Origin of the sequence: Pseudophaeobacter leonis, from assembly GCF_002087335.1 — a bacterium.
GTDB lineage: Bacteria > Pseudomonadota > Alphaproteobacteria > Rhodobacterales > Rhodobacteraceae > Pseudophaeobacter > Pseudophaeobacter leonis.
Genome location: NZ_MWVJ01000007.1, coordinates 1 through 95,044 on the forward strand (window position 1 = coordinate 1; position 95,044 = coordinate 95,044).

The window sequence follows — 95,044 nt, forward strand, 5'->3', positions numbered from 1 at the left end:
AGAGTCGCAGTTGAGGGTAGCGCGCGCCGCGCGCCACAAAATTAACTTATAATCTGTATTATGTTATTTATTGATGTTCCGTTCCGTCACCCCGGATTGGCAGACCGACCTGAGCAAGATAGCCTTTCGATAAGGACATCAGGGACAAGGCGACAAAATGGAAATTAAAGGCAGTTGTATAGTTGTGACCGGTGCTGCGAACGGTATTGGCAAAGGTCTGGCGCAAAAGTTTGCTGATTTGGGCGCCGCCCATGTCATTTGCGCGGATATTGATTTGGACGGCGCTCAGCTGGTTGCGGATCAAATTCAGGGATCGGCCTTACATCTGGACGTGCGGCAAGAAGACAGCGTCAAGGCCCTGATTGATACCGTCGAGGACACCATCGCACCCATTGATCTGTTCTGTTCCAACGCGGGAATTCTGACCATGGGTGGGTTTGAAGTTTCCAATGACGAATGGCAAAAGATCTGGGATATCAATGTCATGTCCCATGTTTGGGCTGCACGACATCTGGTGCCGCGTATGTTGGCACGTGGTGGCGGCTACATGCTGAACACAGCCTCAGCGGCGGGTTTGCTCAATCAAATTGGTGCGGCGCCTTACGGTGTGACCAAACATGCCGCCGTTGGTTTTGCCGAATGGCTTGCGATCACTTATGGTGATTTGGGGCTCGGTGTTTCGGTTCTGTGTCCGCAGGCAGTGCGATCAGAGATGACAAAAGGATTAGAGGATAGCGTCGCCAGTCTCGATGGTATGCTAGAGCCTGAACTGGTGGCCGATTGCTGCGTTACAGCCATTGAGAACAATGAGTTCCTGGTGCTTCCGCATCCACAGGTCAAAGACTACATGCAGGCCAAAACAACCAATTACGGCCGCTGGATCACCGGTATGCAAAAGCTGCGCCAACGCTTTGGCGGGGGGTAAAAGACCTAACGCCTGATGGGCCGCATCAGGCCTTCTTGTGCAACACTGGCGACGAGCTGGCCATCCTGGGTATAGATCGAGCCGCGGTTAAAGCCGCGGCCACCGCCACCAAAGGGTGAGTCCATTGTATAGAGGTGCCATTTGTCAAACTGCACCGGCGCATGGAACCACATGGCATGGTCAAGGCTCGCGGTCATTGCTTCGGGTTTGTACCAGGTCAACCCATGTGGTCTGAGGGCAGACCCCAAAAGCCCGAAATCAGACGCATAGGCCATCAGCACATGCTGTAATTGCGGCCCTGCCCCTTTGGCTGCTTCCATTCTTATCCACATATGATTGATATCGCTTGTGATATCAGGATTGAGCGGATCTCGCGGTTCAATATCCCGGATTTCAAATGGCCGCTGTCTGGTGAATTCGTCACGCAAGTCTTCGGCAATACGATGTGCATGCTGTTGGTGCAGATCGTCACGGGACAACAACCCATCCGGCGCCGGAACCTCAGGCATTTCGTGCTGATGTTCCCAGCCCATCTCCTCCAGATGGAACGAGGCTGCGAGGTTCAGGATTTGACGCCCGTTTTGAATGGCCGTGACCCGACGGGTGGTAAAGCTGCCACCATCGCGGGCTGGATCCACCTCATAGATCACCGGCTTGCTGGGATCGCCCGGGCGAATAAAATAGGCGTGCAGCGAGTGGCACAGCCGCTCGGGAACACTGGCATAGGCCGCAGAAAGAGCCTGGGCGATGACCTGACCACCGTAGATCCGCATAGGCGTTTCACCGCCAGATCCGATGCCGCGATAAAGGTTGGTATCCAGCTCTTCAAGGTCAAGAAGATTTAGGAGAACCTTACCTGGATCAGTCATTTAGAGGCTCTTTCTAAGTCAGATTTCTGTCTTTGGCATAGGCGATAAACCTGTCGAAACTGTCAGGATTTACCATCGAGTCGCGGTTCACCACTTTGTCTGGGTCGCCTCCAAGTAGCAGCTTTTTCACCGGGACTTCCAGCTTTTTACCAGACAATGTGCGCGGCACCTCAGCGACCTCGACGATTTCGTCGGGAACAAACCGCGCCGAAACAGAACTGCGGATGGCAGATTTGATCTTGTCCTTCACAGCGTCATCCATAGAGCCGGGCTGTGTCAGCACGACAAACAACGGCATAAAGCTGTCCCGCCCGAGGAATTCGAGATCAACTACAAGGCTGTCCTGAATTTCCGGCAAGGCCTCAACCGCCTGATAGATTTCCGAGGAGCCCAGGCGCAGCCCACGACGGTTTATTGTCGCATCGGACCGGCCATAAATGACAGAGCCACCTTCGGGGGTGAAAGAAATCCAATCCCCATGCCGCCAGATGCCGGGATAGGTGTCAAAGTAGCTGTCATGCAGGCGGGAGGCGTCGTCGTCACCCCAGAAAAAAAACGGCATTGAGGGCAGCGGCTCGGTGCAAACCAGCTCACCAACCTCGCCAACAAGATCCTTTCCATACGGATCATAAGCGCGCACTGCATTTCCCAGTGCACGGGCCTGCATTTCACCGGCTCGTACCGGCAACCTCACATTGCCACCCACAAAGGCGCCGCAAAAATCGGGCCACCAGAAATTGGCGCCAACCAAATGTCAGATTTGACTGCCCGGTAGATCCACTCGTAGCCATCAGAGGTCATGGGAGAGCCGGTAGCGCCCAGCGAGACCAAAGACGACAGATCAAAGGCGTCGCCGGGCTCGATCATGGATTTGGCACAGGCCGAGAAGAACGCGGCACCAGCGCCAAAATAGCTTATTTTCTCGTGCGCTACGCGGCGCCAGATGTCCAGCATGTCAGGGTAGTTCGGTGCCCGGTCGTAGAGCATGACAGTCGCGCCCTGCCCCAAGGCGACCAGTTGCACGTTCCACATGACCCAGCCCGAGGAGGTCAGCCAGCAGAACCGGCTTTGGTCTGAGACATCCAGATGCAGCGATTGCTTGGAGCCTTCCAGAAGAATGCCGCCGTGACCATGTACAATCGGTTTGGGGTTGCCGGTTGTGCCTGATGAATAGACGATCCAAAGCGGGTGATCAAAAGCGACCTGCGCAAAGCTCAGCTCTGCGGTGCGCGTGAGCAACCCGGTCCAGTCCACCGCGCCCTTTGGCAGTGGCTGATCATCGGTTTTCACCGCAATGTGCTGCTCTAGGTCAGGCAGCCCCGCAACAACAGCAGACATTTCCTCTGCCCGGCTTATCTCTTTGCCGGCATGTTTGTAGTTGTCCTGATAGATCAGAACCTTGGGTTTGATTTGCTGAAATCGGTCCAGGATCGCGACATGTCCCATATCCGGAGCGCATAGCGACCAGATCGCTCCAAGACTGGTTGTTGCAAGACAGGCAATAATGGCGCTTTCGGTATTGGGAAGAACGGCTGCGACACGGTCGCCCTGCCCGACCCCCATATCACGCAGGTTCGCCGCAAGGCTTGCGACGCTATCGCGTAGCTGTTTCCAGCTCATCTCGGATCTGCCAAAGGTTTCAGACTGAACCACAAGCGCTTGTTTTTGCTCATCCACGAGGCCCGCAGACAGGATATTTTCGGCCCAGTTCAGCCTGGCGCCGGGAAACCATTCTGCCCCGGGCATACGCCGTTCGCGCAAAACTGTTGTCGCAGGAGCGGAAAACTTTAGCTGGAAAAAGTCGCAGACAGATTGCCAGAACACTTCCAGTTCCGTAACGCTCCAGGACCACAGATCATTGTAGCTGTAAAAGCTGAGATCCCGGTTCGCTTTCAGCCACTCTTGATAGGCTGCCATCTGGCTGTTGTTGGCGCGCGCGGCACTGGGTGTCCACAGGATTTTGTTTTCATCGGTCATTGCAGAATGGCTCCGTGCACCAGCGCCTTTAGTTCGGCGCGGGCGGGGTATGAACTGGATGGGGCGAGTTGGGTGAAAAAGACGACGGACAGGTCCAGCTCTGGATCCAGCCAAAAGAAGGTTGAGGCCATGCCGCCCCAGCTGAAGTCCCCTACAGATCCAGGGCAGCGCGCCCGCGCAGGATCCAACACAACAGCGCCGCCAAGACCAAAGCCCATGCCCTCCATAGGTTGCTCGGCAAAGCTTTGCGGCCCCATGGATGCGATGTCACCGGGAAGATGATTTCTCATCATGAAATCAAGGGTTTTTGGCGACAATATAAAGCCGTCTTTGCAGGCCCCACGTCGCCGCAGCATCTCTGTGAACGTCATGTAGTCGTCGATGGTTCCAACCAGCCCCCCACCGCCGGACATCATATCGGCAGTCTCGAAAGGAGAGCCGCCATGCAGGTCGGTCAGGCGCAGGGTCTCGCCACCGGTTTGCGCCGCGTTCATCGCCATCGCGTCGCCCGCAAGCGGCGTATAGAGAGAGGCGAACCGGTTCCCCGCCTCGCGCGGAACACGAAAGCCGGTCTCCTGCATGCCAAGAGGCTGGAATATGTTTTCATCAAAGAATTCGGCGAGAGTTTGCCCCGAGGCGACCTCACCACCCGACCAAGCACATCAATGCCGACTGAGTATTCCCAACGGGTTCCGGGCTGAAACGCCAAAGGAAACCGCGCGAGATGGGCTGCCATCTTGCCCAGCTCACCCTGATTAGGTTTGAACATCAACTGTTCCTGCTGCATCGCCTCTGGCAAAAGGCCCGGGTTGAATGGATAGCTCAGCCCTCCGGTATGGGTCAGCAGCTCATGCAGGCTCGGGGCGCGGGCGGGTTCTGTCTGCTCAATAGAGGTGGCACCCGGGATCAGGGCCTGCATTTCAGAGAATTCGGGGATGAAATCTGACACCGGAGCATCCAGATGAAACAGACCTTTTTCGGCCAAAATCATCACCGCAACTGAGGTCACCGGCTTGGTCATGGAGTAGCTCCGCGCCAGGGTCTCACGGGTAAAGGGGAGGTTTTCTTCTACGTTGCGACGTCCGGTTGCGTGAAAAAACTGCTCTTCACCACCGCGCATAATCAAAAGTGAGCTTCCGGCATATTTCTTTTGATCAACATAGCGTTGCTGCCAAAGCTTAATGTGCTCAAGTCGTGCCTGATCCATAGCTACCCCCTCTTTCTTCATCGCTTCAGGATGATCCGTGATCAATCATTTTTTGCATCGCGGCCTTGGTCTGGCTGTTGAACCAGCCGCCCTCAGGACTGTTGCCGCCATTTTCAATCGCGGCCTTGATCCGCGCAATCGTCTCGCCTCTGAGTTGGCTCTTGATCGAGGCATAGGCCAGTGATGGCAGCTCAGCCAGTTTCCGTGCCTCGGCCAGGGAATACCCGATCAGGTCTTCGGGATCTTCGGCGATAATGTCGATGATGCCAAAGTTACGGGCGGCAATTGGGCCGACAGATTGCCCCGTCAGCATAAGCCGTCGGCGGGTGTCGACGTCCAGCGTGGCCTTGGCGATCTCGAGCGGGCCAATGGGGAAATCAGCGCCCACGCGCACCTCGGCCAGTCCAAAGGAGGATTTGGTCATCGCCACGCGCCGGTCGCTGGCAAGCACAAAGAACAGCCCCCCCGCGATTGCAGCACCTCCTACGCAGGCAACAACCGGTTTGGGACAGGCATAGAGCGCCAGAAAGCCCTCATTCAGCCCGCGTACGATGGCATTTTGCTGCTCCAGATCAAAATTCTGGGCCTCCTTTAGATCAAGACCCGCAGAAAACACTTTGAAAGGGCTGGACAAAATGATGGCGCGCACGGCGTCATCTGATCCCAGTCGGGTCATCTCTGCCGCAAAGCTCAGGAGAAAATCGGCGCTCAGGGCATTTACTGGCGCGCGCCCCAACTGAAGTTCAACAATACCGTCACCATGCTCGCGAATGATGAGCTGTTCATTCTCTGTCATCAAGGCTCTCCTTCGGTGCGAAACCCTGCCTGTCGGCGTTGGTATTGTTATATTGCGCAGCCAAAACGCCGCGGTCGAGCGCAAACAACTACGTAGAACCACGCATATGCGTAGCTCTGTGAAGCTCTGCGTAGCCCGCCAGTCAACGTGAAGATAGCTGTGAGCATCTACAGGCAACGCACTCTTAATGTACGATTATTTCCCGAGAGCGTCCAAGCCGTTTCGCGCAAACAAGGAGACAAAGCCGCCAAGTTTGACAGCACGTTGCGGGTTTGACGCATTGCCATCAAGGGCACGTTTCAAAACGCCCTGCAAGATCCCGCCCATTCGGAAGAAACTAAAGGACAGGTAAAAGCCAAAATTATCAATCCCGGCCAGCCCGCGGCGTTCACAATAGCTGTCAATGAAGGCCTGATCCGAGGGAAGCCCCAGGGCGGCGCGGTCGATCCCCGCCAGACCGCGGCCTTCGGCTCCGGGGGGCATTTGCCATTGCATGATGACACCGGCCAAATCGGCATAGGGATGTCCAATGGTCGACAGCTCCCAGTCAAGCACCGCCCGACAGTCCGGGCTATCAGCGGCAAAGATCATATTGTCGATCCGATAGTCGCCATGCACCAGACCACGCTGGCCGTCCTCCTTTGGCATCGCGACCTCCAGCGCCAGGATCAGCTCATCCATCTCGGGGATAACATCGGTTTCCGAGGCGCGGTATTGCTTGGTCCAGCGGCCCAGTTGGCGCTCAAAATAGTTGACGGGAGGGCCATAGTCAGACAGGCCAACAGCCTCGATATCGACCTCATGCAAACTGGCCAAAACCCGGCTCATCTCATCAATCACAGCGGCACGTTCCGCAGGGTCCATATTGGGCATAGTCGGGTCCGTGATATTGCGCCCGGCAACATGATCCATCACGTAAAACGCCGATCCAATCACGTCATCATCCTCACACAGAAGATGCATTTTGGCGACGGGAACCTCTGTGTCAGCCAGCGCCTTTTGCACCCGGAACTCGCGGTCCACCGCATGCGCCGACTTGAGCAGAACCCCTGGTGGCTTGCGCCGTAACACATAGTTTCCAGCCGAGGTTTTCAGCATGAACGTGGGATTTGATTGCCCGGTCTCAAATTTCTGCACGTCAAAATCGGCATCAAATCCAGGCAGACGTCCACGCAGATAGGCGCCGACGGCCTCCCGGTCCAGGGTCTGGGTCTTTTGGCTCATCGTCAGCTCCCGTTAGCTATAGGTCATGAGTGCCGCACGTTCAACGTTATGAAGGTGTGGCACTGAGTTGAATTCATGGAGAAAGAACTTCTCCTTTGAGAACACGAACCGGCTGGTCGAACTGTTTTTGACCTGCAGATTCAGCGCAATCATTTGCGCATCTGGCAACTCCAGACTGGCGGCAACCAGCCTTGATATAGCGCCACCGGAGCTGACAACCAGGACCCGTTCGACGCCCTTTTGGACGGCATGCAGCCGCGCCTGCTCAACCCGGGCGCAAAACTCATGCCAGCTTTCGCGCGCCTCAGGAATGCCGCCCAGCTGCCAGTCAGCCAGTGTTTCGCGCAGGGCGCGAAAATGGGTCTTGCGGTCAGTGATCACATCAGCCGGGGCCTGGCCGCCAAACCGACTGTGCAGCAGGTCATGAAAGTCATATTCATTCCAGCCCGCATGTTGTTCGGCGGCGATATCAAAGCCAATTTCGGCCAGAGTTTGTTTCTGACGCTCAAGGCTGCCAGTAATCACCCGGTCAGGAACCCAGTCGAGCGCCCGCAGGGTTTCGCCCAAGGCGCGCGACTGTTGCCGCCCAAGGTCGCTCAGCTCATCATAGTTGGCCGCCCCAAACGAGGCCTGACCGTGGCGGACAACAATCAGCTCTGCCATCCTTCAGACCTTGAACTCGCGGGCCAAACGCGTACCGGCCGCCTGGTATTCCGAGGCGATCCGATCAACCAGCTCGCCAGCTGAACAGATGGATTTTACATCTCCAATCCCCTGACCCGACCCCCAGATCTCTTTCCAGGCTTTTGGTTTGGATGATCCGCTGTCAAAATTCATCGCAGAGGAGTCGGCTGTTGGAAGATTGTCGGGATCAAGCCCGGCATTGGAGACAGATTTCTTTAGATAGTTGCCCCAAACGCCTGTAAACAAAGAAGAGTATACGATGTCTTCGGCAGAGCTGTCGACGATCATCTGTTTATAGTCCTGCTGGGCGTTGGCCTCATGGGTGGCAATAAAGGGCGAGCCGGCATAGCCAAAATCCGCCCCCAGGGCACGCGCGGCCAAAAGAGCTTCGCCACTTGCAATGGCGCCTGACAGGGCCAGAGGCCCGTCAAACCAGCTGCGGATCTCCCGGATCAGCGCAAAGGGAGACTGCTCACCGGCATGACCGCCCGCGCCGGCGGCCACGGCAATCAGCCCATCGGCGCCCTTTTCGATCGCCTTCTTGGCAAACTTATTATTGATGACGTCATGCAGCACCACGCCACCACAGGCATGCGCCGCTTCATTGACCTCGACCCGCGCGCCCAGTGAGGTAATCCAGATCGGCACGTTCCAGCGGTGACAGATCTCAAGATCACGCTCCAGCCGGGCGTTGGAACGATGCACGATCTGGTTGACCGCAAAGGGAGCGGCCGACTGGTCCGGGTTTTCCTGATTGTGCTTATCCAGCGCTTCGGTGATCTGCTTGAGCCAAGCCTCAAGCAGAACCGGATCCCCCTCGCCTTCGCGAGCGTTGAGGGCCGGAAACGACCCAATAATGCCCGCTTTACACTGGGCGATGACCAGCTCTGGCACTGAAATGATAAACAGGGGAGAGCCAATCAAAGGGATGCGTAGGTTTTGCAACGCCTTGGGCAGGTGATCTTGAGATGATGACACAGTTTGGTCCTTTGTTTCAGTATCTTGCAGCCCGAAGGTGCTAGTCTAGTCCATCGCACTGGCAAAAAGATTATGGCCGGACATGACATTGATGCCGCCTGAGATCGGGACAACAGATCCCGTCACATAGGCGCCGCCCTTACCGCTCAGAAACAGGACCGATCCTGCAATATCCTCGTAGCGGCCGACGCGGCCCAGAGGCACATCATTGCCAACCTTTTCGCGCTTTTCTTCATCTTCCGTCACAAAGGCCGTCATACGCGAGACAAAAGGACCAGGCGCCAGCGCATTTACCGTAACGTTCTTGTGCGCGAGTTCTTTTGCCAGGATCTTTGACAGGTGAATGACCGCAGCCTTGGAGGCCGCGTAGCTATAGGCCCCGTCTCCCATCGGGATTTCGCCCATGACGGAGCCGACATTGATGATCCGCCCGGGATCACCCGATTGACCGCTTTTGATCAACATAGGCAGCAAGCGCCGGGTCAGGTCAAAGACGCCTGTCACATTGACCGACATCACCTTTTCCCAGGCCTGATACGGAAAATCTTTCAGCTCAGCTCCCCAGGTGATGCCCGAGTTATTCATCAAGATATCAAGGTGTTCTGTGCGGCTCTTGATTTCCTCAACCAGTGCCTCGATCCCGGCCTCGGTGCCGACATCGCCGCCAAATCCTTCGGCTGTGCCGGGGGCATCCAGGGCATTCAGCTCTGCGGCAACCGCCTCACAGGCGGCGCCTTTGCGCGAGGCAATCAGCACCCGCGCACCGGCCCGCACCATCGCCTCGGCAGCCATGCGGCCAATTCCTGTAGCACCACCCGTGATCAGGGCCGTTTTGCCCTCAAGTGTAAAAAGATCCTGCATCGTCTTCTCCCTTAAAATCCGCGCAATTGCGCAACAACGCCCGCGTGATAACCGTAGTCACCCAGCCATTCGGCCGCGACCCGGGCGCGTTTCATATAAAACCCCATATCAAAGGCATCCGTCATGCCCATGCCGCCATGCATCTGCACACCTTCCTGCACCGCCTTTTGCGCGGTATCCGTGGCGCGCGCCTTTGCCACCGACACAGCAAGCGTCGCAGTGTCTGGCGCGGTATCTAGAATACGGCCCGCATTCAAAACGGCAGAATGGGTCAGCTCGATTTCACACCAAAGATGCGCCGCCCGATGCTGCAGGGCCTGAAAACTGCCGATGGTGACGCCAAACTGTTTGCGCTCTTTCAGATAGTCGGTTGTTTGGGCAAAGGCCGCCTCTGAAAGGCCGATTGTCTCGGCCGCAAGGGCGGCTTGCCCGGCCTCCAGCGCTGGCTTTAGCAGATCATAGCCTGACCCGGCCGCGCCAAGAAGGGCGTCGCCCGACAGTTCTACGTTGTCAAAAACCAAATCCGCAGCGTCGCGACTGTCAATCATCTCCAGCGGCGTTTTCTCTAGCCCTTTGGTCGTGTTGGCGAGATCGAACAGGCAGAGCCCCTCGTCGCTTTTGGCCAGAACCAGAATTCGCTCCGCGTCGCAGCCATCTATGACAAAACGCTTTTTCCCATTGAGGATGTAGCCGTTGCCACGTTTTTCCGCCGTGAGCTCAACATTTTCTGGAGAAAATTTCGCGCTCTCGTCCAGGGCCAGCGCATAGGTCAGCTCGCCTGCGGCAATCTCTTTCAGTTTGCCATTTGAGCTGGGATCCTTCAGCTGTCGCAGCAGCGTTGCGGCCATAACGGCGGTGCTCAGAAACGGGCTGACCGTCAGGTTGCGTCCCATTTCGCGCGCCAGCACATGGGCCGCCGCATGGCCCATGTCGGAGCCGTCAGCCTCCTCGGGGACAAGCACGCCGGCCCATCCGGCAGCGGCCATTTCCTGCCAAAGCGCGGGGTCTGAGCGCTTTCCCGCATCCCGCTCTCACGCAGTCGGGAGACTGGCGCGGATTTTGCGAGGAAACCACTGGCGGCCTCGGACAACAGGATTTCTTCTTCTGTTTGAATGAGTTTTGCCATGTTTCATATCCCGGAAGGTTCAAAATGCGACGGCTAATGATCGAGAGCATGACCTCTGAAGTGCCGCCTTCGATCGAATTTGCCTTGGTTCGGAGCCAGGAAGAGGCAGGTGTGTCCTGCCAGGTCAGCGCGTTCGAGCCTTCTGCGGCCATGACCAGTTCCAGACGCTGCTTGTTCAGCTCTGTGCCCATGTATTTCAACATAGCAGAGGCATCCCCAACACCCTGTCCGCCTTCGGACTGATCCTTATAGCGCTCCAATGTCATCTCAAGGGCCAGGGTGTCGACCTCGGCGCGCATGGCATCACCTCGCAAAACAGGGTCGCTCAGCCCGGTTTCGCTTTCAGACAGCACAGCGCCAAGAGAGCGCCCGGATACCATGACGTTGGCGCCATTGCTGATCATCTCGCGCTCATGGGTCAGCAGGTATTTTGCCACGTCCCAGCCGCGGTTGACGGTGCCGACCACCTGGTGTTTCGGAACCTCGACATCCTCAAAGAATGTTTCGCAAAACGGCGACGATCCAGAGATCAGCCGGATCGGTTGCGTGCTGATACCTTTGGTCCGCATATCCATGAGAACAAAGGAAATACCCAGATGTTTCTTGGCCTCCCGGTCGGTTCTGAGCAGCGCAAAGATCCAGTCGGCCTTATCCGCATAGGATGTCCAGATCTTTTGCCCAAAGACCAGCCAGGTGTCGCCCTGATCAGCCGCATGGGTCTGAACCCCGGCCAGATCTGAACCGGCTCCTGGCTCTGAATAGCCCTGACACCAGCGGATTTCACCACGTGCGATGGGCGGCAGAAAGTGCAGCTTTTGCTCTTCGCAACCAAATTTCAGCAAGGCAGGCCCAAGCATCCAGATGCCAAAACTGTCCAGAGGCGAGCGGGCCCCAAGGGCCTGCATCTCTTCTTTCAGGATCTTGTCTTCATCTCGCGTCAGGCCCGCGCCACCATAGGCCTTAGGCCAGGTCGGCACGGTCAGCCCACGCGCGGCACAGCGCTCTAGCCAGATCTTCTGCGCCTCACAGCTAAAGACCCAAGACGTGCCGCCCCAACAAATCGCATCCTCGCCGCTGGCGCCATCACGCATCTCAGGCGGGCAGTTTGCTTCCAGCCAGTCGCGAATCTCGCGCCTAAAGCCAGCGCCACCAGTTTCTCTTTCAACTTCAGCCGTGGTCATGCTCTCTCCTCATCACCGATGCCCAGAGCCTCCCATGGCGTCTAGCGGTTTCACCATGCAGAATTACATTTCGCTATTGCATTGACAACGCTGTGGAGCGGCAGAAGACTTTACGTAATTTTGGAAACACTCGGCTGCCAGCGCGCTGCCAGGAGGGCAAAAATGAAATCAATGTTGAGCACCGCCGCGGGTGGACCTGAGACACTGGTCTGGACAGACATGCCCGACCTCAGCCCCGGTAAGGGAGAGCTCCTGGTCGAGATCCGCGCCGCTGGCGTCAACTTTCCCGATACTTTGATTATTCGTGATCTGTACCAGATTATACCCCAGCGTCCCTTTGCGCCCGGCGGCGAGATATCCGGCGTGGTCACAGCACTGGGTGAAGGCGTCAAAGGCTTTCAGATAGGGGACCGGGTTCTTGCCCTTACCGGGCATGGCGGCTTTGCCACGCAGATCTGCATCCCGGCAGCGCAAGCGACTAAATTCCCGGAAGAAATGCCCTTTGAGGATGCGGCTGGCTTTGTGTTTACATATGGCACATCCTACCACGCCCTAAAGGACCGGGCACAGATTCAGCCCGGAGAAACCCTATTGGTTTTGGGAGCTGCCGGCGGGGTTGGCGCCGCTGCAATTGAGCTGGCAAAATCCATGGGCGCACGGGTCATTGCAGCCGTGTCTTCGCAGGAAAAGGCCGCGTTCTGTCACGCGCTCGGGGCCGACGAAACGCTGGTCTATAGCCGGGACATGGATAAGGAGGACCAAAAGGAATTTTCTAAAAATATCAAATCCCTGACCAGCAAGGATGGCGTAGATGTCGTCTATGACGGCGTTGGCGGAGCGTATGCCGAACCGGCGCTTCGCGCGATGGCCTGGCTGGGTCGCTACCTGGTCATCGGGTTTCCCGCCGGCATTCCTGAAATCCCGCTCAATCTGCCTCTGCTAAAGGGCTGCGACATTCGTGGGGTGTTCTGGGGCGCCTCGGTGTTTCGGGATCCCAAGAGTCATGCGACGAATATGGCAGAGCTTCAGGCGCTCTATGCCAGCGGCAAGATCAAGCCGCCGATCTCTGAGGTTCTTGCTATGACAGAGGCGCCAAAAGCGCTCGAGATGATGCAGGACAGGCGCGTTCTGGGCAAGGTTGTGCTGACCAACAGCTGAACCCAGGAAGGATGCAGGGGCAAATCCGCCTCCCTCTGATAATTTTACGTGAGAAAATAGCAACATGCGGCACAGGAAAAGCCTTGGCATATAAAGCCTTGGCATATTCTGTGCAAATGTCCTATTTCGTCATAAGCTTGAATCGAGGGGGATGCGATGCAGAGCATATTGATACTGAACGGACCAAATCTGAACCTTTTGGGCACACGCCAGCCCGAGGTCTATGGGCGCGAAACGCTCGCAATGGTCGAGCAGTTGTGCATAGACCATGCTGTGAAAGCTGGTCTGACAGCCCATTGTCTTCAGTCCAACCACGAAGGGGCTTTGCTTGACGCGATCCACGCGGCCCGTGGCGTGCATGCTGGTATCATTCTGAATGCGGGTGCCTTTACCCATACCTCTGTTGCTCTGATGGATGCCATTTTTTCTGTCGAGGTGCCAACGGTTGAGGTGCATCTGTCCAACATTCATGCGCGCGAAGAGTTTCGCCACAAATCCTACATTTCGCGTGCTGCCCTGGGGCAAATCTGTGGCTTTGGCAGTCAGGGATATCTGATGGCGATTGATGCCCTGGCCGCTACATTGCTTCCTAAAGAGACACAGCTTCAGGACGCAAGGTAATGACAATGCTGGATTATCTCCACTTTGTTTCCGGAGCAAAAAGCCTCGAAGAGCTGTGGCATACCCATGTTTTGAAGATGGCCGACTTTGGCTTTGACCGCTTAATGTACGGCTACACCCGCTTTAAGACCGAGACCTCACTGGGGGAGCCGGATGATTTTGTCATTATGACCAATCACAATCCGGAATATGTGAACGGATTTTTGAACCAGGGGCTCTATCGCAATGCGCCAATGGTCCGCTGGGCGCTGGAGAACGAGGGCGCCGGCAGCTGGCAGATGATTCAGGAAATGGATGACGGTGGCGCCCTTAGCTCTCAGGCGAAACAGGTCATGGATTTCAATCAGCGTATGCAGATGACTGCTGGCTATACCGTCAGCTTTTTCTCGGCCTCTAAACGCTACAAGGGCGCTATCTCTCTTGGGGGTAAGGCTGGAAGCACCCAAAAAGAGATTGATGCGCTGTGGAAAGAGCATGGTGAAGACATTATTTTGATGAATAATGTGGTGCACCTCAAGATCCTGACCCTGCCCTATGAGCCACCAAATCGCAGCCTGACGTCCCGTCAGCGCGAAGCTTTGCAATGGGTTGGAGATGGTAAGACCACCCAGGATATCGCCCTTCTTATGGGGCTTACGTCGGCCACTGTCGAGAAACACCTGCGTTTGGCGCGGGTGTCATTGTCGGTGGATACCTCAGCCCAGGCGGTGCTCAAAGCCGCGCTGCAAAACCAAATGTATGTTGTTGAATCCTGACCATGGTCAAAAATTTCAGCAATGAGATCTCCCTAAAAGATAAGGGATATCAAAACCCTAGCGAAAGCTAACCCAGGGTAAACTTTCGCCATTCGGGTATGGAAAACACTACTACACTCAATGCCTAATTTAAGGCACATTGTAGGAGTTCCGTGAGTGGTGGCTTTGGCCTAGGAACTTTGGGAAACGATCCTTGCAATTTCAAGGCTCTCGGACCTGTTCGGTCGCTGGCGTGTATTTATCCGCGTCAGGGCCGTTTTAAAGAGGGGCCCCATCCATCCCCATCTATGGGGCCTCTCGATTCGTCTCAGCTTTGCGACTATTGCGCGCATACCCGTGCTGCATCTTGTACAGCTTTGACAGGCCTTTGGTTCCCATTGAGCTGCCTAGTCCCCAGCCTGCCCCAAAACCTGTATCCGGCCTTCGCCACCATAAAAAGGGCTGACGTTAAACGCCAGCCCCCTTCAAAAACCACGCAATGTGAGTGCGCGTTAGCCTTGGCTAACCTTGGCAACTTCGGCTGCAAAGTCTTCTTTTTCAACTTCGATGCCTTCGCCAACTTCCAGACGCACAAAACCGGTGATGGTCGCGCCGGCTTCTTTGGCGGCCGCTTCAACGCTCAGGTCAGGGTTCACAACGAACTGCTGGTTCAGCAAAGTGGATTCGGCGATGAATTTCTTCATGCGGCCAACGATCATCTTTTCGATGACTGCTTCTGGCTTGCCGGATTCGCGCGCGATGTCCATCTGGACCTGCTTTTCTTTCTCGACAATCGCAGCGTCGAGGTCAGATTCGCTCAGCGCAGCTGGGTTCACAGCGGCAATATGCATTGCAACCTGCTTACCAAATGCCTCATCGCCACCGGTCATTGCGACCAGAACGCCAATTTTGCCCATGCCGGCAGTTGCAGCATTGTGCACGTAGGAGATGACGCTGTCGCCTTCCAGCGCAGCCATGCGGCGTACCGACATGTTTTCGCCAACAGTCGCGATTTTGCCAGTGATGACGTCCTCGACGGTCTTGCCACCCATATCCGCGGTTTTCAGCGCGGCGACATCAGCAACACCCAAGGCAACCTTGGCAATACCGCCAACCATTTCCTGGAATTCAGCGTTCTTGCCAACAAAATCGGTTTCCGAGTTGACCTCAACAGCAACGCCTTTGCCGCCGTCGACAACAACGGCCACCAGGCCTTCGGCCGCGGTACGGCCGGATTTTTTGGCAGCTTTGGCGAGGCCCTTGGTGCGCAGCCAGTCAACGGCGGCTTCCATGTCGCCATTGGTTTCGGTCAGCGCTTTTTTGGCGTCCATCATGCCGGCGCCGGTGGAGTCGCGCAGTTCTTTAACGAGTGCAGCTGTGATTGCCATCTTTGGCTCTCCTCAAATCTAAACGGAATTGGGGCAGGTGATACCCTGCCCCATATGTCAAACCTGTGACAGGTAGATTAGGCAGTTGCTTATTCAGCAACAGCTTCTTCTACCGGAGCGTCTTCCAGAGCGCCGAGGTCAACACCAGCAGCACCCAGCTGAGCGGACATGCCGTCCAGGGCTGCGCGGGCAACCAGGTCGCAATACAGGGTGATGGCGCGCGAGGCGTCGTCGTTGCCGGGGATGATGAAATCAACACCGTCCGGCGAGCAGTTGGTGTCGACGATGGCCACAACCGGGATGCCCAGTTTTTTGGCTTCGGCGATGGCCAGAGCTTCTTTTTTCACGTCGATGACGAAGAGCAGGTCAGGAACGCCGCCCATCTCGGCAATACCACCAAGCGAAGCCTGCAGCTTACCCTGGTCACGTTCCATGCCCAGACGCTCTTTCTTGGTGAGGCCTTCGGCGCCACCTTCCAGTTTTTCGTCGATTTCGTTCAGACGCTTGATCGACTGGGAAACGGTTTTCCAGTTGGTCAAAGTGCCACCCAACCAGCGGTGGTTCATGTAATACTGTGCGGATTTCTCAGCAGCTTCGGCGATGGGGCCTGCGGCCTGACGCTTGGTGCCAACAAAAAGAACGCGGCCGCCTTTTGCGACAGTGTCACGCACGATCTGCAGAGCCTGGTCCAGCATTGGGACGGTCTGGGTCAGATCCATGATGTGGATGCCGTTACGCGCACCATAGATATAGGGTGCCATGCGTGGGTTCCAGCGCTGTGTCTGGTGACCAAAGTGTACGCCTGCTTCCAGCAGCTGGCGCATGTTGAACTCGGGAAGAGCCATGCTTGTATTCCTTGTTTCCGGTTTCAGTCCTCGGTGGGGGTCTCAGAGCGGATGCTCCAACCGGCGGTCTGGTTAGGGATTTCTCCCCCAATCAGGCCAAACCCCACCTGCGGGTTTGATGGCGCGCGTATAAGTCAGGTTTTGGCCATCTGCAAGCGCTATTTACGCAAGAGCTGATGGCCCTGACGCACCCTGGCCTCACAGGCGGCCGCAAGCGCCTTGCGATTGGCGAAATCAGCAACCCTGAGCGGCGCGTGATAGATCAGCTCCACCCTGCCCTGACGCCCGGAAGCCAGCGTTTTCAAAAGATGTGGTGCGAAGTCCATATCGCCCCACCAGCCATAAAACCGCTCTTCGCGCCCCAATGGCGCATGGAACACCACGGAAACCGGCTGGATATAGCTGATATCGCGCAAATGATCGCTAAAGAAGGCCGCAAAGAGCGTTGTTTTAAAGGGCAGCACGCGCAGCCCATCTGTTGAAGTGCCTTCCGGGAAAAACAACAGCTTGTGCCCCGCTTTCAGGCGGGCTTCGAACAGATCAGTCTGCTCTTTCGCACGCGCCGGATTGCGTTCGATAAAGACGGTGCCGGTGGCCCGTGCCAGCCAGCCAATGCCTGGCCAGGCCGCCACTTCGGCCTTTGAGACAAAATAAATCCGCTTCCTGGCATTCAGGGCAAAGATATCCAGCCAGGAGGTATGGTTTGCCACCACCGCTCCGCGTTGGCGCATCAGGCTGCCGCGGGTCGAGAACCCAATGCCCAACACCCGAAAGGCGTTGCGACAGACAAACTGGGTAATAAAAGGCGTAACAGGCCGGTGCAGCCCGCAGAAAGGACGTTCAAACAGGCGCACCAGCAGCAATAGGATCAGACCGCCAAAGACCAGGCCGCCAAGGACGCAGGCGCGCAAAACCACCAGCAGCCAGCCAAGGGCCGTGATGCGCAGCGGCTCGGGCGCTTTGCCTTCATTCCAGGTTGCAGACATTTACCCCTGGCCCTCGATCTTGCTGCCGCTATAGATCCGCTTTTGGCGCGCCGTCATCTGCGCCGTATCCAGGATCATGCAGACGTCCGTTGTGTTGAAATCACGGTCAATATAGGCGCCATCGCCCACACGCCCGCCCAGCCGCAGATAGGCCTTGATCAGGGCAGGACAGTCAATCATCGCACGCCTGCGGTTTATCTTGTCTGGCGGCAAAAGATCCATGCGCTGATAGCACCGTGAGCGACAGAGCAGCTCTTGCGGGGCCAGATAATCCTGGCGCAACACGCTGAGCGGGCCTGCCAATGCCTCAAGATCTGTTCCGGCAAAACTGGCCACCCCAAAAAGCACCTCGATCTGATGCGTTTCTACATAGGCGCTCAGCCCGGACCACAGGTAAAACAGCGCCGTGCCGCCGCGATAATCCGGATGCACGCAGGACCGGCCAAGCTCTAGCAAGCGCCGACCAGAGCTGATCAGCGCGCCAAGGTCATATTCTGCCTCAGAGTAAAACCGCCCGGCCTTTTGGGCCTGATCGTTCCGCATCAGCCGGTATACGCCAATGACCCGGCCTGTCGCGGTCTCGGTGATCAGCATATGATCACAAAAGGCGTCAAACTGATCCTTTTCCAGCCCGGACTGATGATCAACCAAAGCGCCATCAGCTCCCATCTCTTGGACAAAGACCTCATAGCGCAGGGCCTGCGCGGCCCGCAGATCAGAGTCGCTCTGCGCCAGAGAAACTGTGAATTCTGATTGTGGATCAGCCATGTAGTGGGGCTTTCAAACTGCTTTTCCGGCTGCAGTTAGACTGGGACGGCGCCGATAGGCAAGGTTTTCGCAAAATTCTCTGGGCTTTCTTAACGATTCATAAACCGCTATGGCTCATTCACTAGAATCAAGGGCACGCGAGCGCCATCAAAGACGAGTTTTCCTTGGTCTGGAAAATTGACAGTAATTTTGCCCCCTGCGTTGGACTGGACCTGTCCTGGTCCCCAATCAGGATGATCCGGGTGCAGCACGCGCATACCTGGGGCAAGAAAAGCATTGAGGTCGATCATTGAGATGGCCCAATTCGGAGGAATGTTATGGCCGTAGATACCGCTAATTTGGCCGCTTTGATAGGGTCGAGGATCTGTCACGATCTGATCAGCCCTGTTGGCGCCATCAACAACGGGTTAGAACTGCTTGGAATGTCAGGCACAATGGCTGGACCCGAGCTGGAACTGATTTCAGACAGCGTGCTGAACGCCAATGCCCGCATCCGGTTTTTCCGCGTGGCCTTTGGCGCCGCAGGCGACCAGCAGATGGGGCGCGCCGAGGTACTCTCGGTGCTGGACGATATCAGCAAGGGCGGCCGGATGAAGTTCCAATGGGATCCTTCTATGGCGGGCAGTAACCGGAGCGACGTGCGCATGGCCTTTCTCGCAGCGCTGTGTTTGGAAACGGCCCTGCCCTATGGCGGTCTTGTCAAAATATCCTGCGAGGACGGCAAATGGACTGTGACCGGCGAAGGTCGCAAGGTGAATGTTGACGACGCTTTGTGGGGCTATTTAGACGGAAGCGATGCGACTGCAACCGTCACGCCGGCCCTGGTCCAATTCGCGATGCTGCCGGCCGCCGCGCAGGAAGCAGACCGCAAAGTCTTTTACGACCATACCCTGGAAAAAATCACCCTTCAGTTTTAAGAACTGCTGTTAAGGTGCTGTAATAAATAAAAACCCCGCCATGTTGTGCGGGGTTTTTGCTTGTTTATGGCGAGGTCGAGCCCAATCCCAAATCGGGTCCTAAACCCGGCCCTGACTTCGGACCTAGCTTCTGACTGTGCCGTCTCCCCGGGCCAAATACTTTAAGCTCGTCAGCTGTGCCGCGCCAACCGGTCCGCGTGCGTGCATCTTACCGGTGGCAATTCCGATCTCAGCCCCCATGCCAAATTCGCCGCCATCGGCAAATTGGGTCGAGGCATTGTGCATCAGGATCGCACTGTCCAGCTCGGTGAAAAACTGGGTTACGGCGGCTTCGTCCTCGGTGATGATGCAGTCCGTATGCTGCGAGTGGTATCTGCGAATATGTTCGATTGCTGCCGCGATATCGGCGACGGGCTTTGCGGCAATCACCCTATCCAGGAACTCTTTGCCCCAATCCTCCTCGCAGGCAGGCTGCATGTCAGCTGGGCCAACCAGACCGGCGGCGGCGTGAATTTCCACCCCGGCGGCGGCCAGAGCGTTTAGCACATCACGGCCGATCGTCTCGACAATACCCTGATGGATCAGCAGGCATTCCGCCGCGCCACATATTCCGGTCCGGCGGGTTTTAGCGTTCAGAACCACCTCAAGTGCCTTTTTCCGATCCGCCGCTTTATCCAGGTAGATATGCACGATGCCTTCGAGATGGGCAAAAACAGGCACCCGGGCTTCGCGCTGCACCAGCCCCACCAGCCCCTTGCCGCCGCGCGGCACGATGACATCGACGTAGTCCGTCATGACCAACAGCTCTTGCACCGCAGCGCGATCGCGGGTGGGGATCAGCTGGACCGCGTCTTCAGGCAGGTTCGCGTCTCGCAACCCCTGCACCAGACAGGCATGAATGACCTGACTCGAGTGAAAACTCTCGGAGCCGCCGCGCAGGATCACGGCATTGCCGGATTTGAGGCATAGCGCACCCGCATCTGCGGTCACATTGGGACGGCTTTCATAGATCACGCCGATCACACCAAGCGGCGTTCTCACCCGCTGGATTTTCAACCCGGTGGGCTGCTCCCATTCCGCCAGCACCTCACCCACCGGATCTGCCTGCTCGGCCACGGCGCGCAGACCATCAACGATGCCCTGAATGCGGGCCTCGTCCAGCATCAAGCGATCCATCATGGCCGGCGACAGATCTTTTGAGCGGCCATACTCAAGATCCAGTTTATTGGCCGCGATAATCTCAGCCCGGCGGGCCCAGACCGCGTCCGCTGCGCCAATCAGGGCTGCATGTTTGCGTTCTGCACTGGCTGTTGCCACGATTTGCGCCGCGTGTTTTGCACGGATGCCAAGGTCCGCCATCAATGCGGGGATGTTTTGAATGTCGTTCATACGTTTCAGAGCCTTTGATGATCTTGGCTGGAGCCGCCCGGTCGGTAAGTCTGTAAGTCGGCCTGTCGCCCGGTGGGCCTGCCGGCCAGTCGCCACAAGATAGCGACAAGCGGCACAAGGTTTCCAGCACCAAGTAGAGGGATCAGAGCGCCATATCGTCCCGGTGGATCAAAGCAGCCCGGCCGGGGTATCCCAGCGTGGCCTCGATCTCAGCGGATTGGCGCCCCTGAATGGCACGGGCCTCATCGCCAGTATAGCGTGACAGGCCCTGCCCCAGTTTACGCCCCTCCGGGCCCAGGATGGCCAGGGGATCGCCCCGGCCAAAGTCACCCTCCACATGACGCACCCCAGCGGGCAGCAAGCTGTTTCCATTCTGCAGCGCCCGCGCGGCACCTGCATCCACTGTAATCACACCGCGGGTCTTCATCGCCGCGATCCATCGCTTGCGCGCCACCTGCGGGTCCTCCTGAGCAGAGAACCAGGTGCAGGTTGCACCATCTTCCAGCGTTCTCAGGGGGTTCAGGGGCGATCCTTCCGTGATCACCATGGCGCATCCGGCCGCTGTTGCCATTTTGGCGGCAAGAATTTTGGTGATCATGCCGCCTTTGGACAGCCCTGACACACCATCACCGGCCATAGCCTCGATCTCGGGCGTGATGACATCAATCTGGTCGTATCTCACCGCCTTGGGGTCAGCACGGGATTGGCGCTGTAAAAGCCATCGACATCCGACAGCAGCACCAGCACATCGGCGCCAACCGTCACCGCCACCTGGGCGGCAAGCCGGTCATTGTCCCCATAGCGTATTTCATCCGTCGCGATGGTGTCATTCTCATTGACGATCGGCACAGCACCCAAAGAGATCAATGTCTCCAGTGTGGCGCGCGAATTCAGATAGCGGCGACGGTCGGCACTATCCTCCAGCGTGACCAGCACCTGAGCTGTGGTGATGGTATGCGGCGCCAATGCCTCTTCATAGGCGCGGGCAAGGCGAATCTGGCCCACGGCAGCTGCGGCCTGGGATTGCTCCAGCGGCAAAACGCTGCGTGGCAGCTGCAACACCTCACGCCCTAAGGCAATCGAGCCTGAAGAGACCAGAATGACATCCTTGCCCTGGGATTTGAGCCAGGCCACGTCATTGGCCAGCGAATGTAGCCAGCCGGAACGCAGCTTGCCCGTCTTGCGATCCACCAAGAGGGCAGAGCCAATTTTGACGACGATCCGTTTGGCGTTTGTCAGGTTGGCGTTTGTCAGGGCCGCCAAGGCGCTTCCTCCTCGACGGGCTTTTGGCGGATGCGGTCGTCGTCGATCTCCGCACGAACCGCACGCAGCACCTCGCTCAGCCCCTCGCGGCTGACACCAGCCAGCATCAAAACCTTGTCCCCAACCACAGCCTCAAGGGCGGCGCGGGCTTCGGCGCGCTCGTCATCGTCGAGGGCATCAATTTTGTTCAGGGCGGTGACGCGCGGCTTGGTTGCCAGCTCGCCGCCATAGGCCTCGAGCTCATCAATGATGGTCTGATAGTCGCCAGCCACATCCTGCGAGGTGCCATCAACCAGATGCAGCAAAACCGAGCAGCGCTCGACATGGCCCAGAAACCGGTCACCGATGCCCTTGCCCTCATGGGCGCCCGCAATGAGACCCGGAATATCAGCCATGACAAATTCTGTGTTATCAATGCCTACCACGCCCAAGTTCGGGTGAAGTGTGGTAAAGGGATAGTCGGCAATTTTGGGCCGCGCATTCGAGCTGGCGGCCAAAAAGGTCGACTTGCCCGCGTTGGGCAGGCCCAGCAGGCCAGAGTCTGCGATCAGTTTCAGCCGCAGCCAGATGGTGCGGTCAACACCCTCCTGGCCGGGATTTGCGCGCCGTGGCGCCTGGTTGGTCGAGGATTTAAAGTGCAGGTTGCCAAAGCCGCCGTTGCCGCCCTTGGCCAGCTGGACCTTTTGGCCGATCTCGGTCATGTCGGCGAGAACGGTTTCCTGGTCTTCATCCAGAATCTCCGTGCCAACCGGTACCCGCAGGATGATTTCCTCGCCGTCCTTACCGGTACGCTGACGGCCCATGCCGGACTGGCCATTGTTGGCAAAGAAATGCTGCTGATAGCGGAAATCGATCAGCGTGTTAAGCCCATCAACCGCAACGGCCCAGACTGAGCCGCCCTTGCCGCCATCGCCGCCATCGGGACCACCGTATTCAATGTATTTTTCGCGACGAAAGCTCACGCAGCCGTTGCCGCCGCCACCCGAGCGGATGTAGACCTTTGCCAGATCGAGGAATTTCATGGGGCTCCTTACTGCGCAGTCAGCCCGGTGGGCGCGGCGCGGAAATACGAATGGGTCAACGGGGGCAAATCACTGCCCCCGTTTCTATGTCTGCGGATTGCCTTACCTGAAAGCGCGGGCCGCGCCAATCACAGTTTTCGGCTATAGGTCCATGTAGGAACATTTGCATTGCGGCTCACCGAAAAGGTCTCGGCATCCCCGAGGTATTCAAAGCCGGAATGGATCATCACACGCGCCGAGGCCGGGTTGTCCTGAAACACCGTGGCAAACATGGCGGCGTTTTTAAGCGGGTTGGCCGTGACCAGGGCCTCAAGCGCCTCGGAGGCCAGACCAGTGTTCCAAAACAACGGCACAATCCAAAAGCTGACCTCGGACTGGTTGCGATCCATCCGCTTCAGACTGATGATCCCTTTCAGCTCATCGCCATCATCCGGGGTACCATCAATGGCCCAGATGTCTTCCTCACGTTCAGACGCCTTCGCCCGGGCGACAAAAGCCTCGACTGCACCGGGGGGCATGGGATGCGGAATAGAGCTGGTCATGCGCGCCACCCGCTCATCGCCGGTGTAAAGCGCAATGAGACCACTGTCGGAGTCCCGCAGCGGACGTAGCACAAATCGGCTGGTTTCTATTACCGGCTGATTGTTCACAAGATCCAGGCTCATATCTCTGCTCCTTTTCGCAAAGAGGTCGAAGAAGATGGCTCACTCAAGAGGAGGGCAAGAGGAACTGGGGCTGGACAAGAAGGCCGCCTCGAACGCGAAGAGCCCTTTCCAAACCTGCCCCGGAAGGGGCGATACCAGTTTCGTGCCAAGAAACCATTGAAAATACATATTGCTGCGCAAAGCTGGCGCAAAAAGAAAAGGGGACCGGCAGTTGCCGATCCCCTCGTTGTTTAAAACCTTGCGGGTCGGTTTACTCAGCGGCCTCCGCCACTGGGAGAACCGATACAAAGGTGCGGCCTTTCAGGCCTTTGTGGAAGGTGACCGCACCATCAGAGGTTGCAAAAATCGTGTGATCTTTGCCAAGACCTACGCCCTCACCCGGCCAAAACTTGGTGCCGCGCTGACGAATGATGATGTTGCCTGCGATGGCCGCCTGGCCACCATAGAGTTTCACGCCGAGGCGGCGACCCGCTGAGTCGCGGCCGTTACGGGAGGAACCACCAGCTTTTTTATGTGCCATTCTGTCTCTCCTTAGCCTTTAGCCAGATCTTTGGCCTGTGCAACCCATTCGGGTTTCACTTTGACCGCGTCAATACCAGCAATGTCGTCAGCAGACAAGGCTGCGATCTGGGCAAAGCTTGTTAGACCAGCCTCAACCAGCTTTTTGGAGGCGGCGGGGCCTACACCTGTCAGCTGAGTGAGATCGTCTGCGCCAGCGGCTGCTGCCGGAGCGGCCTTTGGGGCGACTTTAGGAGCTGCTTTGGTTGCACCCGATGCCAGGATCTCAGTGATCTTGGCCAGGGTCAGCTTCTGACGGTGGCCTTTGGTGCGCTTGGAAGAGTGCTTCCGGCGACGCTTCACAAAGTGAATGAGCTTTTCGCCTTTGATCTGGTCGATCACTTCTGCTTTAACAGCAGCGCCATCTACCAAAGGAGCGCCAACAACAGGTGTGTCACCACCAAGCATCAGAACTTCGTCGAACTGGATTGTTTCGCCAGCATCAGCAGCCAATTTTTCAATGCGGAGGATATCACCCGCCTGAACTTTGTACTGCTTGCCGCCAGTCTTGAGGACCGCAAACATATGCGTGTTTCCTTTATCAACCGCGTCCTTTGGTCCCCAGATCAGGGCGTTTCGGCCAAAAAGGCCACCTCGAACAGCGCGTCCCGTCAGGGGACGTATTACAAAATTAACCCGGCACAGAGAATCCGGGCCGGGATGGCGCATTTGTCTCATAATGCTGGTGGCTGTCAACCCTGCACAGGAGAAGAAACAACCAAGAAACCACGCAGCCTCTGCCCTATATGATCTTGGATACCTTTCGCAGCACCGGTTCTGCAAGACACGCGCCTTAAAGTAAGAGAGGCTCTCTATGGAGAACTGGTTCAGATATCCTCGCCCTGCCCCAGTTCCTTCATGCGAAAAGCAAGTTCTTCAAAGCGGTTGGCAGTGATTTCAAACTGCACGGCGTTCAGTAGCTCATAGACGCGTTGCATCAAGGGCGTTTCCAGCGCTTCGACATATAATTCCAGATCGGTATCGCTGAAACCCTGATAGGTATACGCAGAGGCCGCCAGACTGGAGGCCCGCATAGACATGCGCATCTCAGGCTCCTGTTCCCGTTGCAACGCCCGCAAGCCCGGCGCATCCAGTTGCAACTCGATGATGCCCGCAGCACTGGCTGCCATCAAAAAGCGAAACTGGATCTCCTGCACTGATTTTAGCCCGGATCCCGCCGCGTCAATCGCCTGTCCCATCCGCTGATACAGCGCAAGACGCGCGCTGCCGGATTTAACCAGGTCTGCAATAATGCGCTGTCCCGCGATCTGCTTGATCTCACCCTCTTCTACCAGATGCGCTGCATTTTCGGCCGCCACCAGGCGTTGACCCAAATCACTGGCATAAAACTGCGCCGCATGGCCAAGGGCGTCATCCTCAAGTGTCTCGGTCAGGATCTCAAGCGCGATATCGCGCATTTTACTTTTGTCAAAAACACTGCGCGACAAGCGGGTCCAGTCAGAGCCAAAATCACTTGCAGACAAGCCCAACATGTTTGGTGCGTCGCTAGCCGAGAGGGCGATACTGTCCAGGGCAACATCAAAGCCCGTCACCTCAAGAAAGGCCTCAATCTTGCTGCGGTCGGCCGCCTGAGCAAAAGATGGCAGGACCAGCGCGACAAAGCCACATGCAACCAGGGCCCGCGCCAGAAGGAAAAATCGTTTTGAAAGCTGTCTCATATCTGAAACCTAGGGGAAAACTCCGACCAAACAATGAAAAAATGAGTTTCTCATGAGAAGTTGAAAAACCCTCTTGCGTCGCACCGCGTTCAGCCTTAGACGCTCCACCACCAGACCCCCGCGGAGAGGTGCCGGAGTGGTCGAACGGGGCGGTCTCGAAAACCGTTGAGCCTTCACGGGTTCCCAGGGTTCGAATCCCTGTCTCTCCGCCACTTAAACCCAAGTTTTTTAATGTTTTTCATTAGCTTGGGTGCCTTCTTGAGACAATTCACTGAGCCTAACCCACACTTCAACCCATGCTTCGCTATCTTGTGGAACTCCCCAACTAGCGCCGCATCACTCACGTATGATGGCGGTAGGAACGTTCGACAGCCGTGCCCATAGCATGAGAAAGGGCCAATTCCGCAAGGTCGCGGTCATAGGCATTCGCACCGCACCAATCGCGGAAGGTGCTGCGGCAAGTGCTTGGCGTTCACGGACAAGCCTCTTGTCGAAACGCCAGGACACGAGATCGCACTTGCGCGGGGGCCTGTTGAGAATGACGACACAGACTACGGCTTGCTGCATGTAGCGGCGGTGGGCAGAACTCTGCGCCGGTAATTTTTGGGCGCGCGCCCCCAGATCTTCGATCCTGTCCGCGACAGAGCATATCCGCCTTTTTCCATCCAGGCAGATAGCATTTCATATTTGGTCTTGTCCGCCAACGCGGCTTGGTCCCGGAGGTCGCTTAAGATGAACCCATGGCAGTCAGACCCTCGTCCATTGATCCTCCCCCACCGAACCGGTCCGCCCCTATTGTTAGGAAACGGAGGATCAAAGATGGGAAACAATCGGCTCCAGCAGGAGAATGATCGACTACCCCGGATGGTACCGGACCTGACGCCAGACTAGCTCACCCTACCGGAGGCCGCACGGGTATGTGCTCTAGATACTCTCAGGAAACCTCAGTCTATAGCCATCGCCACAGTCTGTGGTTTTAGGCATCAAGCGTTTTAGGCATCAAGCTCTGTGTCCCAGTAAAGAAAGTCCATCCAACTGTCGTGCAAATGATTGGGAGGGAATTTACGTCCGGTGTTGCGCAGCTCTTCGGCTCCTGGACGCCGGGGAGATTTCCGCAGAGACATTCCCAGGAGATGAAGCGATTTGGACCCCTTCTTCAAATTGCAGGGCGAACAGGCTGCCACCACGTTTTCCCAGCTGGTGATCCCGCCAGCCGCGCGTGGCACCACATGGTCAAAGGTCAGATCGCCCCGTGCGCCGCAGTACTGACAGCAAAACTCGTCGCGCAAAAATAAATTAAAGCGCGTGAAGGCCACGCGCTTTTGAGGTTTTACATAGTCTTTCAGAACCACAACGGAGGGTATTCGGATCTCCGTACTGGGGCTATGCACGACCGCATCATATTCCGCCAGAATATCCACCCGGTCCAGCCAGGCTGCTTTGACAGCGTCCTGCCAGCTCCACAATGAGAGAGGGTAATATGACAAGGGGCGGTAGTCCGCATTGAGAACCAGTGCAGGATGCTGTTTCAACACCCCGGGATCCCTCACAAATTCAGTTCTGAAATCGCCGTCCATAATGCTACGTCTTCCTCACCCTGTCTGCCTGTCTTTGGCACCAGAGCGGGGAACCCGCCCCAGCATATGTTTAACTATATATCGTGGTTTACGTCTGACAAGCCCCGGCCTGCCGCAGGATATCTCCTGATCGCTAGCATCCGCCCATGACGGGCCCATGACAGGCCTGTGACAGACCCGCGACAGGCCATCGATAGGCCAGCGTCAGGCCTGAGGCGGAGAAACGGGCGTTGCCCAAAACCCTGACTTGTCAGCGTCGGTCTGGCTGCCTATTGCTGCCTGATGACTCGCCTTATCCGCTTTAACAAACCCTATGATTTTCTGCCCCAGTTTACCGATTCCGGGAGCGAAGGCAGTGCGCGCAAGACGTTGAGCGCCTATATCGACTGCCCCGGCGTCTATCCTGCGGGCCGGCTGGATCGCGACAGCGAGGGCTTGATGCTGCTGACCGACACAGGCCCCCTGCAGGCCTGGATCAGCGACCCGCAGCACAAAATGGCCAAAACCTACTGGGTTCAACTCGAAGGCCAGCCGGATACTGCGGCTCTCACAGCCCTGTCAGAGGGGGTTGAGCTAAAAGACGGGCGCACCCGTGCGGCCAAGGCGCAGATGATGCCAGAGCCAGAGGGGCTATGGGCCCGTACACCGCCGATACGAGAGCGGAAATCCATCCCAACCAGCTGGATCTCACTGACGTTACAAGAAGGCAAGAACCGCCAGGTGCGCAGAATGACGGCTGCGGTTGGCTTTCCAACACTGCGCCTCATCCGCTACAGCATTGGGGCCTGGACGCTCAACGGGTTGGCGCAAGGCAGCTGGGAAGATCTGGAGCCTCCCACAATACCGGCCCGGGCAAAACCATCGCAATTGCCAAACCGACAGGCCATTGCGCGCCGCGCATCCGCCAAGGCGGCAGAGGAAAAAACCGCCAAGGCAGCTGAATTTCGCAAAACGGGCGGCAAAAAGCGCCCCTCAAAGAGCAAGCGGCGCAAAGACTGACAAATGTCACAGCGCCACCGAGGGCAGGTCGCCTCCTCAGGATCTAAAAGTGGTCAGATCCGAGGAGGCATCTGTGTCAGAGGCCGAGCTTGTCGCGCATAAACGCCAGCGCAACACTCAACCCATCCGGGGCGATGCCGTGGCCAGTGCCCTTCATAATATGGGCAAAGACGTCCTTGAACCCGGCTTCACCCAGGGTTTCAGCTGCTTCGGGCAGGGATTGTGGTGGCACCACATCATCGGCGTCGCCATGCACCAAAAGGATCGGCATCCGGCTGACGACCTCATCCTTAAACGTGTCAGGTGACAAGAGTCGGCCCGAGAAGGCGACAATCCCGGCCACGGCATCCTCGCGGCGGGGCGCGACATGCAGGCTCATCATGGTGCCCTGTGAAAAACCAAAGAGCACAACCTGCTCTGGCAGCACATCTTCGTCCACCATCAGCGCGTCAAGAAAGGCGTTGAGGTCTTCTACGGCGGCATTCATCCCCCGCATGCTTTCTTCCTCAGAAGATCCATCAATCCAGGGGATCGGAAACCACTGGTAGCCCATGGGCGAGCCGACGCAGTTTTCCGGCGCATCGGGCGCCACAAACAGCGTGTCCTGAAGGTGTTCACCCAACGGGTCGGCAAGCCCCAAAAGATCGGCGCCATTGGCGCCATAGCCATGCAAAAACACCACAATCGAGCGGGTTACCCCGGAGAGCGGCTCTTTGCGGTCTGCTTTCAGTACACGAGTCATCGGATCCCTTCCCTGTCTTTTGCCACATGGTAATAGGCCCAGAGGATGCGGGCCGCAACTGAGCGCCAGGGCGACCAGTCTTCGGCTATCAATTTCAGCTCACGCTCGGTGGGGCGCTTTTCCAGATCAAACAGCACCCGTGCCGCTTCTTGCAAAGCAAGGTCTCCGGGCGCAAAGACATCGGCGCGCCCCAATGAAAACATGGCATAGATCTCGGCGGTCCAGACCCCAACCCCTGTCACCTTTGTCAGGGTTTTGACCACGTCCAGCGTTGCCAGATCGCGCAGCCCGTCAAAATCGATAGCTTCCTGCGCCAAGGCACGGGAATAGCGTATCTTTTGACGGCTAAGCCCTGCCCCGCGAAGATCCTCTTCCGTGGAGGCCAGGATCTCGGCTTCGGTTGTCAGCTGCGCCTCCACCAGGCGTTTCCAGATCGCTCGCGCCGAAGCGACGCTCACCTGCTGGCTCACAATCGCGCTCAACAGCTCACCAAACCCATCGGGTTTGCGTCGCAGCGGCAAAGGTCCGCAAAGCGCTAAAGCCTCGGCAAACCTTGGCTCATGCTGCGCAAGCCAGTCCGCGCCCTCTGTCACGCAGGCGTCTGATTGGATGATACGACCCGCGGCGGGCCCGGCTGCGAGAATGATTGACGTCACGTCAAAAGTCCTTAACCCGTTATCTTTGTCGCCAACATTGTACCAATGGGTCGCTTGCGGCTTGTTCAGTGCAACTATGGGCGCTACGCATCCCATATGACAGATAGCATGACCACCCAAAGCGACCGCGTCGCCAAGAAAAATGTCGCCATCCTGGTAATGGCCCAGGCGTTGCTCGGCGCACAAATGCCAATGATCTTTATCATTGGCGGCCTTGCCGGGCAGTCTTTGGCCTCCAACCCCTGTTTTGCCACCCTGCCGATCTCGCTGATCGTGGCAGGTTCGATGCTGGCGGCGACGCCCATTTCCGCCATCATGCAAAAATGGGGTCGGCGCGCGGGATTCTTCACCGGCGCGAGTTTTGGAGCGCTGGGGGGGATTGTGGGGGCCTATGGGCTTTATCTTGGGTCTTTCCCCGTCTTCCTGCTGGGCAGCCTTTTGACCGGCGTCTACATGAGCGCGCATGGGTTTTATCGCTTTGCGGCGACGGACACTGCCTCAGAGAGCTTTCGTCCAAAGGCAATCTCTTATGTCATGGCGGGCGGACTGCTCTCGGCGTTGATCGGGCCGCAACTGGTCAAAGCCACCAGCCAGATCTTTGTGATCCCGTTTCTGGGCACATATCTTGCGGTGATCGCCATCAATGTCTTTGGCTCTGGTCTGTTTCTGTTCCTAGACATTCCAAAACCCGAAGCACCCCGTGATGATCTGCCCCGAGGCCGCAGCCGGTTGGAGCTGCTGAAGACGCCAGCCATCGCTGTGGCTGTCATCTGCTCCATGGTGTCTTACGCGCTTATGAACCTGGTGATGACTTCCACGCCGCTGGCCGTTGTTGGCTGCGGCTTCACCGAAGGCAATGCGGCCGATGTGGTGTCACTGCATGTGCTGGCGATGTATGTGCCCTCGTTCTTTACCGGACATTTGATCGCGCGTTTTGGGGTTCACAAAATCGTCGCAGCCGGCCTGCTCATTCTCGCCGCTGCCGGGGCTGTGGCGCTGCAGGGCGTTGAGCTGGAAAACTTCTTTGTTGCTCTGGTCCTTTTGGGCCTTGGCTGGAACTTTGGCTTTATCGGTGCCACTACAATGCTGGCCGGCGCCCATGAGCCCGAAGAGCGCGGCCGTATGCAGGGGTTGAATGATTTGCTGGTCTTTGGCGGTGTCACCATGGCCTCACTGGCCTCGGGTGGGTTGATGAACTGCTCTGGCGGCAGCCCGGTTGAGGGCTGGAGCGCCGTCAATATGGCAATGGCGCCCTTCCTGGTGCTCGCCGGGGGGGCCTTGCTCTGGCTGGCGCTACGTCCCAAAGAGGCATGATCACCTCACTGGTGCGACACACTGGCCTAATCCATACAAAAAGGCGCCCGCGTGTGGCGCCTTTTTAATTTATAATCAAATCCGTGCGGCCTCTACCTGATCTACCATCGCCCCAGACTGGACCGCCAGATCAGGCAAAAGCGGCGGCGAAACTCGCTTTGACCAAGACTTGCGCCTGCCACGCGCTCTGGCTGCCGAATGGACTGCATCAGGATCGCGCGTGCCTGCCAGCCAGAAAAAAGGGCAACACCGGATTGCTTTGAAACCAGATGCCGCGCCTTGTCAGCCTCGGCAATATGATCCAGGCCTTTTTGCGCCAGTCGCCGCACCCCGTCATCTGTGCCATCCAACAGCGGAATACGCTTTTGCGCGACCAGTTCGGGAATGGCCCGCAGCCAATTGGAAATACCAACACCATAGGCGAACTTGCGCACCACGACCTCGTCCGCCTGCCCCAGCGCGGCTGCGGCCATCCACATCAGGCTGCCGGTGGTCGCATCTATGTAGTGGTCGAAACCCGCCTCGTCCTCAAAGGGGTCGCGGTAGATATCCCAGCGCCGCGCCTCTGCCATGGGCTCTATCTGGCGCGCCAGATCCGGTGACAGCAGCCGTCCCAAAGGCGTGGCAACATTGTGCCTGCGAACCGGCCCGCCCTGGGTAATTTCAGCGCCAATATCGCGCCACCATTGCACCCGCATCTCGGCGATCATGCTTTCCTGACTGGCCCAGGGCGCCCGGGCCAGCTCAACATTGAAAGCATAGAGCGCAAACAAGACAGCACGGCTGGCAGGAGGCGCCGCCATCACGGCCAAAAAGCGGTCGGGGTCGGCCTGCTGCACCAGTTGCGCACAGCTGGTAAGATCGTCATCAAACTCCACCCAGAAACCCCTTTATGGCATCCAGCGTTTCCGGTGCATCCACCAGATCAAGGTGGCCGGCCCCGGCCAGTATTTTGTACTGCCCCAAAGAGCTCGCGCCTTGCATCAGGGGTTTATAGGCACTGGCAACAAAGGCCTCATCCTGGGCTCCTGCCATGAGAAGAAAGCGCGGTAATGATTTGATATCTTGCAAATAATCATCCCTTGGCGCAAAGGACCGGTTCAGACGATAGCTATATGAGGTTGTCGCCAGATGCCCCAGAGGGCCGTCCAGAACCTTTGAGGGCATATTGAACTGGATGACAGTCAGGTTGTTCCATGCGGTGATGCCAACTGCGTTGAGCATCGACAGCGCGATGAGGCGACGCACCAATGGCTGCGACCAGCCGCCGGCATTGGCGCGCATGGTTGGCGCCTTGTGGTTCAGGAACGGCGCCAACAAAACTGCGGCGTCGACAAGAGCCCCGTGTCGGCCGCCGGCAAAACGGACCACCAGCCCGCCGCCAGAAGAATGTCCCATCAGCACAACGGGTTGTCCGGGGTTGACTGTTGCTGCAATCAAATCAGCCAGATCATCCTCAAACTGTCCGATATAGTCGACATCTCCCCGGGTGCCGGCAAATGCGCCATGCCCGCGCAGATCGGGCACAAGCACCCTGCCCGAAAGCTTTGGCGCCAGGTTTGAGAACTGCAATCCGTTCCAGCCAGAGCCATGCACCAAAATCGTCAGCGGCCCCTCGCCATTGGAGTAGTGGCGCACCTGCAGCGCATAGCCATCACGCATCAGCACTGGCTTGGGCGCTGGTTGCGGCTCTGGTATCTGGTCCCCGGCCGAGCGACTATTTTCAAGCAACCGATCAAAATCAAGCGTTTGTGCCGAGGGCATATCAGTGCGGACCGGCTGCGACAGGATCAGCCCCAGAGGAATCAAAGCGGTGATCACCCCAGAAACCGCAACAAAGCTGAGGACCTCTTTGATCATTGGCTCTCTTTGCCGTCCCGAATGAGTTTCCAACGCATGGCATCCAGCAAGGCCTCAAAAGACGCGTCAATTATGTTGGCGCTGACGCCCACCGTGGACCACCGCCGCCCCTTGCCGTCCTCACAGTCGATAATGACACGGGTGACGGCCTCGGTGCCCCCCTGAGTGATCCGGACCTTGAAATCCACCAGACGCATGTCGTTGATGGTTTCCGAATAGCGGCCCAAATCCTTGGCCAGCGCCTTGGCCAAAGCGTTTATGGGGCCCCGGTCATTGCCGGTTTCATCCATCGACTCGCTCACCGAGAGACGCTTTTCGCCATCCACTTTGACCACCACGACCGCCTCGGACAGGCTGACCATCTTGTTGTATTTGTTTTTGCGCCGCTCAACCGTGACTTTGTAGCGTTTTACCTCAAAGAATGCAGGACATTGCCCCAGCTCATGGCGCGCCAGCAATTCAAACGACGCCTGCGCCGTATCATAGGAATAGCCTTCGGCCTCGCGTTCCTTGATGCGGTCCAGAATGCGTGCCAACGCCGGATCCCCTTTGGTCACCGCAAGGCCTGCTTCCTTGAGGCGGCGGCGCAGATTGGACTGCCCGGCCTGGTTCGACATCGGGATGATGCGCGCGTTGCCAACCAGCTCGGGTGCTATGTGCTCGTAGGTGCTGGGGTCTTTCAGGATGGCCCTGGCGTGCAAACCCGCCTTATGGGCAAAGGCTGACGCGCCGACATAGGGCGCTTGGTTCGTTGGCACCCGGTTCAAGATATCGTCCAGCATCCGGCTCAGCTTGGTCAGACCGGCAAGCGCTGCGGGGCTGACGCCAATGTCAAACTGGCTGGCGTAGGGCTCTTTTAGCAGCAATGTGGGGACCAGCGTCGTCAGGTTGGCATTGCCGCAGCGCTCGCCCAACCCGTTGAGCGTGCCTTGCACCTGACGGGCCCCTGCCTCGATCGCAGCCAGCGAACAGGCAACGGCATTTTCGGTGTCGTTATGGGTGTGGATACCAAGAGAGGTTCCGGGGATCCCGGAGGCAATGACATCGGCGACAATCCGGCTCACCTCACTGGGCATGGCGCCACCATTGGTGTCACAAAGAACAATCCAGCGCGCCCCGGCCTCTAGTGCTGCCCGACATGCCGCCAGGGCATAGGCTGGGTTGTCTTTGTAGCCATCAAAGAAATGTTCCGCATCATACAACGCCTCGCGTCCCTGGGCGACGATATGCGCGATGGATGCACGGATATTCTCAAGGTTTTCCTCAAGACTGATACCAAGAGCCGTAGTCACATGATAATCATGGCTCTTGCCCACCAGACAGACAGCCTGAGTGCCCGCATTCATCACAGCCGCCAGTACATCGTCGTTTTCAGCCGAGCGCCCGGCCCGCTTGGTCATACCAAAGGCGGTCATCGTGGCGCGGGTTTTGGGTGCTGCGTCAAAAAAGGCGCTGTCAGTGGGGTTGGCTCCGGGCCAGCCCCCTTCGATGTAGTCCACGCCTAATGCGTCAAGCGCCTGGGTGATTTGCTTTTTCTCTGCGGTCGAGAACTGCACCCCCTGGGTTTGCTGACCGTCACGCAGGGTTGTGTCGTAGAGATACAGCCGCTCTTTGCTCATTGCAGCCCCTCCAGTTTTGCCGGATCAAACCCAGGGCCGGGCACCAGCTCGACGCCCGCCTTGCTCATACGGACCTCAAGTCCAGCGGCGACAAAAGCTGCTTTCAGGCGATCCACTTGCGAGAAATCTTTGCTTTCCATGGCAGATTGCCGGGCCAAAACCAGACGCGCCTCAAAACTGGACAGATCCACCTTTGGCTGATCTGCCCAATCCCCCATCGTCTTTGTGAGCAAACCCAAAAGCTGCGCAGAGGCCAGTAGCCCGGCAGCATCGCCGCTTGCGGCCAATTTATGCATCTCGGCAATGGCACCAGCGGTATTCAGGTCATCCGCCACAGCGTCAAGGACCGCGGCAGCAGCGCTGGCTGCGGGCTCGATGCCCGTGGTCAGCGCCCGCCACTTGCGCAGCGTAGCTTCAGCTTCAGCTGCTTTTTTCTCAGTCCAGTCCATCGGCTTACGATAATGGGTTTGCAGAAAAACAAAACGGATCACCTCACCTGGCACACCCTTTTCCAACAGATCGTGGACGGTAAAGAAATTGCCCAGCGATTTGGACATCTTCTTGCCCTCGACCTGCAGCATCTCGTTGTGCAGCCAGTATCGTGCAAAGCTATCATCACCATGGGCACAGCAGCTTTGCGCAATTTCATTCTCATGATGCGGGAACATCAGATCATTGCCGCCGCCATGAATGTCAAACGTCGCCCCCAGCAGCTCATAAGACATGGCCGAGCATTCTATGTGCCAGCCGGCCCTGCCACGTCCCCAGGGGCTCTCCCACCCAGGTTGGCTCTCATCTGAGGGCTTCCAGAGAACAAAATCCATTGGGTTCTTTTTATAGGGGGCCACTTCGACACGCGCACCTGCAATCATATCATCCACCGACCGCCCCGACAGCTGACCATAGCCCTGTGGCCAGCTGTCAACCGCAAACAGAACATGGCCTTCTGCGGCATAGGCATGACCCTTGGCGATCAGATCTTCGATCATTGTCACCATTTGTGGGATATACTGCGTCGCACGCGGCATGAAATTGGGCTCAAGCGCCCCCAGAGCGCCCATATCATCGAGAAACCACTGGATGGTCTCATCGGTATCTCGCCGATCGAGCGCCCTGACTGCGCGGCGCGGGCGTTGATCTTGTCGTCGACATCGGTGAAATTGCGCACATAGGTCACATGGTCCTTGCCGTAGACGGCGCGCAGCAGGCGAAAGAGCACATCAAACACCACAACAGGTCTGGCATTTCCCAGATGCGCCCGATCATAGACGGTTGGGCCACAGACATACATCCGCACATTTTCGGCGTCGATCGGTGTGAACTCCGACTTTTTACGGGTTTTGGTATTGTGCAGTTTGATCGTTGTCATGACAGCTCCTAAGACGGACACGAATGTGCAGGCGCGCACAGCGGGCTTAGCAACTTGTCAAGATGAAGAAAACGACAGAAACCAGCCCGCTGAGGATTTCAGCAGGGAATACAGCAAATAATGAGGCTACGGGTCTGGTTCATGGTCAAGGGCTTAGCATGTCTTTTCCCCCGCGCCAAGGCTATAGCCTAAAACTGAAAGGCTGCGCCGACTGTTATGCGGTCTGTGCCCTGTGGCTCTGTGCTGTTGTTGCCCGAGGGCGAGTGATGCACAAACTCCCCCGTGAGCTGCAAGGCCCGGTTCAGCGAGACCCGCAGCCCGATGCCCAGAGTCTCCGCCTGACCGGTTTGGTTTACCCCCTGATCCTGGGCTTGCCCAAGGGTGATATAGCCAAGGCTTCGGCCAAAATCATAGCCCGCGCGAAGATTTACCTGCTCGGTGTCCGCACTGCCCGAAAGACCCAAATGGTGCAGGCTGGTACCACGGGAAAATGATCCTCCCAAAACGAACGCGCCATAGTCCCTGTCGGCAGAAAACGCCATCCTGGACTGGGAGTCGTGAAAGGCGCCTGCAGCTGTGCTGTGATACGGGCTGTGCTCCGAGGAAAAATAGGTCGAGGTCCAGTCGCCAGAACGCGCGGGCAGAGCCAGAGCAGACAATCCGCCTGCTGACAGAATAATCGCGGCATGTTTCCAATTTGTCTGAGCCCTTGGCATGCTTTCTTGCCCTATTTCTGCACTATTCAAAGTGCGACACCCCTAGGCCCTCAGTCTCGGTGAAATTGGTTAAGGACCTGTTCCGGCCCCATGGGATTTGTTCCCTTTTTGACTGGGTTTTGCACCAGGTGCTAACACACTGTAAAAATGAAATTTCCTAACTGAAACGGGCAAAAATTCAGGCCCCGGGCCGATGGCCAGAGATGAAATACTTGCCGCATTTTCCACATAGGTCGCAAACACGCTAGAAACGGGCGGGAAAAACGCCAAGGCTAAAGACCTTGCACGAGGGTTTTCAAATGCCGGCAGAACGAAGCGTAGTGACCGTGATCTGGCGTACAATTGGCGCCGCCCGTGGCCGTGCTGCGCGGGGCCGCCCAATGGGGCTGTTGTTTTTTCTTATCTGAACAACATAGCTCCTCCTCGCATCAAGGTTTCCCAGCATGACAGACCAACCCGGCACACCTACCCGTTCCTCAGCCCGCAGCGGTGGCCGCGCTGCCCGCCGCAGCGCCAGGGCCAGCGCCCTGCCCACCCATCTCGCCCCATCCGCCCTGGGATGGAGGGCGGTACCTATAAACCTCTGACGCAGGACGGCGTTGAGCGCATCCACAAGGCAGCACTGGACGCGCTGGAACAGATCGGCCTGGCAGATGCCCCGCCTAGCGGTGTGCAACACCTGACCAATGCGGGCTGCATTCTGGGCGACGATGGCCGCATTCGGTTCCCGCGTGCTTTGGTTGAGGATATGCTCACAAAAGCAAATCGTTCCATGGTTTTACACAGCAGAGATGGTCAAAACGACCTGGAGCTGTCGGGAAACCGGGTTCACTATGGCACGGCGGGTGCTGCGGTCATATGGTGGATGTCGAGGGCCGTCATTATCGTGAATCAACGGTCCAGGATCTTCATGACGCCGCACGGATCTGCAACAAACTCGACAATATTCATTTTGTTCAACGGCCTATGGTCTGTCGTGACATCTACGACAACCTCGAGATGGACCTGAACTCGATCTATGCCACCACCTGTGGAACCACGAAACACATCGGAACATCCTTCTCCGAGCCCGGCTTTGTCGCCCCGGCAATGGAAATGCTGCATACGATTGCAGGCGACAAAGACAAGTGGCGCGAACGCCCGTTTGTGTCCAACTCCAATTGCTTTGTCGTGCCGCCGATGAAGTTCGCAACGGAAAGTTGCGAAGTGATGGAGGAATGTATCAAACATGGCATGCCCGTCCTGCTTCTGTCCGCAGGAATGGCAGGCGCCACGGCGCCCTCAACAATTGCAGGTGCGATTACCCAGGCCGTTGCCGAATGCCTTGCGGGACTGGTTTATGTAAATGCCGTAAAACCCGGCGCTCCCGCGATTTTTGGCACCTGGCCCTTTGGTCTTGATTTGCGCAGCGGTGCGATGACAGGCGGGTCTGGTGAGCAGGCGCTCTTGTCTGCGGGCTGTGCCCAGATGCACAAATCAAGTGGTCTTCCCGGTGGCGCGGCAGCCGGGATCGCAGATTCCAAACTGCCCGACATGCAGGCCGGATGGGAACAGATGTGCTCCAATCTCATGGCGGGACTATCAGGGCTGAACATGGTCTACGAGGCCGCAGGCATGCATGCATCTTTGTTGGGTTTTTGCCATGAATCCCTTATCTTGGGGGACGATCTTATTGGCCAGGCGATGCGCTGTGTGCGCGGGATTGAGGTCAGTGACGAAACTCTGGCGCTGGATCAGATAGCGGATGTGTGCCTGAACGGCCCCGGTCACTACCTTGGCACCAGTCAGACGCTGGGGCGTATGCAGACCGATTTTGTCTATCCGGCACTTGGCGACCGGACCTCGCCAAAAGAATGGGTGGAACTGGGCAAACCCGATCTGCTCAACAAGGCAGTCGCCCGCAAAGAGCAAATTCTGTCAGAGCGGTCCGCCGCAAGGGTTTCCGCCGGAACTGGACGCAGAAATCCGGGCGCGCTTTAACATTCATCTGGGATCATAATCGAAACAGCAGGCGATGGCCCGCCCCCGCCTGCTGAAACCGCAACTTACGCGGGCGCGCTAACTTTAACCTCAACCCTCAGAAATTTGTTTTCTAACGCGCTTTCAACAGCTGCCGCCAATACTCGATCCGGGAAGAGAGCTGCAAAGCCCCCTGTTGTTTGCCGCGCATATAGCGCAGCTCCTGCCGCCTGAGTTCTGGTGAAACGCTGGCGCTGACTTGCCCCGAATGGATCCGGTTTACCACCAGTGTTTCAGGCGAGATTACCGGATCGCCCAGATGATCCCAAAGCCGTTGATACAGCTCCACATCCATCAACCAGATCAGGTCTTCGTCAAAAAATTCAAGCCAGGCGCGCCGCATCGCCAGCACCGAGGGGCTGGAGACGGTGTTCTTGCCAAATTTCAATTTGCTGGTCAGACGCGGAACCATCGCACGCTCCACAGTCCCGCCATTCCGGCTGACGCCAGATCCGCAAAGATGCCACTTTCCAGCGGAGCCAAGGGCATTCACAATGATCTCTAAGGCCCTGTCGCCGTTTAGATAATCATCTTGGAACAGGATCTTGACGATCTCGCCCTCCGCATGACGCATGGCCTTGTTCACATTGGCGGAAGCCTGACGCTTGCCGTCCCGGTTCCAGATGTGACGCACAGACAGCCGGTCGGAATAGGCCTCACAAACAGCGGCCACCGCCCCGTCATCGGATTGATCAGAGACAACCACCTCAAAATCGTCAAAGCTTTGAGACGTGAGTACCTCGAAAGATTGGGCCAGAAATGCCGCGCCTTCTCCGCCCATGGAATAGGCCGGGATACAGAGGCTGAGATGAGGCATCGGCAAGCTCCCGGAACAGGATGTCAGGCGAAAAGTTCATGTGCCAGTTCAAGGGCTTCGATCAGCGTGTCGACCTCGGCCTTGGTGTTATACAGCCCAAAGGAGGCGCGACAGGTGGCCGTCACCCCAAGATGATCCATCAATGGGCCGGCACAGTGATGACCGGCGCGCACCGCGACGCCTTTTTTGTCAAGGATCGTCGAGATGTCATGGGCATGAGCGGCACCATCAAGCGTAAAGCTAAAAATAGATGCCTTATCAGCGGTCTGCCCCTGGATATTCAGCCAGTTCAACTCTTTGAACCGATCCGCCGCATAGTCGCGCAGCGTGGCCTCATGCCGGGCAATATTGTCCATGCCCAGGTCCATCATATGCTCCAGCGCCACGCCAAGACCGATTGTCTGCACGATCCCTGGGGTTCCGGCCTCAAACATCATGGGCGGATCATTGTAGACCACGGCCTCTTTTGACACCTCGCGGATCATGTCACCGCCGCCAAGACAGGGGCGCATTTCCCCCATGCGGTCCGGGTGCACGTAGATCGCACCAGACCCCGACGGCCCATAGAGTTTGTGCCCGGTGATGGCAAAGAAATCACAGCCCAGGTCCTGCACATCCACCGGCATATGCACCGCACTTTGTGAGCCATCCACCAGAACCGGCACACCTTTTGCATGGGCGCCCTGGGTCACGGCCTTGATATCCACCACGGTTCCCAACACATTAGAGCACTGCGTCAGGGCGATCAGTTTAGTTCTTGGGGTGATCGCGTCAATCACAGCTTGTGGGTCAAGACTGCCATCGGCGGCCGTATCAACCCACTTGATCACCACGCCTTGCCGTTCGCGCAAAAAATGCCAGGGCACGATATTTGCATGATGCTCCATCCCGGACAGCAGGATCTCATCGCCCGCCACCAGCCGCTGCATCGCCCAGCTGTAGGCCACCATATTGATGCCCTCAGTGGTGCCGGAATTCAGCACGATATGGTCTTCGTGACCTGCATTCAGAAACCTGGCAATGATGCCGCGAACACCTTCGTATTTTTCGGTGGCAAGATTAGAAAGGTAGTGCAAACCCCGATGAACATTTGAATATTCCTGAGAATATGCCTGAGTGATTGCATCAATGACCACCTGGGGTTTTTGGGCAGAGGCCCCATTGTCCAGATAGGTGAGCGGCTTGCCGTTGACCTGCCGGGACAGGATCGGAAACTCTGCGCGGATTTTTTCTACATCATACATTTTCAGGCAGTCCCAGATAGTCAGGGCCAATGAGGCCGACGACAAAAATCATGGCAAAGAACATCAGGATCGTCGCCATCACAATCACGGCAAAGGCCCGCCAGAGCGAGGCAAACCCGTGCGCTTCATTGACAAAATTCAACAGAACAAAAAACAAAACCACACCGACAAGAAGGGCAAACAGTGCCCCCAAAGAGGGTGAGAACGCCATGATCAGGATCACAGCAAGCAAGGCGATAATCTGTACCAACTGATGCCAGACCAAAAGAGAAAGCATGGGCATAAAGCTCGCAGTTCCGCCCAGCCAACGCCCACCAAGGGTCAGGACCGCGGCGAAACCGACGCTCCTGATGGCTGCGGTGAAAATCGAGATGCCCATTGAATCCGGCATGAGGTTGAGGGTGACCAGATCACCTTCAAGAGGGAAGAACAGGCTGACAGAGCTAAAAAACAGCACATTGAGCGCAATCGCCAGCAGCAACCCTGTCCAAACCGCCTCGGCCGGCCATTGCCGCAACAAAATGTTGCCCGCAGCAGCCCCAGGTTGGCGCAGCGTCAAAATGACAAAGGACCATAGGAAACTCATGCTGACACCTGCGATTTTCCCCAATAGCCCTGATACATGCCGGAGATCCCGAACCACAAAAATACCGAAAACCACAGCCCACCAACGAGGGTAAGCGGCGTTCCGGGGCCGATCATGCCTGCAACCAGTCCATTCAACAACATCAAAGGGCTGGCGGCGAGAAAGGTCCAGAATAAGGCCAAGCGCGCCGCATAGGCCTCGCCCGTGCCACGCAGGCCTCGGGCCAGCAGATGCAGCACAAGAGCCAGGCCATACATCGCCAAAGGGGCCACAAAGATGATGCCAAACAACGCGTTGCTCAACAGCATGCTTTGTTCCTGCCCCGTCAGATGCGCCTCACGGGCCAAGCCTGGCATCCGCGAGATGAACATCAAAGCACAGCCAGCCATCAGGATCGCCAAAAGGCGATCCTCACGTGTTCCCATGGCCAGGAGGCGCGAAAAACGCGACGCGGCCCCCTGTAGGTCGCCAGGATATCTCCAGTGCCCGCCATTTAGCGACGCCGGGACAGCCAGCCTTCGAGGCGGGCAACAATGGCATCGGCCATTTCGCGGTCTTCAACCTCGTCGACCGCTTCAGCAAGAAACGCCAGGGTCAAAAGGTCCGTGGCCTCGCCGGTGGAAATGCCACGTGAGCGGAGATAAAACAGCGCTTCTTCGTCGATAGCACCCGTGGTGGACCCATGCGAGCAGATCACGTCGTCGGCATAGATTTCCAGTTCAGGTTTTGCCAGGAACTGACTGTCATCATCCAACAAAAGCGCCTGACTGATCTGATAGCCATCGGTCTTTTGAGCGTCTTTCTTCACCAAAATCTTGCCCTGGAACACGCCTGTGGCCCCATTGCGCAAAACCTTTTTGAACACCTGACGGCTTTCGCAATTTACCGCATCATGGGTGATGAACACCGTGTCATCGTGATGGACTTCACCATCGCCAACACAGGCGCCGGCAACATGCGCAATCGCGTCATCTCCCAACAGCTCAATCACCGCCTCGTTACGGGTCAAAATGCCGTTGACCGTGAGGGAAAAGCTTTTGAACACAGATTCAGAGCCAAGGCGCGCAAACATATGTGTCACCGCACGGCGTTCATGGTCACGCCCCTGAGCACGCACCAGATGCAGCTTACCTGTGTCGGCAATATCGACCTCCATGCAGTTGTTAAACCGCGAGGCCGCAGGCCCGTTTTCCAGGATCGTCGCCTCGGCTCCGGCCTCAACACGGATCACATGGTGCAGGATGGCGTCTGAGATCTCGGCAGAATGCACATAGACGAGATTGATCGGCTTTCTTGGCGTGCCGGTCACATGGATGGCAACACCGTCCTGGGCAAAGGCCGTATTCAGCGCGGCCAGCGGGCGCGCCACCGGCGACTGACCACGGGCCTCAAGAACGCCATAGAGGTCCTTGGCCCAGTGAATGTCCTGAGCGCAGATATCGGCGATCCGGTCGATCGTGACACCTTCAAGGCTGAGATCATCCGAGGCGTCAGCATCAAAGACACCATCAACAAACACGACCTGCAAGCGGTCGAATTCATTGAACATTGGCGCCTCATCCGAGGCAAAGACCGAGGCCTTTGGGGCCTCGGCGGCGGTCAGTGTTTCGGGGCGCGTGTATTTCCAATACTCATCGCGACGCCCGGGCAGACCCAGGGTTTGCACCCGCGACAGGGCCGCCTTACGCGAGGCTGCGAGGCAGCCGCCTTCCGGCATGCTGAGCGCGGCAAGCCGCGCCTCGGTGGCACTTTGTTTCACATCAGCAAGAGCCATTTCAGGACACCTCTGCCAGAATACCGGCATAGCCGTTGTTTTCGACTTCCAGCGCCAGCTCTGGGCCGCCGGTTTTCACGATCCGGCCACCGGCCAGAATATGCACTACGTCAGGTTTGATATGGTCCAGCAGACGCTGATAGTGGGTGATAACCAAAAAGCCACGGCCCTCGTCGCGCAGCGCGTTGACGCCTTCGGCCACCAGTTTCATGGCATCGACGTCAAGACCTGAGTCCGTCTCGTCCAGAATGCACATCTTTGGCTCCAGCATCGCCATCTGCAGGATTTCATTGCGCTTTTTCTCACCGCCGGAAAAGCCTACATTGACAGGGCGTTTCAGCATATCGGCGTCGATCTTCAGATCCTTCGCCTTGGCGCGGACCATTTTAAGGAAATCTGCCGCCGACAGCTCCTCCTCGCCGCGCGCTTTGCGCTGGGAATTCATCGCCGTACGCAAGAAGGTCATGTTACCGACACCGGGGATTTCAACCGGGTATTGGAAGGCCAGGAAAATACCGGCCGCTGCGCGCTCTTCCGGCTCCATCTCCAGCAGGTCTTCGCCTTCGAGCGTGGCACTGCCTTCGGTGACCTCATAGCCATCGCGGCCCGACAGCACGTAGGACAGGGTCGATTTACCAGAGCCGTTTGGCCCCATGATCGCGTGCACTTTGCCGGCCTCAACCGTCAGATCCAAACCATTCAGGATCTGCTTGTCTTCGTCTTCAAGTTTGACGTGCAAGTTTTTGATTTCGAGCATTTTTTCCTCGTCTCTTTTCTCGGGGCGCCGACTGTTATGCGGTGCCTGTGTTCTGGGGGGCGCTGAGATGCGCCGGAAAGCTGTTGCGCAGGGCCACCTTTGCGCGGGCGATGCCGGCGCTGTAGGTCAACTCTGCCTGTTTCGTTTTGGTCTTTGCATGCGTTGGGATCTGATCCCAGGCAAGCGGCGAAATCATCGGCCGCCCGATCGAGGCCGCATAATCATAGTATTTCAGGTGAGCCTGATCGCCGGGAGACACCCAGGTCGAGGGCACCCCATAAGAATCGGCCGTGATCAGCCCATGCAGGGAGGAGGCATAGATCTGGTCGCAGGCACTGATCTGCTGACAGGCGGTTGCGGCATCCTGCATGGGGTCGATCAGCAAAAAGTCATCGCTGCTTTGCACAAGGGCCAGAACCTCGGGATCCGCAACCTGACTGTGATGCGGCACCAGACCAATACGGTGCGTTTTTGCAGAGGCCGCTGGCAGAATCTCTGAGATCAGCAGACCCGGATCGCCGAACTGGTCGGTTTTGATCCCCAACAAAGACGCCGTAATCGGCCCACGCAGCAGGGCGATGTGAACATTGCCCAAAAAGTCCTGCGGCACAGCATGAAGCAGGCCACTGCCCCAAATCCACGGTTTCTTGCTATAGGTTTTCTTTTCAGAAAACTTACGGCGCGCGATCTGCAACAGCGAGCCCACAGCGTAAAGATCGGCCATGCCGGGCCCCCGATGCACCACCTCACGCCCGCACATATGTGCAACCACAATGGCGGAGAGCGCGTCGCCAAAATTGGCGACGCCTTTCCACCAAAACAGCTGCAAAGGTGCGTTGTGAGAGGTCACTGAGGTCATGCTTAACCGATCACCACTGCTGTGCCGCTGGCCGAAACCATCAGCATGGAATTGCCGCCCATGATGGCCGCGCCCACAACGATGCCTTTGTCGTCTGCAATCTGATATCCCTCGATCGAGGGTGTGGTTGTAACGATCATGGAAATCACTCCTCAGCGCGTTGAACGGGTGTCCTAGCCTACAGCGCGGCGTTAGCCGACCGAACCCTCCAGCGAGATTGCCACCAGTTGCTGTGCTTCCATGGCGAACTCCATCGGCAGCGCCTGCAGCACGTCCTTGCAGAAACCGTTGACCACCAGGGCCACCGCGTCCTCTTCGCCGATGCCGCGCTGGCGGCAATAGAACAGCTGCTCATCGTCCACCTTGGAGGTGGTCGCCTCGTGCTCGACCCGGGATGAGTTATTCTTCACCTCGATATAGGGCACCGTGTGCGCACCACATTTGTCGCCGATCAGCAGGCTGTCGCACTGGGTAAAGTTACGGCTGTTCTTCGCCTTGGGGTGCATCGAGACCAGACCCCGATAGGTGTTCTGCGCCTTACCGGCCGAGATGCCCTTGGAAACAATACGCGATTTGGTCTCGCGGCCAAGGTGGATCATCTTGGTGCCGGTGTCGGCCTGCTGCATATTGTTGGCAATAGCGATCGAGTAGAACTCGCCCTGGCTCTCATTGCCGCGCAGAATGCAGGAGGGGTATTTCCAGGTCACAGCAGAGCCAGTTTCCACCTGGGTCCACATGATCTTGGCCCGGTCACCGCGGCAATCGGCACGTTTGGTGACGAAATTATAGATACCGCCCTTGCCGTTCTCATCGCCGGGATACCAGTTCTGTACCGTGGAATATTTCACCTCGGCATCTTCTTCGATGATGATCTCGACCACAGCGGCGTGCAGCTGGGCGATATCACGGGCCGGCGCGGTGCAGCCCTCAAGGTAGCTGACGTATGAGCCCTTGTCGGCGATGATCAGGGTGCGCTCAAACTGGCCGGTGTTTTCCGCGTTGATACGGAAATAGGTGGACAGCTCCATCGGGCAGCGCACGCCGGGTGGGATGTAAACAAACGAGCCATCGGAGAACACGGCCGAGTTCAGCGTCGCGTAGTAGTTGTCCGAGACAGGCACCACGGTGCCGAGGTATTTCTTGACCAGCTCGGGGTGGTCCTTGATCGCTTCCGAGATCGAGCAGAAGATCACACCGGCTTTTCTCAGCTCTGCCTGAAAGGTGGTGCCCACAGAAACAGAGTCAAAAACCGCATCAACAGCGACCTTGCGTCCCTCAGCGGGCATATCCTCAGCGCCCTCGACGCCAGCAAGAATCATCTGCTCTTTCAGAGGGATGCCAAGCTTTTTGTAGGTTTCCAGCAGCTTGGGGTCGACCTCATCCAGCGATTTTGGCTTCACTTCCATCGATTTCGGACGGGCATAGTAATACTGGTCCTGGAAATCGATTTCAGGATAGTCGACCATGGCCCAGGTTGGCTCTTCTTTTTGCAGCCAGCGCTCATAGGCCTCAAGACGCCAGTTCAGCATCCACTCAGGCTCGTCGTTCTTTTCAGAGATCAAGCGGACAATATCGGTGTTCAGCCCCTTGGGGGCGTATTCCATCTCGATCTCTGTTTCCCAGCCGTATTTGTAGGTGCTCACCTCTTTCACCGCGTCCACGGTTTCCTGGTCAACACCTTCTTTGACTTGGGTCTGGTCCAAAGCGGCCATGATTACCTCCTGCATTCACGCAACACGGGCGCGATGTTTCTTGTGTTTCTGGAGCCACGCATCAGCAAAGCGCAGCACATCTTCTTTTGTTGTGGTCGGCCCGAGGGACACGCGTACGGCGCCCTGGGCGGTCTCTTCGTCAAATCCCATCGCCGTCAGCACGGCACTGGCACGCACCTTGCCGCTGGAACAGGCCGATCCGGCGCTGATGGCAAAACCAGCAAGGTCCATCTGCATGACCTGTGTTTCACCCTTCCAGCCGGGCACGGCAAAACAGGACGTATTGGGCAGCCGCTTGCCGCCTTTGCCTTCACAAATAAGCTCTGGGGCGCCAGCCACAAGGGATTCTTCCATCAGATCGCGCAGCATCTGCACCCGCTCCCAGGTGCCATCGGCCAATTGCCGGGCGGCGGCCTCGGCGGCAGCACCAAATCCGGCAATTCCGATAACATTCTCGGTCCGCGAGCGCCGACCCATTTCCTGGCCACCGCCACGAATCTGCGCCAAAAGATCGGTGCCCCGTGGCATCACCAGCGCACCAACGCCTTTTGGCCCGCCCAGCTTATGAGCAGAAATCAGCGCCATCTGCACCCCAAGCCAGTTGAACGCAAAGGGCAGCTTGCCAAAGGCCTGCGTAACATCGCTCACGGCCAGTCCCTGGGGCAGCTCCTGCACCACACCCGTTTCAGAATTTGCCAGCTGCAGCGTTGATGCCTCAGGAGACAAAACCTCTACAGCTCCGGCAGCGGACACGGCAAGATCCTCTTTAATCCAGGCCCTTACGGCGTCATGCTCAACCGGGGCGCCATGTAGGTTGCGCCCAGCCAGAGCCAGCGACGCCCCCTCGGTCGAGCCCGAGGTGAAGACAATATCCGCGCCATCCGCGCCAATCGCGGCGGCAATCTGGCCACGGGCACGCTCAACAATCGCCTTGGCAGCGCGCCCTTCAGCATGCACCGAAGAGGGATTGCCGCAATAGTCCATCGCCGCAATCATTGCCGCACGCGCCTCGGAATGAAGCGGCGTCGTTGCGTTGTGGTCCAGATAAACCCGCTTCATGGAGTCACCTTTTCCAACAAGGGCTGGTCTTTGCAAACATACTCCATATCCTGGCTATTCCGCGTCTACGACCGAGAAAAGGTTCGGCACAGCCGGACAGGGGGCCAAATCGTTCTGGATCACATCCGACAGTCTTGTCTGGTGCAAAAAGACATAAACATGCGCGCTGAGGCTTTCCCAAAGACGGTTGGTCAAAGACTGTGCCCGACTGCCGCTTGTCGCCCCAGACGCACCTGCCCCCTTGTGCATGGCGTCAACCGTTTCATCAACCGCGCTCAGAATATCGACAACGCGGATTTCAGAAGGAGGGCGCGCCAGACGATAGCCGCCGCCGGGGCCCCGCACAGAGGCCACCAGTTCAGCGCGACGCAGGTTTTACAAACAACTGCTCCAGATAAGGCAAAGACACATTCTGCCGCTTGGAAATATCCCCAAGGACAACCAATGAGCCCTCGGGCTGCAGCGCAATATCTGCCAGCGCGACCATCGCATAGCGCCCTTTGGTAGAAAGCTTCATCTTTCCATCTCTCCAAACGTCAGTTCAGACGCGAAAACATTGACCTTATAGCCGTGAGTGCGTATCTCAGCGTAACGGTGCAATGCAATGGCCTGCGCCAGCAATTAGAATTGTTCTAAGATGGCTGATGGAATTCGTCAAGTATTCCTGACCAACATCTGCAGAAAATGAGAATAGGATCCACCCACCCATGCCTGAGGTCATTTTTCCCGGACCCGAAGGCCGCCTGGAAGGCCGCTATCACCCCCAAAAAGAAAAAGACGCGCCCATCGCCATCGTGCTGCATCCGCATCCGCAGTTTGGCGGCACAATGAACAACAAGGTCGTCTACAACCTGCACTACGCGTTTTACAACATGGGCTTTACCGTTTTGCGGTTCAATTTCCGTGGTGTAGGCCGCTCGCAGGGTGAATATGATCAGGGTATTGGTGAGCTGTCTGACGCGGCCTCTGCGCTCGACTACCTGCAGTCGATGAACAACAACTCCAAGCATTGCTGGGTTGCCGGTTTTTCTTTTGGCGCCTGGATCGGCATGCAGCTGTTGATGCGCCGCCCAGAGATCACCGGCTTTATTTCGGTGGCACCACCTGCCAATATGTATGACTTTTCGTTCCTGGCGCCCTGCCCGGCCTCTGGCCTGATCATCAACGGCAGTGCTGATCGCGTGGCGCCGCCCGCCGATACGGTCAATCTGGTTAACAAACTGCACGAGCAAAAAGGCATCACCGTCACCCATACCGAGGTAGAAGGTGCCGATCACTTCTTCCAGGGCGATCATATGGATACGCTGATGGGGCACACCACCGACTATGTGAAACGTCGCCTGACCGAGAACACACGCTGATGGGAACAATCGAAACGCTGGGAGAAAAGCTGGCGGTCGATACCCTCAAGGTTCAGGACGCCATTGGCGAGGATCGCTTTTACATGGAGGTCGCCCAGGTTCTTGGGGCGGCCTCGCAATCCCTGGAAGAAGCCTTTCTGACCGAAATCCGTGTCCGGCTTGCGGAACGCAAGGCACGCGAGTTTATCAGCGCCAAACTGGCGCAGGTGCAAAGCAGTCTCGAAGAGAAAGCCGGTAAATGAGCCAACGCCTAAAGGCACAGTTCACCTTTTTGCAGGAAGCAGATCGCCTTCGGAGTATCGAACGACAGAACCTGATTCTGGATTGCTCCCGGCGGGAAAATTCTGCCGAACACAGTTGGCATCTGGCGCTCTACGCGCTTGTCCTGGCGCCGTTTGCCGACCAGCAGGTCGATATCGCCCGGGTTATTCAGATGCTTTTGCTGCATGATCTGGTTGAGATTGACGCCGGAGATCACCCCATCCATGACGCGGTCGACTGGGCGGCGGTAGAGCAGGCCGAACAAGCAGCCGCAGTGCGGCTGTTTGGCCTGTTGCCACAGGACCAGGGCGCGGCCCTGCATGCGCTTTGGCTGGAATTTGAGCAGGCTGAAAGCCCGGAGGCAAAATTTGCCAAACGGCTGGATCACTGCCAGCCCATTTTTCAGACCCTTTATGGTGCATCCCCTCTGCCCGACCACATCGATGTGGTGCGCGAAAACCTGTTTCGCGGCCGGGCCACCGCGTTGCAGCACGGCTTTCCAGAGGCCTATTTCCACGGGATCTCCCTGCTGGGCCACGAGGTTGCGCACGACAGTACTGCGCTGACCCAGCGCCTGCCCTTCCTCAATCAGGCCGATGGGCTCAAGACCATTTTACGCGCCACCCGCCTTGGCGATGGCTCGCGGCAAGAGAACTCGGCAGAACACAGCTGGCACATCATGCTGTACGGCTGGATTCTGGGAGAATACGCCACAGCTGAAATTGACCTCGACCGGGTTCTGCAGATGTTACTGCTGCATGATATTGTTGAGGTCGACGCCGGTGACACACCTATTCACGGCGCACAATCGCCTGATGCACAGGCGGCGCAAATCGCGCTGGAGCAGGCGGCAGCCAAAAGGCTGTTCGGCCTGCTGCCAGAGGAACAGGGGGCCGCGTTTCACCGGCTTTGGGATGAGTTCGAAGCGGCCGAAAGCCCCGATGCGGTCTTTGCCAAAGCGATAGACCGGGTGCAGCCCGTGCTGTTGAATTTGCAAAATGGCGGTGGCAGCTGGATCGACTACAACGTCAGCCTGCAGCAGGTCGAAGACAGGGTTGGCACCAAAGTCACCCGGGGCGCTCCTGCGGTCTGGCTACATGTACGCACCGAGATAACCCCTTGGTTTGATGTAAATCACACCAGCTGAGCAGCACGAATTTACCCTGCACGGTCAGGGGTGACTCTCTGGCGTGCCGGCTCGAAACCTTGCACCAGAACCTTATCCTGGCTGAGCGTCAGAAAGCCCCCTGCCGGCAACTCATTCCAGCCCTGCTGATTTTGCTCTAGTGGTTCTGAGACCACGGCCCAGCCCTGATGTGACGCGCTCCAGCGATAGTATAGCGAGGGCGCGATATGATCTGAGGAATGGCGCGCCGCATAAAGGCGCTCCCCATCTGAAAAGGCCGCCGAAAGCCGCATATGCGGCGTTGTGCCCCGCGCCCGAGACAGAGCCTCCATTTTGGCCACAGCCCGCTCCATCGCCGCCAAAGGGTCGTGATCCAGGCCCTCATTCAGCGCCAGCAGAAACAGAACCTCACTGTCAGTTGCCCCCTTGCGGTGCTGGTAGAGCTGATCCGGGATACACATATCGCCATGGCGGCGGAAACTGTCAAAACCGCCCACCTGACCATTGTGCATGAACGACCAGCGCCCGGCGGCAAAGGGGTGGCAATTGTTGCGACTGATGGCAGAGCCGGTTGAGGCCCGCACATGCGACAAAAACAGCCCCGAGCGCACCTGATGCGCCAGCGCGCGCAGGTTGGTATCGGACCAGGCGGGATAAACATCGCGGTACAACCCGGGCTCTGCCCTTGTGTCGTACCAGGCGACGCCAAACCCGTCACCATTGGTCCGGGTTTTGCACTCTGCTGCCTGCTGGCTTTGTGCCACGAGAGAGTGACCAGGGCGACAAATGACATCCTCAAGAAAGATCGGTGATCCGAGATAGGCGGCCCAGCGACACATATTACGTGAACTCCTGTGAGTGGTTGGCTCTGCGACGGTGCGCTGATAGCGCGGGGTGAAACTCTGGTCGATCCGCCGCCTTGCACAGGGACCTGTTCATTTGTGCAAATTCCATACGCGGCAAAAGGGCGGCAAAAGGATTGGCAAAGCCTAGCGTGAAAAAGTAAAAATTCTGCCGTTTCCAGACTGTTTTCACCCTCTGTCGTCGGCTATGGCGAGGGAGCAGGACAGGTGTTCAGCCTGCAAAACAGTGGTTCAGCCTGAAAAAAGGATCATGGGCATGCCCCTACATTACCTCTATCTGATCGTTGCCGTGATCGCAGAGACCATAGGCACCACAGCCCTGCAGGCGAGCCAGCAGTTCACCCGGCTTGGCCCCTCATTGCTGGTCCTGGTCGCCTATGGGTTTTCGTTTTACATGCTGGGGCAGACGCTCAAATTCATGCCGGTTGGTCTGGTTTATGCGATCTGGGCCGGGCTGGGGATTGTGCTGATCGCCCTGATTGGCCTCGTGATGTTTGGCCAGCGGCTCGATCTGCCTGCCCTGATAGGCATCGGTTTGATCCTTGCCGGAGTGCTGGTCATACATCTCTTTTCCTCCTCCTCCCGTCACTAGCCGGTCCCTAGGCAGGCCGTTTCAGGCGCCGCTTCAGGTGCCGCGCACAGGATGAGATGCACAGGGCTAAGGGTCGAAAGCAGGCAGATCACGAAATATTTGCGGCCAAATGCGCAGTATTGTTGCGGCTTCTGCGTCACAGGCACAAACTGGCGTATTTCTGCTGGCCTTTGGCGTGGGATCGGGCTATGGGCGGCGCAACTTCCTTACAAAGGCTGACGTCATGGACATGCGCAACATTGCGATCATTGCTCACGTGGACCACGGTAAAACCACCCTGGTCGATGAGCTTCTGAAACAATCCGGCGCCTTCCGCGAAAACCAGGCTGTGGCTGAACGTGCCATGGATAGCGACGACCTGGAACGCGAGCGGGGCATTACCATTTTCGCCAAACCCACCTCGGTGGAATGGAACGGCACCCGTATCAACATCGTTGACACCCCCGGCCACGCTGATTTCGGCGGCGAAGTCGAACGTATCCTGTCGATGGTAGACGGTGTTGTCCTGCTGGTGGATGCTGCCGAAGGCCCGATGCCTCAGACCAAATTCGTGACCTCCAAGGCCTTGGCCCTGGGTCTGCGCCCCATTGTGGTGCTGAACAAGGTCGACAAGAACGATGCCGAGCCTGACCGTGCCCTAGATGAGTGCTTTGACCTCTTTGCCTCGCTTGACGCCACCGAAGATCAGCTCGACTTCCCACATATGTATGCTTCTGGCCGCTCTGGCTGGGCCGATGCAGAACTCGACGGTCCCCGAAAGGATCTGCACGCACTGTTCAATCTCATCGTGAACCACGTGCCAGAACCAAAGCAGATCAAGCACCAGAACGAAGATTTCCGCATGCTGGCTACAACACTGGGCTCTGACCCCTTTGTGGGCCGTCTGCTGACCGGCCGTGTTGAGACTGGCACCCTGAAAGTTGGCGCAACCGTGCAGGCCCTGTCCCGCATCGGCCAAAAGATCGAACAGTTCCGCGTCACCAAAATTCAGGCCTTCCGCGGCCTGGCGCAGCAGGACATCGACGAAGCCCAGGCTGGCGACATCGTCTCGCTGGCTGGCATGACCAAGGCAACCGTGGCCGACACGATCTGTGCCCTGGCCGTGGATACAGCGCTCGAAGCGCAGCCAATCGATCCGCCCACCATCACTGTGACCTTTGGCATTAACGACAGCCCGCTGGCGGGCCGTGACGGCAAAAAAGTTCAGTCGCGTGTCATCCGTGACCGCCTGATGAAAGAAGCCGAAGGCAATGTTGCGATCAAAATCACCGACACCCCCGGTGGTGACGCTTTTGAGGTTGCCGGTCGTGGCGAACTTCAGATGGGTGTTTTGATCGAGAACATGCGTCGCGAGGGCTTTGAGCTGTCGATTTCGCGTCCGCAGGTTCTGATGAAAGAAGTTGACGGCGTGCGCATGGAGCCAATCGAAGAAGCAACCATCGACGTTGATGACGAATACTCGGGCGCTGTGATCGAAAAAATCACCGGAGCGCGCAAAGGGGAGCTGGTTGAGATGCGCCCCGCAGGTGCCGGCAAGACCCGCATCATCGCCCATGTTCCTTCACGCGGCCTGATCGGCTATCATGGCGAATTCCTCACTGACACGCGCGGTACAGGCGTGTTGAACCGCGTCTTCCACGGCTGGGCCCCTCATAAAGGCACCATCCCTGGCGGTCGTGCTGGTGTTTTGCTGTCCATGGAAAGCGGCCAGTCCGTGGCCTATGCGCTGTGGAACCTGGAAGATCGCGGCAAGATGTTCATCGGCGCGCAAGTCGATGTTTACACCGGCATGATCATTGGCGAGCACTCTCGTGAAAACGATCTCGAAGTGAACCCGCTGAAGGGCAAAAAGCTGACCAACGTTCGTGCCTCGGGCACCGACGAAGCCGTGCGTTTGACCACCCCTGTCACGCTGTCTCTGGAAGAGGCGATTGCCTATATCAACGACGACGAGCTGGTGGAAGTGACGCCAAACTCGATCCGTCTTCGCAAGCGCTACCTCGACCCGCATGAGCGCAAGCGCATGTCGCGTAGCGCCTGATCAAAGCGTAGATTTCTGAGATTTGGGAGCGCCTTCGGGCGCTCCTTTTTTATTGCACAGCCTGTTCAGATTTGTCCGTGCAGATCTGTCGGCGCAAATCAGTCGCACACCCAAAAATAAAGGGCACCTCATAGTGAAGCGCCCTTTTGTCTTTGTTGGTGTGATCTTTGGATCTACTCGCTGGTTTCCACCACCATCAGCTCGCGTTCAGAGGCGTCACGGGCATGCGCCAGCGCCTCTTGGTATTCCGGGCTGTGATAGCAATCGACTGCGGCTTCCAGGCTGGGGAATTTTGCCACGACATTGCGGGGGCGTTCTTTGCCTTCGAGCTGAATAAAGCGTCAGCCCCGGGCGAGGAATTCGCCGCCAGCCTTGGCAACAGCCGGGCCAGCCAATTTGGCATATTTGCCATAGGCTTCTTCATCGGTGACGGTAACATGTGCAATCCAAAGTGCGGGCATTGGGGATCCTTCCGGTAACTGCCTTGGCTGGCGCCAGCATAGGCAACTGACAGCCGAGGTCGATGATTTTTTACCACTTGGTCCAAACCATCCAGCCCGTTTTTTTTCACGCCCCCTCTGCCGCAGCATCAGGGCCGAAAGGAAGAGCGTCCCCCTCCCGGCCAATCCATGCTAGCCCGCAAGAACGCCTTCAGCTGCCTTGATCGCAGCTTCGGCATTTTCGGCACTTTTGCCGCCGCCCTGGGCCATATCAGGGCGACCACCGCCGCCCTTGCCGCCCAGCTCAGCCACGGCGGCCTTGACCAGATCAACAGCCGAAACCCTGTCCGTTACATCCGCCGTCACGCCAGCGGCCACAGCGGCTTTGCCGCCCGCATCTGCAATCAGCAAAACCGCACCAGAGCCGAGCCGCGATTTGTGCTCGTCCAGCAGCGCGGGCAGATCCTTGCCCGACACACCAGACAGAACCTGGGCAAAGAATTTGACGCCGCCGATTTCTTTGGCCTCCGTCTCACCTGTGCCTGCTCCCCCGGCCATGGCCAGGTCACGACGCAGTTGCGCCACCTCATTTTGCAGCGATTTACGCTCATCCATCAAGGCCTTAAGACGCTCAGGTACATCGCCCGACTGGGCTTTCAGCATCAGGGCAACCTCACCCATGCGGGCGGCTTCGCCTTTGAGGTAGTCAAAGGCAGCCGCACCGGTCAAAGCCTCGATACGCCGCACCCCGGCCGAAGACGCACTGTCGCCAAGAATGACAAAGGTGCCGATATCGCCGGTCTGGCGCACATGGGTGCCGCCGCACAGCTCGATCGAGTAGGTGTCACCGGCGTGGCCCTTGCCCGTTGCCGCCCGGCCCATTGAGACCACACGGACCTCATCGCCGTATTTCTCGCCAAAGAGCGCCTGAGCGCCCAACCCACGGGCATCGTCAGGTGACATAATGCGGGTTTCGACATCTGTGTTCTGCCGAATATAGGCATTCACATCGACAGAGACCTGCGCCAGCTCGGCGTCGCTCAGAGCCTTGGTGTGGCTGAAATCGAACCGAAGGCGATCATCGGCATTCAGGGACCCGCGCTGCGCCACATGTTCGCCAAGCGCGTCCCGCAGGGCCTCATGCAGCAGGTGGGTGGCGGAATGGTTGGCGCGAATTGCCGCGCGACGGGAATGGTCGACCGTCAGTTGCGCAGGCGCACCTGAGGTAACAAGCCCTTCAACCACTTCACACCCATATGGATAAAGACGCCAGCCGCCTTTTTAGTGTCTTTGATACGGATCACGCCACCGTCGACGCGAATCTCGCCAGCGTCACCGACCTGTCCGCCGGATTCGGCGTAGAACGGCGTCTGGTTCAGCACCAGCTGCACGCTGTCGCCCTGCCCGGCTTCTTTTACCTCGCCGCCCTCTTTTACCAGCGCCACGATCTGGCCCTCGGCCGCCTCGGTCTCATAGCCCAGGAAATCGGTGGCGCCGTGTTTGTCGGCGATATCAAACCAGATGGTGCTGTCGGCGCTTTCGCCAGAGCCAGCCCAGGCGGCGCGCGCCTTTGCCTTTTGCTCTGCCATGGCGGTGTCAAAGCCCTCGGTGTCGACCTCACGGCCCGTTTCACGCAGGGCATCCTGCGTCAGATCAAGCGGAAAGCCAAACGTATCATAGAGTTTGAAAGCGGCCGCCCCCGGCAAGGGAGCATCAGTCGCCAGCGTTGAGACCTCATCGTCCAGCAGTTTCAGCCCACGTTCCAGCGTCTGTTTGAAGCGGGTTTCTTCCAGATTCAGGGTTTCTTCGATCATGGACTGCGCCTGGCCCAATTCCGGGTAGGCCGTGCCCATCTGTTGCACCAAAGCGGGCACCAGACGGTGCATCACGGGATCCTTGGCGCCAAGAAGATGCGCATGGCGCATGGCACGGCGCATGATACGGCGCAGCACGTAGCCGCGGCCATCATTGGAGGGCATAACGCCATCGGCCATCAGAAACGAGGTCGAGCGCAAATGGTCAGCGATCACCCGGTGGTGCACGTTCTGGTCGCCATAGGGGTCTGAACTGGTGACATCCGCCGAGGCTTCGATCAGGGATTTGAACAGATCGGTGTCATAGTTGTCGTGGCTGCCCTGCAGAAGGGCGCCAATACGTTCCAGCCCCATGCCGGTGTCGATCGACTGCATGTCCAGTGGCACCATTGAGCCATCTTCGAACTTTTCGTTCTGCATGAAGACCACGTTCCAGATCTCGATGAAACGATCGCCGTCCTCATCAGGAGAGCCCGGAGGTCCCCCCCAGATGTGGTCGCCATGGTCATAGAAAATCTCGGTGCAGGGTCCGCAGGGACCGGTTGGCCCCATTTGCCAGAAGTTGTCCGAGGTCGCGATGCGGATGATCCGGTCTTCTGGAACACCCAGCTTTTTCCAGATCTGAAAGGCCTCGTCATCGGTGTGATACACGGTTGGTCAACAAGCGGTTCTTGTCGATGCCAAATTCCTTGGTGATCAACTCCCAGGCGAAGGTAATCGCCTCTTCCTTGAAATAGTCGCCAAAAGAAAAGTTTCCGAGCATCTCGAAAAACGTATGGTGGCGCGCGGTATAGCCGACATTGTCCAGATCGTTGTGCTTGCCGCCTGCCCGCACACATTTCTGCGCGGTTGTGGCGCGTTGGTAGTCGCGGCTTTCAACCCCGGTAAAGAGGTTCTTGAACTGAACCATCCCGGAATTGACAAACATCAGGGTTGGGTCGTTGCGCGGCACCAGCGGGCTGGACGCAACCACCTCGTGCCCGTTTTTGGCAAAGTAGTTCAGGAAGGTGGAGCGGATTTCGTTCAGCGTCGCCATGATTTTGGTTCTCTTTGCGGGCAATATTGAGAGTTTCATTGAGGTTTATCCCCCCAACCCGCCTCTGTCCACAGCCTGCATTCAGACCGGTCACGCAAAAAGGACGCAGCCTGGGCCACGTCCCTCTCCAAGATCAACCTGATCAAATTTCTGCGTCTTAACTCTCGAGAATATCGTCGCCATCGGCAAGGTCGGGGCGATCGAACTCAAGCCCATGAGCGGCACGGATCTTATCCTCGATATCATAGGCTATGGCCTGATGGTCGCGCAAAAACTGCTTGGCGTTTTCACGACCCTGGCCAATCCGCTCATCGCCGTACGAGAACCAGGACCCGGACTTATTTACCACACCGGCTGCGACCCCAAGATCCAGCAGCTCGCCCATCTTCGAGATGCCTTCGCCATACATGATGTCGAATTCGACCTGCTTGAACGGCGGCGCAACTTTGTTTTTCACCACTTTTACCCGGGTCGCGTTGCCGACGATTTCGTCGCGATCCTTAACTGCGCCAATGCGGCGGATGTCCAGACGAACCGACGAGTAGAACTTCAGCGCGTTGCCACCTGTTGTGGTTTCTGGCGAACCAAACATAACGCCGATTTTCATCCGGATCTGGTTGATGAAGATGACCATGCATTTCGACCGGCTGATCGAGCCCGTCAGTTTACGCATCGCCTGGCTCATCAGGCGGGCCTGCACGCCAACACTTGAATCGCCCATGTCGCCTTCGAGTTCGGATTTCGGCGTCAAGGCCGCAACCGAATCGACGATGACCATGTTCACAGCCCCTGAACGCACCAGAGTATCTGGGATTTCGAGCGCCTGCTCACCTGTGTCAGGCTGCGAGATCAGCAGCTCGTCCAGATCCACGCCCAGTTTGGCCGCATATTGCGGGTCCAGCGCGTGTTCGGCATCAACAAAGGCCACCACACCGCCTTTTCGCTGCTGCTCTGCGGCACAATGCAGTGTGAGGGTCGTCTTGCCAGAACTCTCCGGGCCATAAATCTCGATGATCCTGCCCATCGGCAAACCACCAATACCCAGAGCAATATCCAATCCGAGAGAGCCGGTTGAACTGGCCTCGATTTCTGCAATGGCACCGTCACCCATCTTCATGATGGAGCCCTTGCCGAATTGCCGTTCGATCTGCGCAAGCGCGCTGTCGAGCGCCTTTTGCTTGTCGCCGCTTACTTTATTTTTCATGGTCAAAAGATCCGCCATAGTCCCTTGTCCCCCTCTATGACACATAGTGCTACGTCTGCGGCAAACACTGCTTTGTTCGCCTCTTGTTCCTTATGAGATCAAAAAAAGACAAAAGCAAACAAAAAGTTAATCCATTCAGCGGATCAGCCAACTGATAGACAGGAGGCAGAAACGTTTAAACAACTTATTTTACAGGGTTTGAGGCGGGAAATGCTTGTATTTTATGACGAAAAACTGGCGCTACTCTCTGTGCCGAAAACCGGAACATCCGCCTATCAGGAAGCATTGCAAACGCGGGCGGATCTTGCAATTACCGACCCGCCAGAGTTGAAGCATGCGCCACTGTATCGCTACAACCGATGGATTCGGCCCATGTTTGAGCGGGTCTGTGGTGTCGAGCTGGAGGTGGCGGCCGTAATGCGCGAGCCAATCAGCTGGCTGGGCAGTTGGTATCGCTTTCGGCAACGTCCCTTTATGGATGGCAAACCTAATTCTACAAAAGGCATCAGCTTTGACGATTTCGTGCGTGACTATTGCAAGGGGCAGCAACCGGGACATGCCAATGTCGGCAGCCAGGCCAAGTTCCTGGAAACGCAAAAAAACGGCTGCCATGTCACACATCTGTTCCGCTATGAGGATCAGCCTCGCATTCAGGCCTTTCTGGAGGAACGTCTCGAAGTGAAGCTCGCGTTGCAACGGCGCAATGCCAGTCCCGTTATGGAGCTAACACTCAGCCCGGAGATAACAGAGCTCTACCGCCGTAAAAAGGCTGATGAGTTCGCGCTCTACGAGAGCATTTCCTGACATCAGCTGGCTGAACAGCACGTGTCCAGACACCACGCAGCTGCCGTTCTGGCGTTCTATGCCTCAGAGAGGCTGCGGCCTGTCTAGCGGTTAGTGCAGCTGGGCGTGTACGGTTTCGGTCAATTGGTTGAGCGAAAACGGCTTGGGCAAAAAGACCGAGTTGGGCACATCAGGCTCTGATTCACCAAAGGCCCCCTCGGCATAGCCCGAGACAAACACCACACGGGTATCAGGGCGGCTTTTCAGGGCCTCACGGACCCAGGTCGGCCCATCCATGCCCGGCATCACCACATCGGTGACGAACACATCCACCGTCAGGCCCGGGTCCTCTAGCGTGCGCAGCGCATCCTCAGCGGACTCTGCCTCAAGCACGGTATATCCCCGCATGCGCAACGCCCGTGAGGCAAAGGCCCGCACCGGTGCTTCATCCTCTACCAACAACACCACGCCTTCGCCGTGCTGCGGTGCGGGAACTGGTTTTGGCGCCTCGACCTCTGCCTTTGGCTTGTCCTCTGCGCCTTCCTGATAGACCGGGAAGAACAGGGTGAACTGGGTTCCCTTATCGGGGACCGAGTCAACAAAGATGTAGCCGCCGGTTTGTTTGACGATCCCATAGGCCGTTGACAGCCCAAGACCGGTGCCCTCGCCCGTGCGTTTGGTGGTGTAAAAGGGCTCAAAGACCTTTTGCAACTTGTCCGCAGAGATGCCGACGCCCTCATCGCTGACCTTTACGGTGATCCAATTGCCTTCGGGTACAATAGCACGATCGCGCGTCAACGGTTTATCCAGGGTCACCGCCTCGGTGCGCACCCGGATTTCGCCACCATTTGGCATGGCGTCGCGCGCATTCACCACAAGGTTCATCAGCACCTGCTCCAGCTGCCGTTTGTCGGCACGGATTGAGCGCATCACCGGATCATGGCTCAGGGTAAGGGTGACCTTTTCCCCCACCAAACGGTTGAGCAAATGGGTCAGGTCCGACAGGGTGTCGCGCACATCCAGCACCTCGGGCAGCAAGGTCTGCTTGCGGGAGAAGGCCAGAAGCTGGCTCACCAGAGAGGCGGCCCGGTTGGCGTGTTTCATGGATCTGGATCAGATCGCCAAAATCCTGGTCTCCCTGATCGTGCCGCAACAGCAAAAGATCGCAGTGACCGGAAATGGCCGTCAGCAGGTTATTGAAATCATGGGCCACGCCACCTGCCAGCTGACCAATCGCCTGCATCTTCTGGCTTTGCACAAACTGCGCCTCAAGCGTCTTGAGCTCGGTTGCATCATTCAGCACCGCAATCAGAATGGTGCTGCCGTCCTCGATCACGCGGGTCAGGGTGACCTGCGCAAAAACCTCTTTGTCTGGCCGCGACAGGCGCAGGAATTCGGATTTGTTCGAGGCGAGCCCATCAGCCGTGTCGCGCAGCCAATCCGACATGGGACGCCCCAGCCCTTCCATCAGCTGCGCCAGCTTCAGATTATCCCGACTCTCAACCCCCAGCATCGCCATCGCCATCTTGTTCAAAGACAGGATATCACCCGAGGGAGCCAGTTTGATAAAGGGAACCGGCATGTGTTCAAAGCTGGTCTGCTGGCTCTGCAGCTCAGAGCTGTTGACCTCCATCAGGAACAGCTCACTGCGGCCCTGGGTTCGGTTCAACTCCGTCACCAGCACTTCCAACGGGCCGTTTTTGGTGCTGATTGTGTTGATTTCACCGGTGGTGACCGGCAGCGTCATAAACAAACGATCCGTTGATTTGACCCGCTCGCCAACCAGGGTGCGCGCCGCCTCGTTCATGAACAAAACTGCGCCGGTGCGCCCGACAGTGATCATCGGGATTGGCACGGCTTCGGAGCCGCGGCCGCTTTGGCGATCCGCGATATCCTCAACCCGCCACAAAAAGCTGCCGCCATTCATCTGGTGTACCGCAAGGCGCACATGTCCACGGCGGGTCACAATGTCTTCGCGCGCCGCCCCTTCAAAACGCGCCCGGCTTTGCAGGCGAAACAACACCGCCGAAGGATTGGCCAGCACAGAGCGCAGGGTTCCGGCCAGTGTGTCGCGTTCGCTGTCCTGAAACCGGGTTTGCGCTGCCTGATTACAGGCGTGAATGGCGCCATCGTCATCGGTGACAAAGCTGGGCGTTGCGTCTTTTTCGAAAAAGCCGGTGAGCAGCTCTACCGCCATGGCACGTGCATTGATCCGCAGACGGGCCTGAAACAGCAACAACAAAGCAACCGCCAAAAGCGTCAGCCCAACAGCCATCAACCCCCGCATGATCCAGTCAGGCCAGGAGAACAATGTCGGCGCCAACATCAACCCAAACGACAAGGCAAAAGTGGCCGCAAGGCGAAGATGTTCGGGATGATAGATCCGTAGCGCGGGCACGGATGAATTTTGGCGACCGGACATTTCGGCTCCATCTTCAGGAAGGGTGTCTGCCATAACGCGGCTAAAGTCTTAAAGCCACGTTAAGGTAGGTGTAGCTTTCCTGTTGAAATACCTAACAACCAGGACTAACGCGCGTCAACACAGCGACAAAAAACCCATCCGTGCCGTTCTGAACCTGCCAGGCGTTCTGACTGACCAGAGACCAGCCCTCATGACGCGCCAGAAACCCTTGAACCTGGTCGCTATTTTCCTCATCCAACATAGAGCAGGTCGCATAGGCCAGCTGGCCATTCTCTGCCACCAGCTCGGCAGCGTCCTCTAGAATCTGGCGTTGCGAAAGTCTGATTTCATCCAGCATCTCTCTGGTAAGGCGCCATTTACCCTCAGGTGCGCGCCGCCAGGCGCCTGAGCCGGAACAGGGCACATCACAAAGAACCAGATCAAACGGGGCCTTTTGCACGGCTTCATCTTCTGACAGGCAGGTTATGTCAGCTCCGGCGCGTTGGGCGCGCAGAGGCAGATCACTCATCCGGCTTGCGTTGGCGTCATGGGCCAAAAAGATCAATCTTGGCGCGCCCCGCCATGGCAAGGCTTTTGCCGCCGCCTCCGGCGCAGAAATCCAGCACCCGCATGCCGTCGACAAGCGGCAGTTGGTCAACAACCGCCTGACTGGCCGCATCCTGCAACTCGACCAGACCGTCGGCAAAGCAGTCGCTATTGCGGACTTTGCGGCCCCCCTGACTGACATCAAGCGCCGTGTCAGAGGCGGGGTGCGGTGCGCAGATGATGCCCTCTTCTGCCCGGGCCTCTATCGCAGCGGCCCGGGGTGTGCGCAAAAGGTTTGCCCGCAAATGCACCGGCGCCCGCGATTGCAGCGCCTGTGCTGCCGCCTCAGTGTCCTTGCCCAGGCTTTCGCTGAAAGAGGGCCAGATCCAGTCGGGAATATCCAGTCGCTCGGCGTCAGAGGCAAAGGCAGCAGGCTCTTGGCTTTCGTCCTCGCTCAGCGCCGCAGGGCCATAGCCCTGGCCACTAAAGACGGTCTCGGGATCGACGCCTTCGGCCCGCAACGCCCCCAGAACCAGGCCGCGCCCGGTCTGTGCGCCGGTCTGTGCGCCGGTCTGTTCGCCGGTCTGTGCCCCGCCCAAAGCCGCAAAGGAGCGGCGGCATCGCAGGGCCGAGAACACATGATCGCGCACAGCGGCGCGATCCTTGGAGCCGGCATAGCGATTGCGCCGCCGCCAGGAGGTGAGCGCCTTTTCAGCCGCTTCACCATCCAGGATCAGATCCAGGATTTCGATGGCCGCCTGCTGGCGGGCAGCCGGGGTCATGCCCAGGCTCCTGGGGTACAAAGGGTCGTCGTCATCCTCTCACAATACTCAATTTACCCGATACGGTAGTTCGGGCTTTCACGTGTGATCTGAACATCATGCACGTGGCTTTCTTTCAGACCAGCGCCGGTAATACGCACAAAGTCGCACTCTTTGCGCATCGCCTCAACTGTGGCGCAGCCCGTATAGCCCATGGCAGCGCGCAGCCCGCCCACCAGCTGATGGATCACGGCATTCGCAGTCCCTTTATAGGGCACTTGCCCTTCGATCCCCTCAGGCACCAGTTTGTCGCTGGCGGCATCTTTTTGGAAATAACGATCTGCCGATCCGCGCGCCATCGCCCCCAACGAGCCCATGCCACGGTAGGATTTAAACGATCGCCCCTGATACAGGATAACCTCTCCGGGCGACTCGTCCGTGCCGGCAATCATCGAGCCAACCATGGCGCAAGAGGCACCGGCAGCAATCGCTTTGGCAAAATCGCCGGAAAACTTGATACCGCCATCTGCAATCACCGGTGTTGTACCCGCAGCCGCCGCACAATCCATAATCGCGGTGAGCTGAGGCACGCCGACACCCGCAACCATACGGGTGGTACAGATCGAGCCAGGCCCAATACCAACCTTGATCGCATCGGCGCCGGCGTCGATCAGTGCCTTGGTGGCAGAGCCCGTGGCGACATTGCCCGCAATCACCTGCACCGCGGGGTACTGCGCCTTGATACGGCGCACCGCATCCAGCACACCGGCCGAGTGGCCGTGGGCAGTATCCACCACCACGATGTCAACACCGGCATCAATCAGCTCCTCTGAGCGGGCAAATCCGCTGTCGCCAACCGAGCTCGCGGCGGCAACACGCAGGCGTCCCAACTCATCCTTGCAGGCGGGTGGGGTCAACACGGCCTGTTCGGTATCCTTCAGGGTCAAAAGGCCCGTCAGCTTCCCTTTGCCATCGGTTACAAGCAGCTTTTCGATGCGACGTGCGCGCATCATGGATTTGGCCTCGTCCAGATCGGCGGGTTCATGCAGGATCGCCAGATTATTTGACGTCATCATGACTGAGACAGGGGTTTTTTCGTCACTGGCAAACCGCATATCACGATTGGTCACAATGCCCACCACCCGGCCTTCGCCGTCCACCACCGGAAAGCCCGTGACGCGGTAGCGCTCCTGCAGCTCTTTGGCATCTGCCAAAGTCTGCTCAGGCGTCAGCGTGATCGGGTTGTAAACGATGCCGCTTTCAAAGCGCTTGACCCGGCGCACCTGCGTCGACTGTTCTTCGGCGCTGAGGTTTTTATGAATAACCCCCATGCCACCAGCCTGCGCCATGGCGATCGCCATACGGGCTTCGGTCACGGTATCCATAGCCGAGCTCATCAGCGGTATATTCAGATCAATTGTCTGCGTCACACGTGTGCGTGTGTCAGCCGTACTTGGCAGGACGTCAGACGCGCCTGGAACCAAGAGAACATCGTCAAAGGTGAGTGCCTCACGAATCTGCATTTGCTACCCCTATGCAAAACCCCGTTTGACGGTGACCCTATTGCACAGAACATCTTGGGAGAAAAGAGCCGACGGCAAAATTCCTGCACTGCAGCAAGACAATTGCCCGGCCCGTCTTTTGCGAGCCCCGTCTTTTGCCCCACCCGGCTTTTTCCCCGCTCCGGCTTTTTTTGCTGATCTGCATCAAGGTTGTTTAACATGAAGCAGATATGCCTCAGAAAAAAGCGAACAGAACATCAGGAGCGCCCAATGACTGCGCCAACACCCGCCTCGGCCGCCACGCCACATCCGCAGGCACCTTCTGAATGCGGCTCAGCGCCGCTTGCAGGCATCACAATTGTTGATCTCACCCATGTTCTGGCAGGCCCCTATGCCTCGATGACGCTGGCAGATCTGGGCGCGCGGGTCATCAAGGTCGAACGCCCCGGCACAGGCGATGACACCCGCGCCTTTCCGCCGTTCAAAGGCCCCGACAGTGCCTATTTTGCCGCCATCAATCACGGCAAGGAAAGCATTGCGCTGGACCTGAAAAACGAGGCCGACCGCGTTGTTTTTGAGCGACTTTTGACGCAGGCGGATGTTTTGCTGGAAAACTATCGCCCCGGCGTGATGGAGCGGCTTGGCTATGGCTGGGACAGCCTGCATGAGACGCACCCAAAGCTGATTTATGGCGCGGTTTCCGGCTTTGGTCATACGGGTCCTCACGCGCAACGCCCGGCCTATGATATGGTGGTGCAGGCCCGTGGTGGCGTGATGTCGATCACTGGTGAGCGCAATCGCGACCCGGTGCGAGTTGGGGCCTCTATCGGCGATATCGCCGCAGGCATGTTTCTCGCCCAGGGGGTGCTGGCGGCACTGCTGGATGTGCAAAAAACCGGGCTTGGCCAAAAGGTCGACGTGGCCATGCTCGACAGCCAACTGGCCCTGCTGGAGCACGCCATTGCGATCACGTCGGTGACCGGAGAGGCCCCACGTCCCTCTGGTGCGCGCCATCCCTCGATCACCCCTTTTGAGACCTTCCATGCCGAGGACGGGTTGTTTGTGATCGCCGCGGGCAATGATGGCCTGTTTGCGCAGCTCTGTAACGCGCTTGAGCTGCCCTTGTCGCGCGATGCGCGGTTTGCCACCAACCCTGCTAGATGTGAGAACGCGCGGCTTTTGAAACGTCTGATCGAAGCGGTGACAATCGACCGGCCCGCCGCCTATTGGATTGCGCGCCTGACAGAGGCCGGGATTCCAACCGGACCTATTCAGGACGTGGCACAGGTCTTAAAAGACCCGCAGATCCTTGCGCGCAACATGGTGGTGGATGTGCTGGATGAGGACGGCGCTCCGGCCTATGTCGCCGCAGGCAACCCAATCAAGATGTCGGGCCTGCTGGATCCCACCACCCGTGGTCCCGCGCCGCGCCTGGATGCCGATCGAAAGAGCATTCTTGACTGGCTTGATAAGGTTTGCTGAGTGTAGCCCCTGCGTCACCACGCGTTCCCGCCCGTAGAAAATGACGCCAGTAGACCAGATAGTGGCGCTCTGCGACTTTTGTCTGCGCTGGCGAGGCCCTATGGTCCGCACAGCAAAATATGAATCCAAGGGATGCCTTCATGAGCAGCGATCCTCTCGTCATCTTTACGCCATCAGGTAAACGGGGCCATTTTCCAGTTGGCACGCCCGTTCTGACAGCCGCGCGCCAGCTGGGCGTGGACCTCGACTCGGTCTGTGGTGGCCGGGGCATCTGCTCCAAATGCCAGATCACGCCGTCCTATGGCGAGTTTTCCAAACACGGCGTGACGGTGGCCGATGATGCCCTCAGCGAATGGAACAAGGTAGAGCAGCGCTACAAGGACAAGCGCGGGCTGATTGATGGGCGGCGCCTTGGCTGTCAGGCCCAGGTGCAGGGCGATGTGGTGATTGACGTGCCCCCCGAGAGCCAGGTGCACCGTCAGGTGGTGCGCAAACGGGCCGAGGCACGCGATATCACCATGAACCCCTCGACTCGTCTGTTCTATGTCGAGGTGGAAGAACCCGACATGCACAAACCCTCAGGCGATATGGAGCGCCTGGTTGAGGCGCTTGAGGCGCAGTGGCAGCTGAAAGGCGTCAAAACTGATCTGCATATTCTGCAAGGCCTGCAGCCGGCCCTGCGCAAAGGCAAGTGGAAGGTTACCGTCGCCGTGCATCTTGGCGACGAGAACCAGCCGCCTAAAATCATGCATATCTGGCCCGGCTATTATGACGGTACGCTCTACGGTCTGGCCGTGGATCTGGGGTCAACCACCATCGCGGCACATCTGTGCGATCTGAAATCCGGCGAGGTTGTTGCCTCATCTGGTATCATGAACCCGCAGATCCGCTTTGGCGAAGACCTGATGAGCCGGGTGTCCTATTCGATGATGAACACGGGCGGCGATCAGGAAATGACCCGCGCGGTGCGGGACGGCATGAATGCCCTGTTCACCCAGATCGCCACCGAGGCAGCCATTGACCAGAGCCTCATTGTTGATGCGGTTTTTGTCTGCAACCCGGTGATGCACCACTTGTTCCTCGGCATTGATCCCTTTGAGCTGGGTCAGGCCCCTTTTGCCCTGGCAACCTCAGATGCGCTGTCGCTGCAGGCCCGTGAGCTGGACCTAAACATCCACCCCGCCGCGCGTGTCTACCTTTTGCCCTGCATCGCGGGGCATGTTGGCGCCGATGCCGCAGCCGTGGCCCTGTCTGAAGCGCCGGATAAATCCGAAGACCTGGTGCTGGTGGTTGATGTGGGCACCAATGCCGAGATCCTGCTGGGCAACAAGGACAAGGTCCTGGCCTGCTCGTCCCCGACGGGTCCGGCCTTTGAGGGCGCACAGATCTCAAGCGGCCAGCGGGCAGCCCCGGGCGCCATTGAACGTCTTGAGATAAACCCCGAGACCAAAGAGCCGCGTTTTCGCGTCATTGGATCTGATATCTGGTCCGATGAGACGGGATTTGACGCAGCAATTGCCACCACCGGTATCACCGGCATCTGTGGCTCTGGCATCAACGAGGCCATTGCAGAAATGCGCATGGCGGGCGTTCTTGATGCCTCTGGCCTTATTGGCTCGGCCGAGCAGACCGGAACAGCGCGCTGCATCGAGGATGGGCGCACAAATGCCTATCTGGTCTGGGATGGCTCAGCCGAGGGCGGCCCCAGGATCACCATCACCAATCCGGATATCCGCGCCATTCAGATGGCCAAGGCTGCGCTCTATTCCGGGGCGCGTCTCTTGATGGATAAATTCCACGTGGAAACCGTCGACAGGGTGGTGCTGGCCGGGGCCTTTGGCGCCCATATCTCGTCCAAACACGCCATGGTTCTGGGGATGATCCCGGACTGCCCGCTGGATAAGGTCACAAGTGCAGGCAATGCCGCGGGCACAGGGGCGCGTATTGCGCTTTTGAACACCAAGGCCCGCCGTGAGATCGAGGAAACGGTGGCCGCATCGAGAAGATCGAAACTGCGGTCGAGCCGCGTTTTCAGGAGCATTTTGTCAATGCCTCGGCCATTCCCAACTCGAAAGAACCCTTCCCAATTTTGGCCTCAATAGTGACTTTGCCGGAGGTGAATTTCAACACGGGCGGCGGCGATGGCGCAGCAGGCGGTCGTCGTCGGCGGCGGCGCAAGTAACACCTATAAGTTGTCTGAACCAACAAGGCATGCTAGCTTTTTGAACGTTATTTTGAAAGGTTAGCCTGTCACGTAAATTGATCATCTGCCTCGATGGCACCGGCAACGAAGTCGAGCAGAACGAAAGCAATATTCTGCGGCTCTACAAATGCTTGCAACATAACGAAAACCAACTGGTTTATTATGAACCGGGGGTTGGCACCCTCTCCACCAGACCCTTTGCCAAGACGCTTTTTGCCAAGGTCAGGCTCATGGCCGGGCTCGCCTTTGGCTGGGGGCTGCATGGCAATGTGATGCATGCCTATTCTTTCCTGTGCAAGAATTACAAAGAGGGCGACAAGCTCTACTTTTTTGGCTACTCACGCGGCGCCTATACAGCACGGGTTCTGGCCGCCTTCATCAATGATTTTGGCCTGGTGGCGCCGCATGAGTTGCACCTGATTGGTCCGGTTTTCAAAGCCTGGCGCAAACTGCGTCAGGACGGGCCACACGAGCAATTTGCACCGCTGCGGATCTCCGAACAGTTTTTCCACCTCCGCCGGGTGCCCATCCGGTTTCTGGGTCTCTGGGATACGGTCAGCTCAATGATCCGCTTTCGGCTGCAAAAGGGATCCTTCATCGAATTCGGCACCCACTCCAGCGTCGACAACAATCCCTCAGTCAGAGCGGTCAGGCATGTGCTGTCCATTGATGAAACCCGGCGGTTCTTTGGTCAGCAAATGTGGGAAGAAGGACAGGACTATCACGGCACCCGCTTCCGCAGCAAAAAGAACCCCGAACCACAAGATGTGAAGCAGATGTGGTTTCCCGGAACCCACACTGATGTTGCCGGCAGCGTTCCCGAATCCGAGGCCGGCCTTGCCAAGCAAACAATGCAATGGATGCGGCAAGAACTTGACGAGCTTGGCGTCGACAGCCTGGAGTTCAGAGCGCAGTACTACAAGCGGTATGTTCTTGGGCACAAAGACAAAGTCACAGAACGCATGCAGCTGGATATCTCGTCCCCAAGTGCAAAAGCCGCGCTTCACAGCCAGATGAAGCTGCGCAAGGTCTGGCCGGTTCTGGAGATCTTTCCCCGCAAGGTTAGCCACAGCAACTGGCCCGGCCAAAAAGGGTTTTTGGGCTACTACCTTCCCTTAGCTCAGTACCGGTATATTGGCGACTCTGCCCAAATCCACCCCTCAGCCTTTGTGCGGCGCGCCGACCCGTCGCTGCGCTACAGCCCGCCAAATGCTGAAGCTTTCCCTCAGGACCACGATCCATGAGAAATCCGGCTATGATCATATTGACCTCGCTTCCGGCATTGAGTAGCTAGCTCACAAGGCGGGTATGGTGAAAAGGTATCACGGCAGCTTCCCAAGCTTTAGTTACGGGTTCAATTCCCGTTACCCGCTCCAAGATCGAACCCTCAGAACGCATCGCAAAATTTAATATGTGTTCAGGTTCAATGACTTAAAACTACCGTGATTTGACTACTCCCACCAATCCCGCAACATTTCCCGCAACAAATCCCGCAACCGTCGGGCTTTTTTCGGAACAATTTTGGAGCGATTCAGTGCGCTGGTTTAGTGGGAAAAGCCCCCTGCAATGCGCCTGACAGCAGCTTAGCACAGGTGCACGACTGAGCGTCCATGGCTTTCGCTGTTTGCAATCTTGCACCGCATCTTGTCAGTGCTGGATATCGGCGCTTTGGCGTGCTTCATATTTCGCCTAAAATTCGGGCTATTAGTGCGAAAACAGCCCTTTCGCCAAGCACTGAGGCCAGGCCTTGGGGGGTGCGGCCCTTGGGCATAGATTTTTTGGGACAGGTGCGGCAAGCACAACAACGTGCATACAGAATTGAAAATACTGGTGGTCGAGCCTGACCAATCAAAGGCCTGCGAAATCCTTGCCGCGCTCAAGGAGGGTGGCTGGCAGGACGTCACCGTTCTTGCGTCCGCTGCCGCGATGGAGCGCTCGCTCAAGCAGCAAGATCCCGATATCATCCTGATCGATCTGGCAAACCCTGACCGTGACACGCTTGAACATGTGAGCCTGGTGTCGAACGCGAAAAGCAGGCCGGTCGCCATGTTTGTAGATCATTCAGATGAGACTATGACACAGGCGGCCATTTCGGCCGGGCTCAGCGCCTATGTGGTGAACGGTCTGCAGATGGATCGCATCAAGCCCGTGATAGAAACGGCGATTGCCCGTTTTCGCATGATCACAAAGATGCAGTCGGAACTCACCGCTGCCAAACAGGCTCTGTCGGACCGGAAAACCATTGACCGGGCAAAAGGGATTTTGATCCGGGCGCGCAATATTTCCGAGGATGAAGCCTATAGCCTGTTGCGCAAAACGGCGATGGACCAGGGGCGCAAGGTGATCGATGTTGCAACCGCCCTCGTCACCGCTGCGGAGTTGTTGCAATGAAGCTGACACAGGTTCAATGCGGCTACCTGCCACTTGTGGATTGCGCGCCCCTGATCATCGCCAAAGAGCTGAGCTTTGCCACCCAGGAGGGGCTTGATCTTGAGCTGATCAAACAGCCGTCCTGGTCGGCGCTGCGCGACAGGCTGGCCTTTGGCCATATAGATTTTGCACATATGCTGTCGCCTATGCCGGTGGCTATGTCTTTGGGGCTTGGCGGCATGGCCACGCGCGTTGATGCGCTGATGGTCCTGTCGGTCAATGGCACTGTCGTCGGCATTTCGGCCGAACTGGACCGCCAGATGCAGGCAACGGGCTGGAGCAACAGCTTTGCGGCGCCGCAATCCACCTCAAAGGCGCTGTTTGCCGCCAGCAGCAAGCGGATCCGCATCGGCGTGCCGTTTCCGTTCTCCATGCACCGCATGTTGCTTGAAACCTGGCTGTCGCAGGCCGAAGGTTTTCATCCCGACCGGATTGAGATCGTAACGGTCCCCCCGTCACAAATGGCCGAGGCCGTAAGAGATGGCGCGCTGGACATGTTTTGCGTTGGGGAGCCCTGGGGTACGGTTGCAGTGCAGCAAAGCGATGCGACGCTGATCCTGCCGGGCGCCAGCATCTGGCAACTTGCCCCGGAAAAAGTGCTTGGCGCCCGCCACGCCTGGGTGGTGCAAAACCCCGGTCTGTGCAGAGCCATGATACGGGCGCTTACAAAAGCCGCCAGCTGGCTGGACCAGCCGGAGAACACGCCACTTGCCGTCAGTATTCTGGCCCGCAGTCAGCATCTGGACCTGCCCGATCATGCCATTGATCCGGCGCTGACCGGCCAGATCATTACAAAAACCGGTGAGGCCCCGAAGAAAACTGATCGCTTTCTCAGGTTCCACCAGGGCTGCGCAAACTTCCCCTGGCGCAGTCAGGGCTGCTGGATTTCTGACATGCTGACCCAATGGCACGGGTTGAGTCACGAGGCCGGGCGCAAGACCGCGAGCGCCTGTTTCCGCACCGACCTCTACCGCGAGGCTCTGGCGCAAACTGGCGTTGATCTGCCGCGCGCCTCGGAAAAAGTGGAGGGGGCAATGCTGGTGCCAACAGCAGTCGCGTCTCGTCTGGGGGAAATGATTCTTGGCCCCGACAGATTTTTTAGTGGCGCGTTTTTCGACTTTGATGCGCCAGTTTTGCTCGAAAATTGAGCATATGCTGCATTGCAGCAAAAAATCACTCCGACAGGGTCTGCTTTTGCTAGAGCTCATCAGATAACACCGCCAATATCAAATCAAGGCAACGATGCCCCGCCAGGTCGACAACGCTGTCTACCAAGGAATTCAAGAGCAAAGCCGCTCGATTGTGCATGCACCTCCTCCCGCATGCGTCAATCGTGCGGCTTTTGTGTTTTTAGAGGGACCAACCAAATGAACACTCTCAAATGCCTTTTTGCATCCACCGCGTTCTGCGCCAGCCCGGTGATGGCCGAGATGCTGGATCTCGAAAAAGACGAACTCACCTTTGGGTTCATTAAACTCACCGATATGGCTCCTTTGGCCATTGCCTATGAAAACGGCTACTTTGAGGACGAAGGGCTGTTTGTCACGCTGGAAGCGCAGGCAAACTGGAAAGTCCTGCTGGACGGTGTGATCGACGGACAGCTTGACGGCGCCCATATGCTGGCTGGTCAGCCGCTGGCCGCGACCATCGGCTATGGCACCAAAGCCCACATTGTAACGCCCTTCTCAATGGATCTGAATGGCAACGGCATCACGGTGTCCAATGAGATCTGGGAGCAGATGAAGCCAAACATCCCCAAGATGGCAGATGTCCGCCCGCAACACCCGATCAGCGCCAGCGCCCTGGTGCCTGTGGTTGAAAGCTACAAAGACAAGGGCGAGGCCTTTAAGATGGGCATGGTGTTTCCGGTCTCAACCCACCAACTACGAGCTGCGCTACTGGCTTGCGGCCGGCGGGTTGCAGCCCGGCTATTATTCGCCGACAGACGTCCGCGGCCAGATCGGAGCAGATGTCTTTCTCAGCGTGACACCGCCGCCACCAATGCCGTCAACAATGGAAGCTGGCACCATCCATGGCTATTGCGTTTGCGAGCCCTGGAACCAGCAGGCCGTGTTCAAAGGCATCGGCGTGCCGGTGGTGACAGACTATGAGCTGTGGAAGAACAACCCTGAAAAGGTATTTGGTCTCTCGGCAGAATTCACCGAGGAAAACCCCAACACCACGATTGCGCTGACAAAGGCACTGATCCGGGCGGCAATTTGGCTGGATGAGAACGACAACGCCAACCGTGGTGAAGCCGTGGAAATCCTGTCCAGGTCCGAATATGTTGGCGCTGATCAGGCGGTTATTGCCAACTCCATGACCGGCACCTTTGAATATGAGAAGGGCGACATCCGCGAAGTCCCCGACTTTAATGTGTTCTTCCGCTATAACGCCACATATCCGTTTTACTCTGACGCCATTTGGTATCTGAGCCAGATGCGCCGTTGGGGCCAGATTGCCGAAGCAAAATCGGATGAATGGTTCTTTGACACGGCAAAATCTGTCTATCGCCCCGACATCTATCTGCAGGCGGCCCGCATGCTGGTCGATGAAGATCTGGCCAATGAGGCCGACTTCCCCTGGGACAGCGATGGCTTTAAGGCACCTACCCCGGCGGCGGATATTATCGACGGCATTGGCTACGACGGGCGCACCCCAAATGCCTATCTCGAAAGCCTGCCAATCGGCCTCAAGGGCACTCAGACCGTCTCTGGGTCTGAAATCCTGAACTAACCCCCCCTGCCCGCTGCATCTCACGCTGCGGCGGGCACCTTATTTGCACTCTCCTCCAGATCAAAGGCCCTGCAATGACTGCCATTGACCCAGATACCCTCGCCTCAGAAGCCCGTCGCGCCCGCCTTTTCACGCGTATTAACAAGGCAGATGCCTGGTTCCAGGTGCTTGGGCTGGCCTGGCTGACCCCGGTTCTGAAAGCCGCCGCCGGGGATAACCCCCGGGCGCAAATGTCTGAGATCTGGCGCCTGCTGGGCGTACCACTGCTGGCGATAGGCATCTTTGTTGGCGCCTGGGCCGCCCTTGCGCCGACAGTACAGACCTCTCTTGGGGCGATCCCTGGTCCGGTACAGGTCTGGCAACAGGCCATCAGTCTCAACGCTGACGCTGTGCGTGAGCGGGAAAAGGCCGCCGCCTTTTATGACCGCCAGGAGATACGCAACGCCAAACTGATTGCCGATGGCAAATCCGACAAGGTCCGCAGTCGGACCTACACTGGCAAACCAACCTATTACCAACAGATCTGGACCTCGATCAAAACGGTCTTCTTGGGCTTTCTGACCGGGTCATTGATTGCTATGCCGCGGGGAATCATGGCGGGGCTTTCGCCCACCCCCAATGCGGCGATCAATCCGATTATTCAGATCTTTAAACCCGTCAGCCCACTGGCCTGGTTGCCGATTGTGACCATGGTCGTCTCCGCAGTCTATGCCACCAATGACGGCATGTTCTCCAAATCCTTCCTGGTCTCGGCCATCACCGTGACGCTGTGCTCTCTCTGGCCAACGCTGATCAATACCTCCCTCGGGGTGTCTTCGATCGACAAAGATCTGGTCAGCGTCTCCAAGGTCCTGAAGATGAGCACCTATGCCAAGATCACCAAACTGGTACTGCCCTCGGCGCTGCCACTGATCTTTACCGGGCTGCGGCTGTCGCTGGGTGTGGGCTGGATGGTGCTGATCGCGGCTGAGATGCTGGCGCTGAACCCCGGTCTTGGGAAATTTGTCTGGGATGAGTTCCAGAACGGCTCATCCCAGTCGCTGGCCAAAATCATGGTCGCGGTCTTTACCATCGGGATCATCGGCTTCCTGCTCGACCGCGTGATGTTCGCGCTGCAATCCATGTTCACCTTTACAGAAAACCGGTGAGACCCATGAGCATTCTTAAATTTGAAAACGTCTTCCAAAAGCTTTGGCCAGGGCACCAGTCGCATCGACGTCCTCAATGGCATTGACCTCGAGGTCGAAGACGGCGAGTTCGTGGCGATCCTCGGGTTTTCCGGCAGCGGCAAATCCACCCTGATGAACCTCATAGCCGGGCTGGAAAGCCCCGATAGCGGCACTGTCACCTTCAAGGGCCAGCCGATCACCGGCCCCGGCCCCGACCGCGGACTGGTGTTTCAGAGCTACTCCCTCATGCCCTGGCTGACAGTGGGCGGCAATGTGGGCCTTGCGGTGGATGCGGTTTTTCCAAACCTGTCAAAACCAGAACGGCAAGCCAAGATCGACCACTATGTCGGCATGGTCGGCCTGTCCCACGCCACCGCCCGCGGCCCGGCCGAGCTGTCAGGCGGCATGCGTCAGCGCGTCTCTGTTGCGCGGGCTCTGGCGATGAGTCCTGAAATGCTGCTGCTGGACGAGCCACTGAGTGCGTTGGACGCCCTGACGCGGGCCAATCTTGCCGATGAAATCCTCGACATTTGGGAGACGGATAAGAAAACCTGCATTCTGATCACCAATGACGAGGACGAGGCCATCTTTCTGGCCGACCGTATCATCCCGCTGAACCCTGACGGAACACTTGCGGCTCCTGTCACCGTCAACATCCCGCGCCCACGGGATCGCAGTGCGATGAATGACGATGCGGTCTTTAAAGCCCTGCGGGCAAAGGTCACCAAATACCTGATGGATGTTGGTATTGCGTCAAAAATCGAAGAGACCCGTCGCCTGCCCGATGCCACTCCGATCCACGGTGTTCCGGCGGCGCTATCAGCGGCACAAAAAGGCACCCTGGCCGAACGCTATCTGGTGTTCTCACAGCTTCATAAGGTCTACCCAACCCCAAAGGGGCCGCTCACTGTGGTCGAAGATTTTGAGCTAAAGGTCAACAAGGGCGAGTTTATCAGCCTGATTGGCCATTCTGGCTGCGGCAAATCCACGGTTCTCACGATGGCTGCGGGTCTCAACCCGATCTCAAAAGGCGCGATCCGGCTGGATGGCAAACATATTGAGGGCGCCAACCCGGAGCGAGCCGTTGTCTTTCAGTCGCCGAACCTTTTCCCCTGGCTGACGGCCAAGGAAAACGTCGCCATCGGGGTCGCCAAGGTCTACCCCAACGCCTCGCAGGCCGAGCGTCAGGATGTGATCGAATACTACCTTGAACGGGTCGGCCTTGCGGACAGCATGGACAAACAGGCCTCCTCGATGTCCAACGGCATGCGCCAGCGCGTCGGCATTGCCCGTGCCTTTGCCCTGTCGCCCAAACTGCTGTTGCTTGATGAACCTTTTGGCATGCTCGACAGCCTCACCCGCTGGGAGCTGCAGGAGGTCCTGATGGAGGTCTGGTCGCGCACCAAGGTCACGGCAGTCTGTGTCACCCATGACGTCGATGAGGCCATTTTGCTGGCGGATCGCGTGGTGATGATGACCAACGGGCCGCAGGCAACAATTGGCAAGATTACCGAGGTCAACCTGCCCCGGCCCCGCACCCGCAAAGCGCTGCTGGAGCATCCGGACTACTACACCTATCGCGCCGAAGTGCTGAGCTTCCTTGAGGTATATGAGCACGGCGCCAAGCCAAAACCGAAACCCACAACCATTGCGGCGGAGTAAGACATGACCCAGAAACTTGTTGTTATCGGTGCGGGCATGGCGTCAGGCCGCGTGCTGGAGCACCTCTTCGAGGCAAAGGCCGATTTTGACGTTACCCTGTTCAACGCCGAGGGACGCGGCAACTATAACCGCATCATGTTGTCACCGGTCCTGTCGGGGGACAAATCCTATGAGGATATCGTCACCCATGATGCGGATTGGTACGAGGAAAACGCGGTAACCTGCCACTTTGGCACCCATGTCACCGCCATCGACCGCGCAGCCAAAACTGTGACCAGCAGCCAGGGCACCGTCGCCTATGACAAACTGCTGATCGCCACCGGCTCGGCTCCCTTCATCATTCCGGTGCAGGGTAAGGATCTGCCCGGTGTGATCTACTATCGCGATCTCGATGACACCAATGCCATGATCGAGGCCGCTGAAAAAGGCGGTACGGCCGTGGTGATTGGGGGCGGCTTGCTGGGGCTTGAGGCTGCGGCGGGTCTGGCAGAAAGGGGGATGGATGTCACCGTGCTGCACCTGATGGGCCACCTGATGGAACGCCAGCTTGACGAAGCAGCCGGTTTTTTGCTGCGCCGCGATCTGGAAAAGCGCGGCATCACCGTGAAATGCCGTGCGTCGACTGCGGCTATTCTCGGCGAGGATAAGGTCGAAGGCGTCCTTCTGGAGGGCAACGAAGGGCTGGAGGCTGATCTTGTGGTCATGCCCGTCGGCATTCGCCCCGAGACCCGGCTGGCCACGGACGCGGGCCTTGAGGTTGCGCGCGGCGTTGAGGTTGGCGCCCAGCTGCAGACCTCTGACCCGGATATCTTTGCCGTTGGCGAATGTGTGGAATTCGACGGCCAGCTCTTTGGCCTGGTGGCGCCGCTCTATGATCAGGCAAAGGTTGTCGCCGAGACCCTGATGGAGCAACCGGCTGTTTTCACACCAAAAGAGCTGTCTACAAAACTAAAGGTCACCGGCTGTGATCTGTTCAGCGCCGGTGACTTTGCGAGCGGTGAGGGCCGCGAGGACATCGTGTTTCGCGACCCCGCGCGCGGCGTCTATCGCCGTCTGGTGATCGAAGACGACTGCATCATAGGTGCAGTAATGTATGGCGACACCACGGACAGCAACTGGTTCTTCGGCCTGATCCGCGACAAGACAGATATATCCGAGATGCGCGATACGCTGATCTTTGGCCCGGCTTATCAGGGAGGGGGTGCCTTGGACCCGCTCTTAGCCGTTGCAGCCTTACCGCGTGATGCGGAAATCTGTGGCTGCAACGGCATTTGCAAAGGACAGATCGAAGACGCCATCGCCGCAGGTGCCACCGACCTCGGCGCGATACGCGCCACAACCAAGGCCTCGGGCTCCTGTGGTACCTGCACCGGACTGGTCGAGCAGGTTTTGGCGGTGACGCTAGGCGATGACTTTGTCATGCCCACCGCGCAGGGCATCTGTGCTGCACCGATATGACACATGAAGACGTGCGGCGCATGATCAAAAGCCAGAACCTGCACTCTATGCCAGCGGTCTGGCAGGCCTGCGGCTGGAAAACATCCTGCGGTTGCCACATCTGCCGCCCGGCGCTGAATTTCTATCTGCTGGCCGACTGGCCGCAGCAGTATCAGGATGATCCGCAAAGCCGTTTTGTCAACGAGCGCAAACACGCAAATATCCAGAAAGACGGCACATTCAGCGTTGTACCACGCATGTGGGGCGGCATCACCACCCCGGATGAGCTGCGCGCCATTGCTGATGCTGCGGACAAATTTGCGGTCCCAACCGTCAAGGTCACCGGCGGCCAGCGCATCGATCTTTTGGGCGTAAAGGGCGAAGATCTGCCTGCCATCTGGGATGACCTCAACAAGGCCGGCATGGTCTCGGGTCACGCCTATTCAAAGGGGCTGCGCACGGTGAAGACCTGCGTCGGCACCGATCATTGCCGCTTTGGCACCCAGGACAGCACTGGTCTTGGCATCAAGCTGGAAAAGACGCTGTGGGGATCCTGGACGCCGCATAAGCTCAAGCTTGGCGTGTCGGGCTGTCCGCGCAACTGCGCCGAGGCGACCTGCAAGGACATTGGCATCGTCTGCGTCGACAGCGGCTATCAGATCAGCATCGGGGGTGCGGCCGGCATGGACGTTCGCGAAACCACGCTGCTCTGTCAGGTGCCTACCGAAGAAGAGGTGATGGATGTGGTCAAGGCGGTGACGCAGTCCTACCGCGAGAACGCCAAATATCTCGATCGCATCTACAAATGGATGGACAAGGTCGGGCGGGAGTGGATCCAGCAGCAAGTGGCTGATCTTGAAATCCGCGCAGCTCTGGTTGCGCGGTTCGAGCTGTCGCAGAGCATCTACCGCAAGGACCCCTGGGCAGAACATGTTGTCAAATCAGCCCCCTATGAGCCCCTTACCACCCTCACCCTGGAGGCCGCAGAATGAGCACCTGGATCGACGTTGCAGCGCTTGATGCTGTGCCCCAACGCGGCGCCCGCCTGGTCAAAACCGCCCATGGCTGCGTGGCCGTGTTTCGCACCGCCGCAGACGACATATGCGCTCGATAACGCCTGTCCGCACAAAAAGGGCCCCCTGGCCGATGGGATTGTGCATGGCAGCGCAGTCACCTGTCCGCTGCACAACTGGGTCATTTCGCTGGAAACAGGCACGGTCCAGGGCGCCGACGAGGGCCAGGTCGCAACCTATCCTGCAAAGGTCGCAGAGGGCCGTATCTATCTCGATGCGGCGTTCCTGATGCAAAGGACCCCGGCATGAGCCTGACGCGGACGGTCTGTCCCTACTGCGGTGTTGGCTGCGGCGTTCTGGCGGGGGCCGACGGCACCATCAAGGGCGACCCAGAGCATCCGGCAAATTTTGGCAGGCTCTGCTCAAAAGGGTCAGCGCTGGGCGAAACCATCGATCTTGAGGGGCGTCTGCTGGAACCTCAGATCCACGGGCGTGTCGCCAGCTGGGACGAGAGCCTTGATCTGATGGCGGATAAATTCAGCGCCGCCATCCGCGACCACGGCCCTGACAGCGTGGCGTTCTATGTCTCGGGGCAGTTGCTGACTGAAGACTACTATGTTGCCAATAAACTGATGAAGGGCTTCATAGGGGCGGCAAATATCGACACCAACTCAAGACTTTGCATGGCATCCTCGGTGGCTGGCCATAAACGGGCCTTCGGCACTGACACGGTGCCCGGCACCTATGCCGATCTGGAAGAGGCCGATCTCATCGTGCTGGTGGGGTCCAATCTGGCCTGGTGTCATCCGGTGTTGCATCAACGAATTGCGGCTGCAAAAGAGCGGCGTCCAGAGATGCGGATCGTCAATCTCGACCCGCGCAAAACCGCAACAACCGCCCTTGCCGACCAGCATCTGCGGATTGCGCCCGACGGCGACATTGCTCTTTTCAACGGGCTTCTGGCCCATTTGGCCGACACAGGCAGCCTTGATCACGACTACCTGCAAAACCACATCTCTGGCAGCCAATCCGCCGTGGAGCAGGCGCGTTTGGGAGAGCCACTGGAGAGTGGCCTGTCGCAGCAAGAGCTGGACCAGTTTTATACGCTTTGGGCGCGCACGGAAAAGGTCGTCACGGTCTATTCGCAGGGCGTCAACCAATCTGCCTGTGGCACCGACAAGGTCAACGCCATCCTGAATTGCCATCTCGCCACCGGGCGCATTGGCAGGCCTGGCTGCGGACCGTTCTCGGTAACCGGCCAGCCCAACGCCATGGGGGGACGCGAGGTCGGCGGTATGGCCAATATGCTTGCCAACCATCTCGACATTGAAAACCCCGATCATCGCGCCAGCGTGCAGGAATTCTGGCAAAGCCCGACCATCTGCACCCAGCCAGGGTTAAAGGCCGTCGACCTGTTTCAGGCCTGTGCCTCGGGCAAAATCAAAGCACTTTGGGTCATCTCCACCAACCCCGCCGTCAGCTTGCCCGATGCAGATGGCGTTGCCCAAGCCATTGCCTCGGTTCCGTTTGTGGTTGTCTCCGACATTATGGAGCGGACGGATACGGGCGATCTGGCGCATGTTTTGCTGCCCGCCACAGGCTGGGGCGAAAAGGACGGCACCGTCACCAACTCCGAGCGCCGTATCTCGCGCCAGCGTGCCTTTTTGCCTGCTCCCGGAGCGGCCCGGGCTGACTGGCAGATCATTTGCGATCTCGCCGCGCGCATGGGCTGGAAGGCGGCATTTGACTATGCCTCCCCAGCCGAGATTTTTGCCGAATACGTGGCGCTTTCGGCAGCCACTCCGGATTTTTGCCGCGATCTGGATCTCAGCATCTTTGCCGATGCCGACTACGCCAACCTGATCCCGACGCAGTGGCCCCGCAATGAGCAACGCTTCTTCTCCAAGGGTCAGTTTTATCACCCCGACGGGAAGGGCCGCATGTTGGCAGTCTGTGCCCCCACGCCCGTGCAGCGCGCGGCGCTCTCGCTCAACACCGGACGCAATCGAGACCAGTGGCACACCATGACGCGCAGCGGCAAATCCCCCCGCCTTGGCGCCCATCTGGCCGAACCCTATGTTGAGATGCATCCCGATGACGCCGCAGGTGCGATGATCAAATCTGGCGACCTTGTGGACGTCCAGAACCCCTATGGGAAATCTGTGCTGCGGGCCCTGATCACCGAGCGCACAGCAAAAGGACAGCTGTTTGCGCCGATGCACTGGACCCGGCAGCAGAGCAGTGCGGGCTGGGTGAACGCCTTGACCCCGCCTGTGGTGGATCGCGTCTCGGGGCAACCCGCATCAAAGGTCTCTGCGGTCTCTGTGCGCAGGTTTGACGCCACATGGTTTGGCTTTGCCGCGTCAAAATATGCGCTGCGCCCGGATGGCGCCTATGGCGCGGTCGCGCGGTCTTTGACAGGCTGGCAGGGCGAATTCGCCGGGACCGAGTTGCCGCAGAACTGGCCGGACCATGCGCGCGCGCTGCTGAATGTGGGGCCCTGCGATGTCTCGCAGATGCAGGATCCCAATGGTCAGCTCACCCGACTGGCGTTTTATGAAGGCCCAACCCTGGTGGGGCTGTTTTTCGCAAGCCCGGCCCCTGTTGCGCTGGCCCGTAGTTTTGCGGTGTCGTTGATCGGCACCGCCACCCCGGCCCTGCAGGCGCTTGCCGGGCGCGCCGGAGCCGACCAGCCCGACCCTGGTGCCACGATCTGCGCCTGCATGAACGTCGGCATCAACACCCTGCGTCAGGCCATTTCTGCAGGTGCTACCAGCATAGAGGCGCTCAGTGCGGCCACCTGTGCCGGCACAAGTTGCGGCTCCTGCAAGCCCGAGCTCTCGAACCTGTTGAAGCATGCGCAAATGCCCATGGCTGCAGAATGACACTGGCGCCCTATGTCCGCATTGTTGCCCGGGGCAAGGGCCGTGCCCGTGCCTTGAACCTGCAAGAGGCGCAGGAGGCGATGACGCTGATCCTCTCGGGCACAGCAGAACCGGAGGCGATTGGTGCCTTACTGATGGTTTTGCGCCTGCGCGGTGAGGCGGATACCGAGATCGCAGGCTTCACAGCAGCCTTGCGCGCCTCTTGTGCGCCGCTTGCGGTCGCGGATCTCGACTGGCCCTGCTACGCGGCGGGGCGCACGCGGGGTGCGCCGTTTTTTGCCCTGGCGGCAAAACTGGTGGCACAGGCGGGGTATAGCGTGGCGCTGCATGGATGGAACTCACATCAAGCCGGTGCTGCAGATCTGCGCGCAACCTTGGAAAAGCTGCAGCTTGAGGGCGATGGGCTGACGTATTATCCGCTGGAGCAGCTCAGTACGGCTGCGTTTGATCTGCTAAAGTTGCGCGATACCTTTGGGTTGCGCAGTTGCATCAACACTGTGCTGCGGATGTGGAACCCAATGGCGGCGCGGGGCTCGGTTCAGGGTGTGTTTCACCCGTCCTATCGCGGCTTGCAGTCCCGGGCAGCTGCTTTGTTGGGGGACCAGAATCTGACAGTGATCAAGGGAGGTGGCGGTGAGTTCGAGCGTCACCCAGCAAAAAAGACAGCTGTTTTTGGCCTCCGGTCCGGCCAGGAGCTGAACGAGGCCGCACCTGCGATGCTGAACGAGACCCGTCGCCTGCACGACACGGACCTCGCCTTTGATATTGCGTCAATCTGGAGCGGCTCAGTCGAAGATCCCTTTGCGACCGCCACAATCACAGGCACCGCCGCATTGGCGCTTTGGACGCTAAAAGCCGCGCCGACACTGGAAGAGGCAACTACACTGGCAACCGAGCTCTGGCACCACCGCCAGTCTCAATCACGGAGAACGGGATGATTACTTTTCCACTGTTTTTGCAGCTGCAAGACCAAAGTTCCCTCATGGCCGAACGCCTGCGGGCAGGCATCAGCGCCAATTCGCAGCGGGTGTCTGGCAGGCCCCATGGCCCGGGTTGTTTGCACGGGTTTCGCGGCAGATCAATACGCAGCGACATTCGCGCGCCACGGCAAACATGATCAAAACCTCGGTTGAGACCGCCAACAGCGGGTTGGAAGCCCCAGGCTCTGTTGCCCTTGTTGGCGCCGGTCCCGGGTCAACAGATCTCATTACTCTGCGTGGCGTTCAGCGCCTGCAGCAGGCGGATGTGATCTTTTATGACCGTTTGATTGATCCCGCAGTTCTGGATCTCGCCAGACGGGGGGCCGAGCGGATCTATGTCGGCAAGGCTCCGGGTTGTCATCACTGGCCGCAAGACAAGATTTCAGACGCACTGGTTGCCGTAGCCCGGCAGGGAAAGCGGGTGGTGCGTCTGAAATGTGGCGATCCCGGGGTTTTTGCCCGCGGCGCCGAGGAGGTTGACGCCTTGAGTGCGGCTGGCATTCCGTATGAAATTGTCCCGGGCGTGACAGCCGCCAGCGCAGCCTCGGCAGCCCTTGGCGGGTTCCTGACCGAGCGCGGCACCTGCGACAGATTGGTGTTGGCGACCGGGCAGTCACAAACCGCAGGCAAGCCGCTCGATTGGATGTCATCGCTGCAGCCGGGCACACGTGTCGCGGGCTACATGGGGGTCGGCTCAGCCTCAAAGATCGCCCAGGCGCTGATTGAGGCCGACCTGGAGGACCAGGTCTCCATTGATATCGTGTCGCGGGCGCAGCAGTGTGATCAGGTGATCGCCCAGTGTCGCGCCTCTACACTGATGGAGACGATCAAAAGTCAATCAATCTCGAACCCGGCAATCCTGTTCCTGACCCGCCCCCATAGCACGCCGCATACCGCGCCCGACGCCGACAAGAGGTTGGAACATGCAACAACGGAACAGGTCAAATTGGCACCTGTTTAACGAGACCATGTCGCGCCGGATCCTGAGTCCCAAAGGCGCGCTGCTGAGCCAGCTGCAAAGGTGGACATGAAGGCAGAGGGCTGAAATCACGGAGTTGAAAGCACGGGCCTGAACACACGGGGCTGTGCAGCGACACCGTTAGCAAACGTAACGCATCCGCCTTACACATGTGGCAATCACCTTGCGTTTAGCCCTGTTCCTGGTCTACCGCAGGGGCATGGAATTACGATATCTTACCCCGCTCACCGCAAGCGAACAAATCTCGCAAGGCCTTGATCAGGCGAAACCTATGGCGCTGGCTGACCGTGTTCGGTTCTCCGAACTGGATATTTTGCGTCATGTCAACAACAAGGCCTATCTGGGCTGGTTTGAGACCGCCCGTGTTTCGTATTTTGACCGGCTTTGTGCCAAGCACTTTAACGGCCTTCCTGCGCCGCGTTCGGTGCTGCGAAATGCCAATGTCCACTACAGGCGCGAAATGGTACTGGATGAGCCCTATATCACCACGGCCCGGGTCATTGCCTTTCGCAACACATCCTATGTTATGGAGCAACAAATCTGGTCAGGAGGGCTACGTGCCACGCTTGAGGCGGTCATGGTGCTGCGCAGTCCTGATGGCAGCGCGGGCTATCCGCTGCCAGAGACGCTGAAACAGCAATTCATTGACATTGACGGCGCCCGCCCCGATCAGGACTAAGGCCGCGCGCTATGCTGGGCGTTCTTGGGCGCTGCAATGCCCTGGAATGCCTGCCTGATAAAACCTGCCTGATAAAACCTGCCTGATAAAATCTGCCTGATAAAATCTGTCTGACAAAACTTGTCTGACAAAACCTGTCTCGCAGTGAACCCGGTTACGGTGCCCAGTGCACCGTAATGGCCGTGAGCACCGCCTGGACAGGCGCCTGTTCGGGCGGCAAAGGCAGCGCGTGATACAGCGCTTTTTTCTTGGATTCGCCATAAATAACCAGGTGTTTAGACAGGGCGCCATCGAGGATTGGGGCCGACAGGCTAATACGCGCCTCAGGCTGGCTGTCGGGGCGAAAAACAGACAGAACCGGCGCACCAGAGGCCAGCGCCGCGCCCAGCCCTGCTGCGCCAGGAAACAGGGACGCCGTATGCATATCCTCTCCCATTCCGAGCAGGACCACTGACAGCGGCAACTCGGGTATGATCTGAGCCTCAATTTCCGCCAGAACCTCTTCGGGATCACGCGCAGGCACGTGAAAGGGCAAAAAGCGCGCCGCAGCAGCCCGATCCGTCAGCAGTCTCTCGCGGATCATACGCCCGTTTGATCCGCGCGCTCTCAAGCGGCACCCAACGTTCATCGGTGGCCATCACATGCACCCGGTCCCAGGCAATATCAGCGGCGCAGAGATCGTCAAAAATCGGCGCAGGGGTGGTGCCGCCTGCCACCGCCAAAGAGGCGGTTTCATGGTGCAGAAGATGCATTTCCAAATTACCTGCAATCTCGCTGGCGACCTCGACCGCTAACATATCGCGGTCTGGGTATTCGTTGAATTTCATGGGTTTATCCCTCTCCATTCGCGCTGATCGCGCCGCATTAGCAAATCAGCATCACCGGGTCCGGTGCTGCCGCTTTCATAGGGTTTGGGCACATCGCCCCGGGCCTGCCAGCCGGCAATGATCGGGTCGGTCCATCCCCAGGCCGCCTCCACTTCGTCGCCGCGCATGAACAGGGTCTGGTTGCCGCGCACCACATCCATGATCAGGCGTTCATAGGCATCGGCAGGATCACCTCCTTTGCGGCCCAGGGCCTCGGCAAAGCTCATATCAAGCGGCACATCCATCAGGCGCATCCCCCCCGGTCCGGGCTCCTTGATATGTCACGCTCAGCGTGATGCCCTCGTTTGGTTGCAGCCGGATCTTCAGGTGGTTGGCATGCCGACCGGCCTCCTCGCCAAAAATCGAGTGCGGCGCATCCTTGAACATGACATTGATCACCGAGGAGCGCGCCTTGAGCCGTTTGCCTGTGCGCAGATAGAACGGCGTGCCAGCCCACCGCCAATTGCTGATATGGGCCTTGAGGGCGATATAGCTTTCGGTGCTAGACCTTTGATTTCCTACTGTTTCACGGTAATTGACATCTTCATTCCCGGCCTGCTGCGGTGAGGCGTACTGACCGCGCACGATATGGTAGGGCTCAACCGGATCAAGCGCGCGGATCACCTTTAGTTTTTCGTCTCGCACCGCGTCTGGGTCGAATTTCGCCGGTGGTTCCATCGCAATCAGGCACAACAATTGCATCAGATGGTTCTGCATCATATCGCGCATGGCACCGGAGCGCTCGTAATAATCCTCGCGCCCCAAAACCCCAACAGTCTCAGCGACGGTGATCTGGATATGGTCGACATACTGACTGTTCCACAGCGGCTCAAACAGCATATTGCCAAAGCGCACCGCCATCAGGTTTTGCACGGTTTCTTTGCCGAGATAGTGATCAATCCGGTAGATTTGCCCCTCGTCAAAATGGCTGGCCAGTGTCTGGTTGAGCGCGCGGGCTGAGGCCCGGTCATGGCCAAAGGGTTTCTCAACCACGATGCGTGTGGTGGCATTGGTCAGACCATAGCTGTGAAGCCGCTCTGCCAGCGGGCCAAAAAGCGCGGGGCCAACAGAGAAATAGAACACCTGCACCCGGTCGGCTGCAGCACCTGCCTGGCCCCCGCACAGAATCTCACACAGGGCGCCCCAGCCTGTCTCTGTCTTGCCGTCAAGCGGCACATAAGAGACGATTTGCAAAAAACCGGCCAGTTGGGCCGGACTACAGATCTCGGGATCCAGAACATGCTGCAAATTCTGCGCCAGCACCTCCCGAAACTCTGCGCTCGACAGTCCAGAGCGGGCAGCGCCGATGATGAGCGTGCCCTCGGGGATTTGCCCGGCACAAAACCGGCGAAACAGCGCAGGAAGAATTTTGCGCTGCGCCAAGTCGCCCGTGGCTCCAAAAATCACCAGATCGAAAGGGTCGACCGGAATGACACGCGATACCATTTTTTTCAACTTCCTGTAACGACGGCGCCCCTGTTCTGGGACCCGCAGCATCACTTCCCTGTCATAACGACAGGAGGCGGCTTTTCATTTTCCGCTATTATAAGCTAGCTTCTAGCGAAAGAAACTGTCTGAGAGTGCATAAGCGTGAAAGATCTACCCGTTCCAGGTGCCAATGTCGGGAAATTTCAAGACAGTTTGGTAACAGCAGACGGCTCGGAACGGGCCTCTGTGGCCCTGACCAACCCCGAGACCCTGTGGTTTAACACCGGCACCCTGTGCAATATCGAGTGCGAGAATTGCTATATTCTCAGCTCCCCGACCAATGACGCGCTGGTCTACCTGAGCGCGCCCGAGGTCACCTCATATCTCGACCAGATCACCGAGCGCAATTGGCCCATCCGCGAGATAGGGTTTACCGGTGGTGAGCCCTTTATGAACCCGCAAATGATTGCCATGAGCCGCGCCGCTCTGGCGCGGGGGTTTGACGTTCTCATTTTGACAAATGCCATGCTGCCCATGATGCGCAAATCCATGCGCGCCGGTCTGCAAGAGCTTGAAGCCGCGTACCCTGGAAAAATGACCCTGCGCGTCTCATTGGATCACTTCACCGCCCCCCAGCATGACGCCGAACGCGGCAAGGGCAGCTTTGACAAAACCCTTATGGGGATGCGCTGGCTGCGCGATGCAGGGATCCGCATGACGGTGGCCGGGCGGACCCTTTGGGGTGAAAGCGAACAGGTCTCGCGCGCCGGATTTGCGGATCTCTACCGCGACAATGGCTTTGACATCGACGCGCAGCACCCCGGCCAGACCGTTTTGTTCCCCGAAATGGACGAGAGCGTCGAAGTGCCGGAAATCACCACCGCCTGCTGGGGGATTTTGGACAAATCTCCCAATGACGTAATGTGCGCCTCCTCCCGCATGGTGGTAAAGCGCAAAGGCGCGCAGTCGCCTGCGGTTCTGGCCTGTACCCTGCTGCCCTATGCGGCAGAGTTTGAACTGGGTGCAACCCTGGCCGAGGCCGAAGCGCCAGTACAGTTGAACCACCCCCATTGCGCCAAATTTTGCGTTCTTGGGGGCGCCAGCTGTTCTGCCTGATCATCCCTGCCTGACCGTCCCTGCCTCCCGTGCCCCAGTGTGCGCTTAACACCTATGAGAATGCGCTGATCAAGGGCACAGATCAAAGGCGCGCATTACAGGTCTAATCACGGCAGACGTGCGCGACCTCAATGCAGGTTCAAGATGCCTTTGACGTTGCGCCACGCGCCCGGGCCAATCATTTTACGATGACTAAAGCGGACAGAATGAAGCGGGCCGTCCAGCTCGCGCTGCCAGAATTCGATAAACCCGAACAGGCGCGCGTGGTCCGGGGCCAGATCGTAGTCTTGCCAGACATAGGTATTCAGAACATGTGCGTGATCGGGCATGTGATAGGTAAACTCAGCCGTGGTCAGGCCATAGCCCTTCAGCATCATCTCGGTGCTGCTCATCTCCATAGTAGACCTCCTTTTGAAAGCCCCCCTGACCCAAAGCCTAGCACCAAATAGGTTAACCCCAGCCAAACTGGCCTATTTTGCAGAGAAATCCGAGCAAATCCTGCAGCTTGCTTGCGCCCTATATGCCCTGTCTGATAGGGTACCCACACAACATATAGACCCATAGAAAAGAACGGGCAGCCAACGTGACAGATACGCCGGAAACTCCTGACAACGCTGAAGAAAACCTTCCTCAGCGGTACACTTATGATGGCCCTTCAGTCTCCATCGAAGCGGAGATGAAGACCTCCTATCTGGACTATGCGATGTCCGTCATCGTCAGCCGGGCCATTCCTGACCTGCGCGACGGGTTGAAACCGGTGCATCGCCGCATTCTTTATGCCATGCATGAGACCGGCAATTCGCATGATAAATCCTACCGGAAATCCGCACGTCCCGTTGGCGATGTCATGGGTAAATACCACCCGCATGGCGACAGCGCGATCTATGACGCACTGGTGCGTATGGCGCAGGACTTCTCTATGTCGCTGCCGCTGCTCGACGGTCAGGGCAACTTTGGCTCGATGGACGGCGATAATGCCGCCGCCATGCGTTACACCGAGGTACGCATGGACAAGCCGGCCGCCTTTATGCTGGCCGATATTGAAAAAGAGACGGTCGACTTTCAGGACAACTACGACGGCAAAGACCGCGAACCTACCGTTCTGCCGGCGCGTTTCCCCAATATGCTGGTCAATGGTGCCGGCGGTATTGCGGTTGGCATGGCCACCAACATCCCGCCCCATAACCTGGGTGAGGTGATTGATGCCACCCTGGCTCTGATTGATGATCCTGACCTCACCAGTGAACAGCTCATTGACTATGTGCCGGGTCCGGATTTCCCCACCGGTGCCATCATGCTGGGCCGTTCTGGCGCCCGCAAAGCCTATCTTGAGGGCCGTGGCAGCGTCATCATTCGCTCCAAGACCCGCGTCGAAGAGATCCGCAAAGACCGCTATGCCATTGTTGTTGATGAGATTCCCTATCAGGTCAACAAGGCGTCAATGATCGAAAAGATCGCCGAACAGGTGCGCGACAAGCGCATCGAAGGTGTCGCACATGTGCAGGATGAATCCGACCGCAACGGCGTGCGGGTTGTTGTTGAGCTCAAGCGCGACGCCACGCCTGAGGTGGTGCTGAACCAATTGTTCCGCTTTACCCCGATGCAGACCTATTTTGGCTGCAACATGCTGGCGCTCAATGGTGGGCGGCCCGAACAGCTGACGCTGCGCCGCTTTCTGACCTCCTTTATTGATTTCCGCGAAGACGTGGTGGCGCGACGCACCGCCTATCTTTTGCGCAAGGCGCGCGAACGCAGTCATGTCTTGTGTGGTCTGGCCGTGGCTGTCACCAATATCGACGAGATCGTCGCCACCATCCGCCAATCCGCCGATGCGGCCGAGGCGCGTGTCAAGCTGATGACCCGGCGCTGGCCTGCGCAGCCGATCCTGCAATATATCGCGCTGATTGATGATCCGACCCATACCGCCAATGAAGACGGCACCTATAACCTGTCCGAGACTCAGGCCCGCGCCATTCTGGAGCTGCGGCTGCAGCGACTGACCCAGATCGGCGTCAAAGAAGTCACCGATGAGCTGGAAGACCTCGCGAGCAAGATCAAGGAATACCTTGAAATCCTGTCCTCGCGTGAGCGCATCATGGGCATCATCTGCGATGAGCTGCGCGAAGTCCGCGAGCAATTCGCGGTGCCGCGCCGCACCCAGATCGTTGACTGGTCCGGTGACATGGACGACGAAGACCTGATCGAGCGTGAGGACATGGTGGTGACCGTCACCTCTGGTGGCTACATCAAACGCACACCTTTGGGCGATTTCCGGGCGCAAAAACGCGGCGGCAAGGGCATCTCGGGTATGCAGACAAAAGAAGAGGATGTCGTCACCAACCTCTTTGTTGCCAATACCCATACCCAGCTGTTGTTCTTCACCACCGATGGTATGGTCTACAAGCTCAAGACCTGGCGCCTGCCGCAGTCGAGCCGCACCGGCAAGGGCAAGGCGATTGTCAATATCCTGCCGATCCCAACCGGTGTCTCGATTGCCGCCATCATGCCAGTGGATCGCCCCGACGATGAGTGGGCCGATCTGCAGATTGTCTTTGCCACATCTGCCGGAACTGTGCGCCGTAACCGTCTGTCAGACTTCACAAATGTGAAATCCAACGGCAAGATCGCCATGAAGTTCGAAGAAGAGCACGCCGACACCAAGCTGATAGATGCCCGCATCTGTTCCGAAGAGGACGACGTGATGCTGGTCACCAGCACTGGCCGTGCCATTCGCTTCCCAACCACCGATGTGCGGGTCTTTAACAGCCGCAACTCGGTTGGGGTGCGCGGTATCAAGCTGGGCGATGGCGCCGAGGTCGTGTCGATGTCGGTGATCCGCCACTTTGATGCCGAACCCTGGGAGCGCGGCGCCTTTATCAAGCGGTTCCGCTCGGAGCTGGGCAGTGACATCTCGGAAGACGAGACTGCAACTGAGGCTACTGAAGAGGTCGAAGAGGGCGCACTGTCAGAAACCGCTATAAGGAAATGCTGGCAGCCAATGACCTGCTGGTCACCATCAACAAACCTGGTGCCGGCAATCTAACTTCGGCGCATGACTACCGGGTCAGTGGCCGTGGCGGACAGGGTGTGGGCGCGATGAAGGGCGGCGAAATTGTCGCCACCTTCCCTGTTGAGCTGGGAGACCAGATCATGTTGGCCACCTCAAAGGGCCAGTCGATCCGGGTTCCTGTTGCGGGCATCTCCTTCCGCTCGCGCTCTGCTGGTGGGGTGCGTGTCTTCAACACCGGCAAAGGCGAAGAGGTGGTTTCGGTCGCCTGGATTGCCGAAAGCGGCGAAGAAGACGAGGCAACCGAAGAGTGATCTCTGTTTAACCCAAGAGCATTGGCCGGTCTTATTCAACACCCGGCCAATGCTCCTGAGGGTCGTAGGACAGATCAATCTCCACTGGCTTAAAGGCCAACTCCTGCAGGCTTTGCCCCTCTAGATACCCGCAGCTCTTATCTGCCTGCGCCAGCTCCAGCTGCGGCGCAAAGGGAGCAAGATCCTCGTCACTGCAATAGCCGCGGCCCTGATTTTGCGCGCAACTCGCCTCAAGTAGCCGATAGGCCCGCAAGAAGGGGCAATTTAGCAGCTGACTGCGATCAAACGACGCCGCATATTGCTTCCATGGCAAAATTTCAGGGTGATCCGCCTGGTTCATCACGTCTTCCAACATCGACAGTTGATGAACTTTTTTGCCCAGATACCCGAAAAGTGCCCGATTCTGATCGCCAGAATACACCACACCATTCTGGTAGTATGGATCACTCCAGAACACGCTTTCGGGGTGCGCGAAGTCGAATTGCTGTCGGCCATAGCTGTTCCAATTGTCTTCCGAAAAGGGGGCGGCCACAATCCGGCGAAAGGCGAAGTCTTTATTGACTGCTTTTCTAAGCCTGGAAAATTCATCCGCAGTCATGCGGTCCGACCCTGTGCGTGATTTCAGGCGCAACCCAGTCTCAGCAAGGCCCATCAACGCGGTATTGAACGGGTCATGCTTCAGCCTTTCCTTTATCTCGTCGAATTTCACAATGGCAATTTCATCTGCCAGTCGCGTGTTCCCCGACCCGGCGCTAAAGGCACTGTCAAACCGCGTCACCAGAGATGTTCGTAGCCAGGCCTGCTGCAATATTACGTTGCGGATAAATGCGACGTCCGCCTCACTTCGTGTGTGGCTGACGTGCCGACTTGTCATGCTGTTGGCGCGTTAATAGTCCAACGCGGGATCCTGTTCAGCAATGGATTGAAGGGCTTGCCGTGCATCATAACTGTCGGAAAAATAGTAACTCGTAAGCCCCGCGTAGAGACAGCGCATATTCAGGTCTACATCCGTTTCAGCCAGGAGACGCGCGTAAGTCTGGAAAAGAGTGGCCAGCATATCTGCGCTCCCGCCATATCCCTGATGGGCCATACCAAGAGATTTTTCGAGACTTTTCCAATTTGGATGGCGCTGCATTACAGCGTCGAGCACATTTATGATCTCATTTTTGTCCCATGACGTTGCGCTTTGGTTCAAAACCGCATCCGAGGCCGGAATGAAATCGGGATCAAGCGCCACGGCTAAACGCGCGTGAGAAATCGCCTCCTGGATCATGCGTCCATGTATCGCCAGGGCCTGGGGATGCACAAATTTGGCGAACTTTTCACCGCGAATGGCCCAGGCACCACGACTAAGCGACAGGCTGCGCGCGGTTTGCGCATAGCTGGAAGTCGGCTGCGCGTTCACCCAAGTCTCGATAAAGGACACCATTCTCGGATCACTTGCTTCAAAGGCATACATCAGGTCGCGAAGACTGGAGAAATCCTTGTTTCCTTCCAGAGACTTATCACTCTCAATGACGAGCCGCCTCTCCAACGTGGCATGGTCACCATCATAGGCCAGTATGCGGATCTCGTCACGTGTCAGCGCAGGGGTCAGCGCAGGTGTGTCGGCCCAGGCCTGTAGGGCAAAGACGGTCAGAAAACCGGCAGTCAAAAGAAGTCTCAAAATCAAATACTCTCGTTTAGTGGCAATATCTTTGGCACCTAATACCCTTAAAGGAGAGCAAAATTGTGACCACATCCTAAAAAACACAGGCGATTTTACAGGCAGTATTCACGGCGGCTTTAACGGAACCTAAGGTTTTTTTTGCTTAGTCTGCATCTCAAACGCCCACAATTTTGGCAGGATCCTTTCATGAACCTTTATCATTGCGCCATCGACATACATAATGAGACCAAAGCTCTGGCTTTTGCCGGAGCTGTTGATCAATGGATGGCCTATCTGAAAGAGCGCGGCGTCGTTCAGGGGCATCGCCTTCTGCGTCGTAAACTGAACCTTGCCAGCGACAACTGCCGCGACTTTCTGTTGGAGATCGAGTTCAAAGATCTCACTCAAATGGATAATGCTTTCCGGGTGTTGGGGGAAGATAATGAAGAGGTCGCACGGCTGTACCGCAATGTGAACACCTTGATTGCCAATGCAGAATTTGGCCTTTTCCGCCCCTTCCCGGATCCAGAACGCGCCGAGCGCATGGCCTTGATCTGACCGTTTCACCCAGATGAGCCCAAAGGCGGCAGATGACATCAAAAAGGCCGGGCAATTGCCCGGCCTTTTGTCTTTGCCCGTGTGCCTTAGGCTTACAGATCGTAAAGGCGGCTGAATTTCTCGTCGAGGTACTGCATCAGCGGCGCAGGACTGGGCGCAAAGCCGGCAGCCTGGGCAATGGTGGCGTGCGGGCTGCGCAAACCGCCATATTGCTGCAGGTTTTCGCGCAGCCAGCCAGTGGCCGAGGCGGTATTGCCCATGGCCAGTTCCGTATCTAGGCCCGAAAGATCGGCGCGCATTTTCTGGTTCAGACAGCCGGCATAGACATTGCCCAACGCATAGGTCGGGAAATAGCCAAACAGCCCCACGGACCAGTGCACATCCTGCAGACACCCGTTTGAGGGCTTGTCCACGGCATAGCCGAAATCAGCCTCAAAACGGTCATTCCAGGCGGATTCCAGATCAGAAACCTCAAGATCACCGGCCATCAGGGCCCGCTCCAGATCAAACCGTAACATGATGTGCAGATTGTACTGCAGCTCATCGGCTTCGGTCCGGATATAGCCTTTGTGCACCGTGTTCACGGCCTTGTAAAAGCTCTCAGCGTCCGGGATACCAAAGTCACCAAAACCCGCGCGCATCTCATCATAGAGCCAGCTGGTAAAGGCCTCGCCGCGGCCGATCTGGTTTTCATAAATCCGGCTCTGGCTCTCGTGCACGCCCATGGACACCCCGCTACCCAAAGGTGTCAGCAGGTAGTCGCGACTGATGCCCTGTTCATAGGCGGCGTGGCCAACCTCGTGAATTGTCGAGTAAAAACAATTGAACGGGTCATGCTCGCTGGTGCGGGTGGTGATGCGCACATCCAGACCACTGCCCGAACTAAAGGGATGCACCGCCTTGTCGACCCGACCGTGGCTCATATCATAGCCAAAGGCCTTGGCCAGCTTGCGCGTCAGTTTCATCTGCGCGCCTTCGGCAAAGGCCCCCTGCAGCGCTTTTGGAGCAGGCCTGTCCAATACCCGTGCGCGCAGATCCACCAGTCCGGGGCGCATGGCGTCAAAGATGGCCGCGATTTCGGCTGCGGTTGTGCCGTGCTCATAGTCCTCGACCATGGCGTCATACAGATCGCCACCGGCTGCCAGTGCCTGACCTTCTTCGCGCTTGAGAGCGACAACCTCTTGCAACACGGGCAGAAAAGCGGCGACATCCTCATCGGCACGGGCAGCGGCCCATTTGCCCTGCGCTTCTGATGTCACGCGGGCAATGCGGCGGGCCAGATCGGCCGGCGCCTTGACCGTGCGCTCATATCTGCGCTTGATCTCGCGCAGCTGGGCGGCGCCAGCCTCATCCGGGGCCTCAGCCGTTTCGAGCCATTCAGCCACCTTTGGGTCCGAGCGGCGGGCATGCAGCACGGCCTCAATAGCCGCCATTTCCTCACCCCGTTGCGGGGCGGCACCACGCGGCATCATTGTTTCCTGGTCCCATCCAAGACGCCCGGCGATCTGTCCCAGGGCCTGCGTGTCACGCTCATAGGCCATCAGAGTGTCAAATGTGCTCATGGATCAATGGTCCTTAATCGAAGTTGAAACGGGGTATGCCGCAAGAAAGCGGCCGCGCAGGATGGCAACCCACAAAACGACCGCGACCAATTGGTGCAGGATGGCCGCCTGCCAGGGTGCTGCATAGAGCACGGTCATAACCCCAAGCAGGATCTGTAGCGACAAAACCGCAAAGATCATATTAAAGGCGCTGCGGGTCGTTTGATGCGCCGAGGCCCGCCCTTTCAGCCAGACGACAACACCAAAGGCGAACAGAAGATAGCCGCAGACCCGGTGAATAAACTGAACCAGACCGGGGTTTTCAAAGAAGTTCTTCCACAAGGGTTCGATCATCAGCGGGTTTGGTGGCATAATCTGCCCCCCCATAAGGGGCCAGTCGGTATAAGAGCGGCCCGCGTCAATGCCCGCGACCAAGGCCCCCAGCAGGATTTGCAAAAAGGCAAAATGCAACATCCCGGTGGAGAGCCCAAAGATCTTGGCTTCTTTGGCGCGGCGGGCCTGCATCAGATCCCGCTCAGAGCGCCCCAGATGATATACATACCAGGCGATGAAGCCGAGAATGACAAAGGCCAGCCCCAGATGCGTTGCCAGCCGGTAGGAGGCGACCGAGGTCATGCCTTCGCCCTGGGTGACGCCCGAGGACACCATCCACCAGCCAA

Annotated in this window: 70 protein-coding genes, 2 tRNA genes and 18 pseudogenes; 33 read left to right on the forward strand and 57 right to left on the reverse strand. The window is 57.9% G+C overall.

Going from position 1 to position 95,044, the window contains the following annotated elements:
• The first annotated feature begins 157 nt into the window (after window positions 1-157).
• Window positions 158-925, forward strand: coding sequence for an SDR family oxidoreductase (locus B4968_RS03090; RefSeq protein WP_083096513.1), 768 nt, complete (start codon window positions 158-160; stop codon window positions 923-925).
• A 5-nt stretch (window positions 926-930) separates the two neighbouring features.
• On the opposite strand, the gene B4968_RS03095 is transcribed toward B4968_RS03090, so the two are convergent.
• The 11 genes and pseudogenes from B4968_RS03095 to B4968_RS03140 all read right to left on the reverse strand — a co-directional run.
• Window positions 931-1,794 (reverse strand): acyl-CoA thioesterase, encoded by an 864-nt coding sequence (locus tag B4968_RS03095; protein ID WP_083096515.1) that lies wholly within the window; start codon window positions 1,792-1,794, stop codon window positions 931-933.
• A gap of 13 nt (window positions 1,795-1,807) precedes the next feature.
• Window positions 1,808-2,461 (reverse strand): AMP-binding enzyme, encoded by a 654-nt coding sequence (locus tag B4968_RS25520; protein ID WP_338153192.1) that lies wholly within the window; start codon window positions 2,459-2,461, stop codon window positions 1,808-1,810.
• A gap of 23 nt (window positions 2,462-2,484) precedes the next feature.
• Window positions 2,485-3,771: an AMP-binding protein gene (locus B4968_RS03100; RefSeq protein WP_338153193.1), complete on the reverse strand. Its 1,287-nt coding sequence runs from the start codon at window positions 3,769-3,771 to the stop codon at window positions 2,485-2,487.
• Window positions 3,768-4,999: pseudogene (locus tag B4968_RS03105) on the reverse strand (serine hydrolase domain-containing protein). The gene B4968_RS03100 and the pseudogene B4968_RS03105 overlap by 4 nt, the downstream one beginning before the upstream one ends.
• A 4-nt stretch (window positions 5,000-5,003) precedes the next feature.
• Window positions 5,004-5,774, reverse strand: coding sequence for an enoyl-CoA hydratase/isomerase family protein (locus B4968_RS03110; RefSeq protein ID WP_083096517.1), 771 nt, complete (start codon window positions 5,772-5,774; stop codon window positions 5,004-5,006).
• Window positions 5,775-5,969: 195 nt separating this feature from the next.
• The gene (locus tag B4968_RS03115; protein WP_083096519.1) at window positions 5,970-6,998 is read right to left on the reverse strand and encodes a phosphotransferase family protein; all 1,029 of its coding nucleotides are present in this window, start codon (window positions 6,996-6,998) and stop codon (window positions 5,970-5,972) included.
• Window positions 6,999-7,010: 12 nt separating this feature from the next.
• The gene (locus tag B4968_RS03120; protein ID WP_083096522.1) at window positions 7,011-7,661 is read right to left on the reverse strand and encodes a histidine phosphatase family protein; all 651 of its coding nucleotides are present in this window, start codon (window positions 7,659-7,661) and stop codon (window positions 7,011-7,013) included.
• Window positions 7,662-7,664: 3 nt separating this feature from the next.
• Window positions 7,665-8,660 (reverse strand): NAD(P)H-dependent flavin oxidoreductase, encoded by a 996-nt coding sequence (locus B4968_RS03125; RefSeq protein ID WP_083096524.1) that lies wholly within the window; start codon window positions 8,658-8,660, stop codon window positions 7,665-7,667.
• A 45-nt stretch (window positions 8,661-8,705) separates the two neighbouring features.
• The gene (locus B4968_RS03130) at window positions 8,706-9,521 is read right to left on the reverse strand and encodes an SDR family NAD(P)-dependent oxidoreductase (protein ID WP_083096527.1); all 816 of its coding nucleotides are present in this window, start codon (window positions 9,519-9,521) and stop codon (window positions 8,706-8,708) included.
• A gap of 11 nt (window positions 9,522-9,532) precedes the next feature.
• Window positions 9,533-10,647: pseudogene (locus B4968_RS03135) on the reverse strand (acyl-CoA dehydrogenase family protein).
• 8 nt (window positions 10,648-10,655) lie between these two features.
• A pseudogene (locus B4968_RS03140) lies at window positions 10,656-11,828 on the reverse strand (acyl-CoA dehydrogenase family protein); the annotation flags it as partial.
• Window positions 11,829-11,990: 162 nt separating this feature from the next.
• Here B4968_RS03140 and B4968_RS03145 point away from each other — a divergent pair.
• The 3 genes from B4968_RS03145 to B4968_RS03155 all read left to right on the forward strand — a co-directional run bounded on the left by B4968_RS03145 (window position 11,991) and on the right by B4968_RS03155 (window position 14,362).
• Complete coding sequence (locus B4968_RS03145) at window positions 11,991-12,986, forward strand: NADPH:quinone oxidoreductase family protein (protein WP_083096529.1); 996 nt, start codon at window positions 11,991-11,993, stop codon at window positions 12,984-12,986.
• A 156-nt stretch (window positions 12,987-13,142) separates the two neighbouring features.
• The gene (gene aroQ, locus B4968_RS03150) at window positions 13,143-13,607 is read left to right on the forward strand and encodes a type II 3-dehydroquinate dehydratase (RefSeq protein WP_083096532.1); all 465 of its coding nucleotides are present in this window, start codon (window positions 13,143-13,145) and stop codon (window positions 13,605-13,607) included.
• Window positions 13,607-14,362, forward strand: a complete 756-nt coding sequence (locus B4968_RS03155; RefSeq protein ID WP_083096534.1) for an autoinducer binding domain-containing protein — start codon at window positions 13,607-13,609, stop codon at window positions 14,360-14,362. The genes aroQ and B4968_RS03155 overlap by 1 nt, the downstream gene beginning before the upstream one ends.
• A gap of 491 nt (window positions 14,363-14,853) precedes the next feature.
• Here the strand turns inward: B4968_RS03155 and tsf are convergent, their stop codons facing one another.
• The 5 genes from tsf to B4968_RS03180 all read right to left on the reverse strand — a co-directional run bounded on the left by tsf (window position 14,854) and on the right by B4968_RS03180 (window position 18,618).
• Window positions 14,854-15,729 carry a translation elongation factor Ts gene (gene tsf, locus B4968_RS03160; RefSeq protein WP_083096536.1) on the reverse strand — a complete coding sequence of 292 codons (876 nt, stop codon included), beginning with the start codon at window positions 15,727-15,729 and terminating at the stop codon, window positions 14,854-14,856.
• Between the two features lie 89 nt (window positions 15,730-15,818).
• Window positions 15,819-16,574 carry a 30S ribosomal protein S2 gene (rpsB, locus tag B4968_RS03165; RefSeq protein WP_083096539.1) on the reverse strand — a complete coding sequence of 252 codons (756 nt, stop codon included), beginning with the start codon at window positions 16,572-16,574 and terminating at the stop codon, window positions 15,819-15,821.
• Between the two features lie 158 nt (window positions 16,575-16,732).
• A complete protein-coding gene (gene olsA / locus B4968_RS03170) occupies window positions 16,733-17,560 on the reverse strand; it encodes a lyso-ornithine lipid O-acyltransferase (protein ID WP_083096541.1) in 828 nt (275 codons plus the stop codon).
• Window positions 17,561-18,328 (reverse strand): L-ornithine N(alpha)-acyltransferase, encoded by a 768-nt coding sequence (olsB, locus tag B4968_RS03175; RefSeq protein WP_083096543.1) that lies wholly within the window; start codon window positions 18,326-18,328, stop codon window positions 17,561-17,563.
• Window positions 18,329-18,435: 107 nt separating this feature from the next.
• Complete coding sequence (locus tag B4968_RS03180) at window positions 18,436-18,618, reverse strand: DUF3553 domain-containing protein (RefSeq protein WP_083096545.1); 183 nt, start codon at window positions 18,616-18,618, stop codon at window positions 18,436-18,438.
• A gap of 27 nt (window positions 18,619-18,645) precedes the next feature.
• Here B4968_RS03180 and B4968_RS03185 point away from each other — a divergent pair, with 27 nt between their 5' ends.
• On the forward strand, window positions 18,646-19,245 hold the full coding sequence (locus B4968_RS03185; protein ID WP_083096547.1) for a histidine phosphotransferase family protein: 600 nt from the start codon (window positions 18,646-18,648) through the stop codon (window positions 19,243-19,245).
• A 123-nt stretch (window positions 19,246-19,368) separates the two neighbouring features.
• Here B4968_RS03185 and B4968_RS03190 read toward each other — a convergent pair whose 3' ends face one another.
• The 7 genes and pseudogenes from B4968_RS03190 to B4968_RS03220 all read right to left on the reverse strand — a co-directional run bounded on the left by B4968_RS03190 (window position 19,369) and on the right by B4968_RS03220 (window position 25,821).
• Entirely contained in the window at window positions 19,369-20,634 is a 1,266-nt protein-coding gene (locus B4968_RS03190) for a glutamate-5-semialdehyde dehydrogenase (RefSeq protein ID WP_083096549.1), read from the reverse strand.
• Window positions 20,635-20,776: 142 nt separating this feature from the next.
• Window positions 20,777-21,888: pseudogene (gene proB, locus B4968_RS03195) on the reverse strand (glutamate 5-kinase).
• Window positions 21,885-22,919, reverse strand: coding sequence for a GTPase ObgE (obgE, locus tag B4968_RS03200; RefSeq protein ID WP_083096552.1), 1,035 nt, complete (start codon window positions 22,917-22,919; stop codon window positions 21,885-21,887). The pseudogene proB and the gene obgE overlap by 4 nt, the downstream one beginning before the upstream one ends.
• A 128-nt stretch (window positions 22,920-23,047) precedes the next feature.
• Window positions 23,048-23,584 (reverse strand): GNAT family N-acetyltransferase, encoded by a 537-nt coding sequence (locus tag B4968_RS03205; RefSeq protein ID WP_083096555.1) that lies wholly within the window; start codon window positions 23,582-23,584, stop codon window positions 23,048-23,050.
• A 250-nt stretch (window positions 23,585-23,834) separates the two neighbouring features.
• Window positions 23,835-24,104, reverse strand: coding sequence for a 50S ribosomal protein L27 (rpmA, locus tag B4968_RS03210; RefSeq protein WP_083096557.1), 270 nt, complete (start codon window positions 24,102-24,104; stop codon window positions 23,835-23,837).
• Window positions 24,105-24,115: 11 nt separating this feature from the next.
• Window positions 24,116-24,667 (reverse strand): 50S ribosomal protein L21, encoded by a 552-nt coding sequence (rplU, locus tag B4968_RS03215; protein ID WP_083096559.1) that lies wholly within the window; start codon window positions 24,665-24,667, stop codon window positions 24,116-24,118.
• Between the two features lie 302 nt (window positions 24,668-24,969).
• Entirely contained in the window at window positions 24,970-25,821 is an 852-nt protein-coding gene (locus B4968_RS03220; protein ID WP_083096562.1) for a DUF2059 domain-containing protein, read from the reverse strand.
• Between the two features lie 122 nt (window positions 25,822-25,943).
• Here B4968_RS03220 and B4968_RS03225 point away from each other — a divergent pair.
• Window positions 25,944-26,033 (forward strand) — tRNA-Ser (locus B4968_RS03225).
• 780 nt (window positions 26,034-26,813) lie between these two features.
• On the opposite strand, the gene B4968_RS03230 is transcribed toward B4968_RS03225, so the two are convergent.
• Window positions 26,814-27,398: an HNH endonuclease gene (locus B4968_RS03230; RefSeq protein ID WP_083096564.1), complete on the reverse strand. Its 585-nt coding sequence runs from the start codon at window positions 27,396-27,398 to the stop codon at window positions 26,814-26,816.
• A gap of 282 nt (window positions 27,399-27,680) precedes the next feature.
• On the opposite strand from B4968_RS03230, the gene B4968_RS03235 reads away from it, so the two are divergent.
• Entirely contained in the window at window positions 27,681-28,397 is a 717-nt protein-coding gene (locus B4968_RS03235) for a pseudouridine synthase (protein WP_083096567.1), read from the forward strand.
• A gap of 76 nt (window positions 28,398-28,473) precedes the next feature.
• Here the strand turns inward: B4968_RS03235 and B4968_RS03240 are convergent, their stop codons facing one another.
• On the reverse strand, window positions 28,474-29,139 hold the full coding sequence (locus tag B4968_RS03240; protein ID WP_083096569.1) for an alpha/beta hydrolase: 666 nt from the start codon (window positions 29,137-29,139) through the stop codon (window positions 28,474-28,476).
• Entirely contained in the window at window positions 29,136-29,795 is a 660-nt protein-coding gene (locus B4968_RS03245; protein WP_241525523.1) for a DNA-3-methyladenine glycosylase family protein, read from the reverse strand. The genes B4968_RS03240 and B4968_RS03245 overlap by 4 nt, the downstream gene beginning before the upstream one ends.
• Window positions 29,796-29,891: 96 nt before the next feature.
• On the opposite strand from B4968_RS03245, the gene B4968_RS03250 reads away from it, so the two are divergent.
• Complete coding sequence (locus B4968_RS03250; RefSeq protein WP_083096574.1) at window positions 29,892-31,109, forward strand: MFS transporter; 1,218 nt, start codon at window positions 29,892-29,894, stop codon at window positions 31,107-31,109.
• Window positions 31,110-31,210: 101 nt separating this feature from the next.
• Here B4968_RS03250 and B4968_RS03255 read toward each other — a convergent pair whose 3' ends face one another.
• The 5 genes and pseudogenes from B4968_RS03255 to B4968_RS03275 form a co-directional block, all read right to left on the reverse strand.
• Window positions 31,211-31,987 carry a squalene/phytoene synthase family protein gene (locus B4968_RS03255; protein WP_083096577.1) on the reverse strand — a complete coding sequence of 259 codons (777 nt, stop codon included), beginning with the start codon at window positions 31,985-31,987 and terminating at the stop codon, window positions 31,211-31,213.
• On the reverse strand, window positions 31,977-32,969 hold the full coding sequence (locus B4968_RS03260; protein WP_083096579.1) for an alpha/beta hydrolase: 993 nt from the start codon (window positions 32,967-32,969) through the stop codon (window positions 31,977-31,979). The genes B4968_RS03255 and B4968_RS03260 overlap by 11 nt, the downstream gene beginning before the upstream one ends.
• Complete coding sequence (gene cimA, locus B4968_RS03265; protein WP_083096581.1) at window positions 32,966-34,588, reverse strand: citramalate synthase; 1,623 nt, start codon at window positions 34,586-34,588, stop codon at window positions 32,966-32,968. The genes B4968_RS03260 and cimA overlap by 4 nt, the downstream gene beginning before the upstream one ends.
• A pseudogene (cysS, locus tag B4968_RS03270) lies at window positions 34,585-35,957 on the reverse strand (cysteine--tRNA ligase). Before cysS ends, cimA begins: the two are co-directional and overlap by 4 nt.
• Window positions 35,958-36,145: 188 nt before the next feature.
• Window positions 36,146-36,673: a hypothetical protein gene (locus tag B4968_RS03275; RefSeq protein WP_139792559.1), complete on the reverse strand. Its 528-nt coding sequence runs from the start codon at window positions 36,671-36,673 to the stop codon at window positions 36,146-36,148.
• 443 nt (window positions 36,674-37,116) lie between these two features.
• On the opposite strand from B4968_RS03275, the pseudogene B4968_RS03280 reads away from it, so the two are divergent.
• Window positions 37,117-38,672 (forward strand): annotated as a pseudogene (locus tag B4968_RS03280) (trimethylamine methyltransferase family protein).
• A gap of 93 nt (window positions 38,673-38,765) precedes the next feature.
• On the opposite strand, the gene B4968_RS03285 reads toward B4968_RS03280, so the two are convergent.
• The 11 genes and pseudogenes from B4968_RS03285 to iscR form a co-directional block, all read right to left on the reverse strand.
• Window positions 38,766-39,509 carry a glycosyltransferase family 2 protein gene (locus tag B4968_RS03285; RefSeq protein ID WP_083096585.1) on the reverse strand — a complete coding sequence of 248 codons (744 nt, stop codon included), beginning with the start codon at window positions 39,507-39,509 and terminating at the stop codon, window positions 38,766-38,768.
• 23 nt (window positions 39,510-39,532) lie between these two features.
• Complete coding sequence (locus B4968_RS03290; protein ID WP_083096587.1) at window positions 39,533-40,753, reverse strand: cysteine desulfurase; 1,221 nt, start codon at window positions 40,751-40,753, stop codon at window positions 39,533-39,535.
• Window positions 40,746-41,339, reverse strand: a complete 594-nt coding sequence (locus tag B4968_RS03295; protein WP_083096589.1) for a Yip1 family protein — start codon at window positions 41,337-41,339, stop codon at window positions 40,746-40,748. The genes B4968_RS03290 and B4968_RS03295 overlap by 8 nt, the downstream gene beginning before the upstream one ends.
• Window positions 41,336-41,832 (reverse strand): annotated as a pseudogene (locus B4968_RS03300) (YIP1 family protein). Before B4968_RS03300 ends, B4968_RS03295 begins: the two are co-directional and overlap by 4 nt.
• Window positions 41,833-43,113 carry a SufB/SufD family protein gene (locus tag B4968_RS03305; RefSeq protein ID WP_083096594.1) on the reverse strand — a complete coding sequence of 427 codons (1,281 nt, stop codon included), beginning with the start codon at window positions 43,111-43,113 and terminating at the stop codon, window positions 41,833-41,835. It abuts the pseudogene before it with no gap.
• A gap of 1 nt (window position 43,114) precedes the next feature.
• Window positions 43,115-43,870 (reverse strand): Fe-S cluster assembly ATPase SufC, encoded by a 756-nt coding sequence (gene sufC, locus B4968_RS03310; RefSeq protein WP_083096596.1) that lies wholly within the window; start codon window positions 43,868-43,870, stop codon window positions 43,115-43,117.
• A 34-nt stretch (window positions 43,871-43,904) separates the two neighbouring features.
• Window positions 43,905-44,729, reverse strand: coding sequence for a polysaccharide pyruvyl transferase family protein (locus tag B4968_RS03315; protein WP_083096598.1), 825 nt, complete (start codon window positions 44,727-44,729; stop codon window positions 43,905-43,907).
• Window positions 44,730-44,779: 50 nt separating this feature from the next.
• A pseudogene (locus tag B4968_RS22945) lies at window positions 44,780-44,869 on the reverse strand (heavy metal-binding domain-containing protein); the annotation flags it as partial.
• A 51-nt stretch (window positions 44,870-44,920) separates the two neighbouring features.
• Entirely contained in the window at window positions 44,921-46,441 is a 1,521-nt protein-coding gene (sufB, locus tag B4968_RS03320) for a Fe-S cluster assembly protein SufB (protein WP_083096653.1), read from the reverse strand.
• Between the two features lie 15 nt (window positions 46,442-46,456).
• The gene (locus B4968_RS03325) at window positions 46,457-47,500 is read right to left on the reverse strand and encodes a cysteine desulfurase family protein (protein ID WP_083096600.1); all 1,044 of its coding nucleotides are present in this window, start codon (window positions 47,498-47,500) and stop codon (window positions 46,457-46,459) included.
• 54 nt (window positions 47,501-47,554) lie between these two features.
• Window positions 47,555-48,017, reverse strand: a pseudogene (iscR, locus tag B4968_RS03330) (Fe-S cluster assembly transcriptional regulator IscR).
• A gap of 190 nt (window positions 48,018-48,207) precedes the next feature.
• On the opposite strand from iscR, the gene B4968_RS03335 reads away from it, so the two are divergent.
• The 3 genes from B4968_RS03335 to B4968_RS03345 are packed head-to-tail and all read left to right on the forward strand — an operon-like array spanning window position 48,208 to window position 50,269.
• Window positions 48,208-48,861 (forward strand): alpha/beta hydrolase, encoded by a 654-nt coding sequence (locus B4968_RS03335; RefSeq protein ID WP_083096602.1) that lies wholly within the window; start codon window positions 48,208-48,210, stop codon window positions 48,859-48,861.
• Window positions 48,861-49,103: a hypothetical protein gene (locus B4968_RS03340; RefSeq protein WP_083096603.1), complete on the forward strand. Its 243-nt coding sequence runs from the start codon at window positions 48,861-48,863 to the stop codon at window positions 49,101-49,103. Before B4968_RS03335 ends, B4968_RS03340 begins: the two co-directional genes overlap by 1 nt.
• Window positions 49,100-50,269: an HD domain-containing protein gene (locus tag B4968_RS03345; RefSeq protein ID WP_083096605.1), complete on the forward strand. Its 1,170-nt coding sequence runs from the start codon at window positions 49,100-49,102 to the stop codon at window positions 50,267-50,269. Before B4968_RS03340 ends, B4968_RS03345 begins: the two co-directional genes overlap by 4 nt.
• 11 nt (window positions 50,270-50,280) lie before the next feature.
• Here B4968_RS03345 and B4968_RS03350 read toward each other — a convergent pair whose 3' ends face one another.
• Window positions 50,281-51,087, reverse strand: coding sequence for a class II glutamine amidotransferase (locus tag B4968_RS03350; protein ID WP_083096608.1), 807 nt, complete (start codon window positions 51,085-51,087; stop codon window positions 50,281-50,283).
• 280 nt (window positions 51,088-51,367) lie between these two features.
• Between B4968_RS03350 and B4968_RS03355 the strand changes: the two genes are divergently transcribed.
• Together B4968_RS03355 and typA are read left to right on the forward strand one after the other, a co-directional pair.
• Window positions 51,368-51,703, forward strand: coding sequence for a DMT family transporter (locus B4968_RS03355; protein WP_083096655.1), 336 nt, complete (start codon window positions 51,368-51,370; stop codon window positions 51,701-51,703).
• Between the two features lie 223 nt (window positions 51,704-51,926).
• Window positions 51,927-53,744, forward strand: coding sequence for a translational GTPase TypA (gene typA / locus B4968_RS03360; RefSeq protein ID WP_083096657.1), 1,818 nt, complete (start codon window positions 51,927-51,929; stop codon window positions 53,742-53,744).
• A gap of 173 nt (window positions 53,745-53,917) precedes the next feature.
• On the opposite strand, the pseudogene B4968_RS03365 reads toward typA, so the two are convergent.
• From B4968_RS03365 to recA, 3 genes and pseudogenes are all read right to left on the reverse strand, one after another.
• Window positions 53,918-54,205 (reverse strand): annotated as a pseudogene (locus B4968_RS03365) (DUF1330 domain-containing protein).
• Between the two features lie 171 nt (window positions 54,206-54,376).
• Window positions 54,377-57,034, reverse strand: a pseudogene (gene alaS / locus B4968_RS03370) (alanine--tRNA ligase).
• 157 nt (window positions 57,035-57,191) lie between these two features.
• Entirely contained in the window at window positions 57,192-58,256 is a 1,065-nt protein-coding gene (recA, locus tag B4968_RS03375; protein WP_083096610.1) for a recombinase RecA, read from the reverse strand.
• 192 nt (window positions 58,257-58,448) lie between these two features.
• On the opposite strand from recA, the gene B4968_RS03380 reads away from it, so the two are divergent.
• On the forward strand, window positions 58,449-59,042 hold the full coding sequence (locus B4968_RS03380) for a gamma-glutamyl kinase (RefSeq protein ID WP_083096612.1): 594 nt from the start codon (window positions 58,449-58,451) through the stop codon (window positions 59,040-59,042).
• Between the two features lie 90 nt (window positions 59,043-59,132).
• Here B4968_RS03380 and B4968_RS03385 read toward each other — a convergent pair.
• From B4968_RS03385 to guaB, 3 genes and pseudogenes are all read right to left on the reverse strand, one after another.
• Window positions 59,133-61,443, reverse strand: a pseudogene (locus tag B4968_RS03385) (ATP-binding response regulator).
• Between the two features lie 91 nt (window positions 61,444-61,534).
• A pseudogene (locus tag B4968_RS03390) lies at window positions 61,535-62,750 on the reverse strand (RsmB/NOP family class I SAM-dependent RNA methyltransferase).
• Window positions 62,751-62,803: 53 nt separating this feature from the next.
• On the reverse strand, window positions 62,804-64,252 hold the full coding sequence (guaB, locus tag B4968_RS03395; protein WP_083096614.1) for an IMP dehydrogenase: 1,449 nt from the start codon (window positions 64,250-64,252) through the stop codon (window positions 62,804-62,806).
• 249 nt (window positions 64,253-64,501) lie between these two features.
• On the opposite strand from guaB, the gene B4968_RS03400 reads away from it, so the two are divergent.
• From B4968_RS03400 to B4968_RS03470, 15 genes and pseudogenes are all read left to right on the forward strand, one after another.
• Complete coding sequence (locus tag B4968_RS03400) at window positions 64,502-65,713, forward strand: CaiB/BaiF CoA transferase family protein (RefSeq protein ID WP_083096616.1); 1,212 nt, start codon at window positions 64,502-64,504, stop codon at window positions 65,711-65,713.
• Window positions 65,714-65,853: 140 nt separating this feature from the next.
• Entirely contained in the window at window positions 65,854-67,815 is a 1,962-nt protein-coding gene (locus B4968_RS03405; protein WP_241525525.1) for an ASKHA domain-containing protein, read from the forward strand.
• A gap of 157 nt (window positions 67,816-67,972) precedes the next feature.
• A complete protein-coding gene (locus B4968_RS03410) occupies window positions 67,973-69,160 on the forward strand; it encodes a T6SS phospholipase effector Tle1-like catalytic domain-containing protein (protein ID WP_161492545.1) in 1,188 nt (395 codons plus the stop codon).
• A gap of 58 nt (window positions 69,161-69,218) precedes the next feature.
• Window positions 69,219-69,292, forward strand: a tRNA-Gly gene (locus B4968_RS03415).
• 430 nt (window positions 69,293-69,722) lie between these two features.
• A complete protein-coding gene (locus B4968_RS03420) occupies window positions 69,723-70,307 on the forward strand; it encodes an ANTAR domain-containing response regulator (protein WP_083096621.1) in 585 nt (194 codons plus the stop codon).
• Window positions 70,304-71,494 (forward strand): CmpA/NrtA family ABC transporter substrate-binding protein, encoded by a 1,191-nt coding sequence (locus B4968_RS03425; protein ID WP_083096623.1) that lies wholly within the window; start codon window positions 70,304-70,306, stop codon window positions 71,492-71,494. The genes B4968_RS03420 and B4968_RS03425 overlap by 4 nt, the downstream gene beginning before the upstream one ends.
• Before the next feature lie 336 nt (window positions 71,495-71,830).
• Window positions 71,831-73,082: pseudogene (locus tag B4968_RS03430) on the forward strand (CmpA/NrtA family ABC transporter substrate-binding protein).
• 74 nt (window positions 73,083-73,156) lie between these two features.
• On the forward strand, window positions 73,157-74,230 hold the full coding sequence (locus tag B4968_RS03435) for an ABC transporter permease (protein WP_083096626.1): 1,074 nt from the start codon (window positions 73,157-73,159) through the stop codon (window positions 74,228-74,230).
• A gap of 21 nt (window positions 74,231-74,251) precedes the next feature.
• The gene (locus B4968_RS03440; protein WP_083096628.1) at window positions 74,252-75,913 is read left to right on the forward strand and encodes an ABC transporter ATP-binding protein; all 1,662 of its coding nucleotides are present in this window, start codon (window positions 74,252-74,254) and stop codon (window positions 75,911-75,913) included.
• Window positions 75,914-75,916: 3 nt separating this feature from the next.
• Window positions 75,917-78,342: pseudogene (nirB, locus tag B4968_RS03445) on the forward strand (nitrite reductase large subunit NirB).
• Window positions 78,339-78,672, forward strand: a pseudogene (gene nirD, locus B4968_RS03450) (nitrite reductase small subunit NirD). Before nirB ends, nirD begins: the two co-directional pseudogenes overlap by 4 nt.
• Window positions 78,669-81,248, forward strand: coding sequence for a nitrate reductase (locus B4968_RS03455; RefSeq protein ID WP_083096630.1), 2,580 nt, complete (start codon window positions 78,669-78,671; stop codon window positions 81,246-81,248). The pseudogene nirD and the gene B4968_RS03455 overlap by 4 nt, the downstream one beginning before the upstream one ends.
• Complete coding sequence (locus tag B4968_RS03460) at window positions 81,245-82,186, forward strand: glycosyl transferase family protein (protein WP_083096633.1); 942 nt, start codon at window positions 81,245-81,247, stop codon at window positions 82,184-82,186. Before B4968_RS03455 ends, B4968_RS03460 begins: the two co-directional genes overlap by 4 nt.
• 175 nt (window positions 82,187-82,361) lie before the next feature.
• Entirely contained in the window at window positions 82,362-83,189 is an 828-nt protein-coding gene (gene cobA, locus B4968_RS03465; RefSeq protein WP_139792561.1) for a uroporphyrinogen-III C-methyltransferase, read from the forward strand.
• A 217-nt stretch (window positions 83,190-83,406) separates the two neighbouring features.
• Window positions 83,407-83,886, forward strand: a complete 480-nt coding sequence (locus B4968_RS03470) for an acyl-CoA thioesterase (protein ID WP_083096659.1) — start codon at window positions 83,407-83,409, stop codon at window positions 83,884-83,886.
• A 154-nt stretch (window positions 83,887-84,040) separates the two neighbouring features.
• Here B4968_RS03470 and pgl read toward each other — a convergent pair.
• The 3 genes and pseudogenes from pgl to zwf all read right to left on the reverse strand — a co-directional run bounded on the left by pgl (window position 84,041) and on the right by zwf (window position 86,198).
• A pseudogene (pgl, locus tag B4968_RS03475) lies at window positions 84,041-84,713 on the reverse strand (6-phosphogluconolactonase).
• Window positions 84,710-85,006 carry a hypothetical protein gene (locus B4968_RS26020; RefSeq protein WP_420916452.1) on the reverse strand — a complete coding sequence of 99 codons (297 nt, stop codon included), beginning with the start codon at window positions 85,004-85,006 and terminating at the stop codon, window positions 84,710-84,712. Before B4968_RS26020 ends, pgl begins: the two are co-directional and overlap by 4 nt.
• The gene (gene zwf / locus B4968_RS03480) at window positions 84,981-86,198 is read right to left on the reverse strand and encodes a glucose-6-phosphate dehydrogenase (RefSeq protein WP_420916453.1); all 1,218 of its coding nucleotides are present in this window, start codon (window positions 86,196-86,198) and stop codon (window positions 84,981-84,983) included. The genes B4968_RS26020 and zwf overlap by 26 nt, the downstream gene beginning before the upstream one ends.
• Before the next feature lie 144 nt (window positions 86,199-86,342).
• Here zwf and B4968_RS03485 point away from each other — a divergent pair, with 144 nt between their 5' ends.
• Window positions 86,343-87,296, forward strand: a complete 954-nt coding sequence (locus B4968_RS03485) for a radical SAM protein (protein ID WP_083096638.1) — start codon at window positions 86,343-86,345, stop codon at window positions 87,294-87,296.
• 128 nt (window positions 87,297-87,424) lie between these two features.
• Here B4968_RS03485 and B4968_RS03490 read toward each other — a convergent pair whose 3' ends face one another.
• Window positions 87,425-87,694 (reverse strand): usg protein, encoded by a 270-nt coding sequence (locus tag B4968_RS03490; protein ID WP_083096641.1) that lies wholly within the window; start codon window positions 87,692-87,694, stop codon window positions 87,425-87,427.
• Between the two features lie 185 nt (window positions 87,695-87,879).
• Between B4968_RS03490 and gyrA the strand changes: the two are divergent.
• A pseudogene (gene gyrA / locus B4968_RS03495) lies at window positions 87,880-90,617 on the forward strand (DNA gyrase subunit A).
• A 31-nt stretch (window positions 90,618-90,648) separates the two neighbouring features.
• Here gyrA and B4968_RS03500 read toward each other — a convergent pair.
• The gene (locus B4968_RS03500; protein ID WP_139792562.1) at window positions 90,649-91,326 is read right to left on the reverse strand and encodes a hypothetical protein; all 678 of its coding nucleotides are present in this window, start codon (window positions 91,324-91,326) and stop codon (window positions 90,649-90,651) included.
• A gap of 177 nt (window positions 91,327-91,503) precedes the next feature.
• On the reverse strand, window positions 91,504-92,358 hold the full coding sequence (locus tag B4968_RS03505) for a DUF4034 domain-containing protein (protein ID WP_083096647.1): 855 nt from the start codon (window positions 92,356-92,358) through the stop codon (window positions 91,504-91,506).
• Window positions 92,359-92,472: 114 nt separating this feature from the next.
• On the opposite strand from B4968_RS03505, the gene B4968_RS03510 reads away from it, so the two are divergent.
• On the forward strand, window positions 92,473-92,823 hold the full coding sequence (locus B4968_RS03510) for a DUF6614 family protein (protein ID WP_083096649.1): 351 nt from the start codon (window positions 92,473-92,475) through the stop codon (window positions 92,821-92,823).
• 92 nt (window positions 92,824-92,915) lie between these two features.
• Here the strand turns inward: B4968_RS03510 and B4968_RS03515 are convergent, their stop codons facing one another.
• Window positions 92,916-94,385, reverse strand: a complete 1,470-nt coding sequence (locus B4968_RS03515) for a carboxypeptidase M32 (RefSeq protein WP_083096651.1) — start codon at window positions 94,383-94,385, stop codon at window positions 92,916-92,918.
• A gap of 3 nt (window positions 94,386-94,388) precedes the next feature.
• Window positions 94,389-95,044: COX15/CtaA family protein (locus B4968_RS03520; protein ID WP_139792563.1), on the reverse strand; the 656-nt coding region annotated here is incomplete at its 5' end.

What these genes read in the sequence shown, in the direction of transcription:
- B4968_RS03090 (WP_083096513.1), top strand. Translation starts at nt 158, where the DNA reads ATGGAAATTAAAGGCAGTTGTATAGTTGTGACCGGTGCTGCGAACGGT.
- B4968_RS03095 (WP_083096515.1), bottom strand. Translation starts at nt 1,794, where the DNA reads ATGACTGATCCAGGTAAGGTTCTCCTAAATCTTCTTGACCTTGAAGAG.
- B4968_RS25520 (WP_338153192.1), bottom strand. Translation starts at nt 2,461, where the DNA reads ATGCAGGCCCGTGCACTGGGAAATGCAGTGCGCGCTTATGATCCGTAT.
- B4968_RS03100 (WP_338153193.1), bottom strand. Translation starts at nt 3,771, where the DNA reads ATGACCGATGAAAACAAAATCCTGTGGACACCCAGTGCCGCGCGCGCC.
- B4968_RS03110 (WP_083096517.1), bottom strand. Translation starts at nt 5,774, where the DNA reads ATGACAGAGAATGAACAGCTCATCATTCGCGAGCATGGTGACGGTATT.
- B4968_RS03115 (WP_083096519.1), bottom strand. Translation starts at nt 6,998, where the DNA reads ATGAGCCAAAAGACCCAGACCCTGGACCGGGAGGCCGTCGGCGCCTAT.
- B4968_RS03120 (WP_083096522.1), bottom strand. Translation starts at nt 7,661, where the DNA reads ATGGCAGAGCTGATTGTTGTCCGCCACGGTCAGGCCTCGTTTGGGGCG.
- B4968_RS03130 (WP_083096527.1), bottom strand. Translation starts at nt 9,521, where the DNA reads ATGCAGGATCTTTTTACACTTGAGGGCAAAACGGCCCTGATCACGGGT.
- B4968_RS03145 (WP_083096529.1), top strand. Translation starts at nt 11,991, where the DNA reads ATGAAATCAATGTTGAGCACCGCCGCGGGTGGACCTGAGACACTGGTC.
- aroQ (WP_083096532.1), top strand. Translation starts at nt 13,143, where the DNA reads ATGCAGAGCATATTGATACTGAACGGACCAAATCTGAACCTTTTGGGC.
- B4968_RS03155 (WP_083096534.1), top strand. Translation starts at nt 13,607, where the DNA reads ATGACAATGCTGGATTATCTCCACTTTGTTTCCGGAGCAAAAAGCCTC.
- tsf (WP_083096536.1), bottom strand. Translation starts at nt 15,729, where the DNA reads ATGGCAATCACAGCTGCACTCGTTAAAGAACTGCGCGACTCCACCGGC.
- rpsB (WP_083096539.1), bottom strand. Translation starts at nt 16,574, where the DNA reads ATGGCTCTTCCCGAGTTCAACATGCGCCAGCTGCTGGAAGCAGGCGTA.
- olsA (WP_083096541.1), bottom strand. Translation starts at nt 17,560, where the DNA reads ATGTCTGCAACCTGGAATGAAGGCAAAGCGCCCGAGCCGCTGCGCATC.
- olsB (WP_083096543.1), bottom strand. Translation starts at nt 18,328, where the DNA reads ATGGCTGATCCACAATCAGAATTCACAGTTTCTCTGGCGCAGAGCGAC.
- B4968_RS03180 (WP_083096545.1), bottom strand. Translation starts at nt 18,618, where the DNA reads ATGATCGACCTCAATGCTTTTCTTGCCCCAGGTATGCGCGTGCTGCAC.
- B4968_RS03185 (WP_083096547.1), top strand. Translation starts at nt 18,646, where the DNA reads ATGGCCGTAGATACCGCTAATTTGGCCGCTTTGATAGGGTCGAGGATC.
- B4968_RS03190 (WP_083096549.1), bottom strand. Translation starts at nt 20,634, where the DNA reads ATGAACGACATTCAAAACATCCCCGCATTGATGGCGGACCTTGGCATC.
- obgE (WP_083096552.1), bottom strand. Translation starts at nt 22,919, where the DNA reads ATGAAATTCCTCGATCTGGCAAAGGTCTACATCCGCTCGGGTGGCGGC.
- B4968_RS03205 (WP_083096555.1), bottom strand. Translation starts at nt 23,584, where the DNA reads ATGAGCCTGGATCTTGTGAACAATCAGCCGGTAATAGAAACCAGCCGA.
- rpmA (WP_083096557.1), bottom strand. Translation starts at nt 24,104, where the DNA reads ATGGCACATAAAAAAGCTGGTGGTTCCTCCCGTAACGGCCGCGACTCA.
- rplU (WP_083096559.1), bottom strand. Translation starts at nt 24,667, where the DNA reads ATGTTTGCGGTCCTCAAGACTGGCGGCAAGCAGTACAAAGTTCAGGCG.
- B4968_RS03220 (WP_083096562.1), bottom strand. Translation starts at nt 25,821, where the DNA reads ATGAGACAGCTTTCAAAACGATTTTTCCTTCTGGCGCGGGCCCTGGTT.
- B4968_RS03230 (WP_083096564.1), bottom strand. Translation starts at nt 27,398, where the DNA reads ATGGACGGCGATTTCAGAACTGAATTTGTGAGGGATCCCGGGGTGTTG.
- B4968_RS03235 (WP_083096567.1), top strand. Translation starts at nt 27,681, where the DNA reads ATGACTCGCCTTATCCGCTTTAACAAACCCTATGATTTTCTGCCCCAG.
- B4968_RS03240 (WP_083096569.1), bottom strand. Translation starts at nt 29,139, where the DNA reads ATGACTCGTGTACTGAAAGCAGACCGCAAAGAGCCGCTCTCCGGGGTA.
- B4968_RS03250 (WP_083096574.1), top strand. Translation starts at nt 29,892, where the DNA reads ATGACAGATAGCATGACCACCCAAAGCGACCGCGTCGCCAAGAAAAAT.
- B4968_RS03260 (WP_083096579.1), bottom strand. Translation starts at nt 32,969, where the DNA reads ATGATCAAAGAGGTCCTCAGCTTTGTTGCGGTTTCTGGGGTGATCACC.
- cimA (WP_083096581.1), bottom strand. Translation starts at nt 34,588, where the DNA reads ATGAGCAAAGAGCGGCTGTATCTCTACGACACAACCCTGCGTGACGGT.
- B4968_RS03275 (WP_139792559.1), bottom strand. Translation starts at nt 36,673, where the DNA reads ATGCCAAGGGCTCAGACAAATTGGAAACATGCCGCGATTATTCTGTCA.
- B4968_RS03285 (WP_083096585.1), bottom strand. Translation starts at nt 39,509, where the DNA reads ATGCCTCATCTCAGCCTCTGTATCCCGGCCTATTCCATGGGCGGAGAA.
- B4968_RS03290 (WP_083096587.1), bottom strand. Translation starts at nt 40,753, where the DNA reads ATGTATGATGTAGAAAAAATCCGCGCAGAGTTTCCGATCCTGTCCCGG.
- B4968_RS03295 (WP_083096589.1), bottom strand. Translation starts at nt 41,339, where the DNA reads ATGAGTTTCCTATGGTCCTTTGTCATTTTGACGCTGCGCCAACCTGGG.
- B4968_RS03305 (WP_083096594.1), bottom strand. Translation starts at nt 43,113, where the DNA reads ATGGCTCTTGCTGATGTGAAACAAAGTGCCACCGAGGCGCGGCTTGCC.
- sufC (WP_083096596.1), bottom strand. Translation starts at nt 43,870, where the DNA reads ATGCTCGAAATCAAAAACTTGCACGTCAAACTTGAAGACGAAGACAAG.
- B4968_RS03315 (WP_083096598.1), bottom strand. Translation starts at nt 44,729, where the DNA reads ATGACCTCAGTGACCTCTCACAACGCACCTTTGCAGCTGTTTTGGTGG.
- sufB (WP_083096653.1), bottom strand. Translation starts at nt 46,441, where the DNA reads ATGGCCGCTTTGGACCAGACCCAAGTCAAAGAAGGTGTTGACCAGGAA.
- B4968_RS03325 (WP_083096600.1), bottom strand. Translation starts at nt 47,500, where the DNA reads ATGAAGCGGGTTTATCTGGACCACAACGCAACGACGCCGCTTCATTCC.
- B4968_RS03335 (WP_083096602.1), top strand. Translation starts at nt 48,208, where the DNA reads ATGCCTGAGGTCATTTTTCCCGGACCCGAAGGCCGCCTGGAAGGCCGC.
- B4968_RS03340 (WP_083096603.1), top strand. Translation starts at nt 48,861, where the DNA reads ATGGGAACAATCGAAACGCTGGGAGAAAAGCTGGCGGTCGATACCCTC.
- B4968_RS03345 (WP_083096605.1), top strand. Translation starts at nt 49,100, where the DNA reads ATGAGCCAACGCCTAAAGGCACAGTTCACCTTTTTGCAGGAAGCAGAT.
- B4968_RS03350 (WP_083096608.1), bottom strand. Translation starts at nt 51,087, where the DNA reads ATGTGTCGCTGGGCCGCCTATCTCGGATCACCGATCTTTCTTGAGGAT.
- B4968_RS03355 (WP_083096655.1), top strand. Translation starts at nt 51,368, where the DNA reads ATGCCCCTACATTACCTCTATCTGATCGTTGCCGTGATCGCAGAGACC.
- typA (WP_083096657.1), top strand. Translation starts at nt 51,927, where the DNA reads ATGGACATGCGCAACATTGCGATCATTGCTCACGTGGACCACGGTAAA.
- recA (WP_083096610.1), bottom strand. Translation starts at nt 58,256, where the DNA reads ATGGCGGATCTTTTGACCATGAAAAATAAAGTAAGCGGCGACAAGCAA.
- B4968_RS03380 (WP_083096612.1), top strand. Translation starts at nt 58,449, where the DNA reads ATGCTTGTATTTTATGACGAAAAACTGGCGCTACTCTCTGTGCCGAAA.
- guaB (WP_083096614.1), bottom strand. Translation starts at nt 64,252, where the DNA reads ATGCAGATTCGTGAGGCACTCACCTTTGACGATGTTCTCTTGGTTCCA.
- B4968_RS03400 (WP_083096616.1), top strand. Translation starts at nt 64,502, where the DNA reads ATGACTGCGCCAACACCCGCCTCGGCCGCCACGCCACATCCGCAGGCA.
- B4968_RS03405 (WP_241525525.1), top strand. Translation starts at nt 65,854, where the DNA reads ATGAGCAGCGATCCTCTCGTCATCTTTACGCCATCAGGTAAACGGGGC.
- B4968_RS03425 (WP_083096623.1), top strand. Translation starts at nt 70,304, where the DNA reads ATGAAGCTGACACAGGTTCAATGCGGCTACCTGCCACTTGTGGATTGC.
- B4968_RS03435 (WP_083096626.1), top strand. Translation starts at nt 73,157, where the DNA reads ATGACTGCCATTGACCCAGATACCCTCGCCTCAGAAGCCCGTCGCGCC.
- B4968_RS03455 (WP_083096630.1), top strand. Translation starts at nt 78,669, where the DNA reads ATGAGCCTGACGCGGACGGTCTGTCCCTACTGCGGTGTTGGCTGCGGC.
- B4968_RS03460 (WP_083096633.1), top strand. Translation starts at nt 81,245, where the DNA reads ATGACACTGGCGCCCTATGTCCGCATTGTTGCCCGGGGCAAGGGCCGT.
- cobA (WP_139792561.1), top strand. Translation starts at nt 82,362, where the DNA reads ATGATCAAAACCTCGGTTGAGACCGCCAACAGCGGGTTGGAAGCCCCA.
- B4968_RS03470 (WP_083096659.1), top strand. Translation starts at nt 83,407, where the DNA reads ATGGAATTACGATATCTTACCCCGCTCACCGCAAGCGAACAAATCTCG.
- B4968_RS26020 (WP_420916452.1), bottom strand. Translation starts at nt 85,006, where the DNA reads ATGCGCCTGATGGATGTGCCGCTTGATATGAGCTTTGCCGAGGCCCTG.
- zwf (WP_420916453.1), bottom strand. Translation starts at nt 86,198, where the DNA reads ATGGTATCGCGTGTCATTCCGGTCGACCCTTTCGATCTGGTGATTTTT.
- B4968_RS03490 (WP_083096641.1), bottom strand. Translation starts at nt 87,694, where the DNA reads ATGGAGATGAGCAGCACCGAGATGATGCTGAAGGGCTATGGCCTGACC.
- B4968_RS03505 (WP_083096647.1), bottom strand. Translation starts at nt 92,358, where the DNA reads ATGTGGTCACAATTTTGCTCTCCTTTAAGGGTATTAGGTGCCAAAGAT.
- B4968_RS03510 (WP_083096649.1), top strand. Translation starts at nt 92,473, where the DNA reads ATGAACCTTTATCATTGCGCCATCGACATACATAATGAGACCAAAGCT.
- B4968_RS03515 (WP_083096651.1), bottom strand. Translation starts at nt 94,385, where the DNA reads ATGAGCACATTTGACACTCTGATGGCCTATGAGCGTGACACGCAGGCC.